Genomic DNA, 113,399 nt, shown 5'->3' with positions numbered 1-113,399 from the left:
CGACGTCGGGATCCAGCGTCAGGATCGAATAGCGGCCCTTGACTGCGCCCCCTTCGACCGACTCCAGCAGGAAGGCATAGGGCCGCCCCTTGCCGACCTTCAGATAGGCCGAGACCGGGGTTTCCAGATCGTCGATCCGGCGACGGACGACGACCTGGGGGGTACCCGCGTTCCAGGCCCGCGCGAAGGTCTCCGGATCAACCGGCGAACGCTCGTCGATCATCGAGGTCCGGCAGGGGCACCCGCCGGGGCGGCAGGCGCCTGCGCGGGCAGCCCCAGAGCCTGACGTGCCAAAGCGACGTCATAGCTGGCCCCGGAGTTCACCTGCGTCCAGCGAATGGCACCGTCTCCCAGACTGGAGACCAGGTCCTGGGTGATCCGCGGGCGCACCCGTTCGGCGATCGGCGCGACCATGGTGGCGTCCGAGGGGCGGATGTCATCGACGACGCCTACGGCAAAGGCCGTCTGGCTGGCCGGCTGGACAAAGACCTGTCCCTTGGTCTGGCCGAACAGGCCCTGCAGCACACCGCCTCCGATCGCTTCCTGGGTTTCCTGGTCCTGGAGCGTGTTCTCGCGGGTGATCAGGGTGGCGCCGACCGAGCGGGCCACTTCGGCGATATCCTCGCCGGCGCGGACCCGGGCGGCCAGTTCCTCGGCCTTGGCATTGAGCCTGCGGCTGTTCTCGCGCGCCGTCCATTCCCGCACCAGGATCTCCCGGACATCATCCAGCGGCGGCATGGCGGCGGGGCGGATCTGGTCGAGCCGCAGCACGAAATACTGGCCCTGACCCGCGTCGATCACGTCGCTGACGCCCCCTTCCGGCAGACGCCAGGCGGTGGCGAAGATCTGCGGCGGGGCGTTGATCTGGCTGCCATCCGCGCGGACGCCCTGTTCGGTGAAGGCGGGCAGGGTCAGGATCCGCGCGCCGACCTCCTCGACGGCCTGCTCCATCGACAGACCCCTGTTGCGGGCGGCCTCGTAGCGCTCGACCCGCTGGAACTCCTCGCCCGTCGCGGCTTCACGGCGAAGTTCCTGAACGATCGCCTCGCGCACGCCCTCGAGGGTCGCGGGCTGGCCCGGCAGGATGGTCGTCACCTGGACAACGGCAAAACCGACGCGCGCCTGGACCGGATCGGAGACCCCCGGCTGGGCCAGGCCGAACACGGCAGCGGCCACGGCCGGATCGGGAACCGCGCTGCGCGGCGTCTCGGAATAGGGTGTGGGCTGGACACCCGGATTCTGACCGGCCTTCAGGGCCGTCGAAATCCGCTGGGCCGCCTCGGCGTTTGCGGCAGGATAGACGGTGAAGCTGCGGCGCTCGGGAATGGACAGAGAGTCCTTGCGGAACTCGAACCGCTCCTGGATGGCTTCTTCACTGATTTCCGCTGCCTGGCCGGGCGGAGTGTCGAACAGAACGATCGAGGCGACCCGCGTTTCGGGACGGCGCAGCTGGGCCTCGTTCTCGTTCATGAAGGCGGTCAGCTGGGCATCGGTCGGGGCCGGGGTGGTGCCGGCCATTTCCTGGGTGACGACGAACCAGCGTCCGTCGCGGCGCTCCAGCGCGCTGTTGGCCAGCACGGCGCCATAGATGCGGGGCACCCGCGCGGCCGCATACAGGGAGGCACCATAGTGGTTCCAGGCGTACTGGTCCCGCAGGTCCTGCTCCAGGTCGGCGGGCGTCATGCCCTCGCCCTGCAGGACGGTACGGTAGGCCTCCTGGTCAAATTGGCCGGTGATCTGGTTGAAGAAGGCGGGAATTTGGCGAATTTGTTTGAGGATCAGTTCCTTGCCGGGGCGAATGCCCACGCGGTGGGCCCAGTTCTGGAAGGCCAGTTCCTGCGTCTTGCCTTCCAGATAACGGACGTGAATGTTCTGGCCCACCAGGTCCTCGACCGTGACCGGGGCACCGGTCTGCTGCTGGTAGTTCTCGCGCACCTTGTCGAAATCCGCCCGGAACTCCTGCTGGCTCAGGCTTCTGTCGCCGGCCTTGATCACATGGCGCGGCCCCAGCGAGGCAAAGATGTCCGCCTCATTGCCCACGATCACAAAGCTGACGGCGATCAGCCCGATAATGGCAAGCGCCCAGGGCGATTTGGCGAAATTGCGGAAGTTGCTGATCATGACAAACCTTGGCCAGTGCGCAGGGCCCCATGCGGGGCTTTAGTTTCGGCGTATAGGGGCAGCACCCCCCTTGCGGCAAGACACAGGCTTGGCGCATCCGTCATCTGCTCCTAAACCCTGACCATGGAAACGCCCGTGAAACTGATTGTCGGCAATTGGAAGATGAATGGCCTGGCCGCCTCGCTGGACGAGGCAGGGGCCCTGCGGCAGGCGCTGGAAGCCGATCCCGTCGATGCCCGGGTCGGCCTTTGCCCGCCCGCGACCCTGATTGCCCAGATGGCCGGAAAGCTGGGCGCGGGTCCGGTGGAACTGGGTGGGCAGGATTGCCACCAGAAGGATTCCGGGGCCTTCACGGGCTCGATTTCCGCCGCGATGCTGGCGGATGCGGGTGCGCGTCTGGTGATTCTGGGCCATTCCGAACGTCGGGAGGGGCTTGGGGAAACCGACGCGGATGTCGCCGCCAAGGTCGAAGCGGCCCTGCGCGCGGGGCTGGAGCCGATCATTTGCGTCGGAGAGTCGCTGGACACCCGTGAAGCGGGTCGGGCGGTCGCATTCGTCACGGAACAGGTTCGCGCGTCCCTGCCGGAGGCGCTGAGGGATCGACGGTTTGCCGTGGCCTATGAGCCCATCTGGGCGATCGGCACGGGTCTGACCCCGACGCTGGAGCAGATCGGCGAGGTCCATGGTGCCATCCGCGCCACCCTGGCCGAGCGGCTGGGCGAGAGCGGTCGCCGGGCCCCGATCCTGTACGGCGGGTCGATGAAGCCGGACAATGCCGCCGAAATCCTGGCCGTACCCGACGTCGGGGGCGGCCTGGTCGGGGGTGCCTCGCTGAAGGCCGATGACTTCATCCGCATCATACGGGCGGCCTGACGCCCGCTTTCGCGGGTTTGCGCCCTTTCGACAACAATGATAGAGCCCGCCGCTTGATCGGCGCAGCCCGTGCCACACATATAAGCAGCCATGCTCCAGACCCTTCTTCTCGTCGCCATCATCCTCGTCTCGATCGCCATGACGGCGCTGGTGCTGTTGCAGCGTTCCGAAGGCGGGGCCCTGGGCATGGGCGGCGGCCCTTCGGGCTTCATGACAGCGCGCGGGGCTGGCAATCTGCTGACCCGGTCGACCTGGATTCTGGCCGCGCTGTTCTTCATCCTGGCGCTCAGCCTGACCGTCGTTGGGAACATGTCGCGCGGATCGAGCTCCGGGATCGATGCCGATGCCGTTGGTGCCCTGGTCCTGCCGACCGCGCCCGCGCCTGAAGCCGCCGAGCCGGGCGTCGCCCCGCCGCAGGCCACGTCTCCCGAGGCCGCTCCGGCACCGACCCTGGACGACCTGGACTCCATCGCCGAGCCTGCGCAGTAGGGCCCGGCCCGGTACATTTTCCTGCGGATTTCAACAGACGTTTGTCCTCGCGAGAGGATCGCCCCTGTGCGCGCCGCGAATCGACGCTAAGGTGATCTCCCATGGCCCGTTATGTGTTCATCACTGGCGGCGTGGTTTCCTCATTGGGAAAAGGCCTCGCCTCCGCCGCTCTCGGCGCGCTTCTGCAGGCGCGTGGCTATAGCGTCCGGCTGCGCAAGCTCGACCCCTATCTTAACGTCGATCCGGGCACGATGAGCCCGTACCAGCACGGCGAGGTGTTCGTCACCGACGACGGGGCCGAGACCGACCTCGACCTCGGCCACTATGAGCGCTTCACCGGCGTGTCGGCGGCCAGGTCCGACAACATCACCACCGGCCGCATCTATTCGACCATCCTGGAGAAGGAGCGTCGGGGCGACTATCTGGGCGCGACGGTCCAGGTCATTCCGCACGTCACGGACCAGATCAAGCAGTTCTGCCTGACCCCCGCCCTGACCGACGAGGGCAGGGAGGTTGACTTCGTGCTGGTCGAGATCGGCGGCACGGTCGGCGACATCGAGGGCCTGCCGTTCTTCGAGGCCATCCGTCAGCTGGGTCAGGACCTGCCGCGCGGTCAGTCGTGCTTCGTGCACCTGACGCTGCTGCCCTTCATCAAGACCGCCGGCGAGATGAAGACCAAGCCGACCCAGCACTCGGTGAAGGAACTGCGTTCGATCGGCATCCAGCCTGACATCCTGCTGTGCCGCAGCGAATATCCGATCCCGGCGGACGAGAAGCGCAAGATCGGCCAGTTCTGCAACGTCCGCCCGTCGGGGGTGATCCAGGCGATGGACTCGGCCGACATCTACGCCGTGCCGCTGGACTATCACCAGGAGGGTCTGGACGCCGAGGTGCTGGCGCACTTCGGGCTGGACGATGCTCCGGCTCCCGACCTGTCGGGCTGGGAGGAGATCGTCCGCCGCCGCCTGCATCCTGACGGCGAGGTCACGGTGGCCATCGTCGGCAAGTACACGGTGCTCAAGGACGCCTATAAGTCCCTGATCGAGGCGCTGCACCACGGGGGCGTGGCCAATAACGTCAAGGTCAACATCGACTGGGTCGAGGCCGAGACCTTTGAGGGCGATCGCGAGGCGTGCGACGCCCGCCTGCAGGGCGCCCATGCCATTCTGGTGCCGGGCGGGTTCGGCGCGCGCGGGGCCGAGGGCAAGATCCAGGCGGCCCGCTTCGCCCGCGAGCGCAACATCCCCTATTTCGGCATCTGCTTCGGCATGCAGATGGCGGTGATCGAGGCGGCCCGGCATCTGGCGGGGTTCCCCAAGGCCTCCTCGACCGAGTTCGGCCCGGCGGACGAGCCGGTGGTCGGCCTGATGACCGAATGGACCGTGGGCAACCAGCGGGTGTTGCGCCACGCGGACGGTGACCTCGGCGGCACCATGCGTCTTGGCGCCTATGACTCGACGCTGAAAGCCGGGTCCCGCATCGCGGAGATCTACGGCACGACCGAGATCAGCGAGCGGCATCGCCACCGCTATGAGGTCAACATCAACTACCGCGAAGCGATCGAGGAGAAGGCGGGGCTGATCTTCGCCGGCCTGTCGCCCGACGGGGTTCTGCCCGAGACGGTTGAGCGCACCGACCACCCCTGGTTCATCGGCGTGCAGTACCATCCGGAGCTCAAGAGCCGCCCCTTTGCGCCGCACCCCCTGTTCGCCAGCTTCATCGAGGCGGCGCTGGTGCAGAGCCGGCTGGTCTAGGGAGTGGTGCGGATGAGAGGACTCGAACCTCCACGCCTCGCGGCGCTGGAACCTAAATCCAGTGCGTCTACCAGTTCCGCCACATCCGCCAGGTTCAGGGCGAGGCCTTAGACCATTTCGGGCCGGGCGGGGAAGGGCCCGCCGCGCTCAGCGCAGGTCGGTCTGTCGCTGCAGGCCGTACAGGGCCTCGTCCATGTCCTCGGCCCTGGCCGCAATAACGGCGCGGGCGTCGGTGATGGCGCGATTGTAGAGGATGGGGCCGAGGTCCTGGATGACCCGGTCGAGGACCAGATCGGCCTGCAGGGCGCCGATCTCGACGTCCAGCTCGTCCGCCAGCACCCGACGCAGGCTGGCTGATGCGGCCTGCCGGGCCTCCCGCGAGAGATCAATGGGGCGTGTCATGCTACCTCCGCCAGGGCTTCTTCGGCCTCAATCCATGCGGCTTCGGCTTCGTCGAGTGCGGTCTGGGTCTTCGCCCGGGCACGGGTCAGGCCCTCCAGCGCCTTGGGATTGTTGACCGAGGCATTGGCCATGTCGTCGTCGATGCGGGCGAGCTCGGCGGTCAGCTGCGCCATCCGCTCCTCGGCCTTCTTAACGGCGTGTCTCAGCGTTGAAGGCGAAGGGCCGGACTTCTTTTTGTCGCCCCTGTCGCTCGCACTGCGGGTGCTCGCTGCTTGAGGGGCGGCCTCTTCCTTGATCTGGCTGGGCTTGACGGCGGCCTGTCTGGCGCGGTCGAGGACGAATTTGGCATAGTCGTCCATGTCCCCCTCAAACGGTTTCACCGTGCCGTCGGCGGCCAGCCACAGCCGGTCGGCGACCAGCTCCATCAGCGAGCGGTCGTGGGTGATCAGGATGACGGCGCCATTGTATTCGTTGAGGGCATCCAGCAGGGCCCGCCGGCTGTCGATGTCGAGGTGGTTGGTCGGCTCGTCGAGGATCAGGACGTGGGGCGCGTCCATGGCCACCATGTTGAGCAGCAGGCGCGCGCGTTCGCCGCCCGACAGGGCTTCCACCTTCGTCTCCTGCTTCTCGAAGGCGAGGCCGAACTGGGCCAGCCGGCTGCGGCGGCTGCTTTCAGAGGCCTCCGGCATGGCCCGCCGGATGATCTCCAGCGGCGTGTCGGTCGGGTCCATGGCCTCGATCTGGTGCTGGTGGAACCAGCCGACCCGCATCTTCCGGTCGCGGTGCAGTTCGCCCGTTTCGATGTCGAGGGCACCGGCGATCATCTTGGCAAAGGTCGATTTGCCGGCGCCGTTAACCCCCAGCAGGCCGATCCGGTCGTCCAGATCCATGCGCAGGTTGAGGTTCCTGAGGATCGGCTTGCCCGGTTCATAGCCGACATTGGCGCGCTCCAGCCGGATCAGCGGCGGGGGCAGGGGGCGCGGGGGAGAGGGCAGGGTGAACGGGGCGACGCGCTCGTCCGGCGGCAGCTCGATCCGCTCCATCTTCTCCAGCTTCTTGACGCGCGACTGGGCCTGGGTCGCCTTGGACGCCTTGGCCTTGAAGCGGTCGATGAATTTCTGCAGGTGCGCGCGTTCGGCCTCCTGCTTGGCCTGGGTGGCCGCCATGAGGCGCAGCTTCTCGGCACGGGTCTTTTCGAACGTGTCGTAGTTGCCCGTGTAGAGGGTCAGCTTGCGGTTCGAGAGGTGCAGGATGTGGGTACAGACCTCGTTCAGCATCTCGCGGTCGTGGGAGATGATCAGGGCCGTCGCGGGGTATTTCTTGAGCCGGGCCTCCAGCCACAGGGCACCCTCGAGGTCGAGGTAGTTGGTCGGTTCGTCCAGCAGCAGCATATCCGGCTGCGCGAACAGGGCCGCGGCCAGGGCCACACGCATCCGCCAGCCGCCCGAGAAATGCGACATCGGCCGCTGCTGGTTTTCGTGGTCGAAGCCAAGGCCGGCGAGGATTTCTGCGGCGCGGGCCGGGGCACCGTCGGCGTCGATCTCGATCAGTCGGGCCCAGATCTCGCCCATCTCCTCGGGCTCGGCGGTCTCGAGGCGGGTCAGCAGGTCGTGGCGTTCGGTGTCGGCCTCCAGGATCGTCTCGATGACGCTGACGGACGTGGCGGGATGCTCCTGATCAACCGAACCGATGCGGGCGGTCTTGGGCAGGGAGACCTCGTCACCGTTGCCGGCCAGCTCGCCGAGGATGATCTTGAACAGGGTCGACTTGCCGATGCCGTTCCGGCCGACAAGGCCGACCTTGGCCCCGGGCGGCAGGGAGACGGAGGCGTCATCCAGAAACTGGCGGCCCCAGGCGTTGAAGGTCAGATTGGAGATTTGCAGCATGGGGAGGAGGAATATCGCAAAAGGCAGAGAGGCACCGGATGCGCCTGACGGCGACCGGCATCACGGGGGTGGTTGGAAAGGCGCGGGCGCCCCGCTATAAGCCCGCGACCCGAAACCCCCAAATGAAGACTGACCCCAATGACCGAACGTACCTTCTCGATCATCAAGCCCGACGCGACGCGCCGCAACCTGACCGGCGCGATCAACGCCGTGATCGAGGGCGCGGGCCTGCGCATCGTGGCCCAGCGCCGCGTCAAGCTGAGCGAAGCGCAAGCCAAGAAATTCTACGAAGTCCACGCCGAACGCCCCTTCTATGGCGAACTGGTCGGCCAGATGACCGCCGAGCCGGTCGTCGTCCAGGTGCTGGAAGGCGAGAACGCCGTGGCCCGCTATCGCGAAGTCATGGGCGCCACCAACCCGGAACAGGCCGCTGAAGGCACGATCCGCAAGCAGTTCGCCCTGTCGATCGGTGAAAACTCGGTCCACGGCTCGGACTCGATCGAGAACGCCGGCATCGAAATCGCCCAGTTCTTCACCGACGACCAGATCGTCGGCTAAGGCTAAGTGACGTGATGAGCGAGGCCCCGGTGGAAACGCCGGGGCCTTTTTCGTGGGCGAAATACCGTCTGGATGGTCTGGATGGTCTGGAATCGGCCTTCTGTCGGCTGAAGAGTTGACCCTTCTCCCGATGGGAGAAGGTGGCGCGTGAGCGCCGGATGAGGGGCGGCGGTGTGTGTCGGCGCAAGCCGTGGCAGGACCGGTGCGACGGCTCACGCCGAAGGAGGTGAGCGGCCCTCACCCCCAACCCCCTCTCCCATCGGGAGAGGGGACAAGAAAACACCGTCTGAATGGTCTGAATGGTCTGAATCCCTCCTGTGCGTCGGTCGGCCAACCCACAAGTATAGGCGCACCGGGAGGTAGGGCGGGCTGATTGGCCTCACGCGCGGGCAGGGCGTTGAACGGTCCGGAGATTTGCCATGAGGCTGCGCGCATTTAGCAACTTCATCCCGCGCTCCTCGGTTATCGAGACCAGGAATGTGAGCGGGGGCTTGAAGGGCTAGCGAGCGGCCTCTGGCGGAGCTACGTTCTCTTTATGCGTATCGTCGTTCTAGCCGCGATCCTTGGCGCGATGGGGAGTTGCTCGCCCACACAGCGGGAAGCTGAGCAACTTTCAGATTCAAGTCCCAGCGGCCCAGAATACAACGTTGCCTATGAAGCCACTGAGGGTGGCTTCAAGGGTATGTCTATGTTCATCGACCCGCCGTCGGGGGAAACTTGGGTCGCGTTTCGTGACGATCACGAGAGGGTAGCGAATGAGGGTTTCGGGGACGCCCTCGTTGCGTGCACCGAAGGTCGCTGGAATGCTACAAGATGTATGGTCTGCCCTTATTGTCGGAGTTGCCGCCTCCTGACTTCCTCGACGGTGAGTTTCTATACTCGGCTCGTCCTGTAGAATTCTGGGCGACAACATGTACGGAAATTACAGCCACGTCGGATAGGGGCGCATCAACGAGTGTCGTCTGTCCAACGCTCGGCCTCGTCGCGTTTTCGTTAGCAATCGTCGGGAGCGAAATGCCGCCGGATCGATATGAGCTGAAGAGTTGGGCCGGTCTTTTCGGCCAACGTTACTGACCACTTTGTCCTGAATTCAAGCGCCTGCTGGGCCTCGAATACCAACGGCGAAGCTTCACTCCTCTCACAACTCCCCACAGAACCTCGCCAGCGCCTGCGGATACAGCCGGTGTTCAGCCTCGAGAACGCGGGCAGCCAGAGTTTCCGGGGTATCGCCTTCCAGAACCGGCACGCGCGCCTGATCGAGCACGGGGCCTTCGTCCACGCCTTCGCTGACGAGGTGGACGGTACAGCCGGCCTCGGCGTCGCCGGCCTCGAGGGCGCGGCGGTGGGTGTCGAGGCCCGGGTATTTCGGCAGCAGGCTGGGGTGGATGTTCAGCATCCGGCCGGACCAGCGCCCGACCAGCCATGGTGTCAGGACGCGCATATAGCCGGCGAGGGCGACGACCTCGATGCCGTGGGCCCTCAGCGCCGCGTCGAGGGCCGCCTCATGCGCCTGCCGGTTCTTGCCGAACGGGGCATGGGGCAGGGCGACCGTCGGGAGGCCGCGCCCGGCGGCCCAGGCCAGACCCGGCGCCTCGGGGCGGTTCGACAGCACGAGAGCGACTTCATAAGCCGGGTTAACTGTCTCAACCAGAGCCCGCAAATTACTGCCGGTTCCCGAGATCAGGACGGCGACGCGGACAGGCGGTCGGGACACGCGCGTCGGCTACTGTGCGGGCGCGACGCGGTAATCGCCGGCCGGACCGGGGAAGGTCACCGGGCTCTCAAAGCCGTCTGCGGACACGGCCGAGACGCCGAAGAACCAGTCGTCGATGACCACGCCCTTGAGCACCGCCGAGGTCGTGTCGCCGCCCTCGACCCAGAGGCTGTGGGTCCATTGCGGGGCGGTAGTGGACCGCCACCAGACACGGTAGCCCGCCGCACCGGGCACAGGCTGCCAGCGCAGGGTGGTGTCCGGCAGGACCGCGCCCTCGACGACCACGCCGGTCGGCGGGGCCGGGGCCCATGCGAGCGCTGCCATGGTGATGACGTTCAGCCGGGTTGCCTGGGCCAGATAGTCGAAATCGACCCCGTCGATGGTGTCGCCATAGCGAATCCCGTTCTCGACCCTGAGGTCCTGATGCTGGCGGTCGTAGTTTTCGGAGCCCTCGGTGATGCGCACGGCGGGGAAGCCGACACGCAGCATGGCCACCTGATCACCGCCGCGACCGTAGCGGTCGGTGCGATAGACCATCTCGACGTCGAAATTGGTCAGGTAACGGTCGGCGATGCTGTCGATATAGCGGGCCAGATTGCGGGAGGAAGAGTCGACCTCCCCTCCGTTGTAGCGGCGGGTCGCGGCCTGGGATTCGGTCTCGACCGTCTTGGTGCCTTCCGAGAAGACGCGGATGCGGGTGTTGTCGATGACACCGTTCTGGCCCTCGATATTGCCGACCATGTCATTGTTCAGGTTGGCCTGGACGAACCAGCCCTGTTCGACGGCATAGTCCGCGACGATGCCCGCGCCGACCAGGCCCTGCTCCTCACCGGTCAGGGCGGCATAGACCAGGGTGGCCTCGAACTCATAGGCCGACAGGATGCGGGCTGCCTCAATCAGGGCGGCGACGCCCGAGGCGTCGTCATTGGCACCGGGGGCGTCCGAGGTGAAGTCCATCACATCGGTGACGCGTGAGTCCAAATGGCCGGAGATGATGATGACGCGGTTTGGGTCCCCGGTGCCGCGCTGGATGGCGACGACGCTGACCACTTCGGTCGGATTGGGGATGCGCCGTCCGGTGACGACCTCGGAGGGGGTGACGACCTCGATACAGCCGCCGCAGGTCCGGCTGATGCTTTCGAACTCGCGGGCGACCCAACGGCGGGCGGCACCGATGCCACGCGTCTCGGACTCCGTCTCCGACAGGGTGTGGCGGGTGCCGAAGCCGACCATGGTCTCGATGTCGGCGCGCATCCGCTCGGGCTGGACCAGCAGGCCGAGCGCGCGAAGCCGGGGCTGGTCGACAGCGGCCGAGGTCTGGGCGACGGCCGGAGTTGCGAGGCCCACGGAGAGGGCCGCGCTGGCGGCGAGGCAGAGGGACGCGATCAGACGCATGGCAATCTCCTGAACAGACCGGCTACCGTGATGGCAAGCCGCCTGCGGCGTCAACCGGTCAGGCGCTGGCCTGAAGCTGGCCGCAGACAAAGGCCGTCTCGCCGGCCTCCAGCAGGGCTTCGAGCGCATCCTCGACGTGCTCGGGCCCGACAATCAGGATAAAGCCGACGCCACAGTTGAAGGTGCGGCGCATCTCGTGATCCGAAATGCCGCCTGCCTCGGCCAGCCAGTCGAACACGGCCGGCCGCGGCCAGGCCTGCCAGTCAAAGACGGCCTCTAGCCCCGGCGCGACGCAGCGCGGGGGATTTTCGATCAGGCCGCCGCCGGTGATGTGGGCGGCACCCTTGACCCAGCCCTGTTTCATCAGCGGCAGCACCGGCTTCACATAGATGCGGGTCGGCTCCATCAGGGCCTGGGCCAGGCTGCGCTCGTGCGCAAAGGGCGCGTCGTCGGCCCAGGTCAGGCCGCACGTCTCGATCACCTTGCGGATCAGGGAATAGCCGTTGGAGTGCGGGCCGCTGGAGGCCAGACCGATGACGACGTCGCCGGTGTTCTGAAGGTCATGGCGGGGCAGGGCGTGGCCGCGCTCGACCGCGCCGAGTGAAAAGCCGGCCAGATCATAGTCGCTGCCTTCGTAGAGGCCCGGCATTTCCGCCGTCTCGCCGCCGACCAGGGCACAGCCGGCCTGACGACAGCCCTCGGCGATGCCAGCCACCACACGGCGGGCGGCCTCCACGTCCAGCTTGCCGGTGGCGTAGTAGTCGAGGAACAGCAAGGGTTCGGCCCCCTGGGCCAGCAGGTCATTGACGCACATGGCGACCAGATCGATGCCGACGCCGTCGTGTCGGCCGGTGTCGATGGCGATCTTCAGCTTGGTGCCGACCCCGTCGGTCGTGGCGACGATCAGCGGGTCGGTAAAGCCCGCAGCCTTGAGGTCGAACAGGGCGCCGAATCCCCCGAGCGACGGTTCGGACCCCTTGCGGGCCGTCGACTTCGCCAGCGGCTTGATGGCGTCGACCAGGCGCTCGCCGGCGTCGATGTCCACCCCCGCCTGGGCGTAGGTCAGGCCGTTGGGCGGGGGAGAAGAACTGTCGCTCATCGAACACGAACCTGAATCAGTGGACGGAATTCCGCGGCCCCTCTTGCCATGGGGGCGCACGCGGGGGCTATAGCATCCAAATGACACCGATCACCACCAATCCGGCCCTTGCCGATTTCTGCGCCGCCCTGGCGAAGGCGCCCTTCATCGCCGTGGACACCGAGTTCATGCGCGAGACCACATATTGGCCGAAGCTGTGCCTGATCCAGGCGGCGTCGGCGGATGTTGCGGGGATCATCGACCCGATGGCCGAGGGGCTGGACCTTTCGCCCTTCCTCGACCTGCTGCGGGATCCAAAGATCATCAAGGTCTTCCATGCGGCGCGGCAGGACATCGAGATCTTCGTGCGGCTGGGGGCCATGCCCCTGCCGATGTTCGACACCCAGGTGGCGGCCATGGCGGCGGGCTTTGGCGACCAGGTGTCCTATGAGGCGCTGGTCCGGCAGATGCTGAAGAAGGAGCTGGACAAGGGCAGCCGCTTCACCGACTGGGCCCGACGCCCGCTGTCGGACGCGCAGCTGACCTATGCGCTGGGTGATGTAACCCATCTGGCGGCGCTGTACCCGCGTCTCCGCGAGCAGCTGAAAAAATCCGGACGGCTGGACTGGGTGCTGGAGGAAATGGGCACCCTGACCGATCCCCGGCTGTATGACACCACACCTGAAAACGCCTGGAAGCGGCTGAAGCCCAAGAAGTATTCGGCCAAATATCTTGCGGCCTTCGTGGCCACGGCGGTCTGGCGCGAGCGCATGGCCCAGGAGCGTGACCAGCCGCGCGGACGGATCATCAAGGATGAGGCGATCGACGAGATCGCCACCCAGGCGCCGACCGATCCGGATGCCTTCAACCGCCTGCGGTCCGTGTCCAAGGGATTCGGCACCTCGCGGCTGGGCGAAAGCCTGATCGCCGAGCTGAAGACCGTACTGGCGGATCCGGAAGCCCACGCGCCCGTGCTGGACCGTCCGGGTCACCGCCCGGCGGCGGCGCCGTCAGTGGTCGAACTGCTCAAGGTGCTGCTGAAGGCCAAGAGCGACAATGCCGGCGTGGCCACCAAGATGATCGCCAATGTCTCGGACCTTGAGAAGATCGCGCTGGACGACAATGCGCCGGTCGACGCCCTGAAGGGTTGGCGGCGCGAGATGTTCGGCGAGGATGCGCTGAAGCTGAAACGCGGTGAGATCGCCCTGGTGCTGAACGGCGCGCGCGTCGAGGTGGTCGAGATCGAGGGTTAGGCCGGGGGCGCGGCTGCAGGCTCCCACAGCTCAATGGGATTGCCCTCGGGGTCGTGGATGCGGGCGAAGCGACCGACCTCGGGTGCATCCCATTCGGCCTTGGTCAACACCGCGATGCCGGCGGCCGTCAGCGAGGCGATCAGGCCGTCCAGATCGTCGACACGCAGGTTCAGCATCCAGCGCTTGTCGGCGGCGAAATAGTCGCTGTCGGCCTTGAACGGGGCAAACACCGTCGGTCCGGCCTGCTGATTCCAGATGAAGACGCCCGGCGGGGCGCCGACGCCCAGATGGGTCAGATACCATTCGGCCAGGGCCTCGGGGTTGTCTGACCGGAAGAAGAAGCCGCCGATGCCGGTGACTGCCATGGGTGTCCCTCCCTGTGCTGGTCCGGACGGTGCCCCGCCTAGTCGCCGCAGGCAAGGCCGAGCGTATCGGCCAGGGCTTTCAGGCGCCGGCGCGTCTGTTCGCCCAGCAGCATGTCGGCGTAGCCCTCCGCAGGCGTGAGCGTCAGGGTGCCGTCATCGATCGCAAGGCGCGCTCCGGCCAGTAGCTGGGGCGCGCGACCGGACAGGTCGCAGGCGAGGCGGATCGCCTGACCCAGCGCCCGGGCGTGACGGCGGCCTTCCTCGTCCAGCAGGCGGTTGACGACATCCGGCTGGGGCGTGGTGGAGGGCCCGCCGTAGCGGGCGTTGAGCGCGCATGCGAGGAAGGCCCGCTCTGCATGGGTCTGGCCCGGAACCGGCGCGCGCAGCACCTGCTCGAACACCAGTTCGACCCGGTGGTCGGGGTGAAGCCGCGCTCCCAGATCGCACAGGTGACAGGCGGCGGTGGTCAGGGTGCGGTCGCGCTCGCGTCCGAAGGTTTCCGGCAGGGCGGGCAGGACCGGATCGATCCAGGCCTGGACCGCGCCCGGCAACAGCGGCGAGATGCCCTGGCGCGCGCCCCAGGTGGTGCAGCCGGCGATCAGCGGATCGCTGGCCTGATGTGCGGGGGCAAGCGCCTCCTGCAGCAGGCCCTCTCGCAGGCCCCAGGCCGAGAACTCGACGGTCCTGAGCGCCAGCTTCTCGATCAGGGCCTCGAGCACGAGGGCGGCATAGGGCAGGGTTTCGGCGCGCCGGCGCGAGACCCCCGGGGTCCGGTCCAGCGACGTTCGCGACTGGCGCGAGACGAACCGGGCCACGTCGCGGGCGTCGTCGGCGGTCATGGCGTACTGATGCACGATCTGCAGCGGATAATCGGACAGGGTCATGTGCAGCTGGGCGATGCTGCGCCAGGCCCCGCCGACGGCGTGCAGGGTCGGCGTCTGGAAGTCAGCGGTCCTGCCCTTGAGCCGCTTGTCGATTCGGGCGCGGACCTTTTTGGCGTCGAACGCGCTGTCGTCAGCGAGCGAGAAGGGGCCGAGCGGCAGGGTGATGCCTTGCCCGACCTCGCCCTTGCCCAGACGGATCAGCTCCAGACTGGCCCCGCCCATGTCGGCCGCGACCCCCTCGGCGGCCGGATTCCCGGCCAGAACACCCCGGGCGGCATAGCGGGCCTCATCCTCGCCCGACAGGACCCGGATATGAAAGCCGGTCTCGGCGGCCACCCGCTCGCAGAAGGTCACGCCATCCGCAGCCTCGCGCACGGCGGCGGTAGCTGCGACGAAGACGTGGTGGGGCCGCACCCCCTCGATCACGGTCGCGAACCGGCGAAGCGCCGGCAGGGCCATGGCCACGCCCTCCTCGGACAGGCGGCCGGTCTGCGGCAGGTCACGGCCCAGACCCGCCAGTACCTTTTCGTTGAAGACGGTCCAGATGGCCCGGCCCTCCAGCCGGTACAGCACCAGGCGGACCGAGTTGGAACCGATGTCGATGACCGCGGCGTCGGTGGACGCCAGCCCTGTGGCCGGAGAGGACTCAGGCATCCGGACGTTCGTATCGCAGGGTGGCGGGAAGGGTTTTCACCTTGCTGCCGCGTCCGGACAGGCTGGGATTGGTCATGAAATAGCGGTGGGCCGAGAAGGGCCGTTCGGGATCGGCGGGCTTGAGCCGGTGATAGTTGCCGTTTGAATCCAGCTCCCAGCTCTGCGCGTCATCCTTGAGGTTGGCGACCATGATCTGGTCCAGCACCTGGTCGTGGACGGTGGCGTTCAGCACCGGCGCCATGACCTCGACCCGGCGCTCGAGATTGCGATTCATCCAGTCGGCCGACGAGATGAAGACCCTGGCCCGATCGTTCGGCAGGTCGCGTCCGTTGGCGAAGGCCACGATCCGGCTGTGTTCGAGGAACCGCCCGACGATCGACTTGACCCGGATGTTCTGGGACAGGCCCTTTACCCCCGGGCGCAGGCAGCAGATGCCCCGGATGACCAGGTCGATGCGCACGCCCGACTGGCTGGCGCGGTACAGGGCGTCGATGATGTCGGGATCGACCAGCGAGTTCATCTTGGCCCAGATGGCGGCGGGCTTGCCCCGCGCGGCGGCGGCCATTTCCTTTTCGATCAGTTCGATCAGGGTCGACTTCATATTGAGCGGCGAGACGACCATCTGCTCCAGATCGTCGGGCTGGGCATAGCCGGTGATGTAGTTGAACACCCGGTTGGCATCCCGGGCCAGCGCCGGCTGGCACGAAAACAGAGACAGGTCGGTGTAGATGCGCGCCGTCACCGGGTGATAATTACCCGTACCCACGTGACAGTAGGACCGCAGTCCGTCGCCTTCGCGCCGCACGACCACGCTCAGCTTGGAGTGGGTCTTGTACTCGACGAAGCCGAACACGACGTGCACGCCGGCCCGCTCCATGGCCCGCGCCCAGCGCAAATTGGCCTCTTCGTCGAAGCGGGCCTTGATCTCGACGACGGCGGTGACGTTCTTGCCGTTCTCGGCCGCCTCGATCAGGGCAGCGACCACCGGGCTGTCGCGCGAGGTCCGATAGAGGGTCTGTTTGATGGCGATCACGTTCGGATCGCGCGCCGCCTGCCGCAGAAACTGCACCACCACGTCGAAACTCTCGAACGGATGGTGGATCAGCATGTCCTTTTCGCGGATCGCGGCAAAGACGTCGCCGCCATGATCGCGCACCCGCTCGGGATAGCGGGGCTCATAGCCGGGGAATTTCAGGTCCGGATGCCCACCCGCGATCAGTTCCGACACCTGGGCCAGACCCAGCATGCCGTCGATCATCACCACGTCCTGGGGCTGGGCATGCAGTTCCCGGGTGATGAAGTCGCGCAGATCGTCGGGCATGGAGGCCTCGATCTTGATCCGCACGACCGAGCCCATGCGCCGCTGCTTGAGGGCCTCCTCGAACTCCATGACCAGATCTTCGGCCTCTTCCTCGATCTCGATGTCGGAATCGCGGATCAGGCGGAAGGTGCCCCGCTCCAGCACATCGCACCCGGGAAACAGGTGGTCGATGAACAGCATCAGCAGGCTTTCCAGTGTCACATAGCGCGTGCGCCCCTTGGCCGAGCGGCCGTCGGTGGCCAGAGGCCAGAACCGTTTGACCTGGGTCGGGACCGGCACCAGCGCATACAGGATCCGGTTGTCCCGTCGCCTGCGCAGCTTCAGCGCCAGCGAAAATCCGAGGTTCGGCAGGAAGGGAAATGGATGGGCCGGGTCGATGGCCATCGGCGTCAGAATGGCGAACAACTGATTCAGGAATTCGGGCTCCAGCCGCTCGCGCTCCGTCTTGGTGGCGCGGCTGGCGTCGATCACCTCAATGCCCGCCTGGGCCAGTTCGACCTTGAGCTTGCGCCAGCGCTTCTGCTGATGGGCCATCAACTCCCCGGCGGCTTCATTGACCCGCACCAGGGCTTCTCCGGGGGTCAGGCCATCGGCCGACACCACCCGCACCCGCTCTCGCACCTGGCCTTTCAGCCCGGCCACGCGGGTCATGTAGAACTCATCCAGATTATTGGCCGAGATCGACAGGAAACGTAGACGTTCCAGCAACGGATGGGCCGGGTTCGACGCCTCCTCCATCACCCTGCCATTGAAGGCCAGCCACGACAGCTCGCGATTGATGAACCGCTCGGGCGACGCCATCAGGGCTTCGGACAGCTTCAACTGAGGCGCGCGCGACGAGGGCACGACCTCGCCGACCGCCTGATCGGTGATGGACGACAGTTCGGGGGAAGGCGTTTCCGTCATGATAGGGTTCTGGCCCGGGCGAATGACAGTCGCAACCTCCGATCTCACTCCGGGGCGAACAGGTCGCCGCTTTCGTCCAGCACCCTGCGGGCCAGTACCCGGGTGACCGGGGCATGGGCCTGGTCCAGAAGGTCGACGATCCGCTCGACGCTGTCGGCCGACCGATGCACGCGCCGGATCAGATATTCGATCACATCGTCGGCCGGCTGCAGGCTGCGCTCGGCAAAGCGGGCCCGGAACATGGCGGTCAGCACGGCGTCGTCCGGAGCCTCGATATGCAGTACCAGCAGCCCGTTCAGGCGCGACTTGAGGTCGGGCAGGGTCACGGGCCACGATCCGGGCGGATCCCGCGACACCAGCAGCAGGGCACCGCCGGGGGCCTGGGCCAGATTCAGAAGGTGGAACAGGGTCTCGTCATCCACGGTCTCTGCGGCATCCAGCAGGAGGGGGCGGCCCTCCAGCTCCAGCGCATCGGCCAGGGCCACCTCCATGCCGTGAAAGGGCAGGGCGCCGACGCGCTCGGCCCACAGGCGTCCCAGATGGCTCTTGCCCGCGCCCGCAGGCCCATGCAGCGCCGCCGTGCCTCCCAGAGGGGTGGGCCAGCCCTTCAGCGCCTCATGGGCGGCCGCGTTCGAGGCCGAGACCACAAAGGCCTCCTCGTGCCCGCTCAGGCCGCGCCGGAGGGGCAGCCGCATCTGTCCGGATCTGTCGGCGGCGCCTGTCATGCCGCTGACATATCAGAACCCGGCCCAAAGCCATCAAGGTCCCCTGTGGTCAGGGGGGACAAGCGCCCCCGCCTGTGGATGAACGCTCAGCGCGGGCGCTTCAACCGACGCCATACAGCCTCGAGTCCGAGCGCCGCCAGCAGCGACAGCCCGGTCAGGGGGAAGATGATCCCCAGCGGCAGGACAATGCCCAGCACGGCGGCGCGGGCGCGTGGGTCTGTCGGCTTTGGTGGAGCGGTCAGGCCTGAGTCCCTCGGTCGCCGCTTCCACGCCATCAGGCCGCCGCTGATCCCCAGCACCCAGATGCCGATACACCCGAACAGCATCAGTAGCCGGTTAAGCTCGCCGTACTGCATGCCCTGGTGGACCGCGATGCCCCATTCAAAGGCCTTGGCGCCGCTGCCGAACTGGTCCCAGCGCAGGTCGCCGACGACCTGTCCGGTCGTGCCGTCGACATAGAGGCTGCGGGCGTCCTGGGCCCGTCGGGTCAGGCGCGACACGGTAAAGGCTAGAGACGGATCGGCGGGGATGGAGACGGTGTAGGGCAGGCCCATGCCCTCGGCATCGGCGGTCGCGATGACGCGGGACAGGATGCCGGGGCCCTCGCTGGGCGCGTGCAGCACGGCGTGCTCCATCGTCCAGCCGGTCCCGGACGGGGCATTGTGGCCCTTGCCGTGGCTCCACTGACTGGCGGCGGAGGGCGCTGCGGGGCGGCCGATGCCACTCTCGCGCATCACATTCATGAACCGGTCGCCCCAGACCGCTGACCAGGGCATTCCGGTCAGGGCGAGGAACAGGATGATCCCGCCAGCATAGAGGCCGGTCACCGCATGGGCATTGCGCCAGAAGGGCCGCCGGGCGGGATCGCCGGGGCGGGGCAGGGCGACGGCGACGTCGCGGCCCTTGCGCGGCCACCACAGGAACACGCCGGTCGCCACCAGAATGATGGCCCAGCCCGCGACGATTTCGACCAGAATATTGAAGGGCTTTCCGAACAGTTCGAGGCTGTGCAGCTTCTTGACGATCTCCATCAGGCCCTGACCGCCGACGGTGCCGGTCACCTGTCCGGTGTACGGATCAACGAAGGCGGTGCGTTCGCCCTGATCAGTGCGAACGCGAACCTGGACGGCCCGGTCCGGGCGGTCCGGGACCACGACGGCGGCCGCCGTGCCGCCGACGGCCTGTTCAGCGGCGCGCTGCCACTGATCGGGCGAGGTGCGGGTCTCGCGGATCTCGACGGTCGCGAGCGACCGGTAAGCGACGTCCTCGATCTCGGCCTTGTAGAGATAGAGGCCGCCGGTCAGGGCCATCAGCATCAGGACCGGCAGGACAAACAGCCCGGCAAAGAAGTGCCAGCGCCAGACAGTGCGGAAAGAGTCGGAAAGGGGTGGGGGTGATTGGGTCATAAAGCTCTGCCGGGGCGACGCGACCGCCGCCCCGGCCCTTTCCGGATCAGTAGTTCAGTCGAAGACCGACGAACAGCGAGCGGCCTTCGCCGGGCATGAAGACGGCGGTCGAGGCTGTGTGGGCGTCAGTGACGGCGCTGATTTCACTGACGTAGCGCTCGTCCGCCAGATTGCGGGCGTCGACGAACAGGGTGGTGCCGTTGTCGAAATCCCAGCCGCCGTTCAGGCCCCAGACGGTAAAGCCCGGTGCCTCGAGCGTATTGGCATAGTCGACCCAGACGTCGCTGATGCGCCACTCTACCGTGGGGGTCACGAACAGGCCGGACGGATGCCACCAGGTCAGCTCGGCCCGATACTGGTGCTCGGGCACGACCGGCAGGCGGTTGCCTTCCCACAGAACATCCTGATCGAAGCAGAAGTCATTGTAGTTATAGGTCTGGCGCAGCACGGCAGTGCCGCCGCCCGGCGTGATCGGCAGGGTCCATTCCAGTCCGGCCTCGAGGCCCTGATGGATGGTGCGATCCCCATTGAACGTCGCCGCCGGAATGTCGGGCCCGACGATATAGTTCAGGATCTCGCCGTCGATCCGGCTGCGATAGACGGTTACGTCCCAGGCCAGGGTGCCACGGCGGCCCCGGGTACCGATCTCGACCGTCCAGGCATCCTGGATGTCGACGGGGGTGAAGCCCGTCAGCGGCGCCTGCACCAGGGCGCCATAGGTCGGCGGTTCGACCGAGCGGGTGACGTTGGCATAGACCTGCCCGCCGTCCTCGCTCTCCCACAGCAGGCCGAAGCGCGGCGAAAACCAGTCCCAGGTGGCGCCGTCATTGTTGGCGGCGTTGCGGCGGTCGACATAGTCGCGGGTCGCCCGGCCGTAGGACCCGCCCGCCACAAGGGCGAGGCGATCGGTCACGAACAGTCGCCCTTCGGCAAAGACGTCCAGCCCCGTGGCGTCCTGCACGCCGTCGGCCGTGATGGCCCCCGGCAGGCCGCCTGTGTTGATGTAGCGCTGCACATCGACCTGACCGTCGCGATAGCTGAGGCCATAGAACAGGTCCGCCTTCATACCGCCGACCTCACCGGTCCAGTCGAACCGCCCGAACAGGCCGGTGGTGTGGCTGTCAGATTGCAGGACCTGGAAGATCGGGTGCCAGAGGTCCTTCTGCCAGCCCCAGACCGCGCCCTCGAACACGGTTGAATCGCCAAGGCGCCAGCGGGTCTGCAGCGTCAGCCGCTTGACGGTCAGGTCGCGTGCCTGATCGCCGGCCAGGGCGCTCGCGCTGGCCATTTCGGGGATGTTCAGCGCCTGCGTCAGGGTCAGGGCACCGGGCAGGTCCTGCTGGATGTCGCTGGCCTGAAAGACCAGCCGCACCTCGCGGTCCTCGCCGAACGACCGGCCGAGGTTGAGGGTCAGCCGCCCTTGCGACTGTTCGGCGTGATCGCGGTATCCGTCCGACTGCATGCCCGAGACGGCGGCATAGAGGTCCCAGTCGCCCCACTGGCGGGCCATGGCAAACTGCGCGCGATAGCTGTCGAACGAGCCGCCCTCGACGCGGAGCTGATTGTCAAAGGGGGCGGTGCGCCCGGTCACAGACACGATATTGACCGCCCCGCCCAGCTGGGCCCCGCCGAAGCGCAGGGTGTTGGCGCCTTTGTAGACCTCGATATAGCGCGCGCTCAGGACATCGATGGCCTGAAAGTCCGAAAAGCCGTCGGCGTCGGCGAAGGGCACTCCGTCCTGGGCGAACAGCACACCGCGCTGGTGGAAGCCCTGGGCGATGCCCGAGCCCCGGATCGACAGGCGGGCCTCCTCGCCATAGCGCTTCTGGGCCAGCACGCCGGGGACGTTGCGCAGGGTGTCATAGAAGCCTTGGGCAAAGCGGTCCTCAAAGGTCTCGGCGGCGACCACCGAGACGGCGCCGGGCGTGCGCGACAGGCGGGTGCGGGCCTCAGCGACCACGGGGGGCTCGTCCGGATTGCGGGTGCCGGTTACGATAATGGAATCGACCGTGATTTCGGTCGCGCCCTGGGCGAGGGTGGGACTGGCCACACAGGCCAGGGCCACCACGGATGTGGCGGCAAGAAGTCGGGATTTCACCTTGAAATGTCCTGAAAAGAGTCACGGGGGCGCACAGCCTGGGACAGGCCGGCGCAGGCAGATGAGACGTCTTCAGGCGTGCGGTGGAGCGGTCGCGGGGGGCTTGGGCGGATGGCGCGCAGCCGGACGGTCAGTCTCGGGAACCGGTGCGGGGGCGACGGCCCGCAGTTCGGCTGGAGGTGCCGCGAGCGTGACGGGTGGCACATCGACCGCCTGAAGGCCCGACAGCAGGGCCATGGCGCAGGTCAGGCCTGCGCGGTCGTCGTCATCCACCGGAACGGGATGGCCATCGGCGTCCACCCCGATGCGGACGATCTGGCCCGAGCACAGCTGAACCGGCGTGTCCGTGGCGGCCGAGGCGGCGACGGCGGACGGCAGCAGGCTGGCGAACACGATGGCGAAGGTCGCGGCCAGAATGGCCAGCGCCCGCGTCAGGCTGATGTCATCGACCGGTTCGCGCGTCACCATTCCCCTATGCTACATTGTAACGCCCGCGAAAAGCTCTTTCCGAAAGACGGTGTGACGTACCCCGATCCACCCGCACGCTTGACTTTCAGCGGCGATAATGCGCCCTTCCGCCCTCCCGAATTCTCCCCTTTTGACGACCGATCCAGACCCATGGCCGAGACGCATCTTTATCGCACTCACACCTGCGGCGCCCTTCGCGGCGACGATGCGGGCAAGACGGTCCGCCTGTCGGGCTGGGTCCACCGCAAGCGCGACCACGGGGGCTTGCTGTTCATCGACCTGCGCGACCACTATGGCCTGACCCAACTGGTGCTGCACCCCGAGACGCCGGGCTTTGAGGCCGTCGAGCGGCTGCGGGCCGAAAGCGTCATCCGTGTGGACGGCGAGGTCGTGGCCCGCTCGCCCGAGACCGTCAATGCGACCCTGCCGACCGGCGACGTGGAGCTTCAGGTCAAGGCCGTTGAGGTGCTGTCCGAAGCCGCCGAACTGCCGCTGCCGGTCTTTGGTGAGCCGGAATACCCCGAGGAGCTGCGCCTCAAGCACCGCTATCTCGATCTGCGCCGCGAGACCCTGCACAAGAACATTGTCCTGCGCTCGAAGGTGATCAGCTCGATCCGCCGTCGTATGGTCGATCAGGGCTTCCTTGAGTACCAGACGCCGATCCTGACGGCCTCGTCGCCTGAGGGCGCGCGCGACTTCCTCGTGCCGTCGCGCCTGCATCCCGGCAAATTCTACGCCTTGCCGCAGGCCCCGCAGCAGTTCAAACAGCTGCTGATGGTCTCGGGCTTCGACCGCTATTTCCAGATCGCCCCCTGTTTCCGCGACGAGGACCTGCGCGCCGATCGATCGCTGGAATTCTACCAGCTCGACGTCGAGATGAGTTTCGTCACGCAGGAAGACGTGTTCGCCGCGATCGAGCCGGTCATGCACGGCGTGTTCGAGGAGTTCGCGGACGGCAAGGCGGTTGATCCCTATCCCTTCGTGCGTATCCCGTATCGCGAGGCGATCTCCCTGTTTGGCACGGACAAGCCGGACCTGCGCAATCCGATCGAAATGTCGGACGTCAGCGAGGATTTCCGTGACGGGGGCTTTGGCCTGTTCAACAAGATCCTCGCGGCGGATGCGAAGAATGCCGTCTGGGCCATTCCTGCCCCGACCGGCGGCTCGCGCGCCTTCTGCGATCGCATGAACAGCTGGGCGCAGGGGGAGGGGCAACCCGGCCTTGGATACATCTTCTGGTCGGAGGACCAGGGTGCCTGGGGCGGTCCGATCGCCAAGAACCTGGGGCAGGACCCAGCCGACGCCCTGATGAAGTCCCTGGCCATGGGCAAGGGTGACGCTGCCTTCTTCGTCGCCGGTGACCCGTCCGTCTTCTACAAATTCGCCGGCACGGCCCGCACCAAGGTCGGCCAGGATCTGGACCTGATCGCGGACGACGCCTTCAAATTCTGCTGGATCGTCGATTTCCCGATGTTCGAGTGGAACGAGGACGAGAAGCGGGTCGACTTCTCGCACAATCCCTTCTCCATGCCGCAGGGCGAGATGGAGGCCCTTGAGACCAAGGACCCGCTCGACGTGCTCGCCTACCAGTACGACATCGTCTGCAACGGCTATGAGCTGTGCTCGGGCGCGATCCGGAACCACAAGGCCGAGATCATGCTCAAGGCCTTCGAGATCGCGGGCTATGATGCCTCGGTGGTCGAGGCCCAGTTCGGGGGCATGCTGAATGCCTTCCGCTATGGCGCTCCGCCGCACGGGGGGCTGGCCCCCGGCATCGACCGCATCGTCATGCTGCTGGCCGGTCAGACGGCGATCCGCGAGGTCATCGCCTTCCCGCTGAACCAGCAGGGCGAGGATCTGCTGATGAACGCCCCGACCGAGGCGGCCGAGCGTCAGCTCAAGGACGTTCACATCCGCACGGCACTGCCGATCAAGGTCTGAGGGCCACGGTCGGGCTGACGCCTCAGCGGCCGGCGACTACCACGCGGCGGGTCGGCGGCGTCGGCGGTTGCGGCGCGGCCGGCGGCTGAACCCGCGACAGATTGCGGCAGCTCCGGCCCGTCAGTCCTCCCGGCAGGCGGGTCGAGGAGTCGGCACAGGCTTCGCTGACCTGGGACTGGGTCAGGCCCTGCGACTGGCTGAGATCGGTGCCGCGTATGTCGGTCCGCTGCAGCGAGGCACCGGTGAAATCCGCCCGCGAGAAGGAGCCGCCCGTCAGCCGGGCACCGTTCAACTCGGCCCCGCGGAAGTCCGCCCCCGCAAAATTGCCGTTCGACAGGTTGGAGGCGGTGATCTCCGCATTGCGGAAATTCGCGCCGCGGGCATTCACATTGGCCAGGGTGACACCGAACAGCTCGGTCCCGCTCAGATTGGCTCGCACGAGAACAGCGCCATTCATATTGGCCCCGCCCAGGGCTGCACCGGACAGATTGGCCCCCGACAGGTCGGCGCGGATGAAGACCGATCCCACGCCCTCGATGCCATCCATCCGGGCATCGGTGAAAACTGCGCCCGAGAAGTTCGCGGCCACCAGACTGGCCCCGCGCAGGTCGGCCCGCGTGAAGTCGGCCCGGGAAAAGTTCGAACCGACCAGTTCGGAGCCCCGCAGATCCGTTTCCACCAAGGTGGCGTCGATGAAGGTGGCGGCGGTGAAGGTGGCTCCGGACAGGTTGCGCCCGGACAGCTCGCAGCGCCGGCAGGTGCCGCCGAGAGAGACCACGCGGGCGACATCCGGGTCTTGCGGAAAAATCTGGAATGTTCCGGTCCGCCCCAGGGGCACGACCTCAACCTCGCGGGTGAAGCGGGTGTCCTGACGGTCGGTTTCGCCGCGCGCGTCCCCGGCCCGCGCCGTCGTGGCGACCAGGGCCGTCAGCAGCGCCAGTCCGATCAGGGCGGTCCGGCCGCTCCGGTCAGGCTTCGCAAAGGGGATCGCGAGAGTTTTCACACCTTCTCCATGCCGTCATTCCCCACAAATCCCTACTTAATTCGGCGTAAGGATCGAGCCCCTCAGCAGGCGGGAATGCGCAGCGAACCAGGCAGGCGAGTTTCGGCATCGCCGCAGGCCCGGTCCAGCTGGCGTTGGGTCAGGCCGGTGGCGCGCTGCATCTGCGCCCCGGAAAAGTTCACCCCGTCCAGGCGGGCCCCGGAGAAGTCGGCCCCCTCCAGATAGGTACCGACGAAATTGGCATTGGTCAGATTGGCCCCGCCGAATCGCGCGCTGGAGAAGACGGCCCCATAGGCGTCGACATCGCGCAGGTCGGCATTGGTGAAGCGCGTCCGGTTCATGACGGAGAGGCTGAGGTTCGCCTGGCGCAGGCGCGCCCGCGACAGGTTGAGACCGCGCGCCTCCATATAGGAGAAGTCGCCCTGGAACAGGTTGCAGCCCGGGCAGCTCTGGCCCGCTCGCACGCGCGCGATCTGGCTGGCGTTCTGGGCCATGACCGGCTCGGGCAGGGCGGTTGCCAGCACCAGCACGGCCGCGAACAGGCCAAGGGCGCCAGAAGGAGAGGGTCGGGTCATGAGGGGTGTCCCATCCGGTGTCGATCAATCTCGGCCATGCAAGTATCACACCGTCCGTGCGCCGGTCATGGCGTGATCCATCGCTGGACGCGCCCGGCGGCGGTTCGTATGATGCCACACCGGCGCGCACAGGTCCGCGCCCTTTGACATGACTGGGTTTCCTGACGTGCTGGCAAAGCTGTTTTCGTGGTGGAGTGGTGCGACCATCGGCACGCTGTTCACAGTGGCCAAGCGCGGTCGCCTGGTCGGCACGGATGCCCTGGGCAACCGCTATTACGAATCGCGCGACACCCAAAGCTATGACGGGCGTCGTCGGCGCTGGGTAATCTATGACGGCTATGCCGAGGCGACCAAGGTGCCGCCCGACTGGCACGGCTGGCTGCACTACACCTTTGACGAGCCCCCGACCGAGGATGCCCTGCACCGTCAGAGCTGGGAAAAGGACCACCTGCCGAATCTGACCGGCACGCCTATGGCCTGGCGTCCGCCCGGCTCGGTTCTGACCGAGGGGCGTCGACCCGCCGCGACCGGCGACTATCAGGCCTGGACGCCCGAATGAAGCGCCCGGCCCGCATTCTGGGACTGGTTGTGGCCGCCACGCTTGCGGTCGGTGGCGTCGGCGTGACCGCCGCGTTGAACGACCGCCCCCAGGACGCGCGCCCGATTCAGGACCCGCCTGCCAACCCGGCTCCGGCCCAGGACCCGGCTCCGACCAATACACTCGGACCGACCGAGACCGCGCCCAACGCCCAGCCGGCACCGAACGCGCCCGTTCCGGTACCCCTGACCCCCGAAGAAACCACCGCCGCGCTGAATCAGGCCCGGCGGAACGAACCGCTCAATCAGATCGAGGCCCCGGCCCCGGCCGAGGCGGCTGAGGTGGCCACCGAAGAGACGGTCGAGGCCGTTGAGGCCCCGACCGAACCCGACGGGCCTCCGCCCCCGCGTCAGCGCCGCCGCGTCGCCGTGGTCCAGGCGGTCGACAAGGTCACGGCGGAATCGATCCGATTCGAGGTCGAGGTGGGCGGTCGTCCGGTCGCCTTCAAACGCGAGCTCATTTTTCGGGTGCGCGCCTGTGAGGTCTCGGCCGAGGAGGAACGCGACCAGGAAGCGGCCGGCTATCTCGAGATCAGCCTGCAACCCCGCGGCATAGTCACAGGCGCGGAGCCGCGTCAGATCTTCCGCGGCTGGATGTTCTCGTCGTCGCGCGGCCTGGGTGTGCTGGAGCACCCGGTCTATGACGCCTGGCTGGTCGACTGCCGCGCATAGGCCACGGCTTGCTCGCCGGTCATGGCGGCCCGGAACGCTTCCATGTCAGGGGCCTGTTCCAGCGCCGGACGCAAGGCCCGCATGTACAGGCCATGCGGGACGTCAAGGATGTTGAACTGCTTCAGGTGAGCGTTGACGAACTGGGCATCCAGCAGGCGGAAGCTCGCCCTGTTCAGGCGCGCCACCAGATGCACCAGGGCGATCTTCGAGGCGTCTCTCTGGCGGGTGAACATGCTTTCGCCGAAGAACGCCGCGCCGATCTGAACCCCATAAAGCCCGCCCACCAGGGTGTGCCCTGCCCAGCATTCCACGCTGTGGGCATGACCCTGTTCGTGCAGCCGCGTATAGGCCTCTTCGATGCGCCGGTTGATCCAGGTGTCCCAGCGGTCACGGATCAGGGCGGCGCAGCCCGCGATCACCTGCGGGAAGTCGGCGTTGACCCGCACCTCCAGCTCCGTCGTACGCACCGTCCGGGCGAGACGCGCAGGCACATGGAAACTGTCAAGGGGAATGACGCCCCGAATGTGCGGGCGAACCATCACCAGTTCGTCAGCCTCGCGGCTGTCCGCCATGGGAAAGGCCCCCTGGCGATAGGCGTGCAACAGAAACTCGGCGGTCAGTGCCTCGGGCGGGATCGGGGTGGCGAGCGCCTCGCTCAGCTGGCCGGTCCCTTCTGGCGCCTGGCCCAGTTCTCCAGCCAGTGGATGTCGTAATCCCCCGACAGGATGTCCGGCTCGGCCAGCAGCTTCTGGAACAGGGGGATGGTGGTATCGATCCCGCCGACGACCATCTCGTTCAGGCTCCGCTTCAGCCGGGCGAGGCAGGCCTCCCGGTCGCGACCATGCACGATCAGCTTGCCGATCAGGCTGTCATAATAGGGCGGGATCGTATAGCCGGCATAGATGGCGCTATCCATGCGCACGCCCAGGCCTCCGGGCGCGTGATAGTCGGTGATGGTGCCGGGCGAGGGGGTGAAGGTCTCGGCATTCTCGGCATTGATGCGGCACTCGATGGCGTGCCCCTCAAAGCGGACATCCTCCTGACGGAAGCTGAGCGGCTCGCCCGCGGCGATGCGGATCTGCTCGCGGACCAGATCGACACCGGTGACCATCTCCGTGACCGGATGCTCGACCTGCAGCCGGGTGTTCATCTCGATGAAGAAGAATTCGCCGTCTTCCCAAAGGAATTCGATGGTGCCGACGCCGAGATAGCCGATGGCGGCAATCGCCTTGTTGACCGTCTCGCCGATCTGGGCGCGTTCGGCCGCCGACAGGGCGGGCGAGGGGGCCTCTTCGAGGATCTTCTGGTGGCGCCGCTGCAGCGAACAGTCGCGCTCGCCGAGGTGAACCACATTGCCGTGGCTGTCGGCCACGACCTGAAGCTCGATATGGCGCGGCTTCTGCAGGTAGCGCTCCATATAGACCGCGCCATTGCCAAAGGCGGCCTTGGCTTCGGACTGGGCCGTCTGCACGGCCTCGACCAGATCGTCGGCGGTCAGCGCCACCTTCATGCCGCGTCCGCCGCCGCCCGCCGCCGCCTTGACGATCAGGGGGAAGCCGATGGTCTTCGACGCCGCAATGGCCGCCTCGATGGTCTCGACCTCGCCGGCCGAACCCGGCACGCAGGGGATGCCGGCATCCAGCACCGTCTGCTTGGCGGTGATCTTGTCGCCCATGATGCGGATGTGCTCGGCCTTCGGGCCGATGAAGGTCATGCCGTGCGCCTCGACGATCTCGGCGAAGCGGGCGTTTTCCGACAGGAAGCCATAGCCGGGGTGGATCGCCTGGGCGCCGGTGATCTCCGCCGCCGCGATGATCGAGGGGATGTTCAGATAGGACTTGGCGGCCGGGGCCGGGCCGATGCAGACACTTTCGTCCGCCAGCCGCACCCACATGGCGCCCCGATCGGCTTCCGAGTGCACGGCCACGGTGGAGATGCCCATCTCCTTGCAGGCGCGGTGGATACGCAGGGCGATTTCACCCCGGTTGGCGATCAGGACCTTGCTAAACACCGGCTCAGGCCTCGAGCAGGATGAGGGGTTCGCCGAACTCGACCGGCTGGGCGTCGCCCACCAGCACATCCGCGACCACGCCGTCGCGCGGGGCCTGGATGGGGTTCATGGTCTTCATCGCCTCGACGATCAGCAAAGTCTGACCCTTCTTGACCTTGTCGCCGATGTTCACGAACGGCGGGGCCTCGGGCGAGGCCTGCAGATAGACGGTGCCGACCATCGGCGATTTCACCTCTTCGCCCGATTTGGCGACGATGGTGGCCGGATCGCTCGGCATGGACGCTGCCGGAGCCGGCACGGCCGCAGGCGCTGGGGCCGCCGCCGGAGCCGGGGCCGCCGCATAGGTCACCGGGCCGGCCGCGACCGTCAGCTCGCGCGCCACGCGGATTTTCAGTTCCCCGCGCTCAACCTCGATTTCCGAGAGCTCGGTCTCCTTGAGGATGTCCGCCAGCTGGCGCACCAGATTGGTGTCGATCTCGGCGTCGTTCGGCAATTTCTTCTCAGCCATAGGTGAGTTGACCTTCTTGTTCATTCTTCAACGAGCCACGGCCTCAGCGCGTTCCTGCGCCAGCCTCAGCGCGGCCTTGACCGCCAGCTCGTAACCATGGGGGCCGAAGCCCGAAATAATGCCGGTCGCGACCAGCGAGACATAGGAATGGCGCCGGAATTCCTCCCGCGCCGCCGGATTGCTCAGATGACACTCCACGACGGGAATGTCCAAGGTCTTGAGCGCATCCAGCAGGGCAATCGAGGTGTGGGTAAAGGCCGCCGGATTGATCACCAGAGCCCGGGCGGTGCCCCGTGCCTCGTGAATCCACTCGACCAGCTGGCCCTCGTGGTTCGACTGGCGAAAGACCACGGGCACACTCCCCGCCGCCGCTTCGCACAGAGCCTGGATGTCGGCCAGGGTCTCGCGCCCATAGATGTCCGGCTCACGCTCTCCCAGAAGGTTGAGGTTCGGGCCGTTCAGAACGTGGAGGGCGAGAGTCTCGGGCATTGCGCTCATGGTAAGGGCGGACCGACCGGAATCGGACCCGCCTTTTAGCCGAGGCGGGGCGGTTATCAAACCGGACGTGAGAAAGATTGCCCCTGCGGCAACCGGGCGCGGCAGGGCGCGTCGTATCGGCCTCTGGCGCCCCATTCCGGAATGCGGCAAGGGGGCGGGAAATCCCCCTCTCCGGAGACTGCCTTGGACCGCCTCAGACAGATTGTGACATCGCCCCGGACCGAGCGATTCATTCTCGTCCTGATCATCCTGAATGCCATTACCCTGGGGCTGGAGACCAGTTCCTGGGTGATGGACCGCATCGGCCCGGTGCTGCTGGTGCTGGACAGGATCGTGCTGGCCGTCTTCGTGATCGAGGTGGTGGCGCGGATCGCCGTGCACCGGCTGGCCTTCTTCAGGGACCCGTGGAGCTTGTTCGACTTTACCGTGGTCGCCATCGCCCTGATGCCGGCCGCCGGGCCGTTCTCGGTCCTTCGCGCGCTCAGGATCCTCAGGGTGCTGCGCATGATCACCATCGTGCCGTCACTCAAGCGGGTGGTCGGGGCCCTGATCAGCGCCCTGCCGGGGATGGGCTCGATCGTCCTGCTGATAGGGCTGATCTTCTATGTGGCGTCGGTGATGGCGACCAAGCTGTTCGGGGCCGACTTTCCCCAGTGGTTCGGATCGATCCCGGCCTCGGCCTATTCCCTGTTCCAGATCATGACGCTGGAAAGCTGGTCGATGGGTATCGTCCGGCCGGTGATGGAGGTCCAGCCCTATGCCTGGATGTTCTTCGTGCCCTTCATCCTCAGCACCACCTTCACCATGCTGAACCTGTTCATCGGGATCGTCGTCAACGCCATGCAGGCCGAGCACGAGGAAGAGGCAAAGGCCGAGCGGCACAGGCTGGAAGAGGACCTGCGTCAGGCCAGCGAGGAGCGTCAGCAGGTCCACGCGGAGGAAATGGCCGATCTGGCCGCCCTGCGCGCCGAGATATCGGACCTGCGACAGGCCATGACCGATCTGACCGCCAGCCTTTCGCGCCGGCCCGGCTAGCTGGAGGCCGCGCGCCTGTGCTAGGCGGGCCCCCTGCCGAGGAGGGACGCCGCCGTGCTGCAAATCCAGGTCAATGGCGAGGACCGCGAGGTCGCTGCCACCACCCTGACTGGTCTGGTCGAGGAGCTGGGCCTCGACCCGCGCAAGGTCGCCATCGAGCGCAACCTCGAGATCGTTCCGAAGTCCCTGCATGCCACCACAGCCCTGACCGACGGCGACCGCATCGAGATCGTCCAGTTCGTGGGGGGCGGGTGAATTTCGCTTCACGCCTCTTTTGCCGGATGCGCGGGAGGCCTAGGTGTCGCCCATGACTGATCCACACTCCGACACCTGGACCGTTGCCGGTCGCACCTTTTCCTCGCGGCTGATCGTCGGGACCGGCAAATATGCCGACTATGCCCAGAACGCGGCGGCGGCCGAGGCGGCGGGGGCGGAGATCGTCACCGTGGCGCTCAGGCGAGTGAACCTGTCCGACCCCAGCCAGCCCATGCTGGTCGATCATGTGAAGCCCGACCGGTTCACCTATCTGCCCAATACGGCCGGCTGTTTCACCGGCGAGGATGCGGTCCGCACGCTCAGGCTGGCGCGCGAGGCGGGCGGCTGGAACCTGGTCAAGCTGGAAGTGCTGTCGGACACGCCGCACCTCTACCCCGACATGCCTGAGACGCTGCGGGCACTGGAGATGCTGGTCAAGGACGGCTTTGACGTCATGGTCTATTGCACAGACGACGTGGTCATGGCCCGTCATCTGGAAGAGGCGGGGGCCGCCGCCATCATGCCGGCCGCTGCGCCCATCGGCTCGGGGCTGGGCATCCAGAACCGCGTCAATGTGCGGCTGATCGTGGAACAGGCCAGGGTGCCGGTGCTGGTCGATGCCGGGGTCGGCACGGCCTCTGACGCGACCATTGCCATGGAACTGGGCTGTGACGCTGTGCTGATGAACACCGCGATTGCCGAGGCGAAGAACCCGATCCGCATGGCGCGCGCCATGAAGCATGCGGTGATCGCCGGGCGCGAGGCCTATCTGGCCGGCCGCATGCCCAAGCGCCGCTACGCCAGCGCCTCGTCCCCGCTCAGCGGGCTTATCTAGCGGGCGGCCGCGATCGCCTGGGCGATGGCCTCGGGCGCATTGCTGGCGCTGGCCCGGCCGTTGATGAAGAAGGTCGGGGTGCCGTCCATGCCGACTGCCCCCGCGCCCGCCTGAACATCGGCCAGGATGCGGCTGATGGCCGGGGCATTCAGCGCCGCACCGTCCGGGCCGGTGTCGACGCCGTTCTCGGCGAGAATCCGGTCGATGGTTTCATGCGACAGGGCGCTTTCCGCCATCAGGGCCTGGTGGACGGCCAGATATTTGCCCTGGCTGTGGGCGACCAGGGCGGCGCGCGCGGCGTGCTGGGAGACGGTGCTGCTGCCGGCGTCCAGAATCGGCCATTCGCGGAAGACGAAGCGCACGTCGGGGTGAGTGCGCATCAGTTCCATGACGCCCGGTGTCGCCGTCTTGCAGTAGGGGCAACGGTAATCGAAATATTCGACGACGGTCACCGCCGCATCGGCAGGGCCGAACACCGGCTCGCCCGGTCCGGGCTCCAGCACCTGGGGCAGGGCGGCGATCCCCGCATTCAGCCGCTCGATGCGCTGGGTCGCGGCCCGCTGGTCCCGGGCCTGAAGCATCTCGTCCAGGATCTGGGGGTTCTCCACCAGATAGGTCCGCACCCGGGTTTCAAAGCCGCCCCCGAAGCTGGCCCAGACGGACAGGCCCAGCGCGAGAACGGACACCGCCACCGCCGCCTGCACACCATACCGCGCCAGCCAGCCAGTCGAGGGCGTGGGCTGTGGTGCCGGTTCCGGCTGGATGGCTTCCGGAGCGGGGGACGGCTTGCGCGCGGCGCGGCGCCGGGATGCGGGTGGTGTGTCGGTCATGGAGTTCCTGAGGGGCGGCCCTGGTTCAGGCGTTGGGGAGGCAGCACCCCCGTTGGCCGTCTGGCCGTCGATTCGTCCAGAACCCTGAGGTCATCCATGGTCGCGCCGGACGCCAGAATGATGTCCATGGCGCGACGCCATTCCATCGAACCGGGCTCCAGCATGTCACGCGCGCGCAGGGCGAACTGCGTGGCCTGGTCGGTCCGGCCGACGGCGAAATAGTATTCGGCCGAGGCCAGCCGCGCCTCGCCCTCCCTTCCCAGCTGGGAATAGGCCTGGCCCAGAAGGCGCCAGGCCATGGGGTTGTCGTGCTCCAGCACCGTGGCCTGCTTCAGTTCGCTGACCGCCCGCTCCAGCAGGTCATTGTTCCGCGACTCCAGCAGGGCATGACCCAGGTTGATGCGGAGCAGGGGGGCGTCGGGCATCAGATCCACCGAGCGCTGGTGCGCCTCGATGGCCTCGACCGGCCGGCCTTCCTCGAAAAAGATTTGACCCTTCAGCTCCCAGAAGAAGGGATTTTCGGGCTGCTCCTCGATCAGGGCGTCGATGGCGGCCAGCGCCCGATCCGTCTGGCCATCGCGGAACCAGGCGATGGTCCGCGCATAGCGGGCGGGCAGGGAGGTATCGCTTTCCGGATATTTGCGCAGGGTGATTCCGGGGTGGTCCATGAAGGCATGGATCTTGGCGATGATCAGGGCGTGCTGGGCCATGTGCTCAGGGCTGTCGACCTGGTCATAGTAGGGCGAGGCTTCGACCGGGCGGCGCAGGTTCTCGATCCGCCGCGACGACAGGGGGTGACTGCGGAAATAGGGAAAGCGGCGGGCTTCCGAGAACACTTCCTGGGAGCGGAAATTCTCGAAAAATTCGACCAGACCGCGTCCCGACAGTCCCGCGGCTTCCAGCGCGCGGGCCGCGGTGATGTCGGCCTCACCCTCCTGGCTCTGCATATAACGAAGGGCGCCCAGGGTTCCGAAATACTGGCTGGAGGCGACCAGCATGGCGGCGGCGTCCGGTGCCCCGGCCACGGCCGCGAGCGCCCCGAGCGCCATGGTCATCAAAAAGGGCTGCATGCCCGCCTGCTGCACCCCGTCGCGCAGGGTGTGGCGATTGCGGATATGCCCGCCTTCATGGGCGATCACGCCCAGCAGCTGGTTTGGATTGTCGGTCTCAAGGATCAGGCCGGTGTTCAGCCCCATGATACGCCCGCGCGTGGCGAAAGCGTTCAGGGACGGATCATTGACCAGCAGGATGGTGATCTCGTCCGGCTCCAGACCCATGGCGCGGAACACGGGCGCGGACCAGTCGTGGATGATCCCCTCGATCTCCGTGTCGCGGATGATGCTCTGGGCGTGGGCATGCGCCGGCAGCGCCAGCAGCGCGGCCACGGCGACGGCCACGCCGGTGATGCGGGAAACGGATCGCTTAAGCCAGCTCAAGGTACGCTCCTGTCCGACGGCGACCGGCCGGGTCGCCCTTTTCCGGGATCGTCATTGGTCGCCGGGCGACAAGGCCAAACAATGGCCATCCCGCCCGGCATGATCGGTCGCCGTGATCATCCCCCATGTGGGGACGTCAGGTCAAAGACGCCACCAGCCACGCTTGGGCTTGGGCGGCGGCGCCGTGATCTGGTTCGGATCGCTGGCCAGGATTTCCTCGACGTCGATCGTCTTGCGTGCGGGTGCGGGCTTGCTGACGACCACGGGCTCCTCGGCTGCCGGAGGCGCGGAGGCTTCCACGACGACAGGTTCCGGTGCTGCCTCCATCTCCGGCTCGACCGGGGTTGAGGACTCCGTGTCAGCCTCGGCCCCGGCTTCGACGGGGGTCTGATCGCCCGCAGCCTCGACCGCCTTGCGGCGCACGCGGCGGCGTTTCGGAGCGGGTTCGGCCTCAACCGGCGTGGCGTCGGTCACTGGCTCGGTCACTGGCACGGAGGTTTCGCCCTCGACCAGGGCGGTGACCGCCGTGTCGACCGGCTCTTCGTCGATCATGCCCTCGCTGGCGGCGCGGGCCTCGGCGCGCGCGCTGACATCCTCGGAGCCCGCCCGATCCCGACCGCGACCGCGCCGACGGCGACGACGACGGCCGTTGCCCTCGCGTTCGCCCTCATTCTCGCCGTCATCATTGGCGGGATGACCGTCGGGCCTGTCGGCCTGCGCGGCACCCGGCTGAGCCACGTCCGTGTCGCCGTGCGGGTTGATCGGGTCGAACCAGACATAGGGATCCGTCAGTGAAGGCGTGCGGCCCCGCACCCAGTTGAAGCCGTCCCGTTCGCTGTCCTCGCGCACGCGGCGTCCCCCGCGACGTCCCCGGCGGCGGCGGCGGCCCCCGTCTTCGCCCTCATCGTCGGAGGTTTCAGGAGCCGGACCGCGTGACCGGCTGCGCTCGCGCGGTGCCCGCTCGGCGTCTTCCGCATCTTCTTCGGATGCGACGTCGAAGTCCTCATCCTCGTCTTCGTCTTCGTCCTCATAGGCCTCGTCAAAGGCCAGATCCTCGACGGGCATGTCGTCGACCGGCAGGGCCTCGGCTTCGGGGGCGACGAAATCCGGATCGGTGGTCAGGCGCTCGATGGTGTACTCACCCGGTGCCAGGCTCTCGTCGACCGAGACCATGACCACCACACCGCGCATCCGGGCCATGGTGTCCAGATAGGCGCGCTTGTGGTTCAGAATGTACAGGGCGGTGTCCAGCGGGACCTTCAGGCCGACCGTACCGGCGCCATTCTTGCCGACTTCGATATCGACGCCGCGCAGCATCATCAGGGCCGCAGACTCCGCCGAGCGGATCCGGCCGGCACCCTGGCAGTGCGGGCAGACCTCGGTCGCGCCTTCGATCACGCCCAGACGACGACGCTGGCGGCTGATTTCCATCAGGCCAAAGTCCGAGATGCGGCCCATCTGGATGCGGGCGCGATCCTTGGCCAGCGCATCCTTCATGACCTTCTCGACGGCCCGGTTGTTCTTCGACTCATCCATGTCGATGAAGTCGATGACCACCAGCCCGGCCAGGTCGCGCAGCCGCAGCTGGCGCGCGGCCTCGACGGCGGCTTCCAGATTGGTCTTGTAGGCCGTCTGTTCGACGTTGCGCTCCTTGGTCGCGCGGCCCGAGTTGACGTCGATGGCGACCAGCGCCTCGGTCTGGTTGATGACCAGATAACCGCCGGACTTCAGCGGCACGGTCGGCTGGTGGATCTGGGTCAGCAGGTCCTCGATGCCGTGGGCGGCGAACAGCGGCCTTGAGCCCTGGTACAGATGCACCTTCTTCGCTTGGGACGGCATCAGCACACGCATGAAGTCGCGCGCCTGCTTCCAGCCCTCATACCCCTCGACCTGAATGCCGTCGAAGTCCTTGTCGAACATATCGCGGACGGCGCGCCGGACCAGGTTCTCCTCTTCGTAGATCAGGCTGGGGGCGTTCGAGCTCAGCGTCGTTTCGCGGATCGTCTCCCACAGCCGCAGCAGATATTCATAGTCGCGCTTGATCTCGGCCTTGGTGCGCTTGGCCCCCGCCGTGCGGATGATCAGGCCCATGCCCTTGGGCACGTCCAGCGCCGCCGCCGCCGCCTTCAGCCGCTTGCGGTCGGTGGCCTGGGTGATCTTGCGCGAGATGCCACCGCCCTTGCCCGTGTTGGGCATCAGCACGCAGTAGCGCCCGGCCAGCGACAGCCAGGTCGTCAGGGCCGCGCCCTTGGCGCCGCGCTCGTCCTTGACCACCTGCACCAGCAGAATCTGCCGGCGGCGGATGACGTCCTGGATTTTGTAGCGCCGCATAAGGCGACGCTTCAGGCGCTCTTCGTCGGCAAGGCCGCCTTCCGACTCGCCGTCGTCGCTCTCGCGGCCCAGGTCGTCGTGCTCGTCCTCATCGGACGGTGCCTCGGCCATGATTGCTTCCCGGTCAGCGACCGGAATCTGGTAATAGTCCGGGTGGATTTCGTTGAAGGCCAGGAAGCCGTGGCGATTGCCGCCATATTCGACGAAGGCGGCCTGAAGGCTGGGCTCTACCCGCGTGACCTTGGCCAGATAGATGTTGCCGCGAAGCTGGCGGCGGGCGCGGGATTCAAAATCGAACTCCTCAACCTGGCGCGCTTCCACGATGGCGACGCGGGTCTCCTCGGCATGAGCCGCGTCGATAAGCATTGTCTTGGACATGAAGGGTCTTTCCTGGGCGCGCCGGTCCCCGCCCGCCGGGACGTGTCCCGGCTGGTCGAGCGGCTCGCCGATTTAAATGAGGGGCATGGACCTGGATGAACCCCGCGCAGACGGTCAGGCCGTCGGCTATGCGATCAGGTTCAGTCTCCGGATTCGAACGGGTCGAAAGGCCCATGGTCGTGTGTGTTCCTGAAACACGGCCTGCCTTTTGTCAGACAATCCTTTTCGCAAGGCGTCCTTCATTGGCGGGTCCGGTTCCGCCCTGTCGTCCGTCGGTCAGGCCGTGCGGGCGTCAGAAGGGTGGGATCGGGGCTGATGGCCGCACGGCCCGCACAAACGGGCCGCGACCGCAGCAACAAGACAATAGGCAGCCCGCGCACGAATTGAAAGCGGCATGGTCTTAACGGAATCCACAGAGGCCTGTGTCAGGGATGATCTCACCGTAAATCGGTCCTGTGATGGCTGTGGTTACGACAGAATGCGCGCGACACTGAAGTTCGATCTGGCTCGATGGGGGGCAAGGGAATGGGCCATGACCGCCCTGGCTCTCGTCGTGCTCTGCGCCCTGCTTTTGACGGCGACCCGCGGACTGGCCCTCGGCGTCGAGGGTGATGTTCTGCGCGTCCGCTTCGGTGGCGACGCCCAGCGCACCCGCGTGGTGATCGACCTGGACGCTTCGACGCGGGCCACGGTGGTCGAGGCCGGGCGGGACGGGCGGCTGGTGGTCGATCTGGATGATGTGCGCGCCGGGCGGGATCAGAACGGGCAGGGCATGGGGCTGGTACGCGCCTATCGCGTGGCCCAGGTCGGCAGTCGCTCGCGGGTCGAACTGGCGCTGGCTTCAGGGGTTGAGGTCGAAAGACGCTTTCTGCTGTCCCCCGGCGATGGCGTTTCCCATTACCGCTATGTGATTGATCTGAAAGCCACGAGCGAGGTGCCCGCCGCCCAGGCCATGCCCTCGCCCCGCGCTTCCGCCGCGTCTGCCCCCCGCAATCGGAGGGGAGACCAGAGGCCCTTGATCGTCATCGATCCCGGCCATGGCGGACGTGACCCCGGCGCGTCGGGCCAGCAATCGCGCGAAAGCGCCGTGACCCTGGCGGCCGGCCTGGCGCTCAAGGCCGAGCTGGAGCGCACGGGCCGTTATCGCGTCCTCATGACCCGCCAGACCGATGTCTATGTCGGCCTGCCGCGCCGGGTCGAAATCGCGCGCGAGGCGGGTGCAGACCTGTTCATCAGCCTGCATGCCGATGCCGGCAATGATCCCGCCACGCGGGGTGCCAGTGTCTATACCCTGTCGGAACAGGGTGCGGGCCGGGCCGTGCGCGAGTTTACCGGTCGCGACGACTGGCACCGCGACCTGCACCTGCCGGGTCAGGACCCCTCGGTCGACCGCATCCTGCTGGATATGACCCAGCGCTCGACCCAGAACCGCTCGGCGCTGTTCGCCCGCTCACTGCTGGGCGAGATCGAGCGGACCGGTCACCCCATGCTGCGTCGCAGCCACCGTGACGCGGGTCTGGCCGTGCTGCTGGCCCCCGACGTCCCCGCGGTCCTGCTGGAAATGGGCTTTGTCACCAATCCCGAGGACGAGCGTATCCTGATGGACGAGCGCCGCCGCAGAGAGCTGATGCGCGGCGTGGTGCGGGGCATCGACATCTATTTTCAGACCCTTGAGGGGCCGATTCGCTATGCTGGCTCTCCGGAGGCGGGCGGCAACCCCTGACAGAGGCCTTCAGGGCCCCCGATACGACAGGGCCTTTCGCGGGACATCGACGCGGGCTAAACCCTGAGAGACTTGTCCTGTCGGAGTGAGCGGTGAAGATAGCCGAACGTTGGTTCGTGATGGCGGGGATCGGCCTGCTGGGCGCGATTGCCCTGGCCGGGCTGGTGGTCACCGTCTATGCGGCGTGGCTGTTCCACGACCTGCCCGACGCTGGAGAACTGGCCGACTACCGGCCGGCCACGGCGACGCGGGTCTATGCCGGCGACGGCACCCTGATCGGCGAGTTTTCCGAGGAACGCCGCATCTATGTCTCCTACGACCAGATCCCGCCCGTCGTGATCCAGGCGTTCCTGGCCGCCGAGGACCGGAACTTCTTCAGCCATGGCGGAGTCGATGTCTCGGGGCTTGGCCGGGCCATGTTCAAGAACATCTTCAACGTCGCGACGGGACGCAGGCTTGAGGGGGGATCGACCATCACCCAGCAGGTCGCCAAGAACATCATGCTGACCAATGAGACCAGCGTGAACCGCAAGCTGAAGGAAGCCATCCTGTCCAGCCGGCTGGAGGCGACCCTCAGCAAGGAACAGATTATTGAACTGTACCTGAACGAGATTTTTCTGGGCTACCGTTCGTATGGCATCGCCTCGGCGGCCTACAACTATTTCGGCAAGTCGCTGGAGCAGCTGACGCCCGAGGAAGCGGCCTTCCTCGCCGCCCTGCCCAAGGGACCGACCAACTACCACCCCAAACGCTTTCCCGAGGCCGCCAAGGCCCGGCGGGACTGGGTGCTGGGCGAAATGGCCGACAATCGGGCCCTGACTCCCGAGGAGCTGGCTGTCGCGCGGGCCAAGCCGCTGGTCACCCAGGATGCCCCGATGCGGGCCCAGTATCGCGACGCCGACTATTTCGTTGAGGAGGCCCGGCGTCAGGCCATCGCCCGGTACGGGGCCCAGGCGATCAATGCCGGCGGCTATTACCTGCGCACCACTCTCGACCCGACCCTGCAGACTGCCGCGCGTGACGCCCTGATGACCGGGCTCGAGAACTATGATCGCCGTCATGGCTGGCGCGGTCCGTGGGGAACGACGGACTTCTCCGAGGGCTGGCAGGAAGAGGCCCGGAAAAAGACCACTCCGCCCGAGCGTCGCCGGTGGCAGGCCGCGGCGGTCGAGAGCGTCTCGGGCAATACCGTCCGCATCCGGCTGGCCGCCGGTGACAATGCCGGTGTGCTGGTCCCCGCCGATGCGGCCTGGGCCAATGCCAACAGGCGCCTTGAACGAGGCGACCTGATCTTCGTCGAGCCCCGGGACAACCAGTACGCGCTGAAACAGATCCCGGCCGTCAACGGTGCCCTTGTGGCCATCGATCCCCAGACCGGTCGCGTGCTGGCCATGGTCGGCGGCTATTCCTATGCCCTGTCCAGCTTCAACCGCGCGACCCAGGCGCGCCGTCAGCCGGGCTCGGCCTTCAAGCCCATCGTCTATGCGGCCGCCCTTGAGGGGGACTTCACACCGGCCTCGATCGTTCTGGACGCCCCGATCAGTTTTGCCGGAGGTCCGGGCGGCACACGCTGGACGCCGGAGAACTACAGCCGCGAGTATTACGGACCCCAGACCCTGCGTAGGGGCCTGGAGCTGTCGCGCAATGTCATGACGGTGCGGCTGGCCGATCAGGTCGGCATGCGCAAGATCGTCGATCTGGCGGAAACCATGGGTGTCGCGGACGACCTTCCCCCCAATCTTGCCGTCTCCCTGGGCGCGGGCGAGACCACCCCCTATGACCTGACGGCCGCCTATGCTGCCTTCGTCAACGGTGGACGCCGGATCGAGCCGTATCTGATCGAGCTGATCCAGGACCGGAATGGCCAGACGATCTTCAATGCCGAGCGCCGAACCTGCCGCGAATGCAGTCGGGGCTTCAGCGGCCAGGAATCGCCCCGTCTGCCCCCGCGCGGCGAGCAAGTTATCGACCCCATCACCGCCTACCAGGTCAGTTCCATGCTGGAAGGCGTCATTCAGCGCGGAACCGGGGCCAGCGCGCGCGGCCTGGGCCGCTGGGTCGGGGGCAAGACCGGCACGACCAATGAGTACCGCTCGGCCTGGTTCGTCGGCTTCACGACCGACATCGTCGTCGGCGTCTTCATCGGCTTTGACGACAACCGCCCCATGGGCCGCGGCGAGACGGGCGCGGCGACGCCTGTCCCGATTTTCAACCAGTTCATGCAGGCAGCGCTCAAGGAATATCCGGCCCGGCCCTTCCTCAGGCCCAAAAACGCCGTCTTCCGCACGGTCAACGGCATCGAGGAGGCCTTCCGCCCCGGCACCGAACGCCGGGTGCCGGAGCCCACGCGTGAGCCCGAAATCCCGACCGGACCCCAGAACTACAACGACATCATCCGCCGCGAGCAGGAAGAAAAGGCACGGCAGGATAACACGGCCCCTCCGCCGACCGCGCCACCGCCCCCCCGGAAGGAACCGGCAGAGGACTTGAGCGGGCTCTATTGACCCTCTAGGTACCAGCCTCGTCGCGCATCCTGCCCCTAGGGTCGGGTGCGCCTTTTCATCAGATCGCAGGAGTAGGCGATGAGAGCGGATGTCGAGGCCCTGAAGGCCGACATCGAGCAGAGCGTGGCTCTGCTCAGGAGGCGTCTTTGACTGGGATGTCGCCCTACGGAAACTGGATGAGCTGAACGCCCGGGTCGAGGATCCGACCCTGTGGGATGACCCGGACCAGGCCCAGGCCGTCAGTCGCGAACGTGCGCAGCTGGAAGCCCGCATCGGCACCGTCCGCGAGATGGAAACGGGCCTCGAAGAAGGCGTCATGCTCTCGGAAATGGCTGATGAGGAGGGCGATGAGGCCACCTATCAGGAGGCCGTCGCCGCGCTGAAAGCCATCAAGGAACGCGCCGCCCGGGCCGAGCTGGAGGCCCTGCTGTCCGGCGAGGCCGACGGCAATGACGCCTATCTGGAAGTGAATTCCGGGGCCGGTGGCACCGAGTCGAACGACTGGGCCGGCATGCTGCTGCGCATGTACACACGCTGGGCCAGGGCCCACGGCTATGACGTCGAACTGCAGGAAGAGACCCAGGGCGAACAGGCCGGGATCAAGTCGGCGACCATCCAGATCTCGGGGCCCAACGCCTATGGCTGGCTGAAATCCGAATCGGGCGTGCACCGTCTGGTCCGCATCAGCCCCTATGACGCGGCGGCCAAGCGGCACACCAGCTTTGCCTCGATCGGGGTTTCGCCGGTGGTCGATGACACCATCGAGATCGACATCAATCCGGCGGACGTCCGCACCGATACCTACCGGGCCTCGGGCGCGGGTGGCCAGCACATCAACAAGACCGACTCTGCGGTACGCCTCACCCACGTGCCGACCAACACCGTCGTCGCCTGTCAGGCCGGGCGCTCGCAGCACCAGAACCGTGAGCAGGCCTGGAAGATGCTGCGCGCCCGCCTGTACGAACTCGAACTGCAAAAGCGGGAGGCGGCTGCCCAGGCGCTGGCCGATGCCAAGACCGACATCGGCTGGGGCCACCAGATACGGTCCTACGTCCTGCAGCCCTATCAGATGGTCAAGGATCTGCGCACCAACGTCGAAACCTCCGACACGGACGGCGTGCTGAACGGTGATCTGGATGCCTTCATGGGCGCGGCGCTGGCGGCCCGGGTGGGCGAGACGCGCGACGGCGCCGACGGCTGACACGAAAAAACGGGGCCGCAAGGCCCCGTTTCCTTATCTGCCGAGATCACCGTCCTCAGTTCGAGGACATGTCGATCCGCTGCGGCGCGTCGGCCGACGGCACCGGCTGCGGGGCCTGGGGCACAACGGCGGGCTGAGGCGAGGGGCGTGGGGCGGCGGCCTGTGCGGGCGCGGCGCCACGGCTGCCCTGGATACAGCGGCCCTGGAAGTAGGCGCCGATATCGATCGACAGCTGCTCGGCGGTGATGTCGCCATCGACATAGGCGGTCGAGATCAGCTTGACCTGCTTGCCCGAGACGGCACCGACGATGCGACCGCGTACCTCGACGTAATCGGCATTGACGCCGCCTTCGATGGCACCGGTTTCGCCGACGATCAGGCGGCCGACCTTGACGTCGCCCCTGATCTGGCCGTCGACCTGCAGGTCACCCGCGCCCGAGACGTTGCCTTCGAACTGCAGGTCCGCCGACAGGGTCGACAGGTTGCGGCCGGACGCTTGCGGCTGGGCCACCGGCTGGCGAGGCTGGGCCGAGGGGGCCTGGGCCTGCTGCGGCGTCTGGGGCGCCTGCGGCATGTCGGGCAGCGGCGGGATCGACGGCACCGACGACGGCTTGGCGGGGGATTTTGACTTATTGAACAAGATAATCTCCGGCTTTCATGAAGCGGGCTGGATTCTGGGCACGGCCGTTCATCCAGACCTCGTAATGCAGGTGCACACCGGTCGACCGTCCGGTCGAACCCATGGCCCCGATTCTTTGACCCAGCGCGACCCGCTGCCCGATTTGAACGGACGCCGAGTTGAGATGGGCATAGCGCGTCTTGAAACCGCCCCCGTGGTCTATCTCAACGGTGTTGCCATACCCTGAACGAACGCCGACAAAAGACACCACCCCCGGAGCCGTCGCATAGATGGGTGTATTGAGCGGCGCGGCGAAGTCCTGACCCTGGTGCAGGGCAGGGCGGCCATTGAACGGATCGAACCGCACGCCGAAGCCCGAGGTCGTGCGCGCCTGCGTGGGCCGGGCGAAGGGCAGGCCCCTGGACGCATCGGTCAGGGCGCGCATGTCGCCGAGATTGCTGGTGGCGCTGAGGATGCGGGCGGCGAACGGCTCATCTACATCCAGAATGGCGGCAAGCGCGCTGGGATCGTCCGCCTGGATCAGGGGGCCGCCCAGCGACGTGCCCTGACCGATGTAGGCGGCGGGGTTCAGCCCGGCCAGCCGGAACGCCAGCCGCAGCCGCTCGGCGCGGGTCTCGGCGAACCGTTCGGCCCGGGCGATCAGACGCTCCTGATCCATGCGGACGGCGGCCATGCGCTCAATCGGTGTGCGGCTGTAGGAGTCGCTCATGACGACGGGCTGCAGCTCCAGCGCCGCCCCGTCCACGCCCCGGAAGGTACCCATAACCTGGGTCAGGGCGGCGTGGCGCCGCTCGACCATCTGGGCCATCTCCTCCAGCAAGCCCGTGCTGGCGGTCATCCGCACCACGGCGGTTTCCAGGCGGGCCTGCAGGTCGGCATTGACGCGCTCGGACGCGGCGCGGGCTTGGGCCACGGCCCGCTCGGCCTGGCTGACCCCGATCATGTCGATGATGAAGCCAGCGCTGGCCACCGCGCCCCAGGCGACCAGCAGCGTGGCCATCGCCCCCAGAAGGATCTGTCGCCGGGCCGTCAGAGCGAAGGCCTGAACCTCATCCCCCGTGCGAAGATAGATGTACCGGACAGGAAACCACCGCTGGAGCCGCCCTGGCCGGGTTGAATTCGCCTCGTCGCGCATACGCTACACCCCCGAACGCACGCTTTATGCGCCAGCGCTCGCGGGGCTTCAACCCTGTTAGGGAAGCATTAACCTTCTTTGGAATCGTACTCGGAGAATAACGTTGGTCGCTCTACGCTGTTTTCGCGTTTCAGGCGCATATACGAATCTGGATTGGCGAGATCCTGTGTCAGATGCCGTACAGTTGATCAGACTGCGGAGGGCCCGCGAATCTACAGATTGCGAAGGGCTTGCAGAACCTCGTCGGCGTGACCCTTGACCTTCACCCGTGGCCAGTGCCGACGGATCACCCCCTGGGCATCCACCAGAAAGGTGGCGCGCTCGATGCCCATATAGGTCCGGCCGTACATCGACTTTTCGACCCAGGTGCCGAAGGCCTCGCAGACGCTCTCATCCTCATCCGAGGCCAGGGTGACCGTCAGATCGTGTTTGGCCTTGAAGTTCGACAACTTCTTCACCGTGTCCTTCGACACGCCGATCACCCGGGCCCCCGCCGCGGCAAAGTGGTCCGTCAGCGCCGAGAAGTCCTTTCCCTCGGTCGTGCAGCCGGGCGTGTCCGCCTTGGGATAGAAATAGAGCACATAGGGCTGGCCCTTCAGGGCCGTGTCACTGACCCGGTCCCCGTCGGCGGTGGGCATGTCGAATGCCGGAACGGGTTTGCCTTCAAGCGCGGACATCTCGATCTCCTCAGACAGGTTTCACCAGAACGATCTTCTTCTTGCCGGCGGCCAGCTTGATGACCCCGTCGGTCAGATCGCCCTCTCCAAGCAGTTGAGCGCCGTCGCTCACCGCCACATCGTTCAACCGCAGACCACCGCCCTGGGCCAGACGCCGCGCCTCCCCGTTGGACGTGGTCAGGCCCGCCCGTGTCGCCACGGCGGCGACCATGGCCCCGATCACCTCGTCGCGCGGCAGTTCGACGGTGGGCAGATCCGCCGACAGACGGCCCTGCTCGAACGCGCCCTCGGCGGCCGCGCGCGCCTTCTCGGCCTCGGCCGCGCCGTGCAGCATTGTGGTCGCGGCATCGGCCAGCACCTTCTTGGCGTCATTGATCTCCGCCCCCTGCAGACCCTCCAGCCGGGCGATCTCATCCAGCGGCAGATCGGTGAACAGGCGCAGGAATTTGCCGACATCGGCATCATCCACATTCCGCCAGAACTGCCAGTAGTCATAGGGGCTGAGCTGCTCGGCGTTCAGCCAGACGGCACCCTGGGCGGTCTTGCCCATCTTGCCGCCCGAGGCCGTGGTCAGCAGCGGCGTGGTCAGGCCAAAGGCGGCTTTCTGGTCCACCCGCCGCACCAGATCGACGCCCGAGACGATATTGCCCCACTGGTCCGAGCCGCCCATCTGCAGCGTCACATTCAGCCGCCGGTTCAGCTCCAGGAAGTCCACCGACTGCATCAGCATGTAGTTGAACTCGAGGAAGGTCATCGGCTGCTCGCGCTCAAGCCGCAGCTTGACCGAGTCGAAGGCCAGCATCCGGTTGACTGTGAAATGGGTGCCGTAGTCCCTCAGGAACTGGATGTAGCCATAGGTCGACAGCCAGTCGTCATTGTCGATCATGACCGCGTCGGTCGGGCCGTCGCCGAAGGTCAGGAATTTCTCGAACACGGTGCGGATGGACGCGATGTTCGCCTGGATCGTCTCATCGGTCAGCTGGGGCCGCGAAGCATCCTTGCCGGTCGGATCGCCGACCTTCGTCGTGCCGCCGCCCATGACCACCACGGGCCGGTGCCCGGCCTGCTGCAACCGGCGCAGCATCATGATCTGGATCAGGCTGCCGACGTGCAGACTGGGGGCCGTCGCATCGAAGCCGATATAGCCCGACACCACCCCGCCGGCCGCCGCCGCATCCAGCTCGTCCGGATGGGTGATCTGGTGGATATAGCCGCGATCCCGCAGCGTCTTGAGGAAGTCGGACTGAAAGGCGTGATCGGTCATGGGTCTTGAGGCTTGGCGGGGAGGGGAAGGGGCGTGTAGCACGGACATTTGGCTAGGCGAACCGAGCGCGCAACCATGATCCTGAATGCTGCCCTGTCCGCCTTCGGAGAGCCCGGCTTTCGTAGCCCGGAAGAGATCACGGTTGAGTTCGACATCGAAGGGCGAAGCTGGACCCATGTCAGCTTTCGGCTGAGCGGTTTCGGAGGCCGGGTCATGCTTCCGGAATGGCTGGACTCGATTGCAGCCGCCCATGCTCGGCGCAGCGCTGACTATGCGGCAGCCTTTCTCGCAAACAGAAATGGCAAGAAGGCAAACCCGCTGGCGGAGCCGGACCCTGATCTCGGGCGAGCCGACGGGCTTTGGCGCACGACCTGCTTTGAGGTCTTCGCGCAGCTTCGTGACGGCAGCTACGCTGAATTCAACATCTCGCCCTCAGGGCAGTGGGCTGCCTACCACTTCAGCAGCTATCGTGAAGGCGGGCGAAACCTCGAGGGTCATGTCCAGGTGATCCGGTCGGAACAGGCAGGTGGCGTGTTCGAGCTGGACGCCATTCTCCACTGGCCCGAGTGGCCCCACATTGATCGCATCGCCCTCTCCGCCGTGATCGAGGCGACCGATGGCTCGCTCAGCTATTGGGCGCTGGCGCATCCGTCGGATAAGCCCGACTTTCATCATCCCGACTCGTTCGTGCTGGAGCTCACATGAAAACCGGTCTCGACCGCCTCCTGTCCGAACCGGAGCTGCGCAGCCCCCTGAAGGGCCGCCGCGTGGCCCTGCTGGCCCATCCGGCCTCGGTGACCGAGGACCTGACGCACGCCATCGACGCCCTGGCCGCCTGTCCGGACATCGACATCACCGCCGCCTTCGGCCCCCAGCACGGCATGAAGGGCGACCTGCAGGACAATATGATGGAGAGCCCGGACTATCGCGATCCGGTGCACGGCTTTCCCGTCTTCAGCCTGTATGGCGAGGTCCGCCGTCCAAAGGACGAGTGGATGGACACCTTCGACGTCATCCTGATCGACCTGCAGGACCTCGGCTGTCGCATCTACACCTATGTGACGACCCTCCTGTACGTGCTCGAGGCCGCACAGAAACACGGCAAGACGGTCTGGGTGCTGGACCGTCCCAACCCCGCCGGCCGCCCGGTCGAGGGTACCCTGTTGCAACCCGGCCATGAGAGCTTCGTCGGGGCCGGGCCCATGCCCATGCGCCACGGCCTGACCATGGGCGAGCTGGGCCACTGGTTCATCGACCACTTCGGCCTCGACGTCGATTATCGCGTCATCGAAATGCAGGGCTATGACATCGACGCGGGCCCGGGCCATGGCTGGCCCCTGCTGGAGCGGGCGTGGGTCAATCCCAGCCCCAATGCGCCGACGCTCTCGATGGCTCGCGCCTATGCCGGCACGGTCATGCTGGAGGGGGCGACCCTGTCCGAAGGGCGCGGCACCACCCGCCCGCTGGAGCTGTTCGGCGCCCCCGACATCGACGCCCGCGCCGTGATCGCCGAAATGCAGCGACTGGCGCCCGACTGGCTGGAGGGCTGCCGGCTTCGCGAAATGTGGTTCCAGCCGACCTTCCACAAACACGTCGGCCAGCTGTGCCATGGCGTGCAGATCCATGTCGAAGGCCCGCACTATGACCACGCCGCCTTCCGCCCCTGGCGGGTTCAGGCCCTGGGCTTCAAGGCCATCCGCGCCCTCTGGCCCGACTACGACCTGTGGCGCGATTTTCCTTACGAATACGCCTTCGGCAAACTGCCCATCGACGTAATCAACGGAGGCCCCGGCCTGCGGGAATGGGTCGATGACCCGGACGCCCTGCCCGGCGATCTGGACGCCCTCGCCACACCTGAAGAGGCGGCCTGGCGCGAAGAACGGCGACCGTTCCTGCTGTACTGACGTCCTGCCATCCGGCGCCTAATGCAGACGCGTCCGGCCCACCCCGCCCGCCTGCATCATCCGGGCAAGGGCCAGCAGTATCGTGCGGCGGAGCCCCAGGATGGCGCGATGATGGTCCAGCAGCAGGGACATCTGCAGCCAGTCCGCGATCATGCCTTCGATGAACAGGCGACCGCCCCGGCGGCCCGTCTGCACGGCCCCGACCGCCTCTTCCCGTCCAAGGGACACCAGCGAGCCCCGCTCTCGGAAGACGAAAGGTTCGGGCGCGGTCTGACCGGCCTCCCGGGCGATCAGGATGCGGGCGAGGTATCTGGCCTGCTGGGCCGCGACCTGGGCGCGCGGCGGCAAGGGGCGCTCGCCCGGTCCCGGGGCCTCCGCGCAGTCACCGAGGGCCCACACGTCGGTCGCCGAGGTTTCCAGCCGGTCGTTGACCACGATCTGGTTCAGTTTTCCGGTCTTCAGGCCCAGTGAGGTGTTGATACCGGCGGCTTTCGCGCCGGCGGTCCAGATGATGATGTCCGCAGGGACCTCTCCGTCGGCCGTCTCAACGATGCCGGTGCGGACACGGGTGACCTCGGCGCCGGTCACCAGATTCACGCCGAGACGATCAAGGGCTTGCCGGGCACGCCGGGTGACGGCTTCCGGCTGGCCGCCCAGGATCGACGGAGCCATCTCCAGCAAGGAGATTTCCAGCCTGAAATGTTGATCGGCCGCGAGGCTGGAGATCACATCGGCATGCGCGGCATCCAGTTCGGCGGCCAGTTGAACGCCGGTCGGACCCGCCCCGATGATCGAAATTCTCAGGACCTGCTCCTCCGAAAAGGCGGCGCCCAGAAAGGCGTCGGTCAGGCGGCGGTTCAGGCGACGGGCATCGTCCGCGTCCTCGATTCTGAAGGTATGGGCGTCGGCGCCGTCCGTGCCGAACAGATTGGTCCCGGCCCCGGTGGCCAAGATCAGACGACCGTACGTCACCGTGCGTTCTGGCGCGATGGACTCGCCCTTCGCGTCAAGCACCGGCGCCAGCGTCAGGCGATGGTCTCCAGAATCCAGCGCCGCGAGGTCGCCAAGCGCGAACCGGAACCCGTTGCGGCGGGCCAGCACTGGATAGGGCAGGGCGTCCTGATGCGAATCCCGCGTCCCCGCCACGATCTCATGCAGACTGGGCTTCCAGATGTGAGTGACGGCGCGGTCGATCAGCAGCACCCTGTCCGGGCCCAGCTTGCGCCCCAGTCGTGCGGCCAGGAGGAGCCCACCCGCCCCTCCGCCGACGATCACGTGGTCAGAGTGCAGGGCGGGGGCTGTTTTCGGGGGCATGGACGCACAACGCCCGGACAGCCGGGCGGATGCCAGATCAGGCCGGTCGTTCCGCCAGGCGCTTGTCGAGATAGGCGGCGACGCGGCGGTCGACGGCATCGATATGGTCCTGCCAGAAGTGGGTGGCCCCTTCCTCCAGCTCATAGTCGATGACGATGCCCTTCTGGGTGCGCAGCTTGTTGACCACGCGCTCGACCTCGACCGGCGGCACGATGGTGTCGGCTGTGCCGTGCAGGAACAGTCCGGATGCCGGACAGGGGGCCAGGAAGCTGAAATCGTAGATGTTGGACGGCGGTGACACCGAGATGAAACCGTCGGTTTCGGGACGGCGCATCAGCAGCTGCATGCCGATATAGGCCCCGAACTGATAGCCCGCGACCCAGGTCTGGCTGGCGGCGGGGTTCTCGGCCTGCAGCCAGTCCAGCGCGGTGGCAGCATCCGCCAGCTCGCCGATGCCGCTGTCGAACTCGCCCTGGGACTTGCCGACGCCCCGGCTGTTGTAGCGCAGGGTGGCGAAGCCCCGCTGCTGGAACAGCTGGAACAGCGTCACCACCACCGGATTGTTCATATGGCCGGCGGCCTTGGGGTGCGGATGCAGGATCAGGGCGATCGGGGCATCGGGGCGCTTGCCGGGGGAATAGCGGGCTTCGAGACGGCCGGAGGCACCCGGCAAAATCACTTCAGGCATGTGTCTTCAAACCATCCGGTTCAAAAGGTCACAGCAGGGTCCAGGAATACTTGACTGCTGTAGTAGGACTTTCTAAGTGCCGGTACCCGAAGGGCGCGGCGGCGAAGGCGCGGGTTCTAACATACCTCGTCGCCTCTGCGCGGTATTTTTGAAGGTGCGGGATGCGACTGTCGACGAAGGGACGCTATGCGGTGATGGCGATGGCCGATCTGGCCCGCAACGGTCGCGCCCTCGACGGTTCGGACCGCTCCGTCTCCCTGTCCGAAATCGCCCAGCGGCAGGAGATTTCCCTCAGCTATCTGGAACAGTTGTTCGCCCGTCTGCGCCGCTGCGGACTGGTCAAGAGCGTGCGTGGCCCGGGGGGCGGCTATCGTCTCGCCAAGGCGGCATCCGACACGGTCGTCGCGGATATCGTCCTGGCGGTCGACGAGCCGATCCGCGCCACCCGCTGCGTCGCCCATGCCTCGCCGCGCGGCTGTATGGCCTCGGGCGAGCGCTGCATCACCCACAATCTCTGGGAAGATCTGGGCGCCGAGATCCACGCCTATCTGGCCGGGGTCTCGCTGGAAGACGTGGTCCTGAACCGCACCGGCAGCCGCCGTCGTTCTCCGTGTGCCAGTCCCATGCCGGGCGTCGGGGCCGCCCCCAGCGTGGGAGCCGCCGCATGACCGTCTATCTCGACTACAACGCCTCCGCCCTGATCCGGCCCGAGGTCCAGGTGCTGGTCACCCGGATCATGGCCGAGGGCGGCAATCCGAACGCCGTCCATGCCAAGGGCCGCCGCGCCCGTGCCCACATCGAGACCGCCCGCGCCCGCGTCGCCGATCTGGTCGGGGCCGATCCGACGGCTGTCATCTTCTCTTCGGGCGGGACCGAGTCGAACGCCCAGGCCGTCGCCAGCGCCATTGCCGCAGGCTGCGAGCGGCTGATCGTTTCGGCCACCGAACACCCGTGCGTGGCCGAGGCCGCCACCATGTCGTCCGTGCCGGTCGAGGTCCTGCCGGTTGACGCCAACGGCCAGGTCGATCTGGACTGGCTGGCCGAGGCGCTGAAGCGTCCGGGCCGGGCCATGGTCGCCATCCATCATGCCAACAACGAAAGCGGCGTCATCCAGCCGATCACCGAGGCCCGCGCCCTGGTCGCCTCCGCCGACGGCTGGCTGCACGTCGATGCCATCCAGTCGGCGGGCAAGATCCCGGTCTCCATGGCCGATCTGTGCGCGGACTCCCTGACCCTGTCCGGCCACAAGCTGGGCGGGCTGCAAGGGGCGGGTGCCCTTGTGCTGGCCCCGGGCCGCAGCGCGGTGCGCATCCTGCACGGTGCGGGACAGGAGCGCGGCCTGCGCGCCGGCACCGAGAACGTCCCCGGCATCGCCGCCTTTGGCATGGCCGCCGAATGCGCCCTGCGCGACCTCACGCATGACCAGACCCCATGGCGTGATGCCGCCGCTGAGCGCCTCAAGGCTGAGGGCGCGGTCGTGGTCGGCGAGGGTGCGCCCCGCCTGCCCAACACCCTGTTTGTCGCTACCGACGGCTGGGACAGCCCGCAGCAGCTGATCGCGCTGGATCTCAAGGGCGTGATGGTTTCGGCCGGCAGCGCCTGTTCGTCGGGCAAGACCAGGCCGTCGAAAACCATGGTCGCCATGGGGCTCGAGCCACTGGCCACCTTCGCCATCCGCGTCTCGGGCGGCTGGGGCACGGTCGAGAGCGACTGGCAGACCTTCACCGACGCCTGGTGCGAGGCCCGTGCCCGTCTGCGCGCCCGCCAGCCGGTCGGGGAGCTCGCCTGATGCCCGCCGTCAAGGAAACCGTCGACGCCGTCGCCGCGCTGGAAAAATACGCGCACGGCTTCACCAGCGAGATCGATACCGAGTTCGCGCCGAAAGGCCTCAACGCCGACATCGTCCGCTTCATCTCCGAGAAGAAGGGCGAGCCGGCGTGGATGCTGGAATGGCGTCTGGCCGCCTATGAGCGCTGGCAGGCGATGGAGGAGCCGACCTGGGCGTCGGTGAAATACACGCCGGTCGATTATCAGGAGCTGTTCTACTACGCCGCGCCGAAGCAGAAGGAGGGGCCGAAGAGCCTCGACGAGGTCGATCCCGAACTGCTGGCCGTCTACGCCAAGTTGGGCATCCCGCTGAAGGAGCAGGAGGTGCTGGCCGGCGTCGAGGGCGCGCCGCGCTACGCCGTGGACGCGGTGTTCGACAGTGTCAGCGTGGTCACCACCTTCAAGGCCGAGCTGGCCAAGGTCGGGGTGATTTTCATGCCGATTTCCGAGGCGTTGCGCGAACATCCTGAGCTGGTGCGCAAATATCTGGGCTCGGTGGTGCCGGTCTCGGACAACTATTTCGCCGCTTTGAACAGCGCGGTGTTTTCGGACGGCAGCTTCGTCTACATCCCGCCGGGCGTGCGCTGCCCGATGGAGCTGTCGACCTATTTCCGCATCAATGCGTCACAGACCGGCCAGTTCGAGCGCACCCTGATCATCGCCGACAAGGGCAGCTACTGCTCCTATCTGGAGGGCTGCACCGCCCCGATGCGCGACGAGAATCAGCTGCATGCGGCGGTGGTCGAGCTGGTGGCGCTGGACGACGCCGAGATCAAATATTCGACGGTGCAGAACTGGTACCCGGGCGACGCCGAGGGCAAGGGCGGCATCTACAACTTCGTCACCAAGCGGGCCGACTGCCGCGGCGACCGGTCGAAGGTGTCCTGGACCCAGGTCGAGACCGGCTCGGCGGTGACGTGGAAATATCCGTCCTGCATCCTCAAGGGCGAGGAGAGCTCGGGCGAATTCTATTCAATCGCCATCACCAACGGCCACCAGCAGGCCGACACCGGCACCAAGATGATCCACCTCGGCAAGAATTCGAAGAGCCGGATCATCGCCAAGGCGGTATCGGCGGGAAAATCGGACTCGACCTATCGCGGCCTGGTGTCGGTGCACCCGAAGGCGACCGGGGTGCGCAACTTCACCCAGTGCGACAGCCTGCTGATCGGCAAGGACTGCGGCTCGCACACCATCCCCTACATCGAGGCGAAGAACGGCTCGGCCCAGCTGGAGCATGAGGCGACCACCACCCGTCTTTCCGACGACCAGCTGTTCTACGCCCAGCAGCGCGGCCTGTCGGAGGAAGAAGCGGTGGCCCTGCTGGTCAACGGCTTCGTCCGCGACGTCATGCAGAAACTGCCGATGGAGTTCGCCGTCGAGGCCCAGAAGCTGGTGGCGATCTCATTGGAGGGATCTGTCGGATGATCCACCCCTTCCGTCATCCTCGGGCTTGTCCCGAGGACCCATTTTTCCGCAGCCTGGCAGGTCGAACCTTCAGCAGCCGGCGTCGAGCCCTCGCCAGGCCTTTGCACTTCGCGCATCTTTACCAATGGGCCCTCGGGACAAGCCCGAGGGAGACGGAGGAGAGTGATGCCGAGAGAACGCCCGTTCATCGCGACCTACATCCTGACCAACGCGCCCTATGGAACGCTCTATATCGGTGCGACCAGCGACCTGTACGCCCGCGTCGGGCAGCACCGCATCGGGGCGGTCGAGGGCTTTACGAAAAAGCACGGCCTGAAACGACTGGTCTGGTATCAGCCCTTCGAGCGGATCACCGACGCCATCCAGAAAGAGAAATCGCTGAAGCGGTATCTTCGCGACTGGAAGATCAATCTGATCGAACGGGACAACCCGCACTGGGAGGACCTGTCGCTGGCCTGGGATCGCTCGCCCGAATGGAAACACGGGCCGACGGGCGAATAAATTCCCGTCACCCTCGGGCTTGTCCCGAGGGCCTGTCGTCCCGGCGGGCTCATGGGTTGAGTTTGGCACGATCCATCAAGCCCACGCGGCCCGGCGCCGCGGTTGCTGACCCATGGGTCCTCGGGACAAGCCCGAGGATGACGGGTTTTGGCATGGCGATCAGCCTGGAAGGGAGCGTGGGGTGACGTTTTCCGACGAAGACCTTGGGGCCGCCCATGCGCATTCTTCCGGGCACCGCGCAGAGATTGAGGCCAGCCGCATCTGCGGCTGCTTCTACTGCCGAGAGACTTTTTCGCCGTCTGAGATTGAGGACTGGATCAAAGACTCCGGCGACACGGCTCACTGCCCGCGTTGTTTCATTGATTCTGTGATCGGAGATGCGTCCGGACTGCCAGTGGAAAATCCGGCTTTTCTGGCTGCCATGCACGCCATGTGGTTCACGGTCGGAAACAAGGCGGCATTCGGCATAACGGACGAGGATGATCTGACGTTGGAGTGGGAAACGCGTTTCCAAGACGCGCACTGGAAAGTCGCTCAGGACTGGGCCGAGCTGGACAGGACGAATCCCCTCGGATCCTCGGCTATTGATGACCTTCTGATCAATACCACCAATGATCTGCTGGATCAGGGCATCGATGCCAAGGTCGTCCGCCGCGCTCTGGTTCGGGCCTATTTCCAGCGCGATCTACACCCCAACATTCCTGGTTCATGGTTTCCCCGCTGATGCTCTCCATCTCCAACCTCCACGTCGCCGTCGGTGACACTCCCATCCTCAAGGGCCTGACGCTCGACGTTCCGGCGGGCGAGGTGCACGCCATCATGGGCCCCAATGGCGCGGGCAAGTCGACGCTGGGCTACGCCCTGTCGGGCCGTCCGGGCTATGAAGCCACCGAAGGCACCGTCACCTGGCGCGGCGAGGACCTGCTGGATCTCGACCCGGCCGAGCGCGCGGCCAAGGGCGTCTTCCTGTCGTTCCAGTATCCGATCGAGATTCCCGGCGTCCCGGCCCTGACCTTCGTACGCACGGCGCTGAATGCCCAGAAGCGCGCGCGCGGCGAAGCCGAGGTCTCCGCGCCCGAATTCCTGAAGGCGGTCAAGGCCGCGTCGAAGGCCCTCAGGATGGACTTCGACATGCTGAAGCGGCCGCTCAACGTCGGCTTCTCGGGCGGCGAGAAGAAGCGGATGGAGATCCTGCAGATGGCCCTGCTGGAGCCGTCGCTGCTGATCCTCGACGAGACGGACTCCGGCCTCGACATCGACGCCCTGCGCATCGTGGCCGACGGGGTCAACGCCCTGCGCGGCCCCGAGCGCTCCATGCTGGTCATCACCCACTATCAGCGCCTGCTGGACTACATCAAACCGGACAAGGTTCATGTGCTGGCCGCCGGCAAGATCGTCGCCTCGGGCGGGCCGGAACTGGCCCACCAGCTCGAGGCCGAGGGCTATGACCGCTACGTCGGCGAGGCGGCCTGAATGATCCTCCCAAGCAAGCGAAGCGCCGCGGGGGAGGGGGACCACGGAGTGGTGGAGGGGGCGACCTCATCCGCGACGCTTGGTTCCGCCCCCTCCACCCTCCTGCGGAGGGTCCCGTCGTTGGCGCGTGTACGCGCCGGCCTCCACCCCCGTGAACGGGGGAGGATCCAGTGACCGCCGCCTTCAATCTCAACGATCCCGCCACCTTCCCCTCGCGGCGTGTTGAGGCCTGGAAGTATTCGGACCTGCGGAAATATCTGCGCGAGGCCCCGCCACCGTCGCCGTCGGCACCCGTGCCTCTCTGGGGCGGAGGACCCTTTGAGGCCCTGGGCGGCGAGGCCATGGTCTTCGTCAACGGTCGCCCGGTCGGGGCCGATACGCGCATGGTCTGCGGCGATCAGACCCTGCGGCTGCGGCTGATTTCCAAGGCAATCGGCACCGGCCATACGGTGTCGGCGCGTGTCTCGGCCCGGGCCGGGGCGAAGCTGCTGTTGCTGGAAACCCACGAAGGGGAGGGGGCCGCCTATATCGCCCACACCCGGCTCGACATCGACATCGCCCACGACGCCGAGGTCATCCGCGTGGTTCTGGTCGATGAGCCGGAAGACGCCCTGTCGGTCACCCAGGCCCGCGTGAAGGTCGAGCCGGGTGCCCGCTATCGCCAGACCATCATTGCCACGGGCGCGAAGCTGCAGCGCTTCGAGACCGAGGTCGCCCACCATGCGCGCGGCGCCGACGTCCGTCTGGACGGACTCTATGCCCTGTCGGGCGATCGCCATGCCGATCTGACCTCGGTCGTGACCCATAGGGCCGCCGACGGCCAGACCTCGCAGCTGACCAAGGGGGTGGTGCGCGACACCGCGCGCGGCGTCTTCCAGGGCAAGATCGTGGTCGAGCGCGGGGCCGACGGCACCGACGCGCGGATGGCTCACAACGCCCTGATCCTGTCCGAACGGGGTGAGGTCGACGCCAAGCCCGAGCTGATCATCTATGCCGACGACGTCCAGTGCGCCCACGGCAATACCGTCGGCACGCTGGACGAGAGCGCCCTGTTCTACATGCAGCAGCGGGGCCTGTCGGCGGAGGAGGCGAGGGCGCTTCTGACCCGGGCCTTTCTGTTCGAGGTCGTCGACCGCATCGAGCACGACGGCGCGCGAGAGGAGGTCCGCGCATGGCTGACGGAAAGGTCATGATGGCTCCTCCCCCGGGTAGCGCAGCGGAACGGGGGAGGGGGACCGCCGGAACGGCGGTGGAGGGGGCGAGTCCAAACGCCGTCGCTGGTTCCGCCCCCTCCACCTCTCCGGGGTCCCCCTCCCCCGCAAGCAGGGGAGGATCAGCAAGCCTCGACGCCGACGCCGTCCGCGCCCAGTTCCCCATCCTGTCGCGACAGGTGAACGGCAGACCCTTGGTCTATCTGGACTCGGCCGCCTCGGCGCAGAAGCCGCGCGCGGTGATCGACGCCCTGACGGCGGCGATGGAGGGCAGCTATGCCAACGTCCATCGCGGCCTGCACACCCTGGCCAATGAGACGACCGAGGCGTTCGAGGCGGCGCGGGAAATCGTCGCCCGCTATCTGAACGCCCCCTCGGCCGAGCAGATCGTCTGGACCAAGGGCGGCACCGAGGCCATCAATCTGGTCGCCGCCGGCATCGGCCAGTCCATCCAGCCGGGCGACGAAATCCTCGTCAGCCAGATGGAGCACCACTCCAACATTGTGCCCTGGCACATGCTGCGCGAACGGTATGGCGCGGTGCTGAGGTGGATTCCCGTGCGGGACGACGGCACCCTCGACATGGACGCCTGTGCCGACCTGCTGGGCCCGAAGACCCGGATCGTCGCCGTCACCCACATGTCCAACGTGCTGGGCACCATCAATCCGGTCGCCGACATCGTCCGGATGGCCCACGCCGCCGGGGCCCGGGTGCTGATCGACGGCTGTCAGGGCGCGGTTCATGCGACGCCCGACGTCCAGGCGCTGGGCTGCGACTGGTATGTCCTGACCGGCCACAAACTGTTCGGCCCGACCGGCATCGGCGCCCTCTACGGCACGGCCGAAGCGCTCGACTCCCTGCCGCCGTATCAGGGCGGGGGCGAGATGATCCAGTCGGTCAGCCAGGACCGCGTCACCTATGCCAGGCCGCCCCAGCGGTTCGAGGCCGGCACCCCGCCGATCCTTGAGGCCATCGGACTGGGCGCGGCGCTCGAGTGGTATTCCAGCATCGACCGCGCTGCGGTGCAGGCGCATGAGGCCGCCCTTCTGGAGCGGGTGCGCGAGCGTCTGTCTGGGCTGAACTGGCTGACCGAGATCGGCACCGCGCCCGGCAAGGGGGCCATTTTCACCTTCACCGTCGACGGCGCCCACGCCCACGACATCGCCCAGATCATGGACCGCTACGGCGTGGCGGTGCGCGCCGGTCTGCACTGTGCCGAGCCTCTGGCCACCCGCTTTGGCCTGACCTCAAGCACGCGGGCCAGTTTCGCCCTATATAATACGGTGGAGGACGCGGACGCCTTCGCCGCCGCCCTCATCAAGGCCAGGGAATTCTTCGTTTAGCCATGGACGACGCCATCACCAAAAGCCCCGATTTCGCCGAGAGCTGGGACGCCCCCCAAAAGAGCGCCCTCAGCCAGGCCGAACTCGACCGCCTGACCGACGATCTGGTCGCGGCGCTCAAGACTGTGTTCGATCCCGAAATCCCGGTCGACATCTATGAGCTGGGTCTGATTTACAAGGTCGACGTCAATGACGACCGCGATGTGCTGGTCGAAATGACCCTGACCGCGCCCGGCTGTCCGGTGGCCGGCGAAATGCCGGGCTGGGTCGAGGACGCCGTGATGACGGTCGAAGGCGTGCGCTCGGCCAAGGCCAATCTGGTGTTCGACCCGCCCTGGGATCCCTCCAAGATGAGCGATGAGGCCAAACTGGCCCTCAATATGTTCTGACCCGATGACTGACCTCACCACCACACGCCCCGCCCGTCGTCCTCGCCCGCAGGCCGTTCGCCTGACCGAAGCAGCTGCCGCCCGCGTCCGGCAGTTGACCGAGGCGTCCTCCGGCCCCTGCGTGGGGCTGCGCATCGGCGTCAAGAACGGCGGCTGCGCGGGGCAGGAGTATACGGTCGACTATGCCGAGCGGATCGAACCGCTGGACGAGGTGGTCGAGGACAAGGGCGCGACCGTTCTGATCGATCCCAGGGCCGTCCTGTTCCTGATCGGCAGCGAGATCGATTTTCAGGTCACGGATCTGGCCTCCAAATTCGTGTTCCACAATCCGAACCAGACCGACGCCTGCGGCTGCGGTGAAAGCGTGACCATCACCCCGGTGTCTCAGGACGCCTGAGCGGCCTTTCGCACCTCATCCGGGGTCGGCACCTGTACGGCGGGCGTGACCGGCTGGCCGGTCGCCTCGGCCACCAGCTCGGCGGTGCGGCCTTCGATAGCCGTCTCAAGCCGGGCCATGAATTCCTCCTTGGCCAGACCGGTCGGCAGGGGATCGAGGAACTCGATCGTCGCCGTGCCGGGGCGTTTCAGGAACTGCTCCTGCGGCCAGAACAGGCCCAGATTGGTGGCCACCGGCACGACCGGCATGTCGAAGTCGCGGTACATGTGCCAGACGCCGGCGCGATAGCGGAATTTCTCGCCGACCTTCGCCAGATTGCCCTCGGGATAGATCAGGATGCGGCGCCCCTCGGCATGGGCGTCGGCCGCCCGCCGCTTCAGTGCCGCCCGGGCTTCATGACCACCGCAGTTGTTGACGACGATGGCCCCGAGCTTCCTCAGCACCGTGCTCATCAACGGGAATTTCTCCAGGTGGTCGCCGGTGACAAAGGCGAGGTCCGGAAACTGGTCGTAGACCGTATAGCCGTCGCCCCAGCTCTGGTGCTTGGCCGCGACGATGAAGCCGCCCTTGGGCAGGCGGTCGCGCCCGCGAACCTCAAGACCGATACCGGCCAGCAGCCGCATGGCCTGCACCATGCGCCGCACATAACGCCGGATGATCCAGCCGGTCGCCTTGCGGCCCGGCAACAGGGCCGCGATCACCGCCGCGAGGCAATAGACGACCGACAGGCTCCAGTAGGCCGTCGCGAAGGCGAGGCTGCGCGGGCGGCTGAAGGGGGCAAGGGGCCCGTCGTCCGAAATGTCAGGCGGCCTGTTCAAGCTGGTCCGCGTCGGTCACCTGGTTGCGGCCGCCCCGCTTGGAGGCATAGAGCGCGGCATCCGCCCGCTCCAGCAGGCAGGCGGCGGTCTCTCCGGCCCGCAGGCGGGCAAAGCCGGCGGAAATGGTCACGGCCCCCAGCTCGTCATTCGTCGACCGCCGCCGCAGCGCCCGGGACGAGATTTCCTTGAGCACCGCATTCAGCGCCTTCTCGACCGCGGCCGTGGTCTCCTCGGGGAAGATCATGGCGAACTCTTCCCCGCCATAGCGCGCGGCGAGGCGCGGTGACCTGGCCGTCCGGCCCAGCACACTGGCCACATAGCGCAGCACCTGATCCCCGGTCTGATGGCCCCAGGTATCGTTGAAGCGTTTGAAATGATCGATGTCGATGACCGCGAGGGTCAGGCCCTTGCCCGTCGCATGGGCGGCGTCGACCGAGCCCTCGAGGTGTTCGTCGAAGGCCTTGCGGTTGGCCAGATTGGTCAGGGCGTCGGTCATGGCGTCGCGTCGCACCTGCTCCAGGTGCTCACGCAGTTTGGCCACCTCGCGCGTGGACGTCTCGAGCTGTTTCTCAAGCGTGCTGTTCTGCGTCTGCGCCTTGTGCGTCGCATCGGCCAGGGTGCTGACCAGGGATTTCAGCGTGTCGGCGTTCTCGACACCCTCCATCTTGCCGGATGCGGCGGCAAGGGTCACGCCGTATTCAACCTGCGACCTGTGAGCATTGGCGATGGTGCTGGCCACCGAGGACAGTTCCTTGTCCAGCAGGCGGCCCGCGTCGCGGATTTCCTCGCTCAGGCGACCGCGCGGCAGGTATTCCGACGCCAGCATTTCGGAGGTCGACTCCGAGAACGGCTCCTTGGTTGCCAGGATGCGCCGGATCTCGCGGCCCAGCGGGCCTTCGGGGTCTCCGACATAGTGCAGCCACAGCTCGAAATTGACGGGGGTTGGCCACACGCCGGCCGCTTCCATGTCGTCCAGCACGCGCCGGGCCAGGGCATAGGCTTCCGGCCCCCTTACGGTGGTGTCGACCTTTTCCGTCATAGGCTCTGTCCCCCCGGGCACCCCGGTCCATTCTGGACCGACGCTCAAACCTAACCGCCGAAGCGTAACAGCGGGTTAAGCGCGGCCGAAGAACGGGGATTCGCGGATGCGATCAAGCCGCTCAGATAGGTCGGCGCAGGAAGGACGGCACGCCGTCACTGCCAAAGGCCGAACTGTCAGAGGCCTTGACCGGGGCCGTCGCCCCGCCGGTATCGGAACCCTTGCGAGCGTTCGTGTCGCTGCGGGCCTCCGGCCCACCATCGGCCTTGCGACCCCGTCCACCGCGTGAGCGCGAACGCTTGCGCGGTTCGGCAGCGGAGGCTTCCGGCTTCGGCGCTTCAACCGGCTGGTCGACAGGCCGGGCCTCGACCGGAGCCGTATCCGTCTCCACCTCAGCCGTCTCGGCCAGAGGCTTGCGACGTGAGCGCGACCGGCGGGCCGGGGCCTCGCCGGAGGTCTCTTCGGCAACGGCAGGGCTGGCCTGACGGCGCGACCGCGCCGGCTTTTCAGCCGCAGGGCCCTGATCACCGGCCTTGGCCGGGCGGGCCTCGCCGCCCCCGGACAGATCCAGCGTCAGCTCTTCCGGCGTCATCTTGATCAGCTTCAGCACCTTGTCGAGCGAGCGGTCGTCCGACGGCGTCACGATCATGAAGGTCTGGCCCAGCTTGCCGGCCCGCCCCGTGCGACCGATCCGGTGCACATAGTCGTCGGCATTGTGCGCGACGTCATAGTTGAACACATGGCTGACGTCGGGGATGTCGAGCCCGCGCGCGGCCACGTCCGACGCCACCAGGATCTTCAGCGCGCCCGAGCGGAAGTCGGCCAGCGTCTTCATGCGCAGGCTCTGGTCCAGGTCGCCGTGGATGGGCGCGGCATCAAAGCCATGTCGCTTCAGGGATTTGGCGACGACATCGACGTCCGACTTGCGATTGCAGAAGACAATGCCGTTCTTGACGTCGTCGCGGCTGACGAGGGCCCGAAGCGCCTCGCGCTTCAGCTTGGGGTCGCTGCGCGGAATGCGGACCATATACTGGGTGATGGTCTCGGCCGTCATGGCCGGGCGCGAGGCCTCGATCCGCGTCGGGTCCTTCAGGAACTGGGTCGTCAGGCGGGTGATCTCGGGCGGCATGGTGGCCGAGAAGAACAGGGTCTGGCGCCTTGGCGGCGTCAGCTTGAAGATGCGCTCGATGTCGGGGATGAAGCCCATGTCCAGCATGCGGTCGGCCTCATCGACCACCATCACCTCGACCCCGGTCAGCAGCATCTTGCCGCGATCGAACAGGTCCAGCAGGCGGCCGGGCGTGGCGATCAGCACATCGACGCCCTTGTTCAGCGCCGCGACCTGGTCGCCCATCGACACCCCGCCGATCAAAAGCACCCAGTTGAGCTTGGTGCCCTTGGCATATTTGGCAAAGCTCTCGGCCACCTGGTCCGCCAGCTCGCGGGTCGGTGCCAGCACCAGGGCGCGCGGCATGCGGGCCCGGGCCCGTCCGGTCGCCAGCCGCTCGACCAGCGGCAGGGTGAAGGCGGCGGTCTTGCCGGTTCCGGTCTGGGCGATCCCCAGAACGTCACGTCCGGCCAGGGCCACGGGAATGGCCTGGGCCTGAATGGGGGTGGCAGAGGTATAGCCCGTGTCGATCACGGCCTTCAGCGTCGTGGGCGAAAGGCCCAGCTGGGAAAAGTCGGTCATTCAAACCTTGTATGTTCGGGAGGAAAGGGGAGGGCTCCCGCATGGAGCCGACTGTGCGCGAAACCGCCCCTCTGGGCGTGCGGGCGGCCCCGTTGCCGTTCCTGTCCCGAGCACGAGCGCCGCATATAGATATCCACACGGCGAAGTCAAGTATTTGACCTGCCGCCGGTCTTGCAAAACCTAACAGATCGTTAATAGTTCGGGCGGGGAAGTTGAAAGGGGAGGGATGCGCGTGCGCAAGCCGCTTTTGCTGGTCGTTCTGGCCATGGGTCTGGTGCTCGGCTCGGGCACGGGTCTGCAGGCGGGCGATGCCCGCACCGACACTGTGCCACCCTTCATGGCCGTGGCTTTCGAGAACACGGTCATGTCCCATTATCCGGATGGCGGCTGGGTCAAGCACTGGTTCAACCGCGACGGCAGCTATGAGGGCCGCTTTTCGGACGGCACCCGCATCACCGCCCGGTGGCAGGTGGATCGCGACAAGGTCTGCCTGACCCGCATCCGGCCCGGCTTCATGATCCCGCGCTTCTGCAGCGACATCGTCTAGGCCGAGATCGGCGACAGCTGGATGGCCCGCGATCCGCTGGGACGGCGGGTCCGGAACACCCTGGTGCGCGGTCGAAGCTGAGAATTCGCCCGTTTCAGCACGGTAATTTAATACCGTACAAAGAAAAGCGTTACAGAACAACACTGTAATGCCATTACTGTGCTCAAACTGCCATTGACGGCGCTGCGACGATCCTGTAGCAGCCCGCCTTCAATCCGGCGCACCGCATTTTCTGGGGCGTCATCCGACCATCAGGACCTCAGACATGCTGAAGAGCACCACGGCTTCGCTGAAGCCGGCCGATGTCGAGAAGAAGTGGATCCACATCGACGCCGAAGGCGTCGTGGTGGGCCGCCTCGCGACCTTCATCGCCAACCGCCTGCGCGGCAAGCACCGCCCGGACTACACCCCGCACGTCGACTGCGGTGACTATGTCATCGTGACCAATGTCGACAAGGTCGTCTTCACCGGCGCCAAGCTGACCGACAAGGTCTATTATCGTCACACGGGTCACCCGGGCGGTATCAAGGAAACCACCCCGGAGAAGGTCCTGAACGGCCGTTTCCCGGAGCGCGTCCTTGAAAAGGCCGTCGAGCGCATGCTGCCCAAGGAAAGCCCGCTGGCCCGCAAGCAGATGACGCACCTGCGCCTGTTCGCCGGCAGCACGCACACCCATGAAGCCCAACAGCCGGAAGTCATCGATTTCAAATCGATGTCGGCCAAGAACACCCGGACCGTCTGATCATGACCGACGCGACCAACACCGACACCGCCGCAACCGGCTTTGACGCCCTGAAGGGCATGGGCACCACCGAGGCCGAGGCCCCGGTTCACGTCCAGAAACTCGACAAGCTGGGCCGCGCCTATGCCACCGGCAAGCGCAAGAACGCCATCGCCCGCGTCTGGGTGAAGCCCGGCTCGGGCAAGATCACCGTCAACGGCAAGGAGCTGGCCCAGTATTTCGCCCGCCCCGTGCTGCAGATGATGGTCGCCCAGCCGCTGACCGTCTCGGACCGCACCACCCAGTTCGACGTGGTCTGCACCGTCGAGGGCTCGGGCCTCTCGGGCCAGGCCGGCGCCATCCGCCACGGCCTGTCGCACGCCCTGACCCACTACGAGCCGGAGCTGCGCAAGGTCCTGAAGCCCCACGGCTTCCTGACCCGCGACAGCCGCGTCGTCGAGCGCAAGAAGTACGGCCGCGCCAAGGCCCGCCGCAGCTTCCAGTTCTCGAAGCGCTAAACCGCGACCGCGATCTGGTCTACAAAAGGCGCCTCGGGGGAACCCGGGGCGTTTTTTGTTGGGTCGGTGGGCTGAGGTGTGAAATCTGCCGGCGATTTGCTCTGCCCGTTTAACGTCCCGCGCACTTCTCGCACCGTTCTTCCCGCCCGGGTGCGGGTGTCGTCCATACTGTCCGGTTGCCGATGCCCCGGGTGATGGAGGCACGAATTCAGACGGTTCAGACGGTTCAGACGGTAATTTTCACCCCCTCTCCATTGGGAGAGGGGGCAGGGGGTGAGGGGCTCGCCGTGTCTTTCGGCGTGAGCCGTCGCACCGGTCCTGCCACGGCGGTCGCCGATAGAGGCCGCAGCCCCTCATCCGGCGCTCCCGCGCCACCTTCTCCCATCGGGAGAAGGGACGAAGGCCAAACGACCGCTCCCATTTCAGACCATTCAGACTATTCAGACGGTATTTTCCCGAGTCCCAAATCCGCCTCCACGCGTTAGAAGGCCATATGACCCACACCCTGTTCATTGATGGCGAAGCCGGCACCACGGGCCTTGAGATCCGCGAGCGGGTCGAGGGGCGTCCCGACCTTGAGCTGATCCTGCTGGGCGACCGCAGGCGCGATCCCGAGGCGCGGCGTGAGGCCCTGAACAGCGCCGATGCGGTCATCCTGTGCCTGCCCGACGATGCGGCGCGCGAGGCCGTGGCCATGGTCGAGAACCCGGCGGTCCGGGTGATCGACGCCTCGACCGCCTTTCGCGTGGCGCCCGGCTGGACCTATGGCTTTCCCGAACTGCGCCCCGGCCAGCGCGAGGCCGTCGCCGGCTCGACTCGGGTGTCGAACCCCGGCTGCTATCCGACCGGCTTCCTGGCCCTGGTCGCGCCGCTGGCGCGCGCGGGTCTGATCCCCGCCGACTGGCCGGTCAGCGTCAATGCCGTCTCGGGCTATTCCGGCGGCGGCAAGGCCATGATCGCGGAATTCGAGGACGGCACCCCCGACCCCTTCCGGGCCTATGGCCTCACCCTCAAGCACAAGCACGTGCCGGAAATGACGAAACATGCAGGACTTTCTCGTCCCGTCCTGTTCTCGCCGGCGGTCGGCAACTACCGACAGGGCATGCTGGTCGAGGTGCCGCTGCACCTGTCGGCCCTGCCGGCCCAGCCCTCGATCGAGGTGATCCAAGGCGCGCTCGTCGAGGCCTACGACGGCGCCCGGTTCGTCGAGGTCGCCTCGCTGGAGGAGACCGAGGCCATGATCGGCCTGACGCCGGAGGGCCTGAACGGCACCAACCGCCTGCGCCTGCACGTCTTCGGCGACCGCGACGGGCATCAGGCCCGCCTCGTCGCCCTGCTGGACAATCTGGGCAAGGGGGCGTCCGGTGCGGCGGTCCAGAACCTCAACCTCATGCTGGGCCTCGACGAGGCCACCGGGCTGACCTGATCCCTCCGGCAGGTCCGCCTAGGTCTTTCGCGCCGCCAGCGCGGACTGGACCGTCAGCCCGAACCAAACGCCGACGATGACGACCAGAATGCCGTAGTCATAGCCCGGCACGAACACCGGAATGGCCGCTCCGATCAGGGTCAGCAGGGGAAAGATCAGGGCCCATATCGCCGTGCCGGGGGCGTCCCGGTGAACCAGAGGCAGGGGCGACCGGTTCTGCCGCCTCAGCAGCCAGCGGTTCATGATCACGAACAGCGACGGCACCAGCAGGGCCAGCAGGACATACTTCAACGTCTGGTCCGTGCGGCCATAGACCGAGGTCGTCAGCACCTGCAGCGCATAGGCCGTGCCCGTGGTGATCGCCAGCAGCAGATTGGGCTCGGCCGACCTCATGAGCGCACCTTCACATAGCTGCCGGGGGCCGGCTCAAGCGGGGGCAGGGGGCCCTTCTCCGGATCGCGCGCGGCGACCCTGGGCCCGGATCGTTTGGCCAGCCATTCAGCCCAGTGCGGCCACCAGCTGCCGGGATGCTCTTCGGCCTCCGCCATCCAGGCGTCAAAGGTCTCCGGCAAGGCATCATTGGTCCAGTGGGCATACTTCCGGGCCGACGGCGGGTTGATCACCCCGGCGATATGCCCCGAGCCCGCCAGCGTCAGCGTCACATCCGCGCCGGTGAAGGCCCGCGCCGAGCGATAGACCGAGCGGGTGGGAGCGATATGGTCCTCGCGGCTGGCCTGGAAGTAGAGCGGGATCGTCACCTTCGACAGGTCGATCCGCACCCCGCCCAGCTCGAACTCGCCCTCCGTCAGGGCGTTCCGCCCATACATCGAGCGCAGATAGTCCATGTGCAGCCGTTTGGGCATCCGCGTCTGGTCGGCGTTCCAGAACAGCAGGTCAAACGCCGGCGGGTCCTTGCCCATCAGATAGTTGGAGACGAAGAAGGACCAGATCAGGTCATTGGCCCTGAGCGCATTGAAGGTGTCGGCCATGGCGCTGCCGGGCAACACGCCGCCCGCCTCGTCCATCAGGCGTTCGATCTCCTCCAGCCAATGTTCGTCGGTGAACAGCAAAAGGTCCCCGGCCTCGGCAAAGTCGTGCTGGGCGGCAAAGAAGGTGGTCGCGCCCACATCCTTGCGCCCGGTCGCCGCCATGTGACCCAGCGCCGCCCCCATCAGCGTCCCGCCGATGCAATAGCCGACCGTGTTGACGGTGTCGGTCCCGCACTGCTCGCGCACCTTGTCGATGGCGCGATAGAGGCCCTTCTCCAGATAATCGTCGAAGCCGTATCCGGCCTTGTCGGCCTCCGGATTCACCCACGAGCAGACGAACACGGTGAAGCCCTGCTCCGACAGCCAGCGGATCATGGAGTTGGCCGGCTGCAGGTCCAAGATATAGAATTTGTTGATCCACGGCGGGAAGATAAGCAGCGGAACCTCATGCTGCGTCTCCGTCGCCGGGGCGTACTGGATCAGTTCGAACAGGTCGTCGCGCCAGACCACCTGGCCGGGGGCGGTGGCGACATTCTCGCCCACCTTGAACCGGCCGTAATCGGCCTGGCTGATCTTCAGCTTGCCGCCGCCGCGCTCCATGTCGGCGGCAAAGTTCTGCATGCCCCTGACCAGCGACTCGCCATTGCTCTCGGCCAGCGCCTTCAGCGCAGCCGGATTGGAGGCGAGGAAGTTCGCGGGCGAAAAGGCGTCGGTCAGCAGGCGGGTGAAGAACTCGGCCCGGCGCTTGGTGCGCGGATCGATATCCTCGACCGAGGACACCAGCTCATTCATCCAGTCGGCCGACAGCTGATAGGAGCGGCGCATGATGTCGAAGGTCGGGTTCTCGCTCCAGGCCGGGTCCTTGAAGCGCTTGTCGGGCCGGGGCTCGGCGGCGGGCACACCCTGCGCCTGGCCGGCGGTCGAGGACCACAGGTCCATGTAGCGCGAGAACAGATCGGCCTGGGCCTGGAACAGCTTGTCCGGACGCGCCGCCAGTCCACTCATGACCGAGGCCATGGCCGGGCCGACATTAAAGGGGTCGGGGTTCAGCGCGGGCGGCCGTCCCGCCTGACTGATGGCCGATTCGGCCATGGCGGCCTGGGCCATCATCGCCGCCCGGGCCAGATTCATCGACAGGGCTTCCAGATCGGGCAGGGTCTCTTCCGGCGTGGCCGCTGCGGAGGGGGCGTCCTTGGCCTCGGCCTCGACCTTTGGGGCGGCCTCGGGCTTGGTCTTCGCAGCGCGGGGTTTGGAAGGCCCCTTGGCCGAGGTGGGTCGGCCCGCCTTTCGCGGCGCCCGTTTCGTGGCCGTCTTGCTCGCAGCCTTGGAGGGCGTCTGTGAGTCGGTCGGACGTCTTGCCATGGGATCCTCTCGTCGGGCACGGGATCGCGTCCTTGCCCTTTCTTGCGCGGGGATCATGGCATATGACCGTGCCCGAGATGAATGCGCAGCGGACGAAAAAGTGGACGGTCGTTGGCCTCGGCACTGTGCTGGCCACAGGCGTGGTCGGCTGCGCCGTGCCGGATCGGGTCGCGGACCCGGAGGTCGCGCCGCTTTCGCCGCGAATCGTCGCCCTTGTCGACGACAACCGCCGCTATCCGGAATGGCGGAACTTCCCCCGTCAAGGCACGCCGCCTCCCGACGCGGCTGCGGTCTCGGCCCGGGTCGCGGCGTTGGACACGGCTTCGGCCGCCACGGCCGCCGACGTCGCTGCCCTTGACTGGACTCTCGCTGATCCCGAAGGCTTCGCCCGCCGGATCGCCGAGGATATCGCCTCTCGCCCTCTGGCCCCTGCGACGCTTCAGACACGTGAGGAGGTGGAAGCCTTCGCCCAGAGTCTGCGGGACCGTGGCCGGGCGCCCCCGCCCATTCCCCGACGCTGACACCTGTCGCTGACAATCCAACATCGGTGCGGGCCGCAAGGGTCACGCCCTCAGGAGACACCCATGGCCCAGGACGCCAAACCCTACGCCGCCAGCCTGCCGTTTGAGGCGGCGGAAGTCGCCGAACTGGCCGCCATCGCCAGCTATGCCCAGATCGGCCGCGGCGACGAAAAAGCCGCCGACCAGCTGGCCGTCGACGCGATGCGCACAGCGCTGAACGCTCTGGACATCGACGGCAAGATCGTCATCGGCGAGGGCGAACGCGACGAAGCCCCGATGCTCTACATCGGCGAGAAGGTCGGCACCGGCAAAGGCCCGGCCATCGACATTGCGCTGGACCCGCTGGAAGGCACGACCCTTACGGCCAAGGCCATGGCCAATGCCCTGACCGTGCTGGCCATGTCGCCCGGCGGCGGCATGCTGCATGCGCCCGATACCTATATGGACAAGATCGCCATCGGCCCCGGCTATGCCCCTGGCACGGTCGATCTGGGAATGTCGCCGCAGGACAACGTCCGTTCGCTGGCCTCTGCCAAGGGGGTCAGCCCGTCCGACATCACCGTCTGCGTCATGGACCGGCCGCGCCACGCCGAGCTGATCGCCGCGTTGCGTGAAGTCGGGGCCCGGGTGTTGCTGATCACCGACGGCGACGTGGCCGGCGTCATCCATACGGCCGAACCCGGGACTGGCATCGACCTCTATCTCGGCTCGGGCGGAGCGCCCGAGGGTGTGCTGGCGGCCGCCGCCCTGAAATGCGTCGGCGGCCACTTCCAGGGCCGGCTGATCTTCCGCAACGATGACGAGCGCGCGCGTGCCGAGCGCACCGGCGTCACCGACTTTGACCGCACCTATGACCTGCACGAACTGGTGTCGAAGGATGCCATCTTCGTCGCCACGGGCGTCACCAAGGGCGCGATGCTGGACGGCGTCCGTCATGTCGGCGGGCGGATCGAGACCCATACGCTGGTGATGGACTCCTTCACCCGCACGGTGCGCCGCATCCGCACCTCGCGCCCGGCCTGACGGACCGGTGGACGGGTCCGCGCCATCCGACACACCGGCCTTTCTCGGGGTCGAGCGATCCCTGTCGGGCCGTCAGTGGCGCGAGCGCCCCTATGACCCGGCGGTGGCGCGTGCCCACGCCCAGTCGCTGGGTCTGGGTGAGCCGCTGGCCCGCGCCCTGGCCTCGCGCGGGGTCCGGCCGGAGGAGGGGGCCGACTTCCTCGATCCGACCCTGCGGGCCCTGTTCCCGGACCCCTCCAGCTTTGTCGACATGGATGCGGCGGCCTCGGCCATCGTTGATGCGCTTGAGCGGCGGGCCAACATCCATGTCTTTGCCGACTATGACGTCGACGGTGCCTCAAGCGCCGCCCTGCTGGTTCGCTGGTTCCGCGAAATGGGGCACGACCTGCCTCTCTATGTCCCGGACCGCCTGACCGAGGGCTATGGCCCCAGTCCCAGGGCTTTTGATACGCTAAAGGCCGCCGGGGCCGATCTGGTCATCACCGTTGACTGTGGTGCGGCCGCCGAGGTCGCCCTGGCCCATGCGGCCGACATCCAGCTCGGCGTCGTGGTCATCGACCACCATCTGATGCGGGGTGAGGCACCGGCCTGTCTGGCCGTGGTCAATCCCAATCGGGCCGATTGTCGCTCGGGGCAGGGCAATCTTGCGGCAGCGGGCGTGGTTTTCGTCCTGCTGGCGGCGCTCAATCGCGAGGCGCGCAGGCGGGGCCTGTTCGAGGGGCGCAGCGAGCCTGATCTGCGCCGCTGGCTGGATCTCGCGGCACTCGGGGCCATCTGTGACGTGACGCTTCTTACCGGCTTCAACCGCGCGCTGGCGCGGCTGGGACTGCAGGTCATGTCGTCCTGGGCCAATCCCGGGCTGAAGGCCCTGCTGGACGTGGCGGGCAGCGAACCGGGTGAGGCCAAGAGCAATCATGCGGGCTTCATCCTCGGGCCGCGAATCAATGCCGGAGGGCGGATCGGCCGGGCTGATCTGGGCGCGCGCCTGCTGTCGACGGATGACCCGGCTGAGGCCATGGCGCTGGCCCGCGAACTGGATGCGCTGAACATTGCCCGCCGCGAGGTCGAGGCCGAGGTCACCGAGGCGGCCGTCCGCCAGGGTGAGGCCATGGGCGTCATGGACCCGGCGGTCGCCGCCGCCGTCATCGCGGGCGAGGGCTGGCACCCCGGCGTCGTCGGTATCGTCGCCGGTCGTCTGCGCGAGCGTTGGCGCAAGCCCGTGGTGGTTATCGGCCTCGACACCATCAACGGTATCGGCAAGGGCTCGGGCCGGTCGCAAGCGGGCTACAATCTGGGCCGCGCTGTCCAGCAGGCCTTCGACGAGGGCGTGCTGCTGGCCGGGGGCGGGCACGCCATGGCGGCGGGCCTGACGGTCCGCATCGATCGCATCGACGCTCTCCGCGACTATCTGAACCAGCACCTCGCGGCCCAGACCGATGCCGAGGCGGCCCGAGCCCTGGACGCGGTGATGGTCGATGCCCTGATCGAGCCGGGTGCGGCTGATCGTTCCCTGTTCGCATCGTTCGAGAAACTGGCCCCCTTCGGACCCGGAAACCCCGAGCCGGTGTTCGCGCTCGAGCGGGTACGGCCCGTCGATGTGCGCCCGATGAAGGGGGGGCATCTACGGTGCCTGCTGCGCGGGGCTGACGGTCGATCCTTGCGCGCGGTCGCCTGGCGCTGTGCCGATCAGGAGAGCGGCCAGGCCCTGGCCTCAGGCGACGTCCTGAATATCGTCGGTCGGCTCAAGCCCGATGACTGGAATGGCCGGCAGGGCGTCCAGTTCGAAATCGAGGATGTCGCCGATCCGCGGCGCGCCTGATTGATTCAGTTCGCCAAAGAGGGGTTGCAAGCGCCGGAATCGCCCGCTATATCGCCGTCCTCCCGCGCAGCGGTCCCTTCGTCTATCGGTTAGGACGTCAGGTTTTCAACCTGAAAAGAGGGGTTCGATTCCCCTAGGGACTGCCACGCGGGGCTTTCCCCATGAAAGTTTATTGCGGCGATCTCCGGCCTTGCGGACGCAGACCCCATTGCAAATGCATCGCAGATGTAACCTGCGGTGTAAAACCGGCGTTTTCGCACTCCACAGGCTTCACCGAACCGTGTTAAGCATGGGCGTCTGCTGTTCGCGGGCGGGGGTGTTTACTGTGTCTGAAATAGAGGGGCTTGATACGCCGGGGACAATCGAGATCGTCGGCAAGGTCAAGTGGTTCGATCCCGGAAAGGGATATGGGTTCATCGTTCCGGACGATCCGGACATGACCGATCTCAAGGATGTCCTGCTGCACATCAGCAGCCTGCGCGACACCGGCCGTGACAGTGCGCCCGAAGGCGCGTCGATTCGCTGCGAATGCGTGCGCCGACCCAAGGGCTGGCAGGTGATCGAGGTGCTTGACCTGTCCGACGACGAGGCGGGAGAGCCCTCTGCGGCCCGTTCCGGCTATGACGGTCTCAGGGCTTTCGCCCGGAATCCCTCGGGCCACGCCGCAGAACCCCTGTCTGGCCTGCCGCTTCAGTCAGCCACCGTGAAATGGTTCAATCGCACCAAGGGATATGGTTTTGTGGTGCGCGACGAGGCTGAGGGCGATATCTTCGTCCATGTCGAAACCCTGCGTCGGTGCGGCGTCGATGACCTTTTGCCCGGCGATCCGGTGCAGGTTCGCTTCGCCGAAGGCCCCAAGGGGCTGGTCGTCGCGGAAATCAGAATGGGCGGAGACCGGTCCGCCTGACGAAAGAGGTGGAACAGGTGCTGAAGCGTTATCTTCCCGCAGCCGCGATCATGGCGGCCTTGCTGTTCACCGGTGCCTGCAGCCAGGACAATGGCGCCTCGGACGGCCAGACCCTGCCTGTCGAACGACTCAGCGTCGTCACGGACCGGGGCAGTTTCGACTTTGACGTGGAAATCGCTGATGACGAGGCCGAGCGGGCCCGGGGACTGATGTTCCGCCCGCCGCTCGACGACGACAAGGGCATGCTGTTCCAGTTCCCGGACGCGGCCGAGCGGGCCTTCTGGATGCAGAACACCCCCAGCTCCCTCGATATTGTTTATCTCGACACGCAGGGCTGCATCATCTCGATCGCCGCGCACACCACCCCCTACGCCGAGACCACCTACCCCTCGAACGGCCCTGCCAAGGGTGTGCTCGAGGTTCGCGCCGGCCGCATGGCCGAAATCGGTGCCGGTCCCGGCGATCGCGTCCGCCATCCCTTCTTCGACACCCAGACGCCCTGCAGCTGATGTGATGACCGTCGCCCGCAGCCTGCCTGTCGCGGCCCTCCTTGCCGCATTCCTGTTCACCGGTGCCTGTGCCCAGGATGCGGTGACCGGGACAGACTGGCCGTTGCTGCCGGTCGAACCGCTGACCGTGGTCACCGCCAGGGGCAGTTTCGAATTCAACGTCGAGATCGCCGACGAGGACCATGAACGTCAGCAAGGCCTGATGTACCGCCCCCCGCTGGCCGATGACCGGGGCATGCTGTTCCAGTATCCCGTGGCGGCCGAGCGCGGATTCTGGATGCGCAACACCCCCAGTTCCCTCGATATCGTCTATCTGGATCCCCAGGGCTGCATCATTTCGATTGCCGCGCACACCACGCCCAATACCGATGCCACCTATCCCTCGCGCGGGGCGGCCAATGGTGTGCTGGAAGTCCGCGCCGGTCGCATGGGCGAGATCGGCGCGCAGCCCGGTGACCGCGTCCATCACCCGTTCTTCGACACCGCGGCCCCCTGCGACCGCTGATCTGCGTTGCGGGCCGGGCAGGGGCATGGCATGAGAGCCCTCCCTTGACGTCGGGGCGTAGCGCAGCCTGGTAGCGCATCTGCTTTGGGAGCAGAGGGTCGGAGGTTCGAATCCTCTCGCCCCGACCAAGGGCCGGGCGGCTGGACCCCCGGGGCCGCGCTCGCTAAACGAGGGGCAGCGCGGGGCGAGCCCCCTTTGAGACGAACGAGACAGACATGTTGGCGCGTATCTACAGACCGGCGAAGACCGCCATGCAGTCGGGCAAGGCCAGGACGGCCGCCTGGGTCCTGGAGTTCGTGCCGGCGTCGGCGCGCTTCATCGACCCGCTGATGGGCTGGACCGGCTCGACCGACATGAACGGCCAGGTGCGTCTGACCTTCGACACGCGGGACGAGGCCGTGGCCTATGCCGAGCGCTACGGCATTCCCTTCCGTCTGCAGGAGCCGCGCGAGGCCCCGCTGATCCTCAAGGCCTATGCCGACAATTTCGCCACCCACCGCAAACAGCCCTGGACGCACTGAGCGCCCACCGGCGATCCGGGCGCCCTTAGCTCAACCGGATAGAGCACCCGCCTTCTAAGCGGACGGTTGCAGGTTCGAGTCCTGCAGGGCGCGCCACTCCCGTCTTTCCCGGGCGCGGGCGGTTGCGAACCGGGGGCGGATGCCGTCTATAAGGCGGTCATGACGATCCGTACCTCGCCATGGTTCAGGCACCTGTGTGTCGCCGGCACGGCCCTCGCGGCCGCGCTGACGCTGGCCGCGTGTGGCGGGGACGACCGCAAGACGGCTGTCGATCCGAACGAGGACCTCGAGGGCCTCGACCCGGTCGAGGCGACCGCTCCCGGGACCATAGGGCCGACCCTGGCCGCCGTGCGTCGGCGGGGGCGTCTGAACTGTGGCGTGCACGAGGGCCTGGTCGGCTTTGCCTATACCGACAACCGGGGCCAGTGGCGCGGCTTTGACGTCGACTTCTGCCGGGCGATGGCGGCGGCCATCTTCAACGACCCGAACGCGGTGCGGTTCGTGCCCCTGTCCACCGCCCAGCGGTTCGAGGCCCTGCGCGAGGGGCGTGTCGATGTGGTCTGGCGCAACACCAGCTGGACCATGGACCGCGACGTGACCGAGGATGTCTCATTCGCCGGCATCAACTATTACGACGGCCAGGGCTTCATGGTGCGCCGCTCGCTCAATCTCGGCAGCGCCAGCGAGTTGAATGGCGCGCGCATCTGCGTTCAGAACAACTCCACTTCCCAGCTCAATCTGGCCGACTATTTCCGCCTGCGGGGGCTCGAGTACGAGCCTGTTGTGGTCTCGAGCGAGGAGGAGGCCCGGCGCGCCTATGCGGCAGAGCGTTGCGACGCCTTCACCGCGGATGTCTCGGCGCTGGCCGCGGCCCGCACCACCCTGGCCAGTCCCGAGCAGCATGCCATCCTGCCGGATGTGATCTCCAAGGAGCCATTGGGTCCGATCGTGCGCCGCGATGACCCCCACTGGACGCGGGTGGTCCGCTGGACCCTGAATGCCCTGATCCTCGCCGAAGAATACGGCGTCACCCGCCAGACGGTCGCCGACCAGGCGCGCGAGGCCCGGGATCCACGCATCCGCCGATTGCTGGGCGTTGAGGGACAGTTCGGGACGCGGCTTGGCCTGTCGGATCGTTGGGCCTATCAGGCGATTTCGGCGGTCGGCAACTATGGCGAGATTTTCGCGCGTAATCTCGGGTCGGATTCGGCGCTGGACCTTGCCCGCGGCCTGAATGCACAGTGGAACGCAACACCGGGCGGGCTGATCTACGGCCTGCCGATCCGATAACGACAAGAACGGACACCCCCGGGGGACTCATGGAAACGACCAAACGTGGCGGTGTGCCGCTCTATCTCTGGATGCTGCTCGGCTTTGCCGTCGGCCTCGGCGGCGGCCTCTACGTCAATCTGAATGATCTGGTGGTCATTCCCTGGGTCATGGAGCTGATCCAGGCGGTCGGCCAGATCTTCCTGCGTCTGCTGTTCATGCTGGTGATTCCGCTGCTGTTCGCGGCGCTGGCGGTCGGCGTGGCCGAGATGGGCGATCTCAAGTCGCTGGGCCGCGTCGGCTTCAAGACGCTGTTCTTCACCATCATGGTCTCGGCCATTGCGGTCGTGATCGGTCTGGTCATGGTCAACTATTTCCAGCCCGGCGCGGGCGTTGACCCGGCGCTGGCCGCACAACTGCTGGAAGACGGTCGCGACGGCGCCGCTGCCATCGTCGGCAGCGCCCCGCAGAGCATCGAAGCCGGTCAGTTCTTCCTCGACATGATCCCCTCGAACGTCATCACGGCTGCCGCCGACAACCAGATCCTGCCGGTCATGGTGTTCGCCCTGATCTTCGGCATCGGCATGGTCATGGCCAAGTCGAAGGCCACGGACGCGCTCCAGGAAAGCCTGCAGGGCCTGCTGGAAGTGATGATGAAGCTGATCAATGCGGTCATCAAACTGGCCCCCATCGCCATCGCCGCCCTGATGTTCAACCTGGCCGCTGTGTTCGGATGGGATCTGCTGATCCGGTTGGGCGCCTATGCCGGCGTCGCCATCGGCGCCATGGCGATCCACATGTTCATCGTCTATCCGCTGCTGGTCATGATCTTTGGCGGCATGAGCCCACTGCGATTTGCCCGAGGCGTTCGTGAGCCCTGCGTGGTGGCGTTTTCGACCGCCTCGTCCAACGCTACCTTGCCGATCGCCATCAAGGCAGCGGACGAGAACCTCGGCCTGCCCCGTCGCATTTCGCGTTTCGTGCTGACAGTCGGGGCCACGGCCAACCAGAACGGCACCGCCCTGTTCGAGGGGGTGACGGTGCTGTTCCTCGCCCAGTTCTTCGGCATCGACCTGACCCTTCAGCAGCAGCTGGTAGTCATGCTGGTCTGTATCCTCGGCGGCATCGGCACGGCCGGTGTGCCGGCAGGCTCCCTGCCGGTCGTGGCGCTGATCCTCGTCATGGTGGGTGTGCCGCCCGAGGGCATCGGCCTGATCCTCGGTGTCGATCGCTTCCTCGACATGTGCCGCACCACGCTGAACGTCACCGGCGATCTGGTGGCCGCGACCGTGGTCTCGCGTGGTGAGAAAGACATTCCGGCTGATGTCTCGGGCCCGCTGCCCGACGCCCCGCCGACGTCCTGAGGTGTCAGCCGGTCTGAATGGGGGTGTCCGTGCGACTCCCCCATTCGGCCCAGCTCCCGTCATAGAGCTGCGCCGGGCGGCCCAGCACGGTCAGGGCCAGCACCAGAATGGCGGCGGTCACGCCCGACCCGCAGGTGGTGATCGGCACAGCCTCATCGTCCAGCCCGCACGCCTCGAATGCAGCCTCAAGCTCGGCGCGGTCCCGCAGACGACCGGCCTCATCGACCAGCGCTGAATAGGGCAGGTTCCGCGCCCCGGGCATATGACCGGGCCGCACACCGGGCCGCGGCTCGGCGCTCTCTCCCCGAAACCGGACGGCGCCCCTGGCATCCAGCACAGGCGTGGTGCCCTCATCCAGCGCCCGCCGTACCGCATCAATGTCGGCCACCGCGTCCCGGTCCAGTCGAGCGTTGAAGCGCGCGGGCAGGGGATGAGCATCGCCACATTCCACCTCGCCGCCCGCCTGTTTCCATGCGTCCAGCCCGCCATTCAGCACCTGAACCCGCGTGGCACCAAAGGTCTTCAGCATCCACCAGGCGCGCGGCGCCGAGAACATTGGCCCGGCTTCATAAACGACAATCCGGTCGCGCTCGGACAGGCCGAGCGCCCCCATCGCCTGCCCGAAATGGGCCGCGTCCGGCAGGGTGTGGGGCAGGGGGGATACCGGGTCGGACACCGCCTCCAGATCGAAAAACACCGCGCCCGGGACATGCGCCTCCCGGAACAGCGCCCGCGTATCCGTGCCGTCCAGTCGCCAGCCCGCATCCACGATCCGCACCGCCCGGGCTTTCATCAAGGCTTGCAGTTCGGGGGCCTCGATCAGCGGCGACATCGATCAGCCCTTGGTCAACGCCAGCTGGATCACATCCGTCCGGCCCGAACGAAACCCGGCTTCGCAATAGCCCAGATAGAACCGCCACATGCGCCGGAATCGCTCGTCAAAGCCCGGCATGCGCTGGATGTCCGGCCAACTGGCCTGGAACCGGCGATCCCAGCTGGCCAGGGTGTCGGCATAATCCTGCCCGAAGCGCTCCACTGACCGCCAGTGCAGTCCCGCCGCCTCGATCACAGGCTTCAGTCGCTCTTCGCCGGGCAGCATCCCCCCCGGAAAGATGTATTTCTGGATGAAGTCGATGCGGCGGGCATAATCCGCGAACAGCGCATCCTGGATGGTGATGATCTGCAGGGCGGCACGGCCTCCCGGTGCCAGCACCTCGGCGATCTTGCCGAAATAGGTGGGCCAGTATTCCTGACCCACGGCCTCGAACATCTCGATGGACGCGACGCGGTCGAACTGGCCGTCGATATCGCGATAGTCGATCAGCCGGATGTCTACCCGTTCCGCCAGACCCGCCTTCTGCACCCGCTGCCGCGCGAAATCATACTGTTCCTGCGAAATGGTAATGCCGGTGACCCGGGCACCGACCTCGCGCGCGGCATATTCCGCGAACCCGCCCCAGCCACAGCCGATCTCGAGCACCGATTGTCCGGCCTGGAGGTCCATCATCCGTGCCAGGCTCTCGTATTTCCGGGTCTGGGCGACAGCCAGCGCCTCGTCCCTCATCGCATAGCGCGCCGAGGAATAGGTCATGGTCTCGTCCAGCCATGCAGCGTAGAATTCATTCCCCAGATCATAGTGGGCGTGGATGTTCTTGCGCGCGCCCCGGCGGCTGTTGCGGCGCAGCCTGTGGCTGATCCAGTTGATCACCTTCATCGGCAGGGCACCGTTGAACAGCCGCTGGATATGGTCGTGGTTCTCGACCAGAATCTCCAGCAGGACCGCCAGATCGGGGCTGTCCCATTCCTCGGCCATATAGCCCTCGGCAAAGCCGATATCGCCATTGGCCAGCACGCGGCGGGCGACATTGTAGTCGCGGATGTCCAGTACCCCGCTGCGGCCCTGCACCTTGCCGACCAGTTCGTGCACCTGCCCGTCGGGCAGTTTCAGCGTCAGCCGCCCCCACGTCCAATTGGCCGCCAGCAGCTTCAGGAACAGGCCGAACCCGCGCGGCGCATGCGCCGGGGCCTGAATGTCGCTCAGGGTCGTCGCCGTCATCACAGGCCTCCACAGGAGAGGGCGAGAACCGGCAGTCTACACCTCATTGTCCAGACTCCTGAAGGCCGCGAGCGCAGCGTCGCGCGCGTCGGCGTGATCGACGATCGGGCGGGGATAGGTCTTGCCCAGCTGGACGCCCGCGTCGGCGCGAACCTCGGCCGGGGCCTCCCACGGGCTGTGCAACCAGCGATCGGGAAGTCTCCGGAGCTCCGGCACCCAACGTCGAACATACTCACCCTCCGCATCGAACTTGGTGCCCTGCGACACCGGGTTGAAGATGCGGAAATACGGGGCGGCATCCGCTCCGGATCCCGCGACCCACTGCCAATTCTGCGAATTACTGGCGATGTCCGCATCAATCAGCGTGTCCCAGAACCAGGCTTCGCCCTCGCGCCAGTCGATCCGCAGGTGTTTGACGAGGAACGAGGCGACCACCATCCGCACCCGGTTGTGCATCCACCCCGTGCTCCACAGCTCCCGCATGCCCGCATCCACCAGGGGATAGCCGGTCTGGCCCGTTTGCCATGCCTTCAGCCCGGTTGTGTCGGAACGCCAGGGAAAGCCATCGAACTTCGACTGGAAATTCCGGTTCGGCAGGGTCGGGAACTGGTGCAACAGATGGGCCGAGAACTCGCGCCAGCCAATCTCGCGCACAAACGCCTCGGCCTGTTGGTCGGTGACCATGCCGGCTTCCACTGCCGCCCGTACATCCCGAACCACACGCCAGGGACTGATCTCGCCCCAGTGCAGGGCTGCCGACAATCGGCTGGTACCCGCCTTGCCGGGGCGGTCCCGCATGACGCCATAGGCCGCCAGATCCCGGCGAATGAAGTCCGCCAGACGTTTCAGCGCCGCCGCCTCGCCGGGGGCCCTGGCATCAAACCTGGCCGCCCAGTCGGGGCGCGCCTCATACAGGCCCCAGTCCTCCAGCCGCTCCGACGCGACGCCGTTCATGCCCTTGATCCGCTCCGGTGCCGGACGCGCCGGTGGCGGCTCGATCGTCTCCATCAACGCGCGGTAAAAGGGGGTGAAGACCTTGTAGGGCTTGTCCGCCTGGGTCAGCACCGACCCCGGTCGCGCCAGCAGCGATCCATTGAAGCCCCGGCAGGCGACGCCCTCATCCTTCAGCGCATGGGCGATATCGGCATCGGTGGCGAAGGCCTCCGGCTCGAACCGCCGGTTCATGAACACCGCATCCGCCCCGGTCTCGTCGATCAGCGCGCGCAGCACCGCCTCCGCCGGTCCCCGCCGCAGGACCAGGGGCGCCCCGGTCTTGTCCAGCGCCTCGGCCAACGCTTGCAGTGACCGCTCCAGCCACCATTTCGACGCCCCGCCGAGCGGACGGCCATCCGCCGTCTCATCCAGAACATACAGGGGTACGACCGGTCGCCCGCTGGCCACCGCCCCGGTCAGGGCCGGGTTGTCGGCCAGCCGCAGGTCCCTCCGGAACCACACGATCACAGGCGCTTCGGTCCGGCTCATGCGCGCATCCCGACAGAAAACCTGTTATCCAAAATCATCCACCCCATATGACGTCCTGTCTGATTTGAGCCCCTGGCTCCCATCCTGTCGAAAGTGAATATCGTGAGCCGTCCCAACGCCGTCATTGAAATCTCCGAAGGTCTCAAGCGTCCGGTCACCATTGGCGGCGGTCGCCGCATCGTCTTCATCGCCGGCCCCTGCCAGCTGGAAAGCCGTCAGCACGCGCTGGAAATGGCCACTGCGCTCAGGGAAATCGGCGAACGTCTGAACGTTGGCATCATCTACAAGACCAGCTTTGACAAGGCGAACCGGACCTCGGCCAATGCCGCCCGGGGGCTGGGGCTCAAGGACTCCCTGCCCATCTTCGCCGAGATTCGTGAGAGCGTCGGCCTGCCGGTCCTGACCGATGTCCACTCCGAGGCCCAGTGCACCGAGGCCGCCCAGGCCGTCGACGTCCTCCAGATCCCGGCCTTCCTGTGCCGTCAGACCGACCTGCTGCTGGCCGCTGCTGCCACCGGCAAGGTGATCAACATCAAGAAGGGCCAGTTCCTCGCCCCCTGGGACATGAAGAACGTCATCGCCAAGGTCACGGGCGCGGGCAATCCGAACGTCATGGCCTGCGAGCGCGGGGCCAGTTTCGGCTACAACACCCTCGTCAGTGACATGCGGGCCCTGCCGGTGCTGCGCGACATCGGCTGCCCCGTGGTGTTCGACGCCACCCACAGCGTCCAGCAGCCGGGCGGGCAGGGCACCTCCTCCGGCGGCCAGCGTGAGTTCGTGCCGGTTCTGGGCCGCGCCGCCGTCGCGGTCGGCGTCGATGCCGTCTTCATGGAGACCCACCAGGACCCGGACAACGCACCGTCCGACGGTCCTAACATGGTGCCGCTTGACCAGTTCGAGTCGCTGGCCGCCCAGCTGATCGCCTTTGATGATCTGGTCATCGCCCAGGGCATCAAGCGCGCGGCCTGAGCCCGTCCGCGACTGGACGTGCCCGGTCCTCTGGGATAGCTCCGAACCATGAACCTCGCCGGTCTTCAAAGCCTGCTCGCCCGGGCCCCGTCCCTCAGCCTCGCCTGTGTGGGTGATCTGATGCTGGACCGGTTCGTCTATGGCGAGGTCAGCCGCATCTCGCCCGAGGCGCCGGTGCCCGTGCTGCGCACTCACCGCTCGGTCTCGATGCCGGGCGGCGTCGGCAATGTGGCCCGCAATCTGGCCTCGCTGGGCACGCGCGTGACCCTCGGGTCGGTCGCGGGACAGGATGCCGAGGGCCGGGTGCTGGCTGACCTTCTGGCCGCGGAACCCGGACTGACCGACGCGGTGCATTACACCGATACGGCCCGCACCGTGGTCAAGACCCGCTATGTCGCCGCAGGCCAGCAACTGCTGCGCCTCGACGAGGAAGAGATCCTCGACGTCGACTATGCCGGCGAGGGGGTGTTTGACGGTGCCCACGCTATCCTGATCTCGGACTATGCCAAGGGCGTCGTCAGCGACGGCCTGATCGCTGCGGCGCTTGCGCACGCCGCACAGGCTGGTGTGCCGGTGATCGTCGATCCCAAGGGCCGCGACTTCGCCCGCTATGGCGCGGTCGACCTGATCAAGCCCAATGCCGCCGAACTGGCAGGGGCCACCGGCCTGCCGACCGACAGCGATGTCGAGGTCGAGCGTGCGCTTTTGGCCTTGCTGGACCGGACGACGGCGAAGGCTGTGGTCGTCACCCGCGCCGGCAAGGGCATGTCGCTGATGCGGCGCGGCGGCGCGGTCCAGCACATTCCCGCCCGCGCCCGAGAGGTGTTCGACGTCTCCGGCGCTGGTGACACGGGGCTCGCGGCTCTCGGCCTCGCCCTGGCTGCCGGTCACGATCTGCCGGATGCGGCGGCCTTTGCAATTCTCGCGTCCGGGGTGGTCGTCGGCAAGAGCGGTACGGCAACGGTCACCCCCGCCGAGCTGCTCGAAGCCGAACTGACCGGCGCCATGGATATCGACCACGGCCGGATCGTGCCGGTCGAGACCCTCGTCGATCAGGTCGAACTGTGGAAGGCGGCCGGGCTCAAGGTCGGCTTCACCAACGGCTGTTTCGACATTCTGCACCGCGGCCATGTCGCCTATCTGGCCCAGGCGCGGGCCTGGTGCGACCGGCTGGTGGTGGCGCTCAACACCGATGCCTCGGTCCGCCGCCTGAAGGGTGAGGGCCGCCCCGTCAACGATCTCGAAAGCCGGGCGGCGGTGATCGGTGGCCTTGCCAGCGTGGATCGGGTGACGTCCTTCGATGCAGCAACGCCGCTGGACCTGATCAAGGCCCTGCGTCCCGATGTGCTGATCAAGGGCGCGGACTATACGCGCGACACGGTTGTCGGCGCGGCCGAGGTTGAATCCTGGGGCGGAGAGGTTCGGTTGGCGGAGTTCTCACCCGGACATTCAACCACGGCGACGATCGAGAAACTGTCAAAGGGCGAGGGCCAGTGATGCGCCGAATGATCGTGGTCACCGGCGGCGCCGGCTTCATCGGCTCCAACATCGTCGCCCGACTGTGTGCTGAAGGCCGCCATGACGTCGTCGTCTGCGACCGTCTTGAAGGGGCCGACCTCGGCAAGTGGAAGAACCTCGCCAAACATCCGGTCGTCGATTTCTGGTGGCCGGAGGAGATGTTCGAAAAGCTGGAGGCCCATGCCGACCGTATCGACGCGGTCGTCCACATGGGCGCCATCTCCTCAACGACCGAGCCCGACGCGGATCTGATTCTCCGGACCAATTTCGCTCTCTCGCGCGACCTCTGGGACTGGTGCTGTGGCCATGATGTGCAGTTCGTCTATGCCTCGTCAGCGGCCACCTATGGCGACGGTGAGCAGGGCTTTGACGACGAGGATGATTTTACCTCGCTGCAAAAGCTTCGCCCCCTAAATGCCTATGGCTATTCGAAATATCTGTTCGATCTCTATACCCGGCAGCAGTCGGAACGCGGGCATGCGCCCAACCAGTGGGTGGGTCTGAAATTCTTCAACGTCTATGGCCCGAACGAGTATCACAAGGGCGGGATGAAGTCGGTCGTCGCCCAGATCTGGCCAAAGGTTCAGGCGGGTGAGCCGGTCCAGCTGTTCCGCTCCCACCACCCCGACTATCCAGACGGGGGCCAGTTGCGGGACTTCGTCCACGTCGACGACGTCGTGGATGTGATCGACTGGTTGCTGGGCAAGCCGGAGATTTCCGGCATCTTCAACGCCGGCTCGGGACAGGCCCGGTCGTTCGCCGATCTGGCCCGGGCGACCTTCGCCGCGGCCGGCAAGGAGCCGCAGATCACCTACATCGACATGCCCGAGGTGATCCGCGACCGGTATCAGTACTTCACCCAGGCCCGCATGGATCGCATCCGCGCCCTCGGCTTTGACGGCCAGTCGACCCCGCTGGAAGAGGGCGTGCGCCGCTACGTCCAGTCGTATCTGGCGAAAGAAGACCCGTATCGATGACGGCCCGCGCGATCAGTCTCAGGTCGATGATCGGCTATGCCGGCTTTGCCCTCGTCTTTCTGATTGTGGCTGCCGCAGCCGTCTGGCGCGGCGACATCCTGCAGGCCGGCATGGATCCCGAGATCCCGTTCCAGACCTATGACCCGCCGCCGCCGCCCGATTATCGGCAGGGCACGGCCTGGGCCATGCAGGACATGGGCATCGAAAACTCCGGTCCGGCGGCCGTCTTCTTCATTCACTCGACCACCTACGACGGCGGTGAGGAGTGGAATGGCCCCATCGGCGGTGCCCGGGCCGACGCCTGGCTCTTCCGGGTCGTGATCCCCAACTATGCCGGTCCCTTCGCCCGCGCCGGGCGGCTCAGCATCCCGCGCTATCGTCAGGCCAGTCTCTACACGCGTCTGACCCTGCGGGACGACGCGCGCGAAGCCCGGGCCTTCGCCTACAGGGACATCGCGGCCGCCTTCGAGATCTTTCTGGACCGTCATCCGACCGGTCCGATCGTGATCGCCGGACTGGAGCAGGGGGGCGAACTGGCAGACCGACTGGTGCGCGAGCGGATCGCGGGTGACCCTGCCCTTCGTCGCAGGATCGTTGCCGTCTATGCCATGGACACCCTCCTGGCGGTCGAGCCCCTCACCCCGTCCTTGCCGCCCTGCCGCAGCCGCGAGCAGATCGGCTGCGTGGTGGCCTTCTCGCCGGTCAGTGACGACAATGACGGCGCGGCCCGACGCCGCTTGCGCCGGGCCCTGATCTGGGACGGACGGGGGCGTCTGGTCGATCTGGGGGATCGGGCGACCGTTTGCGTCAACCCCGTCAACGGTTCGACTGACGAGGTCGAGGTTCCCGCCCGGGTGCATCTGGGCGCGACCAATGCCACCGGGCTGGAATGGGGTGCGCGCCCGGCTCTGATGGCCCGGTCTGTTGCCTCCGCCTGCCGGGACGGCCTTTTGCGCTACACCCAGCCCGGCATGGAGTCCTTCCGCGAGACCGGAAGCTGGGCGGATCGTAGAAAATCACGACCCTACAACCTGTTCTACGGTAATATTGAGCACGACGTCCAGGAGCGGCTGGCGCTGTGGGTCGCCCGATACGCGCCGGACGCGACGGGGAGTCAGTCGCCCGACGGTCGCCCTGTCCGCCAGTCGAACAGCGCCTCAAGCACCTGAACGGCTCGCCCGCGATCGGAGGTCAGAGCGGGGTCTCGCGACAGGATCAGCCGCGCATCATCCGCCGCCGCCCGGATCAGCCCCGCATGGGCCATCGGATCGGCAAACCGGTAGGCCGGAAAGCCGCTCTGCTTCAGGCCCAGCGGATCGCCCCCTCCGCGTATCCGAAAATCGGCCTCGGCGATCTCGAACCCGTCCTCCGTCCGCCGCAGGATATCCAGCCGCTCGACCGCGGTCTTGCCCAACCCTGTCTCCGACTGGCCGTACAGCAGGGTGCAGGCGCTGGGCTTGTCCGACCGCCCGATCCGTCCCCGCAGCTGGTGCAACTGCGCCAGACCGAACCGCTCGGCGTGCTCGATGACCATCAGGGTGGCGTTGGGCACATCGACGCCGACCTCGACCACGGTCGTCGCTACCAGCAGCGGCAGATGCCCGTCCAGGAACGACTGCATGACGGTCTCGCGCTCGGGCCCGGGCATCCGCCCGTGCACCAACCCGACGGGGCGACCCATCAGCTTTGACAGGTCGCGCGCCCGATCTTCGGCGGCGGCCAGGTCGATGTGCTCGGACTCCTCGATCAGCGGACAGATCCAATAGGCCTGCGCCCCGCCTTCCAGGGCTGCCTTCAGCCGCACCGCCACCTCGTCCAGCCGGTCCAGCGGCAGCACCGCCGTCCTGATTGGCCGGCGTCCCGGCGGCTTTTCGTCGAGGCGTGAGACATCCAGCTCGCCGTACTGGGTCAGCTCCAGCGTGCGCGGGATGGGTGTCGCCGACATGGTCAGCAGGTGAACGGCGCCGTCGGCCCCGCCCTTGTCCAGGAGCCTCTGCCGCTCCCGCACGCCGAACCGATGTTGCTCGTCGATGACCGCCAGCCCCAGCCGCTGGAACTGGACACTGTCCTGAAACAGGGCATGCGTGCCGATCACCAGCGGCAACCGCCCGCCCGCCAGTCCCTCCAGCACCGGCCGCCGGACGCTGACGGGGTCCCGTCCGGTCAGCAGGGCACAGGCCACTCCGGCCTCGGCAAACAGCGGGGCCAGCCGCTCATGATGCTGGCGGGCCAGAATGTCGGTCGGCGCCATCAGGGCGGCCTGAAACCCGCTATCGACGGCATCGGCCAGTGCCAGCGCCGCCACAGCTGTCTTGCCAGAGCCGACATCGCCCTGCAGCAGCCGCGCCATCTGTTCGCCGCCGGCCAGATCGCGCCGGATGTCCGCCATCGCCCGCTGCTGCGTTCCGGTCAGGGTGAAGGGAAGGGCTGTCAGCAGCCGTTCCGCTGCCGCGCCGGGTGCCAGTCGCGGGGCTCGAACGGCCTGCCGGTTCCGCCTCCGACGGGCCAGCGCCAGCTGATGCGCCAGCAGCTCATCGAACGCCAGCCGCGCCCGTGCCGGAGCCTGCGGATCGAGATCGCGCTCGCTCTCGGGCGCGTGCAGGGCCCTCATCGCGTCCGGCCAAGACGGCCAGGCCTGTCTGGCCAGCCAGGCCGCATCCTGCCATTCGGCCAGATCCGGCAATGACTCCATCGCCGTCATCACCAGTTTGCGCACCTGCCGCGAGCTGATCCCCTGGGTAGCCGGATAGACGGGCTCGACCGGCACAATCTCGCCGCGCTTGTCAGCAGCAAGCACATAATCCGGGTGAGGTATCTGCACCAGATCGTTGAATTTCTCAACCTTGCCGCTGACGATCCGCCGCTGCCCGTCCGGGCATTGCTTGCGAATCCAGGCCTCCGACCCGCCAAACCAGACCAAGGTCAGAAAGCCGGTCTCGTCATTGGCGCGCAGCTTGAACGGCAGGCCCGGCCGCCCCGGTTTGGTCAGGCCCCCCATGATCAGGTCGAAGATGCCCACCTCGCCCGCGACCGCGGTCTGCACGGTCATTTCGCGCCGCCGGATCAGCCCGGTGGGAGCCAGAAACATCAGATCGCGCACCAGCGGCCCGGCCAGCCGGTGCACTGCCGGGGCCAGGCGCGGTCCAACGCCTTTCAGGCTCTCGACCTCGACGAACAGGGGAAACAGAATCTCGGGCCGCATGATGTGTCACGATAGCCGGACGGCACGGGTGGCGAAATGGACCCGCGACCGCTATCTGACACGGCTCCATTCCTTTTGACCGGGCAAGACTTCTTGTGGCCGAAGACATCGCACGTGCCGAAATGACCACCCGGCTTAACCGCATCCGCTTCCGCGCCTGGCGACGGGGCTTTCGCGAGGCCGACATGATCCTCGGCCCGTTCGCGGAACAGGTCGCGCCGCAACTGGACGAAGCCGACCTCGCCCGGTTCGAGGCCCTGCTGGAGGAGGACGACCACGCTCTCTACGGCTGGATCAAGGGCTCGACGCCGACACCGCCCGAGTGGGAGGGGCTCCTGATGGACCGCATCCGCCGCTTCGTCGCCGAATCCGTCTCGTCCGAGGTGGCGCGGGGCATCGGCTGATGGCGGATCACACCACCCTGAGCGGCGCGCCAGAGGGCCTGGACGCCCTGCGTGTCGCCGAACGTTTGGGCGAGGGCGGCACCGCCCTGTTCATCGCCCGTGACGCCTCGCGCGCGGCCCAGTTCATCGACGCCGTCGGCTTTTTTGCCGAGGGGATCGAGGTCGTGTCCTATCCGGCGTGGGACTGTCTGCCCTATGACCGGCTCAGCCCGTCGTCGTCGGTCTCGGCCCAGCGGATGGCGACGCTCAGCCGTCTCGCCGCCGGCAAGGCTTCCGATAAACCCCTGCTGATCGTGGCCACGGTCGGCGCCGCGCTGCAGCGCACCCCGCCGCGTGAGATCACCGCCAACGCCGGGTTCGAGACCCATGTGGGTCGCGATCTCGATACGGCGTCGCTCGAGACCTATTTCGCCACCAATGGCTATGTTCGCGCCTCCACCGTGTCCGAGCGCGGGGAATACGCCGTGCGCGGCGGGGTGATCGACGTTTTCCCGCCGGGCTTCGACGAGCCGGTCCGTCTCGACATGTTCGGCCAGGAGCTGGAATCGATCCGCACCTTCGACCCGGCCACCCAGCGCTCGACCGGCCAGCTGACTTCGGTCCAGCTGGCCCCGGTGTCGGAAGCCCTGCTGAACGCCGAGACCATCTCCCGTTTCCGTTCCGGCTACCTCAACCGCTTCGGCACGGCGGGCGACGATCCGCTCTATGCCGCCGTCAGCGAGGGCGCGCGCCGGCAGGGGCTGGAGCACTGGCTGCCGCTGCTCTATCCGCGCCTCGAAACCCTGTTCGACTACCTGCCCGAGGGTGCCACCGTCTGGCTGGACAATCAGGCCGACAGGGCGCGGTCCGAGCGCTGGGACCTGACCGTCGATGCCTTTGAGGCCCGGCGCGAGGCCGCCCAGGCCGCCCCCGGCCGCAGTGTGCAGAGCGGCCGCGCCCTGCCGCCCGATGCCCTCTACCTATCGCCCGAAGACTGGACCGCCGCGCTGGCCTCCCGTCCCGTCATCCAGCTCAGCCCGCTGTCCGGCGGCGGCATGGATGCCGGCGGCCGTCTGGGCCGGTCGTTCGCCGCCGAGCGTGCCCAGGACAGCGTCAACCTGTTCGAGGCGGTGGCCGCCTATGCCAGGGCCCGCCGCGCGGACGGTCGCAAGGTGCTGTTCGCCTCCTGGAGCGAGGGATCTTCAGAACGTCTGGCCTCCATGCTGGCCGACCATGGTCTGGAACCGGTCGTGCCGGTGCGCGACTGGGCCGACGTCCAGGCGGCGACCGACACCCTTTATCTGCGCGCCGTCCTGCCGGTCGAGACCGGCTTCGAGACCGACGATCTGGTGGTCATCACCGAGACCGACATTCTGGGCGACCGGCTGGCACGCCCCCGGAAGAAACGCCGCGCCTCCAACTTCCTCGCCGAGGCCTCGGCCCTGACCACGGGCGATCTGGTGGTTCACCTCGACCACGGCATCGGCCGCTATGAGGGCCTGCGCACGCTCGACATCCAGGACGCGCCCCACGACTGTCTGGAGCTGGCCTATGCCGGCGACGCCAAACTGTATCTGCCGGTCGAGAACATCGACCTTCTGACGCGCTACGGGGCCGAAGCCGAGGGCGTGCAGCTGGACCGTCTGGGCGGCGCAGGCTGGCAGGGGCGCAAGGCGAAGGCCAAGGCCCGTCTGCGTGAAATGGCCGAGGGCCTGATCGCGCTCGCCGCCAAGAGGGCCCTGCGCGAGAGCGAGGTCATCAACCCACCGCAGGGGCTGTTCGACGAATTCTGCGCCCGCTTCCCCTATGAGGAAACCGACGACCAGCTGAACGCCATCGGCGACGTCCTGTCCGATCTGGCCAAGGGCACGCCCATGGACCGGCTGATCTGTGGCGATGTCGGCTTCGGCAAGACCGAGGTGGCGCTCAGGGCCGCCTTTGTGGTCGCCATGACCGGCCAGCAGGTGGCGGTCGTCTGCCCGACAACGCTTCTGGCGCGCCAGCACTTCAAGACCTTCAGCGAGCGCTTTGCCGGCTGGCCGATCACGGTCCGCCACCTGTCGCGCATGGTCACGACGAAGGACGCCAATGAGACCCGCGCCGGCCTCAAGGACGGCAGTTTCGAGATTGTGGTCGGCACCCACGCCGTCCTGTCGGAACAGGTCGGCTTCAAGGACCTCGGCCTCGTGATCGTCGACGAGGAGCAGCATTTCGGCGTCAAGCACAAGGAGAAGCTCAAGAGTCTCCGCGCCGATGTGCACCTGCTGACCCTGACTGCGACGCCCATCCCGCGCACCCTGCAGATGGCGCTGTCCGGCATCCGCGAGATGTCGATCATCGCCACCCCGCCGGTCGACCGTCTGGCGGTCCGCACCTATGTCGCGCCCTGGGATCCCGTCATGGTGCGCGAGGCCCTGCTGCGCGAGAAGTATCGCGGCGGCCAGGCCTACTACGTCGCCCCGCGTCTGGCCGACCTGCCCGACATCGAGCAGTTCCTGCGCGAGCAGGTGCCCGAGGTGAAGGCTGTCGTCGGTCACGGCCAGATGTCGCCGACCCAGCTCGAGGCGGTCATGAGCGCCTTCTATGAGGGCGAATATGACGTGCTGCTGTCGACCACCATCGTCGAAAGCGGTCTCGACATTCCGACGGCCAACACCCTGATCGTGCACCGGGCTGACATGTTCGGCCTCGCCCAGCTGCACCAGATCCGCGGCCGGATCGGCCGGTCCAAGGCGCGCGCCTTTGCCTATCTGACGACCGACCCCAAACGCCCGCTCAGCCTGTCGGCCGAACGGCGGCTTCAGGTGCTGCAGTCGCTCGACAACCTCGGCGCCGGGTTCCAGCTGGCCAGCCACGACCTCGACCAGCGCGGCGGTGGCAATCTGCTGGGCGACGAACAGTCCGGTCACATCCGCGAGGTCGGAGTCGAACTGTATCAGCAGATGCTGGAAGATGCCGTGGCCGAGATGCGCGAGCAGGGCGGCGATCTGCGCGACCGGGACTGGTCCCCGACCATCAATGTCGGCGCGGCGGTCCTGATTCCAGAGGATTACGTCCCGGACCTGAACCTGCGCCTCAGCCTGTATCGCCGCCTGTCGGATGCCGAACGGGGCGAGGACCGCGAGGCCCTGGCGGCCGAACTGATCGACCGGTTCGGGCCCTTGCCCGACGAAGCACGCCAACTGCTCCGCATCGTTGGCATCAAGTCGGCCTGCCGCAAGGCCCAGATCGAACGCATCGACATGGGGCCCAAGGGGGCGGTCCTGACCCTGCGCAACAACGCCTTTCCCAACCCGCTGGGGCTGGTCAGCCTGATTCAGAAGAATACCGGCATCTGGAAGCTGCGCCCGGATCAGAAGATCGTCGTCATGGGCGAATGGGCCACGCCCGAGGAGCGGCTGAAGGCCGCCGAGCGCATCACCGACTCCCTGGCGACGGTGGCCGGGCTGGACAGTTAGGGCGAAACCCGCGCCCGGGCCTCGGTTCCCAGGGCCGACGAGGCGCGCTCCAGCGTCCGGGCCGGGGCTTCGCCCGACCGCTGCTCCGCCACGCCCAGCTCGAAGTCCACGACGAACGGCGAGCGCCCCGGCCCGGCCTCGAAGGCGGTACAGCCGATCACGGCCACGATCCGCTGGGCCGCGATCCGGGCCTGGGCCTCGGTGGTACCGGGCAGGGCCAGGGCAAACACTTCGCTGGACAGGCGTGCCGCCGTATCCTCGGTGCGGATGAGGCGCGACACCATGGTGCCGATCTGGGGCAGGGCGCGCGCCAGCCAGCCGTCGCGGCGCGCCTCCTCGACCGGGTCCGTCATCGTCACCTTCAGCACGCAAAGCGAAAGCGGCCGCCGGCGCTGGCGGGCGGCGTCGCTGACGCGGACCAGGTGCTGGGCGAACAGGTCGCGCGTGAACAGGCCCGTATCCGGGTCGGTCAGCCCGGATCCGCGCACGGATTCCAGGGCGCGCCGCACCCCGGTCTGGCGGCGATGAAAGCGGGCCATGGCCAGCAGCCGCCGCGCCGTTTCCCGCTCATCGGTATCGGCGGCGGCCACATCGGCAAAGCCCCGTCCGAACAGATCCGAGGCATCCATCTGGGCCCCGTCGCTCAGGTAAAGCATCACTGGAATGTGATAGAGCCTTGTATTTCTTTTCATGCCTGACGCGATGGACAGGGCCGGGGCATGATCCTCCGCCCCCCACAGGACGGCCGCGTCGAACGGACTCTCGTGCAGATAGTCAAAGGCGGTGTAGGGCGTGGGGGCGGCCACGACCTCGGCTCCCCCTTCCTCCAGGGCATTGGACAGCGCCAGGAACCGCCGATCCGGCTTGCCCGCCGCCAGCACGCGCACCGGGTTCAGGTCGGTGGCCGGCAGGTCGATGGCCTGCCCCTGCTGGCGAAAGGTGTCGATCCGCAGATTCAGTTCTTCTTCGGCCAAGGCCGCCCGCACCAGCTGTTCCAGCCGGATGCGCAATTGCACCGGATGCGCGGGCGCGGACATGGCCAGGTCGACCGTGGAGGACTCCTCGGCCGTTGGCGCTCGTCCCATCAGGGCGATGACCGGCAGGTATCGCGGCGAGGCCAGGCCTTTCAGCCGCGCGGCCACGGGCGCGACATCCGGGTCGTCTGCGCCCGCCACCAGGATGGCGGCCTCGATCGGGAAATCCTCGAGCACGATTTCAGCGGCCTGGGGCGAGGTCGCGGTGATCGTGATCCACCCTTCGGCATCCAGCTGGCGGCACAGGCTTTCGCCTTCGGCTCCATCACCGGCAACGACCAGAATACGCGGATCGAAATCCAAGACGAGTCGCCCCTTTCAGTCCGGAATCACGAATCCCGGGCCTTGCCCGATGGTGCGGGACCATAGACAGCCGTCCGCTGCCCCTGCAACCGCTTCCACAATCCTCACACACAAGAGGGTTTGCAAAGTCACAAAAAAGTCTAGTTTCGCGCCGGGTTGTGGCGAGGATGAATTTGACCTTTGACTCTCTGCGAAGCCGGATCGGCTTCTGGCTCAGGCTGGCCGGGCGCGCCTTTGCCCGCAGCTGGGGTCGCGACGTCATGCTCTATACCGGCGGGGTGTCCTTCTTTGCCCTGCTGGCGGTGTTTCCCGCGATCGCCATCCTGATCGGTCTCTACAAGGTGGGTCTGTCGATCAGCGAGGTAAGCGCCCAGGCGACGGCGCTCGCCGACGTCATGCCGGCCGCCGCCCGCAGCATCTTCCTCCAGGAAATCACTCGCCTGACCAATGCCTCGGCCCGCACCGTCTCGGCCCAGAGCGCCTTCGCCCTGATCATCGGCGCCTACGCTGCGCATCGGGGATTCAAGGCCTTGTTGGCGGGTCTTAATCTCATTCATGATGAGGCCGAGCCGCATGGCTTCCTCAGGTTCAATCTGCTGGCCTTCTTCGTCGCCCTGTTCGCCTTCGGACTTTTCACGGTCGTCTCGGGGTCCGTCGTGACGGCGCGGCTGCTGTCCCACGCCGATGCGGCGGGAACCGGGGCCGTATCGGGCAGCGGCTACGTACCGCTGGATGTCCTGCTCCCTGCGGTCGGCCTGTCGTTCGGCCTGACCCTGCTTTACCGCTACGCCATGTCCCACAAGACCCGGGTGGCCTGGCGCCCCGCGCTGACGGGCGGGGTGATCGCCACCGTTCTGTCCATGATCTCGTCCTGGCTCTGCGCCATCTATGTCGAGCAGATTGCGGTTCTCGGGGCGACCTATGGCTCGGTCGGCGCGGTCGTCGTTCTGCTGATCTGGCTGTCCTGGAACGTCAATGCGATCTTCTACGGCGGCGCTTTTGCCACCGAGATGGAGGTCGTCGCGCGCGCCCGGGACGAGGCGCTGGTCGCCGAGGTCGAGGAAGCCCTGAATCAGACCCCCAAGGTCGTCAGCCTGACGGCGCGGCGCCAGTCTCGACAGTAATCCGCAGCACGCCGCCGACGTCCTCGATGCCGATCAGTCGGTGCGGTCCGTCGGTCAGCATGTACGGGACATCGATGCGCGCCATCGGGTCCGACGCCATCAGCACGATCACCTCACCGGGCGCGGCGACCTCCAGCGCACGCGCCAGCCTCAGGCTCGGCACCGGACAGCGATGCCCCCGTGCATCGACAAGAAGCGGGGCAGGGGTCACGCCAATCCTTCCAGCAACAGCATCAGCGCCTGTTCGGTCGCCGCCCCTCGGATCGCCTGCCGGTCCTGCTGGGTGAAGCGTCGCTCCACATGTCGAACGCCCTCCGCCGTGGCCAGGCCGAAATGGACCAGACCGACGGGCTTGTCGGCCGACCCGCCGCCCGGCCCGGCGATACCGGTGACAGAGACCGCGACATCGACCCCGGCCCGGTCCCGCGCCCCCGCCGCCATGGCTTCGGCCACGGGCTTCGACACTGCCCCGTGGGCAGCGATGAGGGCTTCGGGCACCCCCAGCATCCGCGTCTTTGCCGCATTGGAATAGGTGACCGCCCCCTGTTCCAGCACCGCCGAGGAGCCGGCCACCGAGGTCAGGGCGGCGGCGACCAGCCCCCCCGTGCAGCTTTCGGCCGTGGCCAGCGTCATGCGGCGTGATCGCGCGCGCGTCACGACCGTTTCGGCCAGGGTCATCAGATCGGGAGCGAACATGGGCTATCGGCCTTCGCGAGTCAGCCTTACGGTGGACCACAGGGTGCCGCGCCGGTGCCCGCCTGTCGATGACCGTCCAGTCGGGAGCCCCCATGAGCCAGACCAGCCTGATCGACGGGACCGAGCCCCTCGGTGTCCGCCTGACCCCGCTGATCTTCGGTCTGGCGATCTTCACCTCGGCCATGCTGGTGTTTTCGGTGCAGCCGATGATCACCAAGCTGGTCCTGCCGGTGCTGGGGGGGTCTCCCTCGGTCTGGAACACGGCCATGGTGTTCTTCCAGACGGGCCTGCTGGCCGGCTACACCTATGCCCACCTGCTGCAGAAGGTCGCCTCCCTGCGCCTCCAGGTCGGCATTCACCTGGTTCTCCTCGTGCTCGCGGCCATCTTCCTGCCGCTCCGGGTCAATGGTCTGCTGGGGGATCCGGACCCCGCCGCGCCCATCGTCTGGCTGCTGGCGACGCTGGCGATCTCGGTTGGTCTTCCGTTCGCGATCCTGTCGGCCACCGCCCCCCTGCTTCAGGCCTGGTACGCCCGCGTCCGCGTGGGACACACCGACGGCCAGAATCCCTATGTCCTCTATGCCGCCTCCAACCTCGGCAGCTTCCTCGCCCTGCTGGCCTATCCCGTGCTGATCGAGCCACTCAGCTCCCTGTCGGGTCAGCGGTGGGGCTGGAGCGCGGGTTACGGCCTCTTTGTGCTGATGATTGTGGTGCTGGGCCTGACCGTCTGGCGGGCCCGGGCGCTGTCCCGGGCCGAGCCGCCGCCGCTGGCCCGGACCGCGCCGATCGACTGGCGCGAAAAGGGGGTCTGGGTGCTGCTGGCCGCGGCTCCCTCCAGCCTGATGCTGGGCGTGACCGCCCATCTGACCACGGATGTGGCTTCGGCCCCGTTCCTGTGGGTCCTGCCGCTGGCCCTCTATCTTCTGACCTTCGTCATCGCCTTCCAGAGCCGCCCGTGGATCCCCCTGCCGGTCACCCTGATCGTCCAGTCCGCGCTTCTGGCCGTCACCGTCAGCATGGTCGCGTTCCGCAGCTCCAGCTGGATGCTGATCCTGGTGGTTCACCTCACGACCTTCTTCTTCACCGCCCTGCTGTGCCACCAGCTGCTGGCGGGGCGTCGCCCGCCCCCGGACCGGCTGACGGAATTCTACCTGCTGCTGTCGGTCGGCGGCATGCTGGGCGGGGTATTCAATGCCCTGATCGCACCCGTGATCTTCAGCATGGTGTGGGAATATCCCCTGGTGCTGGTGGCGGTCGGCCTGGCCCGACCCAGGGGGGGGCCGTTTACCCTTCGTCACGGCTATTTCCTGGTGGCCGCCGCCTTTCTGGCCATCATGCCGCATGTGGCCATGGAGGTGATCCGCCAGAACGAGTCCCTCTGGCCCTACTTCCAGAATTTCAGCACCCTGCAACTGGCCTCGCTCATTCTCGGGGCCGCAGCCATCTGCGCCTTCATGGTGCGGGACAAGGCCCTGGTGTTCACAGGCGTGCTCCTGATGATCGCCCTGTCGGCCCAGCATGTGGCGCGCGGCTATGACTGGAGCCTGACCGAGCGCAGCTTCTTCGGAGTCATGCGCGTGGCCGAGATCGACGACCCCGGCATGGGCGGTCCGGTCCACGTCCTGATGCACGGCACCACCCTGCACGGGGCCCAGGCGCGACATCCTGACCATGCCTGCAACCCGACCATGTACTACGCCTATTCGACCCCCATCGGCCTGGCGACCTGGGTGGTCCAGTCCCGCGCGCCTGCGGTCCGCATGGGCGTGGTCGGCCTCGGCGCAGGGGCCATGGCGGCCTACAAGCGGCCCGGCGACACCCTGACCTTCTTCGAGATCGATCCCATGGTCGACCGCATGGCCCGGGATCCGCGCTGGTTCACCTTTATCTCGGACTGCGCCGCCGGCCCGGTCGGGACCGTGCTGGGCGACGCCCGCCTGACCCTGGCGCAACAGCCGGACGCCGCCTTTGATATCCTCATCATCGACGCCTTCTCCTCGGATGTCGTGCCGACCCACCTGCTGACGGTCGAGGCCCTGGCCGACTATCTGCGTCTGGTCGGGCCGACCGGCGTCGTGGTCCTGCATGTGTCGAACCGCAACCTCGACATCACCCTGCCCACGGTCGCCGCCGCGCGTCAGCTGGGTGCCGCCGAGCGTCACCGCATCTATGTCGAGCGTCCGGACCAGCCCGACATGGCCGAGGCCTCGACCGAGGTCCTGATCATGTCCCCGACCGAGGAAGGCCTTGCCGACTTCGTTACCGATCCGGGCTGGCGGGTCATCGCCGACACCCGGGTGCGCCCCTGGACCGACGACTACGTCAATCTGTGGGGCGCCCTGGTCCGCGCCAACTTCTAGGGGGCAGCGGGCAGGGTGAGGGTGGCCACCGCCTGGGCGGCCAGGCCCTCACTGCGCCCCGTAAAGCCCAGCTGTTCGGTCGTGGTCGCCTTGACGCTGACGGCCTGCAGCGGAATCCCGCACAGTTCGGCCAGCCGCCCGCGCATCGCCTGACGGTGCGGTTTGATCTTCGGCTCCTCGCAGATCAGGGTCACATCGACATTGACGATCTGGCCGCCGCGCGCCGCCAGTCGCTGGACGGCGTGCACCAGAAACCGGTCGCTTGATGCCCCCTTCCACTGCGGATCGGAGGGCGGAAAGTGGTCGCCGATGTCGCCGTCCCCCATGGCGCCCAGAATGGCATCGGTCAGGGCATGCAGGCCCGCATCGGCGTCCGAATGGCCGATCAGGGTCCGGTCGTGCGGAATCTCGACGCCGCACAGCCATACCGACGTCCCCGGTCCCCAGCGATGAACATCGAACCCCTGTCCCACGCGCGTCACGGACGGCGGGGTCAGTCCGGCAGCGAGCGCCTCGGCCATGATGAAGTCCTCGGGATAGGTCAGTTTGAACAGGCGGGGATCGCCGGCGACCAGCACGACCCGGCCACCCGCCGCGCGCACGGCCTCGGCTTCATCGGTCGGCGGCACGGTACCCGACCAGTCGGTCAGGGCCGCCCGCACCGTGGCCAGGCGGAAGGCCTGGGGCGTCTGGGCCCGGAACAGGCCGTCGCGATCGACGCTGTCGCCGAGCCCGGCGGCATCGCCGCGCCGCAAGCTGTCGACGGCGGGCAGGGCGGGGACGGCTCCGTCGGCGTCGCCCAGCGCCTCGATCAGCCGGTCGATCACACCCCGCTCCAGAAACGGTCGCGCCGCGTCATGGATCAGCACCGGCGTGTCTCCCATCGCGCCGCCGTCCGCCGCGAGGGCGTTCAGCCCGCGCATCACCGACTCCGCGCGGGTCGCCCCGCCCTCGACCGCCCGCCAGCCGGTCAGCCCCGCCAGCGCCGTCGGCACGTCCGTCAGACGATGCGGGCCCACCACGACCACCACATCGGTCGCCCCCGCCTGCAGCAGGGCCCGCACCGACCAGCGCAGCACGGGCACGCCCGCCAGCGCCACCCAGGGCTTTTCCACACCCGCCCGCGAGCCCGAGCCCGCGGCAACGACAACAGCCTGAAACGTCATGACGGTCTTCTAGGCAGTACACACGCCCTTGACGAGAGGGGGCCGGGGCGAAGATAGGGGCCGATGGCTTCCTCCCTCCAGATCGGCGATGTGACCGTGCCCGGTCGGGTGCTGATGGCCCCCATGACGGGCGTCACCGACCTGCCGTTCCGGCGCGTGGCCTCGCGGCTTGGCGCGCCCTATGTCGCGACCGAGATGGTTGCCTCGGCCGAGCTGGCTCGCGGCCGTCCGGATGTCGTTCGCCGGGCGGCGGTGGGCGAGGGGCTTCCGTTGACGGTCATCCAGCTGGTCGGGCGCGATCCCGACGCCATGGCCGAGGGCGCGCGGATGGCCGAGCGCGCGGGGGCGGACCTGATCGATCTCAACTTCGGCTGCCCGGCCAAGGAGGTCACCGGCGCGGCCTCGGGCTCGGCCCTGATGCGGGCCCCCGATCTCGCCTGCCGCATCATGGAGGCGGTCGTGGGCGCGGTCCGCCGCCCTGTGACGGTCAAGATGCGTCTGGGCTGGGATGAAAACGACCGGAACGCCGCTACCCTCGCGCGACATGCCGAGCAGATCGGGGTCCAGGCGGTGACGGTCCACGGTCGCACCCGCAAGCAGTTCTACACGGGCAAGGCCGACTGGCAGGCGGTCGGTGAGGTGAAGGACGCCGTTTCCATCCCCGTCGTCGTCAATGGCGATGTCCTGACGCTTCAGGATGCCCGCGACGCGCTGGAGCAATCAGGGGCCGACGCCCTGATGCTGGGGCGTGGTGTCTATGGCCGGCCCTGGCTGGCGGCCCGGCTCGAGGCCGGCCTGAATGGCGATACCGGTCCCGATGCTCCCGACCGCGCCGACCGGCTGGCGCTCGTCATCGATCACATGCAGGCCTCGCTGGACTTCTACGGCTATCCGCTGGGGCTGAAGATGTTCCGCAAACACCTCGGCTGGTATATCGAACAGGCCCCCTGGCCGGCGGACCCCTCCGAGCGCCGTGCCGCAAAGGCGCGTCTGTGCCGGATGGATGATGCCGACGCCGTCGCCCGGGCCCTCTCGGACCTCTGGCAGGGCTAGTGCCGCATATTCGCAACTAACCTGTTGATCATCGGCCACAGGTGTCGGATGGTGCCGGACGCATGACCGGCCCTGTGACAGCAGATGAAATGCCCAAAAGCCGGCCGCTGGATGCGGCGATCGGCGCGCTGCGAGCCGGAATCTCCACCCCGGCCGGGCGTCCGGTGTTCGGGGTGGCCTATACTGTCGCCTTCCTGATCACGGTTGCCGCCATCTGGCTGGTGGCCCTCGCTCCGGAGGCCGGAGGCGAGGGCGGGGCCCGGGTCGCAGCCAGCCGGGCGGTCCTCTACATCCTTCTGGGCAATCTGGTCCTGATCCTGACGCTGGCGTCCGGCGTCGGCATCCAGGTGCTGGATCTGGTCCGCAATCGCAAACAGGCCGGGGCGCGCCTGCACCTGCGGTTTGTCACCCTGTTCTCGCTGGTGGCCGTGGTTCCGGCCATTCTCATTGCCCTTGTGTTCGGTGTGCTGGTGAACCGGGGCGTGGATCAGTGGTTCAGCGTCAACGTCAGCGCGGCGGTCGAGAACGGCGCCGATATCGGCCGGGCCTATGTCCGCGATGTCAGCCTTGAACTGGAGTCCGATCTGGCCACCATGGCCAATGAGCTGACGGCCCCTGAGGCCCGCGCCGATTTCCGTAACAGCCGCATCCGGTTCTCCGGCCTTCTGGCCCAGACGGCCGGCATCTTCGGCTATCCGGCGCTCTATATCCTCGACGGTCAGGGGCGGGTGCTGGCCAGCGGCGAATTGCCCGGTGCCCCGCTGTATGTCGGCCCTCCCCGCAGCGATCTGGAGATGGCGGCCCAGGGAGAAATCGCGCCCACCGGCGTGACCGAAAACCCGGACACCATCCGTACCCTCTATCCGCTGACCGGCTACGGCGATGCCTATCTCTATGCCGTACGGCCCCTGCAGCCAGGCCTGATCGCGCAGATGCGCAACAGCGAGCAATCCATCCAGGCCTATCGTGAGGCCCAGGAAAGCCGTTCCAGCATCCAGACCGCCTTCGCGCTCAGCTATCTCGAGACCGCCCTCCTGGTTCTGGTCGGCGCGGTCTGGCTGGGCATGTCGGCCGCCAGTGCCATTTCGGTGCCGATCGGTCGCCTGGCCCAGGCGGCGGATCAGGTCGCGGGCGGGGATCTCTCGGCCCGGGTCCAGGTCGACAAGGAACCACACGAAATCGCGGCCTTGTCCAATGCCTTCAATCGTATGACCAGCGATCTTCAGGCGCAACAGGAGGCACTCAAGGCCGCCAGCGAGGACGCCCAGGGCCGGAGCCGATTCATCGAGACCGTTCTGTCGGGGGTCAGCGCCGGGGTCATCGGTCTGGATCGCAAGGGCCGGGTCTCGGCGATCAACGCCAGCGCCGTGGAGCTTCTGGGCCTGCCCGACGCCGACCTGACCGGCCGCGAGCTGGCCGCCTTTTCACCCGAACTCAGCGAGCTGCTCAAACGCGCCGAAGCCCATATCGAGGAAGACATCGACGTCACCCGCGATGGGGAAACCCGGCGCCTGCGCGTGCGGATCGAGGGCGGTCTGGGCGGCGAAATGGTGCTGACCTTCGACGACATCACCCGCCTGGTGACGGCGCAGCGCAACGCCGCCTGGCGTGATGTCGCCCGCCGCATCGCCCATGAGATCAAGAATCCCCTCACGCCTATCCAGCTGTCGGCCGAGCGCCTGCGCCGCAAATACCGGTCACAGGTCGTCGATGACGTCGAGGTCTTTGATCGCTGCACCGAGACCATCATCCGCCAGGTCGGGGACATCGGGCGGATGGTCGATGAATTCTCCTCCTTTGCCCGGATGCCGGCACCCCGGTTCGCACCCGAAAATCCCGCCGAATTGCTCCGCCAGGCCGTCTTTGCCCAGCGGGTCGCGGTGCCGGACGTCGCCGTCGACCTCCAGCGCGGTCTGCCGAGGACCGAGCTCCAGTGCGACGGTCGCATGGTGGGGCAGGCTCTGACCAACATCCTCAAGAATGCGGGGGAATCGGTGCAGGCCCGCCGCGCCATGACCGGCGACACCACCGGTGGCCCCGCCATTCTGGCCTGGCTCGACCTCGACCCTCACAGCCTGACCTTCGTCATCGAGGATGACGGCATCGGCCTGCCCGAAAAGGACCGTGACCGCCTCACCGAGCCCTATGTCACCACGCGCGACAAGGGCACGGGCCTCGGCCTCGCCATCGTCCGTCGCATCTGTGAGGACCACGGCGGCGAGCTGAAACTGGCCGACGCCGAGACGCTTCGCGGGGCCCGGGTCTGTATGGTCTTCCCGCTCAAGGCGCCGTCCCGCACCGCGCCAGCGCCTTCCCCTTCTCCTTCTGCAACCTCAACTGCCCCCGCGGCTGAATAGAGAGAGCTCATGAAAAGCAACGGAGCCGACATACTGGTCGTCGACGACGAGGCCGACATCCGCGAACTGGTCGCCGGTCTTCTGGAAGACGAGGGCCACGCGATCCGTACCGCCTCCAACTCCGACGAGGCCCTCGCCGCCATCCGGGCGCGCAAGCCCTCACTGGCCCTGCTCGACATCTGGATGCAGGGGGGCGGCATCGACGGGCTTGAGCTGCTCGACATCATCCGCACCATCGACCCGGACCTGCCGGTCGTGATGATCTCGGGGCACGGCAATATCGAAACCGCCGTCAGCGCCCTGCAGCGCGGTGCCTATGACTTCATCGAAAAGCCGTTCAAATCCGACCGGCTGGTGGTGGTTATCCAGCGCGCGCTCGAGGCCGCCGCGCTCAAGCGTGAGAACCGCCAGCTGCGCGCCCAGGCCATGACGCCGACTGGAATCATCGGTCGGTCGGCCGCCGCCGCCGCCCTGCGCAACACCATTTCCAAGGTCGCCCCCGCCAACAGCCGGGTGCTGATCTCCGGCCCGCCCGGCTCGGGCAAGGAGCTGGTCGCCCGCCAGATCCACGAGGCCAGCCCGCGCGCCCGGTCCGAGTTTGTGGCCATCGCCGCCGCCGGCATGACGCCCGAACGCCTCGATCTCGAACTGTTCGGCGAGGAGGGCGTCGACGGCCGCCCCAGCAAGATCGGCGTGTTCGAACGCGCCCACAACGGCACCCTCTATCTCGACGAGGTGGCCGACATGCCGCGCGAGAGCCAGAGCCGGATCCTGCGGGTGCTGGTCGAACAGCGCTTCCGCCGCGTCGGCGGCGAGCAGGACGTTCAGGTCGATGTGCGGGTCATCACCTCGACCTCGCGCGATCTGAAACAGGAAATCGACGAAGGCCGGTTCCGTGAGGACCTGTTCCATCGCCTCGCCGTCGTGCCGATCCGCGTCCCGGCCCTGTCCGAGCGTCGTGAGGACATCGCCGAAATGATCGAGTATTTCACTGAGAGCATCTGCGTCTCCCAGGGGCTGCCGCGCCGCCGTATCGGCGACGACGCGGTCGCGGTGATGCAGGTCAATCCCTGGCCCGGCAACGTCCGCCAGCTGCGCAACAACATCGAGCGCCTGCTGATCCTCGCCACCGGCGACCCGTCCGAACCGATCACCGCAGACATGCTTCCCCAGGACGGCCCCTCGGACAATGCCACCCTGTCGATGGGCAATGAGCGGATCATCGCCCTGCCGCTCCGTGAGGCGAGGGAGGTGTTCGAGCGGGAATATCTGGCGGCCCAGATCATGCGCTTCGGCGGCAATATCTCACGCACGGCGGGCTTCATCGGCATGGAGCGCTCGGCCCTGCACCGCAAGCTCAAGTCGCTGGGCGTGTCGCCCGCGCGCGGCGGCGAGGACGACCCGGAAGGCGACGACGCCTGATGTCCCGCATCGCCTACGTCAACGGCCAGTACCAGCCTCACACGGGGGCCGTGGTCCACATCGAGGATCGCGGCTTCCAGTTCGCGGACGGGGTCTATGAGGTCTGGTCCGTGTTCGAGGGCCGGCTGGCCGATTTCGACGGCCATATGACCCGTCTGCAGCGCAGCCTGTCCGAACTGCGCATCCGTATGCCGATGTCGCCCCAGGCCCTGACCATCGTCCTCAGGGAAACCATCCGTCGCAACCGCGTCGACAACGGCATCGTCTATCTGCAGATCACGCGCGGCACGGCCCGTAGAGATCACCCCTTTCCCTCGCCGGACACCCCGCCCAGCGTGATTGTCACCGCGCGCCGCGTCGATCAGGCCAAGGCCGAGGCTACGGCGAGGAAGGGCGTCGCCGTCGTTACCCGCCCCGATCTTCGCTGGGGCCGATGCGACATCAAGACGGTCGGCCTCCTGCCCAATGTGCTGGCCAAACAGGCGGCGCGCGAGGCCGGGGCCTATGAGTGCTGGCTGGTCGATGAACTGGGTCTGGTCACCGAGGGCACATCGACCAACGCATGGATCATCGATGCCGATGGCGTGCTGCGCACCCGCGACACCCAGGCGAACATCCTGCGCGGCTGCACCCGTGCCACCCTGATGCAGATCATCAGGGACGAGGGCATCCCGTTCGAGGAGCGCGCCTTCACCGTCGAGGAAGCCAAGGCGGCCCAGGAAGCCTTCTTTACCGCCGCCGGCGCCTTCGTCCTTCCCGCCATTTCGATCGATGGCGTCAAGATCGGCACCGGCAAGCCCGGCCCCGTCACCCGCCGCCTTCGCGAAGCCTATCTCGAGACCGCGCGTGACAACGCCGTCTGACAGGACCGTTGCGGTTGCCGTCCGGCGTGCCGGTGACTAAGGTCGTCGCGTCGCGGGCATCGCGGCTCCGGCAGCCTCCCCGCGCCGGACAACAAGCAAGAACAGGATCAACCTGCCATGTCGCAAGACAAGCGTCAGAACCTTCAGGACACCTTCCTCAACACGGTCCGCAAGACCAAGACCCCGCTGACCATCTTCCTCGTCAACGGCGTCAAGCTGCAGGGCATCGTCACCTGGTTCGACAATTTCTGCGTGCTGCTGCGTCGCGATGGCCAGTCGCAATTGGTGTACAAGCACGCCATCTCCACCATCATGCCCTCGGCTCCGGTCGACCTGCGCGAGCCGGAAGATCAGGACTGATCCATCCGGTCCGGAGTGCTGAGGGAGCCTGTGGTCCTGTCCGTGCGTTCGCGGGCGGGACGCTTTCGTCCATTCAAAGCCCGGAACCTGCGTGTCCTCACCGCTGATTGATCATACTGCTCCGCCCGTTCGGGCGCTTGTTCTTCACCCTGACCGGTCGGCCGGCCGGGCGGGGGGCAGGCGTCCCCAGGACCGGCTGGAGGAAGCCGTGGGTCTCGCCCGCGCCCTGGATCTCGACGTCCGCGGCGAGGAGGTGATCGCCCTTCGCCGCACCACCCCCGCCACACTGTTCGGTTCGGGCAAGGTCGAGGAAATGGCCGCCCTGGTGCGCGCCGCCGAGGCCGAGGTCGTGGTCATCGACGACGCCCTGACGCCGGTTCAACAGCGCAATCTGGAAAAGGCGTGGGAGGCCAAGGTCATCGACCGGACCGGCCTGATCCTCGAGATCTTCGGCCGGCGGGCCCGCACGCGGGAAGGCCGGCTGCAGGTCGAACTGGCCCGGCTGGAGTACGAACGCTCACGCCTCGTCCGCACCTGGACCCACCTCGAGCGCCAGCGTGGCGGCACGGGCTCCACCGGCGGTCCCGGTGAAACCCAGATCGAGCTGGATCGCCGCCTGATCGCCGACCGCATCGTTAGGCTAAGGGCCGACCTCCAGGACGTGCGCCGCACGCGCGGCCTGCACCGTACGGCACGCAAGAAGGTCCCGTTCCCGACCGTCGCCCTGGTCGGCTACACCAATGCGGGCAAGTCGACCCTGTTCAACCACCTGACCGGGGCCGAGGTGATGGCAAAGGACCTGCTGTTCGCCACCCTCGACCCGACCCAGCGCCTGATACGCTTGCCGCAGGGGCGCTCCGCCCTGATCGCCGACACCGTGGGCTTCATCTCCGACCTGCCGCACGAACTGGTCGAAAGCTTCCGCGCCACGCTGGAGGAGGTCGCCGAGGCCGATCTGATCCTGCACGTCCGCGACATCTCCAGCCCCGAGACGGACGCAGAGGCGAAAGACGTCGAGGAGGTTCTGGCCCGCCTCACCCCCGGCGAGGGTGAGGAGGAGGGCAGGCTTCAGGCCCGCACCCTCGAGGTCTGGAACAAGATCGACCGCCTTGACCCGGAGATGCGCGCCGCCATGCTCGCGCGCGCGGCGACCGAGGGCGCCGTCGCCGTCTCGGCCCTCACCGGCGAGGGGCTGGAGACCCTGCGTCAGGCCATCGCCGGGCGCATCGACACCGACCCCGAAATCGACCTGACCCTCGAGCCCCAGGACGGCGAAGCCCTCGCCTGGCTGTATGAGCACGGCCGGGTCACTGCGCGGACCGAAGATACCGAGGGGCGCCTGCGGATCACCGTTCGCCTCTCCGAATCCGCTCTCGGGCGTTATGCGCGGACCTTTGGAACCGGCTGATGTCGCTGATCGAGACCACCCTGTTCCTGCTGCTGGCCGTGGTGGTGTCGGGCTCTGTCGCACGCATCACCCGGATCGCCCTGCCGCTGGTCCAGATCGCGCTGGGCGCCGCCATTGTGCTGGTCACCGGCCGGACCGTCGACCTTGAACCCGACATCTTCTTCCTGCTGTTCCTGCCGCCGCTCTTGTTTCTCGACGGTTGGCGGTTTCCCAAGGAGGACCTGTTCCGGGATGGCGAAACCATCCTCGAGCTGGCCCTCGGCCTCGTCCTCTTCACCGTGGTGGGTCTGGGCCTGCTGATCTGGTGGATGATCCCCGAGATGCCACTCGCCGTGGCCTTTGCCCTCGCGGCCATCCTGTCTCCGACCGACCCGGTCGCGGTCCAGGCTATCGCCGCCCGGGTGCCCATGCCCAAACGGATGATGCGCATCCTGGAGGGTGAGTCCCTGCTGAACGACGCGACGGGCCTGACCTGCATGCGTCTGGCCGTGGCGGCGGCAACGACCGGCACATTCGCGCTGGGCGAGGCCGTCGCCGCCTTTACCTGGCTGGCCTTCACCGGAATCGCGGTCGGTGTGGCGGTCACCTATGCGATCATCGCGACCAAGACCTGGATCACCCGCCGCTGGGGCGAGGATGTCGGTGCCCAGATTCTGATCAGCCTGCTCATCCCCTTTGCGGCCTATGCGGGGGCCGAGGCGATCGGGGGGTCCGGCATTCTGGCGGCCGTCGCGGCCGGTGTGACCATGAGCTTCGCCGAGCGCGGCACGGCGTCCGGCCAGTCGCTGGCCACCACCCGCATCCGCCGGGCCGTGGTGTGGGACACGGTCCAGTTCGTCGCCAACGGCCTGATCTTCGTGATTCTGGGCCAGCAGATGCCGTCCATCATGGCGCGCGCGGCCGAGGTTGTGGCCGGCACCTCGCGGCCCGAGGTCTGGTGGCTGGCGATCTATGTAGCCGGCATCGTCGCGGCCCTCGCGGCCCTGCGCTTCATCTGGGTGTGGACCTCGCTGCGGTTCAGCCTGTTCCGGCGTCGCAGGGGCCCCCCGCCGAAGATCGGATTGCGGCTGACCCTGGTCATGTCTCTGGCCGGGGTGCGCGGTGCGATCACGCTCGCGGGCATTCTGACCATCCCCTTCACCCTCGGCGACGGCTCGGCCATGCCCTCCCGCAATCTGGCGATCTTCCTGGCTGCCGGGGTCATCATCGTGTCGTTGCTGCTCGCGACCGTTGCCCTGCCGCGGCTGCTCAAGAACGTGGAACTGCCCCCCGAGCCTTCGACCGATCGGGAAGAGGATCAGGCCCGGATCGCGGCGGCAGAGGCCGCCCTGAAAGCCATCGATTCCACCGCCCACTCCATGGCGACCGGCAAGGCCAACCCCGACCTCTATTCCGACATCGCCAGTCGGCTGATGTCGGTCTACCGTCGGCGCATTGAGGCCCGTTCCCTCGGCGAAGGCGATGACGCCGAACAGCTGAAACAGGGCGACGCCATCGAGCGGCGGCTGCGTCTGGTCGCCCTGTCCGCCGAACGTGAGGAAATTCACCGCCTGATGCGGTCCCGCGCCCTCAACGACGAGGTCGGGCGTCGGCTGATCCGCGAGGTGGATCTGATGGAGCTTCGCTACCGCTGACCGGGGCCATGCCGGTCAGGGTCTTGCAGTGCACGGGGCAGCGTCCACCGTCTGCCCTGAAAGCCTCCCGTAATGGCACAGATCACCGCTACCTGCTGTCCCGCGACGGACCTTCCCGACGGGGAAGCCGACGTCTGGCGTGCCTTTCAGGGACAACAGCCGGCCTTTGCCAATCCGCTGATGGGACCCGACTTCGCCCGCGCCATCGGGCGAGTTCGCGACGATGCCGAGGTCGTGACCTATCGCCGGGAGGGCCAGATCATCGGCTTCCTTGGTCTGCACCGCCGCCCCGGAGGGTTTGCCCGTCCTCTCGGCGCACCCTTTGCTGACTATCACGCCCTGATTACCGGCCCGGCGCCCGGCATGGACGGCCCGCAGGCCCTGGCCTTGGCCGGCATCACGGCCTTCCGGCACATCGGCCTGGTCGACCCCCATGGCCTGTTCCCGCCGGTCGGTACCGGGCCGGATGCCTTCGCCATCGAAGCTCCCGAGGGTCCGGACGCCCATCTGGAAGCGATGCGGGCGGCCAGCCCCAGGAAGTTCAAGAACTGGCGACGTCTGTCCAATCGTCTGGCTGAACTCGGCCCGCTGCGCTTCGACCAGAGTCGGTCCCGCAACGACCTCGACGCCCTGCTGACGTGGAAGTCCGAACAGTTCGACCGCACCGGGCTTCAGGACGTTCTGCGTCCGCTGTGGGTCCGCGCCCTGATGTCCGACCTGTTCCACACCGAAACCCCCGATTTCCGGGGTTTGATGCTGACCCTGCATGCGGGCGACACGCTCGTGGGCGGCCATTTCGGCGTGTTCGGACAGGGCACCTATCATCCGTGGATCGCCTCGACCAATCCGTCTCTGGCCCACCTGTCGCCGGGCAATGCCTTCCTCGATCAGGCCATCCGCGCCATGCCCCGGCTGGGGATTGCCGTCTACGACCTCGGCCCCGGCCACGACCACTACAAGCAGCCCTGGGCCTCGACCCGCAAACAGGTCGGGGTCGGCCTGACCCTCGTCGGGAGGCGGGGCAGGGGCCTTCTCACTCTCGGCTCGACCGATTGGGCTTCAGGAGCCGCGGCGCCCCTCGCCAAGGTTCGACGCCGCCTCGACCACATCGCCGCCGTCGACCCCACCCCGACTGGCCGCGCCCTTGCCCTCGTCCACGCCATGCGCGCCATCCCCCGCCGCCTGGCCCCGGGCGGGGCAGTCGAGGGCTGAGGGGGTCCCGGCGAAGGAAGGTTTACCGTCTCCTCCCCATCGTGATGGGGAGGGGGACCGTCCGTAGCCCGAAGGGCGAAGGAGGGTGGAGGGGTTCTTCACCCCGCGCACGCCCTCAAGAGCCCCTCCGTCACGGCGCTGACGCGCCGCGCCACCTCCCCAACTTCGTCAGGGAGGAGACGGAATCCTCGTCATCCTCGGGCTTGACCCGAGGATCGGTGTCACCCGCAACGGCTGGTCGCCTGCCCGGACCGATCCTCCGATCAAGTCGGAGGATGACGATGGGTCGAACGCCTCAAATATAAAACCCGCCCTCAAATTCCCCAACCCTTTCAACACCCCCACCGTTTCTCGCATCGTTCTTCCCGACCAGGTCGCGAGCTGTGCAATCCTCAGAGCGTCCCGTTGCACGGAGGGCTCGTAAGGCCTGCGACCTTGCGGCGGCGGGAGCGGATGGAGCGGGGTTGAAGGCGGCGCTGTCCGGCTTCCGGGTCTCAGGGAGGCTTCGGCAGCCGGGCGCAAGGCCCGCCTTCAACATTGGGCTGAGGGGGATACTCAGTCGTTCCGGGAGGTGTCGCAGGACACCCCTGCCCGCCGGGGGCGCTGCGGTAAGGCCCGAACACGGCCACCCGACGCAAGCTCCTGGAAAACCGTCTGCGCGGAGCGTCTGTCTTCGTCGAAACGGTATTTATTAATGTCTCCGGGCGAAGGCCCGGCGCTCCGCCTGCCCTCCAACCCGCCGCAAACACGGACGGGGGCTTCCGCCTATCCGCGCTCAGCCCCCTTGGCCGCGGTCCACAGGGCGTCCATTTCGGCCAGATCCGACTGGTCTGGCGTCCGTCCGTCCTTCGCCAGCTCCGCATCGATGAAGGCAAAGCGGCGCACGAACTTGGCATTGGACCCGCGCAGGGCATCTTCGGGTTCGACCCCCAGTTTGCGGGCCAGATTGGCGACCACGAACAGCAGGTCGCCGACCTCGTCCTTCATCCGCTCGCTGGACCCGGTGGCGATCTCGACCTTCAGCTCGGCGACCTCCTCGTCCAGCTTGGCGAACACCTCGGCGGTTGAGGGCCAGTCGAAGCCGACCCGAGCCGCCCGCTTCGTCAGCTTGGCCGCGCGGGCCAGCGCCGGCAGGCCGACGGGCACATCGTCCAGCACCCCGTGCTGGGCTTTCGCCTTGCGCTCGGCGGCCTTGATGTCCTCCCAGCGCGCCTTCTGCGAGGCGGCATCGGCCTTCGCCGCCTCATCACCGAACACATGCGGGTGCCGCCGCTCCAGCTTGTCGGCAATGGCCGCAGCCACGGCGTCAAAGTCGAACAGCCCGGCCTCCTCGGCCATCCGCGCATGGAACACGACCTGAAACAGCAGATCGCCCAGCTCGGACTTCAACTCGTCGAAGTCACCGCGCTCGATGGCATCGGCCACCTCATAGGCCTCCTCCAGCGTATAGGGCGCGATGGTCTGAAACGTCTGCTCCACATCCCACGGACAGCCGGTCACCGGGTCGCGCAGCCGCACCATGATGGCGCGCAGCCGGTCGAGCGGGGCAGGGGGCGTGTCGGTCATGCGCCCGACCTAACCGGCCCCGCCCCGGGCCTCAAGCGCCGCGCGGATTTCTGCGTGGCGCTTCTGGTCCAAGGGATAGCGCCACAGGGCCCAGGCCCCGACCACCAGACACAGGGCGGGCAAACCGGCGAACATGGCCTGCAGCCAGGCCAGGGCGGTCGCGCTGTTGGCCCCGCCCAGCGTCGGGTCAAAGCCGGTCAGTCTCAGCCCGGCAAAGGTCATCACCGACACCGCATAGCCCAGCTTGGAGGTCGCCGTCAGGATCGAGAACAGCAGGCCCGTCCGGTCCTCGCCCTGGTCCAGCCGCACCTGATCGGCGACATCGGCCATCATGGCCCGCAGCAGCAGGTCGCCCGAGGCGAAGGCCAGACCGACCAGGGCCACCATCAGCCCGGCGACCACGACCTCGGCATTGCCCAACCCCGCCGCCTCGGCCAGCGACACCAGCACCGGCCCGGCAAAGGCGGCCAGCAGCAGGGTCGCGGCGAAATAGACGCAGGCCAGGATCAGCGCCCCATGCTTGCCCATCCGCACCGCCAGCGCGCTCCACACAGGGGCTCCCGCCAGGCCGGCAACGAAATAGACCAGCAGCAGGATCGACGTCTCGGCCCGCTGAAACCCCTGCACGGCCTCGAAGAAGTAGAAGAACAACGCCCCGACCACGCCGCGGGCAATGCCCAGCATCAGGTCGGCGGTCAGCAGCCTTTGCAAAACCGGCAGTCTGAACAACGACAGATAGGCGAACCGCGCGGCCTTGTCGGGGCTGGGCCCGATCCTGGGTTCCGGCGTAAAGGCAAAGGTGATGCCCAGCGTCAGCGGCAGGGCCACGATGATGAACCATCCCTGCCAGCGCACGGCCGAGGCATAGTCGCCAAGCCCCAGATTCTGCACCAGCGCCGGGATCAGCAGCACCACCAGCACGCCGACGATATTGGCCGTCTGCCACCAGCCATAGATACGCGACCGCTGGTCATAGTCACCGGTCAGGGTCGAGGCCCAGCTGACCTGCGACAACAGGCTGACGGAAAAGCCCAGCGACAGCACGATCAGCCAGATCGCCAGATAGGGCCCGCCCGCGCCCGGGCTGACCATGAACAACATGCCGACCGCCAGCATCAGCACCGGCGCGGCCATGCCCATCCACAGGCGATAGCGGCCGAACCGGCTGTGGGTCCGGTCGATCACCATCCCCAGCGCCGGGTCGACAAAGATGTCCGCCAGCCGGATGACCAGAAAGATCAGCCCGACCAGCGCCAGGTCAACGCCGACATGGCTGGCGTAGAATTCGGGCAGGGTCACATAGACGGGCAGGCCCAGCGCCGCATAGGGCAGGCAGGCGGCGGAAAAGGCCGCCAGCGTCCGGTTCGGCAGGCGTTGGACGGGCGAGGGGGCAGACGTCATGAAGATCCGCTGGCTCAGGGCGCGACTCGACCGCGCCTCCTCTCATACCGCGAATCCGCGTCCGGCAAGTGTCCTCTTGCGATCCGGCCCGGCGTCAGGCTTGCTCCCGTCATGATGCGGATTGCGACCCTTTTGGCCGTTGCCCTGATCGGGCTCGGCGCGGCACGTCCGGCCCTGGCCCAAGACGACTGCGACGGCCCGCTGGGCTTTGCGGGCATAGCGCTGGCCAATGGCTATTCCGTCGACTGGGTGGTCTGGCGACCTTTCGACCAGACCGAACGCGGCTGGCTGGCCTATCTGCCGCTGATCTCGCGCGAGCTCGGCACCCGCTGCGCCCCGGACACGGTGGGCTTTGCCGTGGCCCTTGCCGGCTTCCAGAAGCGCTACGGCCTTGTCGCCAACGGCCTGTTCACACGGGACACCTTCCAGGTGTTCAGGGGCCTGTGGCAGGAACGTCGCCCCTTCGTCATGGCGCGTGTCGCCAACATCTGTCCTGACCCGCCGCCCCAGAGCGAGCTGGGCTATCTCGATCCGTCCGAGGAACACGCCGACCGCATTGTGCGCCTGCTGCAGTACGATGCCCTGAATGCCTATCGTCTCATGGTTCGGGCCGCCCGGGCCGAGGTGCCCGAGATCGCCGAAAATCCGGAACTGCTCCAGATCTTCTCCAGCTACCGCGATCCCGACGAGGACGCCGCCCGCTGTGCGCGGGAAGGCAACTGCGACGGGCTGCGCCGGGCCGTCTGTTCGCCCCATCGCACGGGCGTGGCCATAGACATCTATGTCGGACATCTGGCGGGGCACGGCGTCGACTCGACCCGCTGGGCCAACCGCCGTCACCAGACGCGGGGCCCGGCCTATCGCTGGCTCGTCGACAATGCCCACCGCTTCGGCTTCGTCCCCTATGTCTATGAGCCCTGGCACTGGGAATGGACCGGCCCGACGACCGAGGTGCTGAATTCCGAGCGGCTGGCCCCGTACCCGCACGTCTCTCCCCTGATGGTCAAATGATCCGGACGCTTGCTCCCGGAGAGGTCGACCTGGCCCGCTCGGTCTTTGGCACAGCGCTCCGGACGGATACCATCCGACTCTTCCGCCTGCCGCTGCCGTTCCGCCGCGCGTTCGTCCCGGGGGCGCTGGCGGGCCGCGAATGGATCGGCTGGCCGACCGCGACCTGGGCCGCCGACCTCTCGCAGCAGTCCCTGAGGCGTCAGGCCACCCTGATCCACGAACTGGTTCACATCTGGCAGGCCCAGCAGGGGATCAACCTCCTGATCGCCAAGCTCCGGGCCGGGGACGGACCTTCGGCCTATGCTTATGGCTGCGGCCCGGAAACACACTGGGCCAACCTCAACATCGAGCAACAGGCCTCGGTGATCGAGCATCGGTTTTTGCGGGCCCACGGTGCAACCGTTCCCGGAGACATGGCCTTTTACACGCGGGTCTGTCCCTTCTGAAATTCTGACGGACGCCCCTTGATTGGGAGTCCGTGCGCCCTATTTCGACACTGCAACGGTTACATATTACAAGGAAGCTCACATGCCGAAGGTTCTCGTCCTCTATCACTCGACCTATGGCCACGTGGAACGCATGGCCGAGGCCATCGCCGAGGGTGCGCGTGAGGTCGACGGAGCGGTCGTCGATATCAAGCGCGTGCCCGAACTGGTCCCCGAGGAGCTGGCGAAGAAGAGCGGCTACAAGCTGGACCAGTCCGCGCCGATCGCAAACGTCGAGGACCTGGCCGACTACGACGCCATCCTGATCGGGGCGGGCACCCGCTATGGCACCGCCGCCTCCCAGATGCGGAACTTCCTCGACCAGACCGGTGGCCTTTGGGCCAGGGGGGCCCTTGCCGGAAAGGTGGGCGGGGCCTTCACCTCGACCGCCACCCAGCACGGCGGCAATGAGATGACCCTGATCGGCCTGATCCAGACGATCATGCACCACGGCATGCTGGTCGTTGGCCTGCCCTACACCTGGCAGGGGCAGATGCGGATGGACGAGATCACGGGCGGAACCCCCTATGGGGCCAGCACCATCACGGGCGGTGACGGCTCGCGCATGCCCAGCGAGAATGAGCTGGAAGGCGCGCGCTTCCAGGGCCGCCTGGTAGCCGAAACCGCGAAGAAGCTGTTCGGCTGACCATGCGACGTCCGGCGGTCTTCTTCGGTCATGGCTCGCCCATGAATGCCCTCGGCGGACCGTTCGCCGAGGGCTGGCGGGCCGTCGGGCACCAGCTCGGCAAACCGCGCGGTGTCGTCATGGTGTCCGCCCACTGGGAGACCGCCGGACTCGCCGTCACCGGTGAGGGCCAGCCTCGAACGATCCATGACTTCGGTGGATTTCCTGCCGAACTGCACGCCATGCAGTACCCCGCGCCCGGCTCTCCCGAGCTCGCGGCGCGCGTGTCCGCCCTGACCGGAGCCACGCCCACGGACAAGTGCGGGCTGGATCATGGCACATGGTCCGTCCTGACCCATGTCTGGCCCGATGCCGACGTGCCTGTGGTTCAGTTGTCGCTGGACCGCAGGCTGGACGCCCGGGGTCACTATGATCTGGCCAGGCGCCTGAATGTCCTTCGGGACGAAGACATCGTCATCGCCGGGTCTGGCGACTTCGTTCACAATCTGCGGACATGGAAGCGCGAGGGCGGCGAACCCTATCCTTGGGCCGTCACTTTCAACGAAGCGGTCAAGGCTGCCCTGGTATCGAGAGAACACGACCGCCTGATCAACTGGATAGACATGGCCGAGGACGCCTCGATGAGTGTCCCGACCGAGGAACACTACCTTCCGCTGCTCTATGTGGCGGCGCAAGCCCGAGCCGACGATCCGGTCGCCTTCTTCAACGACCGGATCGAGGGCGGATCGATCTCGATGACCGGAGTCCGGATCGGCTGATCAGCGCTTCTTCGCCAGAATTCCGTCGACGCTGAACGCGCCCGGCCCCGCGAACACCAGATACAGGAACACC

104 protein-coding genes and 4 tRNA genes (2 of these 108 cut by a window edge) are annotated in these 113,399 nt (G+C 67.1%); 62 read left to right on the top strand and 46 right to left on the bottom strand.

Annotation, left to right across the window (positions count from 1 at the left end; genetic code table 11):
- Together trpE and IBJ06_RS06355 are read right to left on the bottom strand one after the other, a co-directional pair.
- Positions 1-223 carry the start of an anthranilate synthase component I gene (gene trpE, locus IBJ06_RS06360; protein WP_292158331.1) on the bottom strand. The gene continues 1,277 nt to the left of window position 1, outside the view, so the window shows 223 of its 1,500 coding nt (coding positions 1-223); it begins with the start codon at positions 221-223; its stop codon lies off the left edge, out of view.
- Positions 220-2,121: a peptidylprolyl isomerase gene (locus IBJ06_RS06355; RefSeq protein WP_292158329.1), complete on the bottom strand. Its 1,902-nt coding sequence runs from the start codon at positions 2,119-2,121 to the stop codon at positions 220-222. The genes trpE and IBJ06_RS06355 overlap by 4 nt, the downstream gene beginning before the upstream one ends.
- Positions 2,122-2,244: 123 nt before the next feature.
- On the opposite strand from IBJ06_RS06355, the gene tpiA reads away from it, so the two are divergent.
- The 3 genes from tpiA to IBJ06_RS06340 all read left to right on the top strand — a co-directional run bounded on the left by tpiA (position 2,245) and on the right by IBJ06_RS06340 (position 5,237).
- Positions 2,245-2,994: a triose-phosphate isomerase gene (tpiA, locus tag IBJ06_RS06350; protein ID WP_292158327.1), complete on the top strand. Its 750-nt coding sequence runs from the start codon at positions 2,245-2,247 to the stop codon at positions 2,992-2,994.
- Between the two features lie 90 nt (positions 2,995-3,084).
- The gene (secG, locus tag IBJ06_RS06345; protein ID WP_292158325.1) at positions 3,085-3,483 is read left to right on the top strand and encodes a preprotein translocase subunit SecG; all 399 of its coding nucleotides are present in this window, start codon (positions 3,085-3,087) and stop codon (positions 3,481-3,483) included.
- Between the two features lie 101 nt (positions 3,484-3,584).
- Positions 3,585-5,237, top strand: coding sequence for a CTP synthase (locus tag IBJ06_RS06340; protein WP_292158323.1), 1,653 nt, complete (start codon positions 3,585-3,587; stop codon positions 5,235-5,237).
- Between the two features lie 4 nt (positions 5,238-5,241).
- Here IBJ06_RS06340 and IBJ06_RS06335 read toward each other — a convergent pair.
- The 3 genes from IBJ06_RS06335 to IBJ06_RS06325 all read right to left on the bottom strand — a co-directional run bounded on the left by IBJ06_RS06335 (position 5,242) and on the right by IBJ06_RS06325 (position 7,525).
- Positions 5,242-5,326, bottom strand: a tRNA-Leu gene (locus tag IBJ06_RS06335).
- A 58-nt stretch (positions 5,327-5,384) separates the two neighbouring features.
- Positions 5,385-5,639, bottom strand: coding sequence for a DUF2164 domain-containing protein (locus tag IBJ06_RS06330; RefSeq protein ID WP_292158321.1), 255 nt, complete (start codon positions 5,637-5,639; stop codon positions 5,385-5,387).
- Entirely contained in the window at positions 5,636-7,525 is a 1,890-nt protein-coding gene (locus IBJ06_RS06325) for an ABC-F family ATP-binding cassette domain-containing protein (RefSeq protein WP_292158319.1), read from the bottom strand. The genes IBJ06_RS06330 and IBJ06_RS06325 overlap by 4 nt, the downstream gene beginning before the upstream one ends.
- Before the next feature lie 138 nt (positions 7,526-7,663).
- Between IBJ06_RS06325 and ndk the strand changes: the two genes are divergently transcribed.
- Positions 7,664-8,083 carry a nucleoside-diphosphate kinase gene (ndk, locus tag IBJ06_RS06320; RefSeq protein ID WP_292158316.1) on the top strand — a complete coding sequence of 140 codons (420 nt, stop codon included), beginning with the start codon at positions 7,664-7,666 and terminating at the stop codon, positions 8,081-8,083.
- Between the two features lie 1,138 nt (positions 8,084-9,221).
- Here ndk and purN read toward each other — a convergent pair.
- The 3 genes from purN to purM are packed head-to-tail and all read right to left on the bottom strand — an operon-like array spanning position 9,222 to position 12,291.
- Positions 9,222-9,797 (bottom strand): phosphoribosylglycinamide formyltransferase, encoded by a 576-nt coding sequence (gene purN / locus IBJ06_RS06315; RefSeq protein ID WP_292158314.1) that lies wholly within the window; start codon positions 9,795-9,797, stop codon positions 9,222-9,224.
- Between the two features lie 9 nt (positions 9,798-9,806).
- Complete coding sequence (locus IBJ06_RS06310) at positions 9,807-11,192, bottom strand: M28 family peptidase (protein WP_292158312.1); 1,386 nt, start codon at positions 11,190-11,192, stop codon at positions 9,807-9,809.
- 58 nt (positions 11,193-11,250) lie between these two features.
- Entirely contained in the window at positions 11,251-12,291 is a 1,041-nt protein-coding gene (gene purM / locus IBJ06_RS06305) for a phosphoribosylformylglycinamidine cyclo-ligase (protein WP_292158310.1), read from the bottom strand.
- An 80-nt stretch (positions 12,292-12,371) separates the two neighbouring features.
- Between purM and rnd the strand changes: the two genes are divergently transcribed.
- Positions 12,372-13,523 (top strand): ribonuclease D, encoded by a 1,152-nt coding sequence (rnd, locus tag IBJ06_RS06300; RefSeq protein ID WP_292158308.1) that lies wholly within the window; start codon positions 12,372-12,374, stop codon positions 13,521-13,523.
- Here the strand turns inward: rnd and IBJ06_RS06295 are convergent.
- The 7 genes from IBJ06_RS06295 to IBJ06_RS06265 all read right to left on the bottom strand — a co-directional run bounded on the left by IBJ06_RS06295 (position 13,520) and on the right by IBJ06_RS06265 (position 22,350).
- Complete coding sequence (locus IBJ06_RS06295) at positions 13,520-13,888, bottom strand: VOC family protein (protein ID WP_292158306.1); 369 nt, start codon at positions 13,886-13,888, stop codon at positions 13,520-13,522. The two genes, rnd and IBJ06_RS06295, sit on opposite strands and share 4 nt — an antisense overlap.
- A 38-nt stretch (positions 13,889-13,926) precedes the next feature.
- On the bottom strand, positions 13,927-15,426 hold the full coding sequence (locus tag IBJ06_RS06290) for a Ppx/GppA phosphatase family protein (protein ID WP_292158303.1): 1,500 nt from the start codon (positions 15,424-15,426) through the stop codon (positions 13,927-13,929).
- Positions 15,419-17,653: an RNA degradosome polyphosphate kinase gene (locus IBJ06_RS06285; RefSeq protein ID WP_292158301.1), complete on the bottom strand. Its 2,235-nt coding sequence runs from the start codon at positions 17,651-17,653 to the stop codon at positions 15,419-15,421. Before IBJ06_RS06285 ends, IBJ06_RS06290 begins: the two co-directional genes overlap by 8 nt.
- 44 nt (positions 17,654-17,697) lie before the next feature.
- Positions 17,698-18,348, bottom strand: coding sequence for a DnaA/Hda family protein (locus IBJ06_RS06280; RefSeq protein ID WP_292158299.1), 651 nt, complete (start codon positions 18,346-18,348; stop codon positions 17,698-17,700).
- A 116-nt stretch (positions 18,349-18,464) separates the two neighbouring features.
- Entirely contained in the window at positions 18,465-19,784 is a 1,320-nt protein-coding gene (locus IBJ06_RS06275) for a PepSY domain-containing protein (protein ID WP_292158297.1), read from the bottom strand.
- Between the two features lie 46 nt (positions 19,785-19,830).
- Complete coding sequence (locus IBJ06_RS06270; RefSeq protein ID WP_292158295.1) at positions 19,831-21,882, bottom strand: TonB-dependent receptor; 2,052 nt, start codon at positions 21,880-21,882, stop codon at positions 19,831-19,833.
- A 72-nt stretch (positions 21,883-21,954) separates the two neighbouring features.
- Entirely contained in the window at positions 21,955-22,350 is a 396-nt protein-coding gene (locus IBJ06_RS06265) for a hypothetical protein (protein ID WP_292158293.1), read from the bottom strand.
- A 150-nt stretch (positions 22,351-22,500) separates the two neighbouring features.
- On the opposite strand from IBJ06_RS06265, the gene aspS reads away from it, so the two are divergent.
- Positions 22,501-24,291: an aspartate--tRNA ligase gene (aspS, locus tag IBJ06_RS06260; protein ID WP_292158291.1), complete on the top strand. Its 1,791-nt coding sequence runs from the start codon at positions 22,501-22,503 to the stop codon at positions 24,289-24,291.
- A gap of 22 nt (positions 24,292-24,313) precedes the next feature.
- On the opposite strand, the gene IBJ06_RS06255 is transcribed toward aspS, so the two are convergent.
- Together IBJ06_RS06255 and IBJ06_RS06250 are read right to left on the bottom strand one after the other, a co-directional pair.
- Complete coding sequence (locus IBJ06_RS06255) at positions 24,314-25,294, bottom strand: pentapeptide repeat-containing protein (RefSeq protein ID WP_292158288.1); 981 nt, start codon at positions 25,292-25,294, stop codon at positions 24,314-24,316.
- Positions 25,295-25,356: 62 nt separating this feature from the next.
- Complete coding sequence (locus IBJ06_RS06250; RefSeq protein ID WP_292158286.1) at positions 25,357-25,869, bottom strand: pentapeptide repeat-containing protein; 513 nt, start codon at positions 25,867-25,869, stop codon at positions 25,357-25,359.
- Between the two features lie 166 nt (positions 25,870-26,035).
- Here IBJ06_RS06250 and IBJ06_RS06245 point away from each other — a divergent pair, with 166 nt between their 5' ends.
- Both IBJ06_RS06245 and IBJ06_RS06240 read left to right on the top strand, forming a co-directional pair.
- Complete coding sequence (locus tag IBJ06_RS06245; protein ID WP_292158544.1) at positions 26,036-26,428, top strand: NADH:ubiquinone oxidoreductase subunit NDUFA12; 393 nt, start codon at positions 26,036-26,038, stop codon at positions 26,426-26,428.
- On the top strand, positions 26,425-27,138 hold the full coding sequence (locus tag IBJ06_RS06240) for a DUF2155 domain-containing protein (protein ID WP_292158284.1): 714 nt from the start codon (positions 26,425-26,427) through the stop codon (positions 27,136-27,138). Before IBJ06_RS06245 ends, IBJ06_RS06240 begins: the two co-directional genes overlap by 4 nt.
- On the opposite strand, the gene aat is transcribed toward IBJ06_RS06240, so the two are convergent.
- From aat to aroQ, 4 genes are read right to left on the bottom strand one after another with little or no spacing between them, the layout of a single operon-like run.
- Positions 27,105-27,740, bottom strand: coding sequence for a leucyl/phenylalanyl-tRNA--protein transferase (gene aat, locus IBJ06_RS06235; RefSeq protein WP_292158282.1), 636 nt, complete (start codon positions 27,738-27,740; stop codon positions 27,105-27,107). The two genes, IBJ06_RS06240 and aat, sit on opposite strands and share 34 nt — an antisense overlap.
- 53 nt (positions 27,741-27,793) lie before the next feature.
- Positions 27,794-29,149, bottom strand: coding sequence for an acetyl-CoA carboxylase biotin carboxylase subunit (gene accC / locus IBJ06_RS06230; protein WP_292158280.1), 1,356 nt, complete (start codon positions 29,147-29,149; stop codon positions 27,794-27,796).
- Positions 29,150-29,153: 4 nt separating this feature from the next.
- Positions 29,154-29,657 (bottom strand): acetyl-CoA carboxylase biotin carboxyl carrier protein, encoded by a 504-nt coding sequence (gene accB / locus IBJ06_RS06225; protein ID WP_292158277.1) that lies wholly within the window; start codon positions 29,655-29,657, stop codon positions 29,154-29,156.
- Positions 29,658-29,684: 27 nt separating this feature from the next.
- Positions 29,685-30,146 carry a type II 3-dehydroquinate dehydratase gene (aroQ, locus tag IBJ06_RS06220; protein WP_292158275.1) on the bottom strand — a complete coding sequence of 154 codons (462 nt, stop codon included), beginning with the start codon at positions 30,144-30,146 and terminating at the stop codon, positions 29,685-29,687.
- A 192-nt stretch (positions 30,147-30,338) separates the two neighbouring features.
- Here aroQ and IBJ06_RS06215 point away from each other — a divergent pair, with 192 nt between their 5' ends.
- Genes IBJ06_RS06215 through IBJ06_RS06205 form a run of 3 tightly spaced genes read left to right on the top strand, consistent with a single transcriptional unit; the run spans position 30,339 to position 32,280 of the window.
- On the top strand, positions 30,339-31,190 hold the full coding sequence (locus IBJ06_RS06215; RefSeq protein ID WP_292158273.1) for an ion transporter: 852 nt from the start codon (positions 30,339-30,341) through the stop codon (positions 31,188-31,190).
- Between the two features lie 57 nt (positions 31,191-31,247).
- Positions 31,248-31,445, top strand: coding sequence for a sulfur carrier protein ThiS (thiS, locus tag IBJ06_RS06210; RefSeq protein WP_292158542.1), 198 nt, complete (start codon positions 31,248-31,250; stop codon positions 31,443-31,445).
- Between the two features lie 52 nt (positions 31,446-31,497).
- Positions 31,498-32,280 (top strand): thiazole synthase, encoded by a 783-nt coding sequence (locus IBJ06_RS06205; protein WP_292158271.1) that lies wholly within the window; start codon positions 31,498-31,500, stop codon positions 32,278-32,280.
- Here the strand turns inward: IBJ06_RS06205 and IBJ06_RS06200 are convergent.
- From IBJ06_RS06200 to IBJ06_RS06190, 3 genes are all read right to left on the bottom strand, one after another.
- A complete protein-coding gene (locus tag IBJ06_RS06200) occupies positions 32,277-33,110 on the bottom strand; it encodes a thioredoxin domain-containing protein (protein WP_292158269.1) in 834 nt (277 codons plus the stop codon). The genes IBJ06_RS06205 and IBJ06_RS06200 overlap by 4 nt on opposite strands.
- Positions 33,107-34,546, bottom strand: coding sequence for a M48 family metalloprotease (locus IBJ06_RS06195; protein WP_292158267.1), 1,440 nt, complete (start codon positions 34,544-34,546; stop codon positions 33,107-33,109). The genes IBJ06_RS06200 and IBJ06_RS06195 overlap by 4 nt, the downstream gene beginning before the upstream one ends.
- Before the next feature lie 141 nt (positions 34,547-34,687).
- Positions 34,688-37,255, bottom strand: coding sequence for a ribonuclease E/G (locus tag IBJ06_RS06190; RefSeq protein WP_292158264.1), 2,568 nt, complete (start codon positions 37,253-37,255; stop codon positions 34,688-34,690).
- A gap of 532 nt (positions 37,256-37,787) precedes the next feature.
- On the opposite strand from IBJ06_RS06190, the gene IBJ06_RS06185 reads away from it, so the two are divergent.
- The 3 genes from IBJ06_RS06185 (at position 37,788) to prfB (ending at position 42,683) form a co-directional block, all read left to right on the top strand.
- Positions 37,788-38,978, top strand: a complete 1,191-nt coding sequence (locus IBJ06_RS06185) for an N-acetylmuramoyl-L-alanine amidase (RefSeq protein ID WP_292158262.1) — start codon at positions 37,788-37,790, stop codon at positions 38,976-38,978.
- Between the two features lie 92 nt (positions 38,979-39,070).
- Entirely contained in the window at positions 39,071-41,482 is a 2,412-nt protein-coding gene (locus IBJ06_RS06180) for a penicillin-binding protein 1A (protein ID WP_365812125.1), read from the top strand.
- 78 nt (positions 41,483-41,560) lie between these two features.
- Positions 41,561-42,683, top strand: a protein-coding gene (gene prfB, locus IBJ06_RS06175) for a peptide chain release factor 2 (RefSeq protein WP_292158260.1) whose coding sequence is annotated in 2 segments (ribosomal slippage) — positions 41,561-41,629 and positions 41,631-42,683 — 1,122 coding nt in all. Because the reading frame shifts where the segments join, the coding sequence is not laid out codon by codon here.
- Positions 42,684-42,738: 55 nt separating this feature from the next.
- Here prfB and IBJ06_RS06170 read toward each other — a convergent pair.
- The 4 genes from IBJ06_RS06170 to tyrS all read right to left on the bottom strand — a co-directional run bounded on the left by IBJ06_RS06170 (position 42,739) and on the right by tyrS (position 46,447).
- Positions 42,739-43,323 (bottom strand): polymer-forming cytoskeletal protein, encoded by a 585-nt coding sequence (locus IBJ06_RS06170; protein WP_292158258.1) that lies wholly within the window; start codon positions 43,321-43,323, stop codon positions 42,739-42,741.
- A complete protein-coding gene (locus tag IBJ06_RS06165) occupies positions 43,313-44,458 on the bottom strand; it encodes a peptidoglycan DD-metalloendopeptidase family protein (protein WP_292158256.1) in 1,146 nt (381 codons plus the stop codon). The genes IBJ06_RS06170 and IBJ06_RS06165 overlap by 11 nt, the downstream gene beginning before the upstream one ends.
- A gap of 212 nt (positions 44,459-44,670) precedes the next feature.
- A complete protein-coding gene (gene bcp / locus IBJ06_RS06160; RefSeq protein WP_292158254.1) occupies positions 44,671-45,135 on the bottom strand; it encodes a thioredoxin-dependent thiol peroxidase in 465 nt (154 codons plus the stop codon).
- A gap of 10 nt (positions 45,136-45,145) precedes the next feature.
- Entirely contained in the window at positions 45,146-46,447 is a 1,302-nt protein-coding gene (gene tyrS, locus IBJ06_RS06155; RefSeq protein WP_292158252.1) for a tyrosine--tRNA ligase, read from the bottom strand.
- 27 nt (positions 46,448-46,474) lie between these two features.
- Here tyrS and IBJ06_RS06150 point away from each other — a divergent pair, with 27 nt between their 5' ends.
- Both IBJ06_RS06150 and IBJ06_RS06145 read left to right on the top strand, forming a co-directional pair.
- Complete coding sequence (locus IBJ06_RS06150; RefSeq protein ID WP_292158250.1) at positions 46,475-47,104, top strand: DOMON-like domain-containing protein; 630 nt, start codon at positions 46,475-46,477, stop codon at positions 47,102-47,104.
- Positions 47,101-48,303, top strand: a complete 1,203-nt coding sequence (locus IBJ06_RS06145) for a DUF1343 domain-containing protein (protein ID WP_292158248.1) — start codon at positions 47,101-47,103, stop codon at positions 48,301-48,303. The genes IBJ06_RS06150 and IBJ06_RS06145 overlap by 4 nt, the downstream gene beginning before the upstream one ends.
- Before the next feature lie 18 nt (positions 48,304-48,321).
- Here the strand turns inward: IBJ06_RS06145 and IBJ06_RS06140 are convergent, their stop codons facing one another.
- Both IBJ06_RS06140 and IBJ06_RS06135 read right to left on the bottom strand, forming a co-directional pair.
- The gene (locus IBJ06_RS06140; protein ID WP_292158246.1) at positions 48,322-49,617 is read right to left on the bottom strand and encodes an FAD-dependent oxidoreductase; all 1,296 of its coding nucleotides are present in this window, start codon (positions 49,615-49,617) and stop codon (positions 48,322-48,324) included.
- Between the two features lie 37 nt (positions 49,618-49,654).
- Positions 49,655-50,305 carry an alpha/beta hydrolase gene (locus IBJ06_RS06135; RefSeq protein ID WP_292158244.1) on the bottom strand — a complete coding sequence of 217 codons (651 nt, stop codon included), beginning with the start codon at positions 50,303-50,305 and terminating at the stop codon, positions 49,655-49,657.
- A 161-nt stretch (positions 50,306-50,466) separates the two neighbouring features.
- Here IBJ06_RS06135 and IBJ06_RS06130 point away from each other — a divergent pair, with 161 nt between their 5' ends.
- The 10 genes from IBJ06_RS06130 to IBJ06_RS06085 all read left to right on the top strand — a co-directional run bounded on the left by IBJ06_RS06130 (position 50,467) and on the right by IBJ06_RS06085 (position 58,874).
- Positions 50,467-50,973: an Rrf2 family transcriptional regulator gene (locus IBJ06_RS06130; RefSeq protein ID WP_292158242.1), complete on the top strand. Its 507-nt coding sequence runs from the start codon at positions 50,467-50,469 to the stop codon at positions 50,971-50,973.
- The gene (locus tag IBJ06_RS06125) at positions 50,970-52,094 is read left to right on the top strand and encodes a cysteine desulfurase family protein (RefSeq protein ID WP_292158240.1); all 1,125 of its coding nucleotides are present in this window, start codon (positions 50,970-50,972) and stop codon (positions 52,092-52,094) included. The genes IBJ06_RS06130 and IBJ06_RS06125 overlap by 4 nt, the downstream gene beginning before the upstream one ends.
- Positions 52,094-53,560, top strand: coding sequence for a Fe-S cluster assembly protein SufB (sufB, locus tag IBJ06_RS06120; RefSeq protein WP_292158238.1), 1,467 nt, complete (start codon positions 52,094-52,096; stop codon positions 53,558-53,560). The genes IBJ06_RS06125 and sufB overlap by 1 nt, the downstream gene beginning before the upstream one ends.
- Before the next feature lie 165 nt (positions 53,561-53,725).
- Positions 53,726-54,061 (top strand): GIY-YIG nuclease family protein, encoded by a 336-nt coding sequence (locus tag IBJ06_RS06115; protein WP_292158236.1) that lies wholly within the window; start codon positions 53,726-53,728, stop codon positions 54,059-54,061.
- Between the two features lie 181 nt (positions 54,062-54,242).
- On the top strand, positions 54,243-54,785 hold the full coding sequence (locus tag IBJ06_RS06110) for a hypothetical protein (RefSeq protein WP_292158234.1): 543 nt from the start codon (positions 54,243-54,245) through the stop codon (positions 54,783-54,785).
- Positions 54,785-55,534 carry a Fe-S cluster assembly ATPase SufC gene (sufC, locus tag IBJ06_RS06105; RefSeq protein WP_292158538.1) on the top strand — a complete coding sequence of 250 codons (750 nt, stop codon included), beginning with the start codon at positions 54,785-54,787 and terminating at the stop codon, positions 55,532-55,534. Before IBJ06_RS06110 ends, sufC begins: the two co-directional genes overlap by 1 nt.
- Before the next feature lie 170 nt (positions 55,535-55,704).
- Positions 55,705-56,727, top strand: coding sequence for a Fe-S cluster assembly protein SufD (gene sufD, locus IBJ06_RS06100; protein WP_292158232.1), 1,023 nt, complete (start codon positions 55,705-55,707; stop codon positions 56,725-56,727).
- Positions 56,706-58,088, top strand: coding sequence for a cysteine desulfurase (locus IBJ06_RS06095; protein WP_292158230.1), 1,383 nt, complete (start codon positions 56,706-56,708; stop codon positions 58,086-58,088). The genes sufD and IBJ06_RS06095 overlap by 22 nt, the downstream gene beginning before the upstream one ends.
- 2 nt (positions 58,089-58,090) lie before the next feature.
- Positions 58,091-58,477, top strand: coding sequence for an SUF system Fe-S cluster assembly protein (locus IBJ06_RS06090; RefSeq protein WP_292158228.1), 387 nt, complete (start codon positions 58,091-58,093; stop codon positions 58,475-58,477).
- 4 nt (positions 58,478-58,481) lie between these two features.
- A complete protein-coding gene (locus IBJ06_RS06085; RefSeq protein WP_292158225.1) occupies positions 58,482-58,874 on the top strand; it encodes an iron-sulfur cluster assembly accessory protein in 393 nt (130 codons plus the stop codon).
- Here IBJ06_RS06085 and IBJ06_RS06080 read toward each other — a convergent pair.
- The 3 genes from IBJ06_RS06080 to IBJ06_RS06070 all read right to left on the bottom strand — a co-directional run bounded on the left by IBJ06_RS06080 (position 58,862) and on the right by IBJ06_RS06070 (position 62,421).
- Positions 58,862-59,692 carry a 1-acyl-sn-glycerol-3-phosphate acyltransferase gene (locus IBJ06_RS06080; protein ID WP_292158224.1) on the bottom strand — a complete coding sequence of 277 codons (831 nt, stop codon included), beginning with the start codon at positions 59,690-59,692 and terminating at the stop codon, positions 58,862-58,864. The two genes, IBJ06_RS06085 and IBJ06_RS06080, sit on opposite strands and share 13 nt — an antisense overlap.
- On the bottom strand, positions 59,676-60,731 hold the full coding sequence (locus IBJ06_RS06075) for a GGDEF domain-containing protein (RefSeq protein WP_292158223.1): 1,056 nt from the start codon (positions 60,729-60,731) through the stop codon (positions 59,676-59,678). The genes IBJ06_RS06080 and IBJ06_RS06075 overlap by 17 nt, the downstream gene beginning before the upstream one ends.
- 121 nt (positions 60,732-60,852) lie before the next feature.
- Positions 60,853-62,421 carry a DEAD/DEAH box helicase gene (locus IBJ06_RS06070; RefSeq protein ID WP_292158221.1) on the bottom strand — a complete coding sequence of 523 codons (1,569 nt, stop codon included), beginning with the start codon at positions 62,419-62,421 and terminating at the stop codon, positions 60,853-60,855.
- 232 nt (positions 62,422-62,653) lie between these two features.
- Here IBJ06_RS06070 and IBJ06_RS06065 point away from each other — a divergent pair, with 232 nt between their 5' ends.
- The 4 genes from IBJ06_RS06065 (at position 62,654) to argC (ending at position 65,633) form a co-directional block, all read left to right on the top strand.
- The gene (locus IBJ06_RS06065; protein ID WP_292158219.1) at positions 62,654-62,968 is read left to right on the top strand and encodes a hypothetical protein; all 315 of its coding nucleotides are present in this window, start codon (positions 62,654-62,656) and stop codon (positions 62,966-62,968) included.
- Between the two features lie 268 nt (positions 62,969-63,236).
- The gene (rplM, locus tag IBJ06_RS06060; protein WP_292158536.1) at positions 63,237-63,710 is read left to right on the top strand and encodes a 50S ribosomal protein L13; all 474 of its coding nucleotides are present in this window, start codon (positions 63,237-63,239) and stop codon (positions 63,708-63,710) included.
- A gap of 2 nt (positions 63,711-63,712) precedes the next feature.
- A complete protein-coding gene (gene rpsI / locus IBJ06_RS06055; protein ID WP_292158217.1) occupies positions 63,713-64,207 on the top strand; it encodes a 30S ribosomal protein S9 in 495 nt (164 codons plus the stop codon).
- 493 nt (positions 64,208-64,700) lie between these two features.
- Entirely contained in the window at positions 64,701-65,633 is a 933-nt protein-coding gene (argC, locus tag IBJ06_RS06050) for an N-acetyl-gamma-glutamyl-phosphate reductase (protein ID WP_292158214.1), read from the top strand.
- Positions 65,634-65,651: 18 nt separating this feature from the next.
- Here argC and IBJ06_RS06045 read toward each other — a convergent pair whose 3' ends face one another.
- Positions 65,652-66,026, bottom strand: a complete 375-nt coding sequence (locus IBJ06_RS06045) for a hypothetical protein (protein ID WP_292158212.1) — start codon at positions 66,024-66,026, stop codon at positions 65,652-65,654.
- Entirely contained in the window at positions 66,023-67,984 is a 1,962-nt protein-coding gene (phaC, locus tag IBJ06_RS06040) for a class I poly(R)-hydroxyalkanoic acid synthase (protein WP_292158211.1), read from the bottom strand. Before phaC ends, IBJ06_RS06045 begins: the two co-directional genes overlap by 4 nt.
- 62 nt (positions 67,985-68,046) lie before the next feature.
- Here phaC and IBJ06_RS06035 point away from each other — a divergent pair, with 62 nt between their 5' ends.
- From IBJ06_RS06035 to IBJ06_RS05980, 12 genes are all read left to right on the top strand, one after another.
- Positions 68,047-68,505, top strand: a complete 459-nt coding sequence (locus tag IBJ06_RS06035) for a hypothetical protein (RefSeq protein ID WP_292158209.1) — start codon at positions 68,047-68,049, stop codon at positions 68,503-68,505.
- 63 nt (positions 68,506-68,568) lie between these two features.
- Positions 68,569-69,528 carry a class II fructose-bisphosphatase gene (gene glpX / locus IBJ06_RS06030; RefSeq protein ID WP_292158207.1) on the top strand — a complete coding sequence of 320 codons (960 nt, stop codon included), beginning with the start codon at positions 68,569-68,571 and terminating at the stop codon, positions 69,526-69,528.
- Positions 69,529-69,535: 7 nt separating this feature from the next.
- Positions 69,536-71,347, top strand: a complete 1,812-nt coding sequence (gene recJ, locus IBJ06_RS06025; protein WP_292158205.1) for a single-stranded-DNA-specific exonuclease RecJ — start codon at positions 69,536-69,538, stop codon at positions 71,345-71,347.
- Between the two features lie 71 nt (positions 71,348-71,418).
- A tRNA-Glu gene (locus IBJ06_RS06020) sits at positions 71,419-71,493 on the top strand.
- Positions 71,494-71,672: 179 nt separating this feature from the next.
- Positions 71,673-72,254 (top strand): cold-shock protein, encoded by a 582-nt coding sequence (locus tag IBJ06_RS06015; protein ID WP_292158203.1) that lies wholly within the window; start codon positions 71,673-71,675, stop codon positions 72,252-72,254.
- A 17-nt stretch (positions 72,255-72,271) separates the two neighbouring features.
- Positions 72,272-72,763 carry a DUF192 domain-containing protein gene (locus tag IBJ06_RS06010; RefSeq protein ID WP_292158201.1) on the top strand — a complete coding sequence of 164 codons (492 nt, stop codon included), beginning with the start codon at positions 72,272-72,274 and terminating at the stop codon, positions 72,761-72,763.
- 4 nt (positions 72,764-72,767) lie between these two features.
- Complete coding sequence (locus IBJ06_RS06005; protein ID WP_292158199.1) at positions 72,768-73,268, top strand: DUF192 domain-containing protein; 501 nt, start codon at positions 72,768-72,770, stop codon at positions 73,266-73,268.
- Between the two features lie 51 nt (positions 73,269-73,319).
- Positions 73,320-73,396, top strand: a tRNA-Pro gene (locus tag IBJ06_RS06000).
- An 87-nt stretch (positions 73,397-73,483) separates the two neighbouring features.
- A complete protein-coding gene (locus IBJ06_RS05995) occupies positions 73,484-73,789 on the top strand; it encodes an ETC complex I subunit (RefSeq protein WP_292158197.1) in 306 nt (101 codons plus the stop codon).
- A gap of 19 nt (positions 73,790-73,808) precedes the next feature.
- A tRNA-Arg gene (locus IBJ06_RS05990) sits at positions 73,809-73,885 on the top strand.
- 63 nt (positions 73,886-73,948) lie between these two features.
- Positions 73,949-75,079 (top strand): amino acid ABC transporter substrate-binding protein, encoded by a 1,131-nt coding sequence (locus tag IBJ06_RS05985; RefSeq protein WP_292158196.1) that lies wholly within the window; start codon positions 73,949-73,951, stop codon positions 75,077-75,079.
- A gap of 29 nt (positions 75,080-75,108) precedes the next feature.
- Positions 75,109-76,422, top strand: a complete 1,314-nt coding sequence (locus IBJ06_RS05980; RefSeq protein ID WP_292158194.1) for a dicarboxylate/amino acid:cation symporter — start codon at positions 75,109-75,111, stop codon at positions 76,420-76,422.
- 4 nt (positions 76,423-76,426) lie between these two features.
- On the opposite strand, the gene sseA is transcribed toward IBJ06_RS05980, so the two are convergent.
- The 3 genes from sseA to IBJ06_RS05965 are packed head-to-tail and all read right to left on the bottom strand — an operon-like array spanning position 76,427 to position 79,960.
- Complete coding sequence (sseA, locus tag IBJ06_RS05975; protein WP_292158192.1) at positions 76,427-77,254, bottom strand: 3-mercaptopyruvate sulfurtransferase; 828 nt, start codon at positions 77,252-77,254, stop codon at positions 76,427-76,429.
- Between the two features lie 3 nt (positions 77,255-77,257).
- Entirely contained in the window at positions 77,258-78,478 is a 1,221-nt protein-coding gene (locus IBJ06_RS05970; protein WP_292158190.1) for a cyclopropane-fatty-acyl-phospholipid synthase family protein, read from the bottom strand.
- A gap of 36 nt (positions 78,479-78,514) precedes the next feature.
- Positions 78,515-79,960, bottom strand: a complete 1,446-nt coding sequence (locus IBJ06_RS05965; RefSeq protein WP_292158188.1) for a deoxyribodipyrimidine photo-lyase — start codon at positions 79,958-79,960, stop codon at positions 78,515-78,517.
- A gap of 84 nt (positions 79,961-80,044) precedes the next feature.
- On the opposite strand from IBJ06_RS05965, the gene kdsA reads away from it, so the two are divergent.
- The 4 genes from kdsA to IBJ06_RS05945 are packed head-to-tail and all read left to right on the top strand — an operon-like array spanning position 80,045 to position 84,593.
- On the top strand, positions 80,045-80,929 hold the full coding sequence (kdsA, locus tag IBJ06_RS05960) for a 3-deoxy-8-phosphooctulonate synthase (protein WP_292158534.1): 885 nt from the start codon (positions 80,045-80,047) through the stop codon (positions 80,927-80,929).
- 48 nt (positions 80,930-80,977) lie between these two features.
- Positions 80,978-82,426: a D-glycero-beta-D-manno-heptose 1-phosphate adenylyltransferase gene (rfaE2, locus tag IBJ06_RS05955; protein WP_292158186.1), complete on the top strand. Its 1,449-nt coding sequence runs from the start codon at positions 80,978-80,980 to the stop codon at positions 82,424-82,426.
- Positions 82,427-82,434: 8 nt separating this feature from the next.
- Positions 82,435-83,424, top strand: coding sequence for an ADP-glyceromanno-heptose 6-epimerase (gene rfaD, locus IBJ06_RS05950; RefSeq protein ID WP_292158532.1), 990 nt, complete (start codon positions 82,435-82,437; stop codon positions 83,422-83,424).
- Complete coding sequence (locus IBJ06_RS05945) at positions 83,421-84,593, top strand: DUF3089 domain-containing protein (RefSeq protein WP_292158184.1); 1,173 nt, start codon at positions 83,421-83,423, stop codon at positions 84,591-84,593. The genes rfaD and IBJ06_RS05945 overlap by 4 nt, the downstream gene beginning before the upstream one ends.
- Here the strand turns inward: IBJ06_RS05945 and recG are convergent.
- Positions 84,539-86,626, bottom strand: a complete 2,088-nt coding sequence (gene recG / locus IBJ06_RS05940; RefSeq protein ID WP_292158182.1) for an ATP-dependent DNA helicase RecG — start codon at positions 86,624-86,626, stop codon at positions 84,539-84,541. The genes IBJ06_RS05945 and recG overlap by 55 nt on opposite strands.
- A gap of 95 nt (positions 86,627-86,721) precedes the next feature.
- Between recG and IBJ06_RS05935 the strand changes: the two genes are divergently transcribed.
- Both IBJ06_RS05935 and mfd read left to right on the top strand, forming a co-directional pair.
- Positions 86,722-87,030, top strand: a complete 309-nt coding sequence (locus IBJ06_RS05935) for a succinate dehydrogenase assembly factor 2 (protein WP_292158180.1) — start codon at positions 86,722-86,724, stop codon at positions 87,028-87,030.
- Positions 87,030-90,467: a transcription-repair coupling factor gene (mfd, locus tag IBJ06_RS05930; RefSeq protein WP_292158178.1), complete on the top strand. Its 3,438-nt coding sequence runs from the start codon at positions 87,030-87,032 to the stop codon at positions 90,465-90,467. The genes IBJ06_RS05935 and mfd overlap by 1 nt, the downstream gene beginning before the upstream one ends.
- On the opposite strand, the gene IBJ06_RS05925 is transcribed toward mfd, so the two are convergent.
- Entirely contained in the window at positions 90,464-91,804 is a 1,341-nt protein-coding gene (locus IBJ06_RS05925) for a diguanylate cyclase (RefSeq protein WP_292158176.1), read from the bottom strand. The genes mfd and IBJ06_RS05925 overlap by 4 nt on opposite strands.
- A gap of 173 nt (positions 91,805-91,977) precedes the next feature.
- Between IBJ06_RS05925 and IBJ06_RS05920 the strand changes: the two genes are divergently transcribed.
- On the top strand, positions 91,978-92,928 hold the full coding sequence (locus IBJ06_RS05920) for a YihY/virulence factor BrkB family protein (protein WP_292158174.1): 951 nt from the start codon (positions 91,978-91,980) through the stop codon (positions 92,926-92,928).
- On the opposite strand, the gene IBJ06_RS05915 is transcribed toward IBJ06_RS05920, so the two are convergent.
- Together IBJ06_RS05915 and IBJ06_RS05910 are read right to left on the bottom strand one after the other, a co-directional pair.
- Complete coding sequence (locus tag IBJ06_RS05915; RefSeq protein ID WP_292158172.1) at positions 92,894-93,139, bottom strand: sulfurtransferase TusA family protein; 246 nt, start codon at positions 93,137-93,139, stop codon at positions 92,894-92,896. The two genes, IBJ06_RS05920 and IBJ06_RS05915, sit on opposite strands and share 35 nt — an antisense overlap.
- The gene (locus IBJ06_RS05910) at positions 93,136-93,624 is read right to left on the bottom strand and encodes a nicotinamide-nucleotide amidohydrolase family protein (RefSeq protein WP_292158170.1); all 489 of its coding nucleotides are present in this window, start codon (positions 93,622-93,624) and stop codon (positions 93,136-93,138) included. The genes IBJ06_RS05915 and IBJ06_RS05910 overlap by 4 nt, the downstream gene beginning before the upstream one ends.
- A gap of 92 nt (positions 93,625-93,716) precedes the next feature.
- Between IBJ06_RS05910 and IBJ06_RS05905 the strand changes: the two genes are divergently transcribed.
- On the top strand, positions 93,717-95,984 hold the full coding sequence (locus IBJ06_RS05905; RefSeq protein WP_292158168.1) for a fused MFS/spermidine synthase: 2,268 nt from the start codon (positions 93,717-93,719) through the stop codon (positions 95,982-95,984).
- Here IBJ06_RS05905 and IBJ06_RS05900 read toward each other — a convergent pair.
- Positions 95,981-97,150 carry a bifunctional 2-C-methyl-D-erythritol 4-phosphate cytidylyltransferase/2-C-methyl-D-erythritol 2,4-cyclodiphosphate synthase gene (locus tag IBJ06_RS05900; RefSeq protein ID WP_292158166.1) on the bottom strand — a complete coding sequence of 390 codons (1,170 nt, stop codon included), beginning with the start codon at positions 97,148-97,150 and terminating at the stop codon, positions 95,981-95,983. The genes IBJ06_RS05905 and IBJ06_RS05900 overlap by 4 nt on opposite strands.
- A 63-nt stretch (positions 97,151-97,213) precedes the next feature.
- Between IBJ06_RS05900 and dusB the strand changes: the two genes are divergently transcribed.
- The 8 genes from dusB to IBJ06_RS05860 all read left to right on the top strand — a co-directional run bounded on the left by dusB (position 97,214) and on the right by IBJ06_RS05860 (position 107,459).
- Positions 97,214-98,203 carry a tRNA dihydrouridine synthase DusB gene (gene dusB / locus IBJ06_RS05895; protein WP_292158164.1) on the top strand — a complete coding sequence of 330 codons (990 nt, stop codon included), beginning with the start codon at positions 97,214-97,216 and terminating at the stop codon, positions 98,201-98,203.
- 89 nt (positions 98,204-98,292) lie between these two features.
- The gene (locus IBJ06_RS05890) at positions 98,293-100,560 is read left to right on the top strand and encodes a PAS domain-containing sensor histidine kinase (protein WP_292158162.1); all 2,268 of its coding nucleotides are present in this window, start codon (positions 98,293-98,295) and stop codon (positions 100,558-100,560) included.
- A gap of 9 nt (positions 100,561-100,569) precedes the next feature.
- On the top strand, positions 100,570-101,982 hold the full coding sequence (locus IBJ06_RS05885) for a sigma-54 dependent transcriptional regulator (RefSeq protein WP_292158161.1): 1,413 nt from the start codon (positions 100,570-100,572) through the stop codon (positions 101,980-101,982).
- Entirely contained in the window at positions 101,982-102,845 is an 864-nt protein-coding gene (locus tag IBJ06_RS05880; RefSeq protein ID WP_292158159.1) for a D-amino-acid transaminase, read from the top strand. The genes IBJ06_RS05885 and IBJ06_RS05880 overlap by 1 nt, the downstream gene beginning before the upstream one ends.
- Before the next feature lie 117 nt (positions 102,846-102,962).
- Positions 102,963-103,205: an RNA chaperone Hfq gene (hfq, locus tag IBJ06_RS05875; protein WP_123286626.1), complete on the top strand. Its 243-nt coding sequence runs from the start codon at positions 102,963-102,965 to the stop codon at positions 103,203-103,205.
- Positions 103,206-103,296: 91 nt separating this feature from the next.
- Complete coding sequence (hflX, locus tag IBJ06_RS05870) at positions 103,297-104,613, top strand: GTPase HflX (protein ID WP_292158157.1); 1,317 nt, start codon at positions 103,297-103,299, stop codon at positions 104,611-104,613.
- Positions 104,613-106,247 (top strand): Na+/H+ antiporter, encoded by a 1,635-nt coding sequence (locus tag IBJ06_RS05865; RefSeq protein ID WP_292158156.1) that lies wholly within the window; start codon positions 104,613-104,615, stop codon positions 106,245-106,247. Before hflX ends, IBJ06_RS05865 begins: the two co-directional genes overlap by 1 nt.
- 72 nt (positions 106,248-106,319) lie before the next feature.
- A complete protein-coding gene (locus IBJ06_RS05860; protein ID WP_292158154.1) occupies positions 106,320-107,459 on the top strand; it encodes a GNAT family N-acetyltransferase in 1,140 nt (379 codons plus the stop codon).
- Positions 107,460-108,224: 765 nt separating this feature from the next.
- On the opposite strand, the gene mazG is transcribed toward IBJ06_RS05860, so the two are convergent.
- Together mazG and IBJ06_RS05850 are read right to left on the bottom strand one after the other, a co-directional pair.
- Positions 108,225-109,025 (bottom strand): nucleoside triphosphate pyrophosphohydrolase, encoded by an 801-nt coding sequence (gene mazG, locus IBJ06_RS05855; RefSeq protein WP_292158152.1) that lies wholly within the window; start codon positions 109,023-109,025, stop codon positions 108,225-108,227.
- 9 nt (positions 109,026-109,034) lie between these two features.
- On the bottom strand, positions 109,035-110,426 hold the full coding sequence (locus IBJ06_RS05850) for an MFS transporter (protein ID WP_292158151.1): 1,392 nt from the start codon (positions 110,424-110,426) through the stop codon (positions 109,035-109,037).
- Positions 110,427-110,537: 111 nt separating this feature from the next.
- On the opposite strand from IBJ06_RS05850, the gene IBJ06_RS05845 reads away from it, so the two are divergent.
- From IBJ06_RS05845 to ygiD, 4 genes are all read left to right on the top strand, one after another.
- Positions 110,538-111,437, top strand: coding sequence for a D-alanyl-D-alanine carboxypeptidase family protein (locus tag IBJ06_RS05845; protein ID WP_292158150.1), 900 nt, complete (start codon positions 110,538-110,540; stop codon positions 111,435-111,437).
- Entirely contained in the window at positions 111,434-111,883 is a 450-nt protein-coding gene (locus IBJ06_RS05840) for a hypothetical protein (protein WP_292158149.1), read from the top strand. Before IBJ06_RS05845 ends, IBJ06_RS05840 begins: the two co-directional genes overlap by 4 nt.
- Positions 111,884-111,965: 82 nt before the next feature.
- A complete protein-coding gene (wrbA, locus tag IBJ06_RS05835; RefSeq protein WP_292158147.1) occupies positions 111,966-112,568 on the top strand; it encodes an NAD(P)H:quinone oxidoreductase in 603 nt (200 codons plus the stop codon).
- Between the two features lie 2 nt (positions 112,569-112,570).
- Positions 112,571-113,326 carry a 4,5-DOPA dioxygenase extradiol gene (gene ygiD, locus IBJ06_RS05830; RefSeq protein ID WP_292158145.1) on the top strand — a complete coding sequence of 252 codons (756 nt, stop codon included), beginning with the start codon at positions 112,571-112,573 and terminating at the stop codon, positions 113,324-113,326.
- Here ygiD and IBJ06_RS05825 read toward each other — a convergent pair whose 3' ends face one another.
- Positions 113,327-113,399, bottom strand: partial view of a DoxX family protein gene (locus IBJ06_RS05825; protein WP_292158143.1) — the final stretch only. The gene runs 326 nt beyond the window's last position; 73 of the gene's 399 nt are visible here — the last part of the coding sequence; the start codon falls outside the window, past its right edge; the stop codon is at positions 113,327-113,329. It lies immediately after the preceding gene.

Source organism: Brevundimonas sp. (assembly GCF_016742135.1).
Classification (GTDB): domain Bacteria; phylum Pseudomonadota; class Alphaproteobacteria; order Caulobacterales; family Caulobacteraceae; genus Brevundimonas.
Note: the sequence above shows the minus strand (reverse complement) of the source record. Positions and strands in the feature narration are given on the sequence as shown.

Coding starts and splice junctions, on each gene's coding strand:
- IBJ06_RS06355 (WP_292158329.1), bottom strand. CDS start 2,121: ATGATCAGCAACTTCCGCAATTTCGCCAAATCGCCCTGGGCGCTTGCC.
- tpiA (WP_292158327.1), top strand. CDS start 2,245: ATGGAAACGCCCGTGAAACTGATTGTCGGCAATTGGAAGATGAATGGC.
- secG (WP_292158325.1), top strand. CDS start 3,085: ATGCTCCAGACCCTTCTTCTCGTCGCCATCATCCTCGTCTCGATCGCC.
- IBJ06_RS06340 (WP_292158323.1), top strand. CDS start 3,585: ATGGCCCGTTATGTGTTCATCACTGGCGGCGTGGTTTCCTCATTGGGA.
- IBJ06_RS06330 (WP_292158321.1), bottom strand. CDS start 5,639: ATGACACGCCCCATTGATCTCTCGCGGGAGGCCCGGCAGGCCGCATCA.
- IBJ06_RS06325 (WP_292158319.1), bottom strand. CDS start 7,525: ATGCTGCAAATCTCCAATCTGACCTTCAACGCCTGGGGCCGCCAGTTT.
- ndk (WP_292158316.1), top strand. CDS start 7,664: ATGACCGAACGTACCTTCTCGATCATCAAGCCCGACGCGACGCGCCGC.
- IBJ06_RS06310 (WP_292158312.1), bottom strand. CDS start 11,192: ATGCGTCTGATCGCGTCCCTCTGCCTCGCCGCCAGCGCGGCCCTCTCC.
- purM (WP_292158310.1), bottom strand. CDS start 12,291: ATGAGCGACAGTTCTTCTCCCCCGCCCAACGGCCTGACCTACGCCCAG.
- rnd (WP_292158308.1), top strand. CDS start 12,372: ATGACACCGATCACCACCAATCCGGCCCTTGCCGATTTCTGCGCCGCC.
- IBJ06_RS06295 (WP_292158306.1), bottom strand. CDS start 13,888: ATGGCAGTCACCGGCATCGGCGGCTTCTTCTTCCGGTCAGACAACCCC.
- IBJ06_RS06290 (WP_292158303.1), bottom strand. CDS start 15,426: ATGCCTGAGTCCTCTCCGGCCACAGGGCTGGCGTCCACCGACGCCGCG.
- IBJ06_RS06285 (WP_292158301.1), bottom strand. CDS start 17,653: ATGACGGAAACGCCTTCCCCCGAACTGTCGTCCATCACCGATCAGGCG.
- IBJ06_RS06280 (WP_292158299.1), bottom strand. CDS start 18,348: ATGCGGCTGCCCCTCCGGCGCGGCCTGAGCGGGCACGAGGAGGCCTTT.
- IBJ06_RS06275 (WP_292158297.1), bottom strand. CDS start 19,784: ATGACCCAATCACCCCCACCCCTTTCCGACTCTTTCCGCACTGTCTGG.
- IBJ06_RS06265 (WP_292158293.1), bottom strand. CDS start 22,350: ATGGTGACGCGCGAACCGGTCGATGACATCAGCCTGACGCGGGCGCTG.
- aspS (WP_292158291.1), top strand. CDS start 22,501: ATGGCCGAGACGCATCTTTATCGCACTCACACCTGCGGCGCCCTTCGC.
- IBJ06_RS06250 (WP_292158286.1), bottom strand. CDS start 25,869: ATGACCCGACCCTCTCCTTCTGGCGCCCTTGGCCTGTTCGCGGCCGTG.
- IBJ06_RS06240 (WP_292158284.1), top strand. CDS start 26,425: ATGAAGCGCCCGGCCCGCATTCTGGGACTGGTTGTGGCCGCCACGCTT.
- accB (WP_292158277.1), bottom strand. CDS start 29,657: ATGGCTGAGAAGAAATTGCCGAACGACGCCGAGATCGACACCAATCTG.
- aroQ (WP_292158275.1), bottom strand. CDS start 30,146: ATGCCCGAGACTCTCGCCCTCCACGTTCTGAACGGCCCGAACCTCAAC.
- IBJ06_RS06205 (WP_292158271.1), top strand. CDS start 31,498: ATGACTGATCCACACTCCGACACCTGGACCGTTGCCGGTCGCACCTTT.
- IBJ06_RS06200 (WP_292158269.1), bottom strand. CDS start 33,110: ATGACCGACACACCACCCGCATCCCGGCGCCGCGCCGCGCGCAAGCCG.
- IBJ06_RS06190 (WP_292158264.1), bottom strand. CDS start 37,255: ATGTCCAAGACAATGCTTATCGACGCGGCTCATGCCGAGGAGACCCGC.
- IBJ06_RS06185 (WP_292158262.1), top strand. CDS start 37,788: ATGACCGCCCTGGCTCTCGTCGTGCTCTGCGCCCTGCTTTTGACGGCG.
- IBJ06_RS06165 (WP_292158256.1), bottom strand. CDS start 44,458: ATGCGCGACGAGGCGAATTCAACCCGGCCAGGGCGGCTCCAGCGGTGG.
- bcp (WP_292158254.1), bottom strand. CDS start 45,135: ATGTCCGCGCTTGAAGGCAAACCCGTTCCGGCATTCGACATGCCCACC.
- tyrS (WP_292158252.1), bottom strand. CDS start 46,447: ATGTCCGTGCTACACGCCCCTTCCCCTCCCCGCCAAGCCTCAAGACCC.
- IBJ06_RS06150 (WP_292158250.1), top strand. CDS start 46,475: ATGATCCTGAATGCTGCCCTGTCCGCCTTCGGAGAGCCCGGCTTTCGT.
- IBJ06_RS06145 (WP_292158248.1), top strand. CDS start 47,101: ATGAAAACCGGTCTCGACCGCCTCCTGTCCGAACCGGAGCTGCGCAGC.
- IBJ06_RS06140 (WP_292158246.1), bottom strand. CDS start 49,617: ATGCCCCCGAAAACAGCCCCCGCCCTGCACTCTGACCACGTGATCGTC.
- IBJ06_RS06135 (WP_292158244.1), bottom strand. CDS start 50,305: ATGCCTGAAGTGATTTTGCCGGGTGCCTCCGGCCGTCTCGAAGCCCGC.
- IBJ06_RS06130 (WP_292158242.1), top strand. CDS start 50,467: ATGCGACTGTCGACGAAGGGACGCTATGCGGTGATGGCGATGGCCGAT.
- IBJ06_RS06125 (WP_292158240.1), top strand. CDS start 50,970: ATGACCGTCTATCTCGACTACAACGCCTCCGCCCTGATCCGGCCCGAG.
- sufB (WP_292158238.1), top strand. CDS start 52,094: ATGCCCGCCGTCAAGGAAACCGTCGACGCCGTCGCCGCGCTGGAAAAA.
- IBJ06_RS06115 (WP_292158236.1), top strand. CDS start 53,726: ATGCCGAGAGAACGCCCGTTCATCGCGACCTACATCCTGACCAACGCG.
- sufC (WP_292158538.1), top strand. CDS start 54,785: ATGCTCTCCATCTCCAACCTCCACGTCGCCGTCGGTGACACTCCCATC.
- IBJ06_RS06095 (WP_292158230.1), top strand. CDS start 56,706: ATGGCTGACGGAAAGGTCATGATGGCTCCTCCCCCGGGTAGCGCAGCG.
- IBJ06_RS06090 (WP_292158228.1), top strand. CDS start 58,091: ATGGACGACGCCATCACCAAAAGCCCCGATTTCGCCGAGAGCTGGGAC.
- IBJ06_RS06085 (WP_292158225.1), top strand. CDS start 58,482: ATGACTGACCTCACCACCACACGCCCCGCCCGTCGTCCTCGCCCGCAG.
- IBJ06_RS06075 (WP_292158223.1), bottom strand. CDS start 60,731: ATGACGGAAAAGGTCGACACCACCGTAAGGGGGCCGGAAGCCTATGCC.
- IBJ06_RS06070 (WP_292158221.1), bottom strand. CDS start 62,421: ATGACCGACTTTTCCCAGCTGGGCCTTTCGCCCACGACGCTGAAGGCC.
- rpsI (WP_292158217.1), top strand. CDS start 63,713: ATGACCGACGCGACCAACACCGACACCGCCGCAACCGGCTTTGACGCC.
- argC (WP_292158214.1), top strand. CDS start 64,701: ATGACCCACACCCTGTTCATTGATGGCGAAGCCGGCACCACGGGCCTT.
- IBJ06_RS06045 (WP_292158212.1), bottom strand. CDS start 66,026: ATGAGGTCGGCCGAGCCCAATCTGCTGCTGGCGATCACCACGGGCACG.
- phaC (WP_292158211.1), bottom strand. CDS start 67,984: ATGGCAAGACGTCCGACCGACTCACAGACGCCCTCCAAGGCTGCGAGC.
- IBJ06_RS06035 (WP_292158209.1), top strand. CDS start 68,047: ATGACCGTGCCCGAGATGAATGCGCAGCGGACGAAAAAGTGGACGGTC.
- glpX (WP_292158207.1), top strand. CDS start 68,569: ATGGCCCAGGACGCCAAACCCTACGCCGCCAGCCTGCCGTTTGAGGCG.
- IBJ06_RS06005 (WP_292158199.1), top strand. CDS start 72,768: ATGACCGTCGCCCGCAGCCTGCCTGTCGCGGCCCTCCTTGCCGCATTC.
- IBJ06_RS05995 (WP_292158197.1), top strand. CDS start 73,484: ATGTTGGCGCGTATCTACAGACCGGCGAAGACCGCCATGCAGTCGGGC.
- IBJ06_RS05985 (WP_292158196.1), top strand. CDS start 73,949: ATGACGATCCGTACCTCGCCATGGTTCAGGCACCTGTGTGTCGCCGGC.
- IBJ06_RS05980 (WP_292158194.1), top strand. CDS start 75,109: ATGGAAACGACCAAACGTGGCGGTGTGCCGCTCTATCTCTGGATGCTG.
- sseA (WP_292158192.1), bottom strand. CDS start 77,254: ATGTCGCCGCTGATCGAGGCCCCCGAACTGCAAGCCTTGATGAAAGCC.
- IBJ06_RS05970 (WP_292158190.1), bottom strand. CDS start 78,478: ATGACGGCGACGACCCTGAGCGACATTCAGGCCCCGGCGCATGCGCCG.
- IBJ06_RS05965 (WP_292158188.1), bottom strand. CDS start 79,960: ATGAGCCGGACCGAAGCGCCTGTGATCGTGTGGTTCCGGAGGGACCTG.
- rfaE2 (WP_292158186.1), top strand. CDS start 80,978: ATGAACCTCGCCGGTCTTCAAAGCCTGCTCGCCCGGGCCCCGTCCCTC.
- rfaD (WP_292158532.1), top strand. CDS start 82,435: ATGATCGTGGTCACCGGCGGCGCCGGCTTCATCGGCTCCAACATCGTC.
- IBJ06_RS05945 (WP_292158184.1), top strand. CDS start 83,421: ATGACGGCCCGCGCGATCAGTCTCAGGTCGATGATCGGCTATGCCGGC.
- recG (WP_292158182.1), bottom strand. CDS start 86,626: ATGCGGCCCGAGATTCTGTTTCCCCTGTTCGTCGAGGTCGAGAGCCTG.
- mfd (WP_292158178.1), top strand. CDS start 87,030: ATGGCGGATCACACCACCCTGAGCGGCGCGCCAGAGGGCCTGGACGCC.
- IBJ06_RS05910 (WP_292158170.1), bottom strand. CDS start 93,624: ATGTTCGCTCCCGATCTGATGACCCTGGCCGAAACGGTCGTGACGCGC.
- IBJ06_RS05905 (WP_292158168.1), top strand. CDS start 93,717: ATGAGCCAGACCAGCCTGATCGACGGGACCGAGCCCCTCGGTGTCCGC.
- IBJ06_RS05900 (WP_292158166.1), bottom strand. CDS start 97,150: ATGACGTTTCAGGCTGTTGTCGTTGCCGCGGGCTCGGGCTCGCGGGCG.
- dusB (WP_292158164.1), top strand. CDS start 97,214: ATGGCTTCCTCCCTCCAGATCGGCGATGTGACCGTGCCCGGTCGGGTG.
- IBJ06_RS05890 (WP_292158162.1), top strand. CDS start 98,293: ATGCCCAAAAGCCGGCCGCTGGATGCGGCGATCGGCGCGCTGCGAGCC.
- IBJ06_RS05885 (WP_292158161.1), top strand. CDS start 100,570: ATGAAAAGCAACGGAGCCGACATACTGGTCGTCGACGACGAGGCCGAC.
- IBJ06_RS05880 (WP_292158159.1), top strand. CDS start 101,982: ATGTCCCGCATCGCCTACGTCAACGGCCAGTACCAGCCTCACACGGGG.
- hfq (WP_123286626.1), top strand. CDS start 102,963: ATGTCGCAAGACAAGCGTCAGAACCTTCAGGACACCTTCCTCAACACG.
- IBJ06_RS05865 (WP_292158156.1), top strand. CDS start 104,613: ATGTCGCTGATCGAGACCACCCTGTTCCTGCTGCTGGCCGTGGTGGTG.
- IBJ06_RS05860 (WP_292158154.1), top strand. CDS start 106,320: ATGGCACAGATCACCGCTACCTGCTGTCCCGCGACGGACCTTCCCGAC.
- mazG (WP_292158152.1), bottom strand. CDS start 109,025: ATGACCGACACGCCCCCTGCCCCGCTCGACCGGCTGCGCGCCATCATG.
- IBJ06_RS05850 (WP_292158151.1), bottom strand. CDS start 110,426: ATGACGTCTGCCCCCTCGCCCGTCCAACGCCTGCCGAACCGGACGCTG.
- IBJ06_RS05845 (WP_292158150.1), top strand. CDS start 110,538: ATGATGCGGATTGCGACCCTTTTGGCCGTTGCCCTGATCGGGCTCGGC.
- IBJ06_RS05840 (WP_292158149.1), top strand. CDS start 111,434: ATGATCCGGACGCTTGCTCCCGGAGAGGTCGACCTGGCCCGCTCGGTC.
- wrbA (WP_292158147.1), top strand. CDS start 111,966: ATGCCGAAGGTTCTCGTCCTCTATCACTCGACCTATGGCCACGTGGAA.
- ygiD (WP_292158145.1), top strand. CDS start 112,571: ATGCGACGTCCGGCGGTCTTCTTCGGTCATGGCTCGCCCATGAATGCC.